Genomic DNA, 115343 nt, shown 5'->3' with positions numbered 1-115343 from the left:
TGGAGCGGCTGCGCGACGACCACGTACGCTCGCGCGCCCAGGACGAGCTGGGCCGGTTCCTGGCCGCCCGCACGCCGGACGGCGAGGGCCGGGCCGGCGCCGCGGAGGGGGTGCCCGCGCTGGTCGAGGCCGCCCGGGAGCACCGCATCGACGAGCTGCTGATCATCCCGGACGGCCCCGACACCCACCGCGAGGTGTGGATCGGCGAGGACGCCGACCAGCTGGCGGTGCGCCGTACGGAGCTGAAGACGCTCGGCGAGCAGAACTCCTGGTCGGCCCGCGCGGACGACGCCCTGCTGCGCTCGGCGGTGATGACCGGCGCCCCGGCGATCTCCGTGACGGCGGCCCTGCCGTCCGAGGCCGCGGACAAGGCACCGGTGGGCGGCCTGGGGGCGCTGCTGCGCTGGAAGTGATCTCCGTGACCGCCCGCGTCAGCGGGCCCGCTCCACCCGCCGTTCGTCCCAGACCGGCTCCGGCGTCTCGCGGACGCGCCCGTCGCTGCCGAAGACGAGGTACCGGTCGAAGGATCGGGCGAACCAGCGGTCGTGGGTGACCGCGAGGACCGTGCCCTCGAAGCCCTCCAGGCCTTCCTGGAGGGCTTCGGCCGATTCCAGGTCGAGGTTGTCGGTCGGCTCGTCGAGCAGCAGGGCGGTGACGCCCTGGAGTTCCAGCAGGAGGATCTGGAAGCGGGCCTGCTGGCCGCCGGAGAGCCGGTCGAAGGTCTGCTCGGCCTGCTGGGTCAGCTCGTAGCGGCGCAGCCTCGACATGGCGGCGCCCCGGTCCTGGGCGTGCTCGGTCCACAGGATGTCCAGGAGCTTTTGGCCCAGCAGTTCGGGGTGGGCGTGGGTCTGTGCGAAGTGCCCGGGGACCACGCGCGCGCCGAGCTTCCAGTTCCCGGTGTGGGCCACGTCGCCGCCGGCGAGCAGCCGCAGGAAGTGCGACTTGCCGGAGCCGTTGGAGCCGAGGACGGCGACGCGTTCGCCGTAGAAGACCTCCAGGTCGAAGGGTTTCATCAGGCCGGTGAGTTCCAGCTGTTCGCAGGTGACGGCGCGGACGCCGGTACGGCCGCCCTTCAGGCGCATCCGGATGTCCTGCTCGCGCGGCGGCTCGGGCGGCGGTCCGGCCTCCTCGAACTTGCGCAGCCGGGTCTGGGCGGCGGCGTAACGGGAGGCCATGTCGTGACTGATCGCGGCGGCCTGACGCAGTGTCAGTACCAGTTTCTTCAGCTGCGCGTGCTTCTCGTCCCAGCGGCGGCGCAGTTCCTCGAAGCGGGCGAAGCGCTCGCGCCGGGCGTCGTGGAAGGTGGCGAAGCCGCCGCCGTGCACCCAGGCGTCGGCGCCCGCGGGGCCGGGTTCCAGGGAGACGATCTTCTCGGCGGCGCGGGCCAGCAGTTCACGGTCGTGGGAGACGAAGAGCACCGTCTTGCGGGTCTCCTTCAGCCGCTCCTCCAGCCAGCGCTTGCCGGGCACGTCGAGGTAGTTGTCCGGCTCGTCGAGCAGCAGCACCTCGTCGGTGCCGCGCAGCAGCGCCTCCAGCACCAGCCGCTTCTGCTCACCGCCGGACAGCGTGCTCACCTGCCGCCACTGGGCCTTGTCGTACGGCACCCCGAGCGCGGCCGTGGTGCAGATGTCCCACAGGGTCTCGGCCTCGTACCCCTGCGCCTCGGCCCAGTCGGCGAGCGCCTGCGCGTAGCGCATCTGGGCGGCCTCGTCGTCGACGGTCAGGATCCCGTGCTCGGCGGCGTCGACGGCGCGCGCGGCCTCGCGGATGCGGGGCGACGCCACGGACACCAGCAGGTCGCGGACGGTCGTCTCGTCCCGGACGGAGCCCACGAACTGGCGCATCACTCCGAGGCCGCCGCCGACGGCGACGGTCCCGCCGTGCGGTTTGAGCTCCCCGGACAGCAGGCGCAGCAGGGTGGTCTTGCCCGCCCCGTTGGGTCCGACGAGGGCCACGACGGCCCCCTCCCCCACCCGGAAGGAGACGTCGCCGAGCAGCGCCCTCCCGTCGGGGAGGTAGTACTCCAGGTGCGCTGCTTCGAGATGTCCCATGGGGCCGGATTCTCCGGCTCCGGGCACGTCCCGGGCAAACCCATTTCCGCCGCCGCGGCCCGGGGCGGCGGTACGTGGGGCGCGCCACCCGCAGGAAACGCCGTCCGCAGGGTAGGCGGGAGCCATGAGCCCCGACGTAGACCTCACCGCCCCGACGCCCGGTCCGCATCCGGTCCGCAACCGCCTGCTGCGGCTGGACCAGCGCCTGTTCGAGGCCGTCGCCGCCCGTACCTGGCCCGGCGCCGACCCCCTGCTGCCCCGCCTGAGCCGCAGCGCCAACCACGGTGTGCTGTGGTTCGCGGCGGGCGCCGCGCTGGCCGCGACCCGCACCCCGAGGGCCCGTCGCGCCGCCGCCCGGGGCCTCGCCTCGCTGAGCCTGGCCTCGCTGGCGATCAACACGCTCGGCAAGCGCTCGGTCCGCCGCCCCCGTCCCGTGCTGGACCCGGTGCCCCTGGTGCGGCAACTGAAGCGGCAGCCGATCACGACGTCCTTCCCGTCCGGCCACGCCGCGTCGGCCGCCGCGTTCGCGACCGGTGTCGCGCTGGAGTCCCCGGCGTGGGGCGCGGCGGTCGCCCCGGTGGCCGCCGCGGTCGTCCTCTCCCGCGTCTACACCGGCGTCCACTTCCCGAGTGACGTGCTGGCGGGTGCGGCCCTCGGGGCGGGGGCCGCGTTCGCCGTACGGGGCATGGTCCCGACGCGCGCCCAGCTCACCCCGCCGGCCCGGCCGCGTGCCGACGTGCCGGCGCTGCCCGGCGGTGACGGTCTCGTGATGGTGGCCAACATCGGTTCGGGCACCTCGGACCGGGTGCGGGCGCTGTGCGACGCGCTGCCCGACGCGGAGGTGGTGGAGTGCGAACCGGGCGACATCCGCGCGGAGTTGGAGAAGGCGGCGGACCACGCCCGGGTGCTCGGCGTGTGCGGCGGCGACGGCACCGTGAACGCCGCCGCCGAGGTCGCCCTGCGCCACGGGCTGCCGCTGGCCGTGCTGCCCGGCGGCACGCTCAACCATTTCGCCTACGACCTCGGGGTGGAGGACGTACGGGATCTGTGCCAGGCGCTGGAGCGAGGGGAGGGGGTACGCGTGGACGTCGGCCGGTTCGCCTCCGGCGGGCGGCACGGCATCTTCCTGAACACCTTCAGCCTCGGGGTGTACCCGGAGCTGGTCAACGAGCGGGAGCACTGGTCGCCCCGGATCGGCGGCTGGCCGGCCGGGGTGCTCGCGGCCGTACGGGTGCTGCGCGCCGACCGGCACCCGTTGGAGGCGGAGGTACGGGGCCGCCGGCGCCCGCTGTGGATGCTGTTCGCCGGCAACGGCACGTACCACCGTCGGGGCCTCGCCTCCGGCCGCCGCCTCGACCTGGCGGACGGGCAGCTGGACGTGCGGGTGGTGCACGGCGGTCGCCGGCCGGCCCTGCGGCTGCTGTCCGCGGCGCTCGCGGGCCCGCTGACCCGCTCCCCCGCGCACGCGGCGGTGCAGGTGCACCGGCTGCGCCTGAACGGGGTCGCGCCGGGGACGCTGATGGCGTACGACGGCGAACTGACCGAGACGGAGGGCGATCTGGCGCTGGAGAAGCTGCCGGAGGCGCTCACGGTCTACCGTCCGCTGCCCGGTGCCGGACTGCTCTCCTGAGGACACGTCAGTCCGTATGCTGGCCCATGAGTCTCATCATTCGGCCGGTGCGCGTACGGTGACCGCATCGTCGGTAGAGGGGACCCACCATGCCGGAACCGCGGGAGACCGCCGTTTACACGCACGGGCACCACGAGTCCGTGCTCCGCTCGCACACCTGGCGCACCGCCGCCAACTCGGCCGCCTACCTGCTCGGCTCGCTCGGGCCCCGCATGCGGATCCTGGACATCGGCTGCGGTCCGGGCACCATCACCGCGGACCTGGCGGAACTGGTCCCGGAGGGACACGTCACCGGCGTGGACCTGGCGCCGGAGATCGTCGAGCGGGCCCGGGCCACGGCGGCCGGACGCGGGCTCGCCAACACCGCCTCGCGGTGGCGGACGTGCACGCGCTGGACTACCCGGACGACACGTTCTGCGTCGTCCACGCCCACCAGGTGCTCCAGCACGTGGGTGACCCGGTGCGGGCCCTGCGCGAGATGAGGCGGGTCGCGAGGCCCGACGGGATCATCGCCGTCCGTGACTCGGACTACGGCGCCATGACCTGGTACCCCGCGTCCCCGGGCATGGACGACTGGCTGGACCTGTACCGCCGGGTGGCCCGCGCCAACGGCGGCGAGCCGGACGCCGGACGCCGGCTGAAGGCCTGGGCGCTCGAGGCGGGGTTCACGGACATCACAGCGACCTCCGCCACCTGGACCTTCGCCACACCGCAGGAGCGCGAGTGGTGGAGCGGCCTGTGGGCGGAGCGCACCGTGGCGTCGGCGTACGCCGGGGCGGCCACCGAGGGCGGCCATGCGACCGCCGAGCAACTGCGGGCCGTCTCGGCGGCCTGGCGGGAGTGGGGTGAGCGGCCGGAGGGCTGGTTCAGCGTCCTGCACGGGGAGATTCTGTGCCGAAAGGAAGCCTGACCCACGTCTGATCGGTGGATTACGGGAAACCAGTACGACAGGAGGTTCGACATTATGGTTCCGCTTCTGCTCGTACTGCTTCTCGCGATTGTTCTTTTCGGCGCGGGATTCGCCGTGAAGATTCTCTGGTGGATTGCCTTGGCAGTCCTGGTCCTGTGGCTGCTGGGTTTCCTGGCCCGCGGGACGACGGCCGGCGGCGGCAGGGGCCGCTGGTACAGGTGGTGAGCCGCAGACGGTGAACCACGGAGGGTGAACCACAGCGATGAGGCTGCTGCCCCGGGAGGCTCACTCCCGGGGCAGCAGCGGTCCCAGCGGCCCGAGGTCCAGGTTCAGGTCCTCGGGCCGCAGACCGTATCGGTCGCGGAGCTCGGTCATGCGGTCGTCGAGAAGCATCAGGGTGAGCCCGATCCGCTCCTCCTGCTCCTCGCTCAGGTCGCCCTCGTCCACACGGCGCAGCGCCTGGCGTTCCATGAGCTGGCGCAGCAGCTCGACGACCGTCAGCACCAGCTTGATCAGGTCGCGCTCGACCGTGTCCGGCTCGAGGTCGAGGCGCTTGCGGGGCTCGGTGTGTTCACTCACGTCAATCCCCGAACGGCGACGGAACGTCGCGGTTGACCGAGCTGATCAGCGCGTTCAGGTCGATGCGGACCAGATCGACGTCCGCGATGCGCAGCGTGACGTCGCCGGTGATGACGACTCCGCCGGCGAGGAGCCGGTCGAGCAGGTCGACGAGGGCGATCTCACGGCGTTCGACGACGGTCATGATTCCCCTCCCGTCCCTGCCTCGCCGGAGGTCGCTTCCCCGGCGAATGAATACGCCGCCCACGGCCCGGTGAGTTCCACACGAATTCCGGGGGCCTCGTCCTTTGTCCGGTCCACCATTTCCACGAATTCCTCGGAGACGTCGCGCCGCACCAAATAGGCCGCGTTGAGTACGTTCCGTCCGGCGGCGCCGGAGAGCCCGGGGTTCTGCGGCGCGTGCAGCCGCGCGTCGTCGGCCCGGGCCGTCAGCGTTTCGTGCAGGCGCGTCGCGAACTCCTCGGCCCTGGCCCACAGGGCGTCGTCCGCCCGTGTCCGCATGCGCCGCTGCCGCAGGTAGTCCCGGCCCGAGGCGGGCCTGGAGGCGGGCTCCGCCGCGGTGGCGGTCTGTTCGGGCTCCGCCTCGACGTACACCTTGACGCCCCATTCCACGCGTCCGTCCAGCCGGTCGAGCGTGCGCCGGAAGGCGTCCTCCCGCTCCTCCATCATCACGCGTACGCCGCTGTCGTCCCGGAAGACGGTGGCCAGCCGGAGCGGCAGCGGGGTGGTGACGGCGGTGAGCGCGTCGATGACCTGCTGGTGGGCGCGGGCGGTCCCGGCCAGCCAGTCCAGGTCCTCCAGGTGGGCGCGCAGCGCCTCCTCGCAGAAGTCGGCCTCCGGCACATGGCTGACCACGGCGACCAGGTCGCGGTGGGCCAGCAGCCGGGGCGGGTCGCCCGCCACCCCTGTCAGCTGGGCCTGCAGGGCCGCGCCGAAGGGGCGGCAGACGGCGTAGACGTACCGCAGTCCGGTCACGGTGCCTCCCTCGGTACGCGGCCCGGGTCGAGCTCGCGCAGACGTTCACGCAACTCGGCGTTCTCCCGGGTCAGTTCGTCGCGCCGAGCGCGGGAGGAGAGAGCGGGGTCGCTCTCCCACCAGTCGATGCCCATTTCCTTGGCCTTGTCGACGGAGGCGACGACGAGCCGCAGCTTGATGGTGAGCAGCTCTATGTCGAGCAGGTTGATCCGGATGTCGCCCGCGATCACGACTCCCTTGTCGAGCACCCGCTCCAGGATGTCGGCGAGGTTGGCGCTCTGTCCCTGGCCATAGGGATCGGGCAGCCGGCTGGGTGTGGTCATCGACGGCTCCCGCGATCGGCTTCCTCTTGGTCGTCGTCCTCGTGATCGTCGTACGCGTCACGGGACGCGTACTCGTCCTCGTCCTCGTACTCGTCCTCGCCGGCTTCCTTGTCGTCCTCGTACTCGTCCTCGGGCCCGGGCTCCGCCTCTTCCTCGTACTCGCCTCCGTACTCGTCCTCGCCCTCGGGCTCGGGCTCGGGCTCCGCCTCTGCGTCGTACTCGCCCCCGGGTTCCTCCTCGTAGCCGGCCCCCTCCTCCGCCTCGGGCGGCTCCTCGCCCTCCTGCTCCCGCGCGAGGGCGTCCTCGTGGCTGCGGACGACCTCTCCGTCGCGGATCTCGCCGCGCCAGCCGTCGTCCGCCTCGCCCTTGAGGGTGATGTGGCGGACGTAGTTCTTCAGGTCGAGGCGGGCCCGGCGGCCCTGGGCGCGCCAGATGTTGCCGGTCTTCTCGAACAGCCCCTTGGGGTAGTACTCGATGACCAGGATCACGCGGGTGAGGTTGTCGGCCAGCCGGTGGAAGCTGACGACGCCCTTGGTCGTGCCCTTGGCGCCCTCCGACGTCCAGGAGATCCGGTCGTCCGGCACCTGCTCGGTGGTCTTCGCCTTCCAGCTGCGGTTGGACCAGAAAACCTTCAGCTGCCAGTCGGACGACGTGTCGTCGGCGCGGTTCGCGCTTTTGACGCCCTTGGCGAAGGTGCTGAAGTCCTGGTACTGGGTCCACTGGTCGTAGGCCGTGCGCAGCGGTACGCCGACGTCGACGTACTCGATGATGACGGTCGGCTTCTGGCCGCCGCCGCCCTTCTTCCTGCCCTTGCCGCCGCCGAGGTTCTTGACGGCACCGACCACGTTGTCCTTCACCTTGCCGGCGCCGACCTCGAACGCGGCCCGCACCGGGCTCTTGCCCTCGGCGAGCTTGCGTCCGCCGTCGAGGGCCAGCTTGGCGAAACCGGGGCTCTTGCCCTCGGCGATGTCGTTCAGCTTGCCGGTGGTCTCGCCCAGCTTGGTGCCGACACCGGTCAGCAGCCGTGTGACCTGGGCGGCGAGGTAGTCCTGGACCTCCGCCTTGAGGCGCTCGGCCGCCTCGCTCTGCGCCACGTCGGCGATCGGGTTCATCTTCGCGGCCCCGCCCGCCGTGGAGGCCGCGGAACCGAGGGTGTCGGTCATCGCTCACCACCGCCCTTCGACTGCCGGGCCCCGGCACCGCGGGCCGCGCTCCCGGCCCCGGCCGTCGCCTTCTTGCCGGCTGCCTTCTTGCCGGCTGCCTTCTCGCCGACTGCCTTCCTGGCCGGCTGCGCCCGTTTCGCCACGGCCTTCTTCGCGGGCGCGGGTGCCTTCCTGGCCGCCTTGCGCGCCTCGGGCGGTGCCTTCTTCGCGGTCCGCTCGCGCGACTCGCGTCGCTCCGGCCGCGGCTCGTCACGCTCTCCCGCGGCCTCCTCCCGCTCCCGCCCGGGCCGCCGCTCCGCCCGCTCGGTGCGCCCGTGGCGCTCGTCGCCGTACTCCGCGTACTCCCCGGCGTCCTCCGAGTCCTCGGGGTCGCGGGAGTCGTCGGATCCGGCGGCCGGCACCTGGGACGTCCCACCGGAGAGCCGGTCGCGCACCTGGGCGGTACGTCCGTGCAGGCGGTCGGCGAGCGCGTCGATCTGCCGCTCGACCATGGCGCCCGACGCCGCCTTGCCCACGCCCCGCAGGTCCGTGCGCAGCTGGTCCCCGATCTCCTTGAACTGGGGGTTGTCCTGCAACCGCGTGGAGACCAGTTCCGCGATGCCCTTCGGGGTCAGGTTCAGCTTCTTGCCGGCCACCATGGTGCCCACGGCGACCGCGAGTTTCAGCTTCTTCGTACGTCCCAGCAGATAGCCGGCCCCTACCGCGAGGCCCAGTCCCGCTCGATTCATGGTGCCGTCCCGTTGCCCAATCCCGCGCTCGTGCGCGTAGCGATCTCCAGCCGGTCCAGAAGCCCGTCCTCCTGTCGGTCGAACTCCTCCTCGGTGATCTCGCCGGCCTCCAACTGCTCCTCCAGACGGGCCAGCTCGGCCCGGACCGTGGCGGGGTCGTAGTAGATCCGCTCCGCCTCGTTCATCACCTGCCTGATGGCCCATGCGCTGCCGCGCACCGGGGCGAACGGCAGCAGCAGGACCTCCGAGATCAGTCCCATGTCCTCATCCCGTTCCGGCGTCCGTCCCGCCGGCCGCCGTGCCCGCGGGCTCCGCGGGGCCGGGCTCGACGAAGCTGTACGGCGGCAGCGGGCCGTTCACGCGCACCTCCAGGTGCGGCATCCGGCTGCGGGCCTGCTCGACGGCGGCCAGGAACTCCTCGGCCGACTCCCGGTTCACCAGGAACGACACGTTGGCCAGCCATCCGGTGGACTCGGGGCCCACGCTCACAGCGTCGGCGGCCGGCTCCAGGGCGCGCTCCAGCGTGGTGGCGTCCTCGGCCTCCTTGCCCTTGACCGCGGCCGCGACCATCTCGCCGAGCTGGATCTTGCTCTCGTAACTGCCACCACCCGAACGCCGGTTGGACTCCGCGAGGGCGCGGATCTCCGGGTTCCCGGCCATGACGTGGTGCAGGACGGCCTCTTCGACGTGATTGGCCTTGATGTTGTACTCGACCCTGCCGTCCAGCGCCTCCAGGCGCTCCCTGTAGTGCTCGGCCCGCTCGGCGAGCACCCCGGTGACCGCCTTGTCGTCCGGGGCGATGCTCCCGAAGCGCATGGGCAGCACGCACCCGGCCGCGCCGATCTCGCTCAGCACGTTCTGGTGGGCGAGCAGTTCCCTGCGCTTGGGACGCAGTCCCTCGGGCGCGTCACTGACGACGGCCGCCAGCCCGCCCTCCTTCAGGAGCCGCACCTCGCTCGGCGGGTCGCCGACGCCACGGAGACCCTCGGGGAGTCCGGCATGCGAACCGGCGGTGATGCCGTAGACGTACGTACTCACTCCTGCTCCTCCTTCCGGCGCGAGGGCGCGGCCTTGCGGGCGCGCGGACGCGATGCGGTCTCGCGCTCGGAGCCGCCCTCGTCACGGGCCTGCTTGAACGCGTCGGAGATGGTCTCGGCGGCGCCGGACAGCGCCCCCTTGGACTTGCCGCGGGCGCCGGACTCGGTCATCTCACCGACCAGGTCGGGCAGGCCCGGGTCCTTGCGCGGCCCGGCCTCCAGGTCGAGCCGGTTGCATGCCTCGGCGAAGCGCAGATAGGTGTCCACGCTGGCGACGACGACACGGACGTCGATCTTCAGAATCTCGATGCCGACCAGGGAGACGCGCACGAACGCGTCGATGACGAGCCCCCTGTCCAGAACAAGCTCAAGCACGTCGTAAAGGCCGCTGCTGCCGCCTCCACCGCCGGTCTGTTGTGCCGGTACGACAGTCATGCCTGCTGTTCCTCCATTGCGTCTGCGGGTGTGGTGTGGGGTGCGGTGTTTGTGGGGTGCGGTGTTTGTGGGGTGCGGTGTTGTAGGGGGATGCCTGTGGGGGGGGTGATGCCTGTGGGGGTGACGCCTGTGGATGTGGTGCGTTGCGTCAAGTCGGCCGGGTCGGCCGGCCTAGCGGCCGCCGGCACCTCGTGCGTCGGCCCGGCCGCGCTCGTAGCGCCTGACGCGCCGGTAGCCCGTGAGCTGCCCCTCGGCATCGAGCTCCACCTGGTAGCCCGCCATCAGGCTCATCGTGTCGGGCACCCGCTCGAGTTCGAGGACCTCGACCTCCAGTGACCAGCCCTCCTCCGTCTGCTCGAAGGACGACACGGACTCCGCGGTCATGCCGGTGAGCTCCGCGAGCTGGGCGCGCGCCTCGCGCAGAACCTCCATCGGCCGTGGCCGACGCGACTCCTGTGAGTCCTGGGTCTTCTGTGTTTGCTGTGATTTCCGTGAACTCTGTTGTGAGCCTTGCGATTCGGACGTGTTGTTCGTGTTCGACATGGCCACCTCCCCCTTCGTGTGGCCGCAAGCGTGTTCGCCAAACCTCCACGGGCGCACGCATGTGCCGGCCACCCCGCGCCCCGCACCTGCCGCAGCCGACTCAGCCACCGCGGCCGGCTCAGTCGGCTCAGTCGGCTCGGCCGCGCAGAGCGTTCAGACGGCGCCGGGCGGGGCCCAGGGTCCGGGCGTGGCTCATGATCCCGGCCCAGGGCCGGGTGCGCGCCTGGTCGACGGCGTCCGCGATCGTCCAGCGGCGGGCGTGCAGGGCGGGGTCGTCCAACTGGTCCCAGGAGAGGGGGACGGCCACGGGTGCGCCGGGCCGGGCGCGGACGGTGAAGGGGGCCACCGCGGTCTGCGCATAGGCGTTGCGCTGGATGTCGAGGTAGAGCCGGCCGCCGCGGTCCTTCTTGCGGGGAGCGGTGGTGAGCCGGTCGGGACGGGACGCCTCCAGGACCTCGGCGGCGTGCAGGGCGAACTCGTGCACGACGGCGTGATCCTGACGGGCATTCAGTGGAACGACCACGTGAAGCCCCCGGGACCCGGTGGTCATGAGCGCCGAGGGCAGTCCCAGCTCGTCGAGCAGCTCGCCCAGCAACCGGGCCGCCTCCCGTACCGCCTCGAAGTCGTCGCCGGCCGGGTCGAGGTCGAAGACCATCCGGTCCGGCCAGTCGGACTTCCCGGCCCGGGACAGCCAGCGGTGCAGGGTGAGGGCTGCCTGGTCGGCGAGGTAGAGGAGGGTCGCGGTGTCGTCGCAGACGGTGTGGCAGACGGTGCCGCCCTCCTTGGCCACCTCGACACGGCTGATCCACTCCGGGTAGTGCGCCGGAGTGTTCTTCTGCATGAACCGCGGTCCGTCGACGCCGTCCGGATGCCGTTCCAGCATCAGCGGGCGGCCCCGCAGGTGGGGCAGCATGAAAGGGGCGACGGCACGGTAGTAGTCGACGAGATCGCCTTTGGTGTACTCCTCCTCCGCGCCGCCGGCCCCCTTGGGGAACAGCACCTTGTCCGGCCGATGGACCTCCACGGTGCGCCGGCCGGCCCGGACGGTCCGTACGGCGTCACCGCTCACGGGATGATCGCCTGCTCCACCAGCATCCGTACGGCCGCCTCGATGGACTCGGCGTCGATCCCCGCGGCGTGCAGCTCCTCGGCCGGGGTCGCGGAGCCCGGCATCGTCCCGACGGCGAGCCGGACCAGACGGGGCACGGGCCGGCCGTCGCAGAACGCGTCGAGGACGGCGTCGCCGATACCGCCCTCCTGCCGGTGGTCCTCCACGGTCAGCAGGCATTCGGTGTCCTCGGCGGCCTCGCGCAGGGTGGCCCGGTCGACGGGCTTGACCGAGTACAGGTCGATCACCCGGACCGGGATGCCGTCCCGGCCGAGGGCGTCGGCCGCGGCGAGTGCCTCGTGCAGGGTGGCACCGGCCGCGACGACGGTCAGCCGGTCGCGGTCGGAGGAGCGCAGCACCTTGCTGCCGCCGACGGGGAACTCCTCGTCGGGGCTGTAGATCACCTTGCTCTCACCGCGCGAGGTACGCAGGTAGCGGATGCCCTCCAGGCCGGCCATCTCGGCGACGAGACGGGCGGTCTGGTTGGCGTCGCACGGATACAGCACGGTCGAGCCGTGGACGGCCCGCATCATCGCGAGGTCCTCCAGGCCCATCTGGCTGGGCCCGTCCTGGCCGATGGCGACGCCCGCGTGGGAGCCGACGAGGTTGATGCCGGAGCCGCTGACCGAGGCCATGCGCACGAAGTCGTGGGCGCGGGTCAGGAAGGCGGCGAACGTGGTGGCGAACGGCACCCAGCCGCGCGCCGCCATCCCCACCGCGGCGGCGACCATCTGCTGCTCGGCGATGTAGCACTCGAAGTAGCGCTCCGGGTGTTCCTTGGCGAAGAACTCGGCGCGCGTGGAGTCGCCGACCTCGCCGTCGAGGGCGACGACGTCGCCGCGGGCGGTGCCGAGTGCGGCGAGTGCCTCTCCGAAGGCGTTGCGGGTGGCGACCTCGTCGCCCTCGTCGTAGCGGGGCAGCTCGGTCTGTCCGGTGCCGGCCGAGTGCAGTGCCCGTGCGGACGGCGGCTCCTGTACCCGGACCCGGAGGTCGCGCGGGCCGCCGAGTTCGGCGATGGCCTCCTCGGCTTCCGGAAGCGGCTTGCCGTGCTGGCCCTCGCGGTCCTCCACCGCCTTCACCCCCTTGCCCTTGAGGGTGCGGGCGATGATCGCGGTGGGCTGTCCCTTGGTGGACAGGGCCTCGCCGTAGGCGCGGTCGATGGCGTCCACGTCGTGGCCGTCGATCTCGATCGTGTGCCAGTCGAAGGCCCGGAAACGGCGCGCGTACGCGTCGAGGTCGTGGCCGTGCCGGGTCTGACCGCGCTGGCCGAGCCGGTTGACGTCGATGATCACGGTCAGGTTGTCGAGGTTCTCGTACCCGGCGTGCTCGGCCGCCTCCCACACCGACCCCTCGGCCATCTCGCTGTCGCCGCACAGCACCCACACGCGGTAGTCGGCGTGGTCCAGCCGCTTGCCGGACAGCGCGATGCCGACGCCGACGGGCAGGCCCTGGCCGAGCGAACCGGTGGCCGTCTCGACCCACGGCAGCCGCTGCGGAGTGGGGTGCCCCTCCAGGCGGCTGCCCTGCTTGCGGAAGGTGAGCAGTTCCTCGTCGTCGATGGCGCCGGCCGCCTTGTAGGCGGAGTAGAGGAGGGGGGAGGCGTGTCCCTTGGAGAGGACGAAGCGGTCGTTGCCGGGGTGTGCGGGGCGCTCGAAGTCGTAGCGGAGGTGGTTGGCCAGGAGTACGGCCATCAGGTCCGCGGCGGACATCGAGGACGTCGGGTGCCCGGAGCCCGCGGCGGCGGACGTCCGTACGCTGTCGACGCGCAGCTGCTGTCCGAGGTCGACGAGTTCACCGGTGTTCATGAGTCTCCTTCCACGGCACGGCCGTCGGAACGCTTGACGGGGCCGGGGGCGATGTCGGGTCCGGGGGGCGGCTGGTTCGCCGGAGGTTCGGGTCCGGGGTCGTCGGACGCACCGGCGGAACGGGTGGGAGCGGGGGTGGGCGCCGCGCCGGTGGGCCGGGGGCCGCCCGGCGCCGCGCCCGCGCGCCGCGGTCCGGCGGGCGCCTTGGCGGACGGTGGCCCGGCGGGCGCCGCGGTGGACGGAGGCTTGGCGGGCGTCCCGGCGGGGCGCGACGTGCCGGAGGCCCTGGAACTGCCGGGTTCAGCGGTCCGGCCCTTCGCCCGGCCGCCGTCCCCTCGTCCCTTCGCGGACGCACCACTCGGCCCGCCCTTCGCCGGCTCACCACCCGGCCGACTCCTGGCCGGTTCACCACCCGGCTGACTCCTGGCCGGTTCACCGCCCGGCCCGCCCTTCGCCGGCTCACCACCCGGCTGACTCCTGGCCGGTTCACCACCCGGCTGACTCCTGGCCGGTTCACCGCCCGGCTGACTCCTGGCCGGTTCACCGCCCGGCCCGCCCTTCGCCGGCTCACCACCCGGCTGATTCTTGGCGGGTTCGTCGCCGGAGCTGCCGTGGACCTCCGCAGACCCGGGGCCGTCTCCGCGCCCCGGTCCATGCCCGTCCCCGTCCGCCGCCCCCTCCTTCTTCCGCGTCCCCGCCTTCCCCGGCACCCGCGCCACCTCCGGCGACGCCGACTCCAGGGGGACGGACCAGGACCGTACGAGGCCCAACTGGACCGCCTGACGGGGCAGTACCGCGTCGAGCAGCCAGTCCGCGGCCACCCGCACCCGGTTGCCCGGCATCGCCGCGAGGTGGTAGCCCCGCGTGACCGCGCCCGCCGCCGGACCGGACATCGGCACCCCCAGCGGGTTGGCGGCGGCCTTCGCGCCGCCCAGGTCCACGACGAACCCCATGTCACGGTGGCGGTACGCCCTCCGCTCCCCGCCGACACCGAGCGACGCGGCGACGTTCTGCGCGCAGACCTTGCCGTGCCGCCACGCGTGCTGTGCCGTCATCGGCGTGTACTGGCCCGGCTGGTCCAGGTCGGGCACCGCGGCGACGTCACCGCACGCGAACAGTTCGGGCCGCCCCGGCACCTGGAGGTGCGGGTCGACGAGCAGCCGGCCGCGTTCCATGGGCAGCCCGAGGGACTCCACCAGGGGATCGGGCCGCACGCCCACGCACCACACCAGCGTGCGCGTGTCAACGCTCGTGCCGTCGGTCAGCAGGACCCCGTCGTGCGTGGCCTCCTTCACGGAGGTCCCCATCCGCACGTCGACGCCCCGCTGCCGCAGCACCCGGTCGGCGGTGCGGGAGAGCCGTTCGTCCATCTCGGGCAGCACCCGGGGCGCCACGTCCAGCAGCATCCAGCGGGGCCGCATACCGGTGCGCATCGGGTGCCTGCGGACCTGCGCGTCGGTGTACATCTGGCCGTGCGCGGCGACCTCCGTACCGGTGTATCCCGCCCCGACCACGACGAAGGTGCACCGTGCGGCGCACTCCGCACGGTCGTCGGCCGCGGCGGCCAGCTCGACCTGCCGGGTCACGTGGTCGCGCAGGTAGAGCGCCTCCGGCAGCCCGCGGAAGCCGTGGGCGTGCTCGGCGACGCCGGGGATGGGCAGCAGCTTGTTGACGCTGCCCGCGGCGAGCACCAGCCGGTCGTAGGGCAGGGTGCCCCGGCCGCCCTCCGGGCCGGTGTAGTGCACGGTGTGTCCGTCGAGGTCGATGCCGTCGGCCTCGCCGAGCACCAGCCGGACGCGCGGCAGCGTGCCCGACAGGGACACGCTGACCCGGCGCGGTTCCAGGATTCCGGCGGCGACCTGGGGCAGCAGCGGCAGGTAGAGGAAGTAGTCGGTCGGGTTGAGCAGGGTGATGTCGGCCTGGTGCCGGGTGAGCCGGGACAGGGTGCGGGCCGTCCGGTACCCGGCGAAGCCGGCACCGACGATCACGATGCGGGGTCGGCTCACGGTTCGCCTCCGGGCTGTCGCGTACCTCGTGAGCCTTCCGCGTCCCCCTGGCCGGGGCACCCAAACGTCCGCCGGGCCCTTCACGGCGCCCCGCACGGTACCCCGTGCCGCCGGTTTCCGGCCGGACGCCCGGGTACCCGGGCCGGGACCCACCCTCTCCCTGCCCCGGAGGCGCCCCCATGCCCGAGTACGGCTATTTCCTCTCGTGCGAGCAGTACGGTCCCGCTGAGCTGATCGAACAGGCGCGGATGGCCGAGCAGGCCGGATTCCAGGCACTGTGGATCTCGGACCACTACCACCCCTGGAACGGCGAGCAGGGGCAGAGCCCGTTCGTGTGGTCGGTGATCGGCGCGCTGTCCGACGCGGTGTCCCTGCCCGTCGAGACGGCCGTGACCTGCCCGACCACACGCATCCACCCGGCGGTCGTGGCGCAGGCCGCGGCGACCAGCGCGGTAATGACGGACGGCCGCTTCCGGCTGGGCGTCGGCACCGGAGAGGCGCTCAACGAGCACATCCTCGGTGATGCCTGGCCGGCCGCGCACGTACGCCTGGAGATGCTGGAGGAGGCCATCCAGATCATGCGCCGGCTGTTCACCGGCGAGGAGGTCAACCACCACGGCACGCACTACACGGTGGAGAACGCCCGCCTGTACACCGTCCCGGACGAGCCCGTCCCGATCGACATCTCCGGCTTCGGCCCGGCGGCGACGAAGCTGGCGTCCCGCGTGGGCGACGGCTACATCACGATGATGCCGGACACCTCGATGGTGGAGCAGTACCGCAAGGGCGGGGGCGGCGGCAAACCGGTCAGCGGGGGCACCAAGGTCTGCTACGACACCGACCGGGACGAGGCGGTGCGGACGGTGCACCGGCTGTGGGCCAACGAGCAGCTGCCGGGCGAGCTGGGCCAGGTGCTGCCCTCACCGGCCCACTTCGAGCAGGCGCAGACCCTGGTCACCGAGGACATGGTCCGGGACAACCGGGTGTGCGGCGACGACGCGGACGAACACGTGGCGGAGCTGCGGAAGTTCGCCGAAGCGGGCTTCGACCGGGTGTACGTCAACCAGATCGGCCCCGACCTGCGCGGCTTCTTCGACTTCTACCGCACGACTGTGCTGCCGCAGCTCCAGCAGGGCACCTGACCGGCGCAGGGCGGCGCCCCCCGCACCGCTGTCGGGGGGCGCCGTGCTGAGGGGGGCGGCGACCGGTCAGCCGCGGCCGTGCGGGGCCTCGGGGTCGATGTCGTCCCGGCGCGGCGCCGCCGGGCCGGTGCCGCCCGGTGCGGGCGTGCCCGCCCCCGGGGCGCCGGTCGCGCCGCCGACACCGCCGGGCGCGACGGGCGGCATCGGCGGGTACGGCATGCCGAGTCCGCTCGGCGGCACACCCGGCGCGTCACCGCCGAGGGTGCGGCCCCGCCCCGTGCCGCGGGTGGCCCCCGGCCGGGCCGCACCGCGCAGCAGGTACGCCGCGACGCCCAGGAGGACGGCCGTGATCAGCGCGGCGGCCCAGTCCGGCAGGCCGGTGGCGAGGGCCAGGCCCACGGTGAGCGCGAGGGCGGCACCCGCGTACAGGGCGGCGGCACCGGACGCGGCGTACAGCGTGGCCTTGCGACGCTGCTTCCTCGTCTGCTCACGCAGCTCGTCGCGCACGGTCTCGCGTGCCACCTGCGCCAGTTCGTCGACCAGATGCTTGTCCAGGTGTTCCAAGTGATCCATGCGGTCCATACGTCGCGGGTACCCGCGAGCGGAACGTCCATGGGCCGACCCGCGGGTGAGGCCCGGCCCCTCCCAACTAGGCTCCTCCGTATGGACATTCTGGGAGCCACACTGCGCATCTACGTCGACGACCTGGACAAGGCGATCCCCTTCTACGAAGGTCTGGCGGGCGGTCGCGCCCACCGCTTCGAACGCGGCGGTGTCGAAGCCGCCGCGGTCGGCTGCTTCCTGCTGATGAGCGGGCCCGAGTCACAGCTCGAGGTGTTGCGCAAGATCACCGCGACGATCGCCGTGACCGACGTCGAGGAGACCCACCGTGTCCTGACCTCGCTGGGCGCGGACGTCATCGCGGGCCCGGTCCCGACGCCCGCCGGCCGCAACCTGATCGCCCGGCACCCGGACGGGACGATCTACGAGTACGTGGACCGGCAGGCGTAGGGGCGGGCCGGGCGGGCTCACCCCCCGTCCGGCCGCATCCGGAAGTCGTACCGGGCCGGGAGCGGTTCGTCGCCGATCCTGGCCCACAGCCGGCCGATGCTCTCCGCGCCCTCCCGCAGGTCGGCGACGTCGAAGCCCTCGTCGAAGACGGCCCGCGCCTCCGCGCGCCGCCCCTCGGCCGCCAGCAGTTCCGCCTCGGTCAGCCGGAACCGGCCGCGGGCCCGTGTCGCGGGGCGCAGCCGCTCCCACACGGCGCGGGCGTCCGCCGTCCGCCCGACGGCGAGCAGCGCCTCGATCGCCTCGCGGCCGAGGGCGGCCGTGACGGCCGTCCACTCCTCGTCGCCGGCACGGACGTCCTCCCCCTCCCGCCCGTCCCGCAGTTGGCCGCACAGGCCGTCGAAGGCCTCGGCGTACCGGTCGGCGGCCCGCTCGTGGTGGCCGTCCTCCTGGTCGGCGACGGCGAGGCAGCGCAGCAGCGGCCAGCCGGCTGCGGCGGTCTTCAGGCCCCGTTCCCAACTGCGCACCGCCTGGGCCCGGTCGTCGCCGTGCCACTGGGCGACACCGAGGTGGTACTCGGCGGCCGGAGTGGCGGCGGTGGTCTCCAGCATGTCCCGCCAGGGCCGGGCGACCAGGGTGACCCCGGGTGGTTCGTGGCCGCCCGGTTCGGGCAGGGACCCGGCGCGCAGCAGGTGCAGCCAGGGCCGCTGCTCGTCGCCGAGGGTGTGCTCCCCGAAGGGCGTGCCGGGCAGTTTCCAGCCCGCGCGCAGCACTTCGAGCGCGCCCCAGCCGGAACCGGTGGCGAGGCTCTCGCCGGGCTCGGCGTCGGCGTACTGCCGCCACGCCGCGTACGCCGCGTCGACGCCTGCGCGCGGCAGGACCGTCTCCAGTCGCTCCTCGGCCCCGCGCAGTACGGTGTGCCACTCGCCCTCGGGTGCCGCGTCGAGCGGCCCGTACGCCTCCAGCCAGGACACCTCGCTCTCCGCTTCCAGCTTGACGTGTTCCAGCTGCGTACGGGCGAGCCCGGCCTGGATCTCGCAGTAACCGCCGGTGCCGGGCTCGGTGAGCCACTGCTGCCAGCGCCGCCCGCCGGGCCCCGTGCCCCACACGAAGAGCTTGCGGCCGCGCAGCACGTCGGTCGAGGTCTGCACGAGCCCGTGCCCGTCCGCGTCGAGTGCGGCGATCCAGCGGCGCCGGCCGTCCGGCACCCCGTAGAAGTAGTCGGCGGCGTACGTGCTGTTCAGCGGGTACGTCCGGTCGGTCCCGTCGTGCGACGGGACGGGCACCCGGCGCAGTCGCCTCTCGTAGCCGAAGAGCCAGGCCTCGTCGGCCGGGGCGAGGACGCGCCGCTCCTCCGGCACGGCGGTGTTGGACCACCAGTACGTCGGCACCGGGCGCTCGTGCGGGTTGCGGATCCGGACGCCGACGTGGAGGAAGTCCGAGCCGTCCGGCAGCCACAGGTCCACCTGGAAGGGCAGGTCGCGCAGCCGCTCCCACTCCCACAGGCGCAGCATCTCCCCGCCGTCGGGGGCGGGCACGCGGGCGGCGTGCACGGGTGAGCAGGACAGGGTGGTGTGACCGGTGGCGCCGATGTTCCACTCGATGCCGCCGGAGAACCATGCGCCGTTGAGGGCGAAGTTCGCGGGCTGGAGCACGGGGTTGACGTAGAGGAGTTCGCGGTCGGTCGGCTTGTGGTGGAGGGAGGTGATACGGCCGCCGAGGCCGGGCAGGACGGTGGCCCGCAACCGGTCGTTCTCGATGACGAGTGCGTCGGTCTCCCGTACGTCGCGCACCCGGTCGTAGCCGTCCCTGACCCGGACGGGCAGCAGGCTGCGCAAGGGCTCGTAGTCGACCTGGCGGGCCATGTCGCGCGGCAGGCCGGCCCGGTCCCGTTCGTCGATGCGGTGGGCCTCGTCCAGGGGGCGCAGCGGCGGCAGGGGGTTGTCCGGCCCCAGCGGCGCGGCGGGCAGGCGCAGTACCTCACGTCGGATCGTCGTCACGGTTCCCCATGGAAGCCGTTCGCCGGTGCGCTGAACAGAGGGCCGCCGGTCACGTTCGCGCGACGTCGCGCGCGTGCGAATTCCCTGGGCCCCGTGCGGGCGGCGGGCGTAGGGTCGGGCGGTCGACACGGATACGGAGGAGCGGCACGTGAGTGAGCAGCAGGTGGGGGAGCGGCACGTGAGTGAGCAGCAGGTGAGTGAGCAGCACACCTACCGGGTGATCGTCCGGGGCACCTGGGAGGGCCTGACCGATCAGGCCCGTGCCCGGCTGCTCGCCGAGGCCGGCGACCACGGGATGGCGAGCATGCGGTTCACCGAGCAGGGCTCGCTGTCGTACGAGCCCGCGCCGCTCAAGCACTTCTCGATGCGGTACGTCGTGGTGTCGGACGCGGCGGACGGCGAGGAGATGGCGGGTGCGATCGCCGAGGACCGGGCGGAGACGACGTTGCGCGGGCTGGGTTACGGGTTCCGCGAGCTGCGGTCGACGGTGACGGACCTGGACACGATGAAGATCAACCGGAAGTCACGGTCTCGGCGGTGATCGCCCAGCGCTGGTGGTCGCGCCAGGCCCCGTCGATGTAGAGCATCCTCGGTGAGAAGCCCTCCAGGTGGAAGCCGCAGGCGCGGGCCAGCGCGATCGACGCGGCGTTGCCCGGCTGTACGTTGATCTCCAGCCGGTGCAGGCGCATCGGTCCGAACGCGTACCGCACGACGAGGTCCAGTCCCTCGCGCATCAGCCCGCGGCCTGCCGCGTGCGCGAAGGCGCCGTAGCCGAGCGCGCCGCTGCGGAAGCCGCCCTGGACGATGTTGTTGATGTTGACGAATCCGGCGATGGAGCCGCCGCCCGCCCCGCAGCCTTCCGTCCCGCCCGTTTCCTTCCCGCCCGTTTCCTTCCCGCCCGGTTCCTTCCCGCCCGGTTCCTTCTCGCACACCAGGAACCCGGCCTTGGTCGGGTCCTCGATCAGCCGAGCCGCGTAGGCGTCGTACGCCCGGGCGTTGTCCGGCGGGAAGAGCCACGGGTGGTGCAGGTCCTTGCTCTGACGGGCCCGGGCCGTGAACTCGGCGCCGTCCTCGTAGGTGAAGTGCCGTATGACCACGCGGGGGCCCTCGGCGAGGAGGCGGGACGGGGTGTGCGGCATTCCGCCAGCCTACGACGCCGTGCCGTCGCGCGCGGGGCGTGGTCAGCGCAGCGCCGGCCGGTCCAGCGTCAGGGTGCCCGCGTCCGCGTCGAGCTCCGCCATGACGCCGAACGGTACGGTCAGCGCACCCTCGCAGTGCCCGAAGCCGAAGTCCTCGACGATCGGCACACCGAGGCCGCCGAGCCGGTCGGCCAGCATGGGCCGCAGCCGCTCGTAGGGCTCGCACGCGTGCCACGAACCGAACAGCACACCGCTGACCCCGTCGAGCCGGCCGGCGCGCAGCAGCTGGGTGAGGTAGCGGTCCAGCCGGTACGTCTCCTCCCCCACGTCCTCCAGGCACAGCAGCCCCCCGCGGGCGGTGGGACGGGCGTGCGGAGTGCCCAGTTCGGCGGCGAGCAGGGCGAGGCAGCCGCCGAGGGTGACGCCGCGCGCCCGGCCGGGGGCCATGGGCGTGCCGCCGGAGGCGATCACACGGACCGTCTCCGGGGCGAACAGGGTGGCCCTCAGGTGTTCCTGCGCCCGCGCGTTCTTGAGGAAGTCGACGCCCGCGGCCATCGGCCCGTGCAGCGTGACCAGACCCAGCCGGGCGGCGAACGCCTCGTGCAGCGCGGTGATGTCGCTGAACCCGACGAGCACCTTCGGCCCGGCCGCGCGCATCGCCTCCCAGTCGAGCAGGTCGGTCACGCGCTGGACGCCGTACCCGCCGCGGGCGCACAGCACCGCGTCCACGGACGGGTCGCACCACGCGGCCTGGAGGTCGGCGGCCCGGTCGGTGTCCGTGCCCGCGAGGTAGTCGAAGGCGTGGTGCCGGTCCAGCACGTGCGGTGCCACGACCGGGTCGAGGTCCCAGCCCCGCAGCACGTCCAGGCCCGCCTGCAGTCGCTCCTCGGGCACGGGGCCGCTGGGCGCGACGACGGCCACCCGGGCGCCGGGGGCGAGCCGGGGCGGCCGGGTCAGCTCGCTCATCTTCCTCCCCTCCCTCATCCGGTCAGCTCCAGGGCCGGGACGCCGCGCGGGTCCAGGCCGAAGACCTGCGCGTAGAGGGAGAGTTCGGCCTCCAGGGCACGCACCATGGTCTCCGCCCGGCGGAATCCGTGCCCCTCGCCCTCGAAGGTGAGGTAGGCGTGCGGCACCCCCCGGCCCTCCATGCGGGCGAGGAACCGCTCGCACTGCACGGGCGGGCAGATCACGTCGTCCAGGCCCTGGAGCAGCAGGAACGGTGCGGTGATCCGGTCGGCGTGCTCGGCGGGCGACCGCTCGACGTACCGGGCGGGCACCTCGGCGTACGGGCCGATGAGGCTCTCCAGGTACCGGGACTCGAAGTCGTGGGTCTCGCCCGCGCCCCAGCCGGTCAGGTCGAGGACGGGGTAGATGACCGTACCGCAGGCGTAGACGTCGGTCGCGGTCAGCGAGGCGGCGGCCGTCCAGCCGCCGGCGCTGCCGCCCCGCACGGCGAGCCGTTCCCGGTCGGCGAGGCCCTCCTCGGCGAGGGCGAGGGCGACGGCCGCGCAGTCCTCCACGTCGACGACGCCCCACTGCTCGCGCAGCCGGTTGCGGTACTCCCGGCCGTGCCCGGTCGAGCCGCCGTAGTTGACCTCCGCGACGCCGATGCCGCGCGAGGTGAAGTAGGCGATCTCCAGGTCGAGGACGAGGGGCGACCGGCTGGTGGGCCCTCCGTGCGCCCAGATGACGTACGGCGGCAGCTCGCCGTCCGGTGCGAGGCAGGCGGGGTTGTGCGGCGGATAGAGGTGGGCGTGGATCTCCCGCCCGGCGGGTCCGGCGAAGGTGCGGATCCGCGGTTCGGGGTAGTACGCCGGGTCCACGGCGTCCTCGTGCGGAGCGCCGACGACCCGGGCCCGGCCGGTACGGGTGTCCAGCTCGACCACCTCGTAGGCACTGCGCGGGCTCGCACCGACGGCCACGACCCGCTCGCCGTCGGCGGCGAGCGTGGCCGCGAACTCGGTCCAGGGGCCCGCCGCGTCGACGACCTCGCCGGTCTCGGGGTCGAGTATGCCGAGGGCGGTGGCTCCCCGGCCGTGCACGACGGCGATCAGCCCGCGGTCCAGCGGCGCGAACCAGCGCTGCCCGAGCTTCCACAGCGGCCCGCCGAACTCCTCCTCGCGGGTGCACAGCGGCTGTCCGTCGCGGTAGAGGTTCCACCAGCCGGTGCGGTCGGAGGCGTACAGCAGGGCGCCGTCCGGAGCCCAGTCCGTCTGGGCGATCGACTCCTCGGGCCCGCCGGCGATCGTCCGCGCGTTTCGGAAGGTGCCCTCCGGGCCGACCTCCGCGACGATCAGCTCGGTGCCGTCCCAGGGCATGCGCGGGTGGTCCCAGGCGAGCCAGGCCGCGCGCCGCCCGTCGGGCGAGAGGCGGGCTCCGGTGACGAAGCGGTGCCGGTCGCCGGTGAGTTCGCGGACCGCGTCCCGGTCGTCGGCAGCCGAGCCGTCCAGCGGCACCGCCGCGAGGACCCGGCGCACGTCGCCGGGCCCGTCGCCGGTGAACTCCTCCAGGACGCACCAGACCTCGCCGCGCTCGGCACGCACGTCCGGCTCGGCCCACCGCAGGCCGCCGCCCACCGGTGAGACGGGCGTGAGCGGACGCGGCTCGGCGCCGCCCGGCCGGTAGGCGTACAGCCGCTGGTCGGCGAAGTGCACGAAGACCACCAGCGGTCCGGTCTCCGTCGTGAGTGCGGCCCAGGGCCGGCCGCCGTACTCGATGACGCGGCTGCGGACGTTCCACGGCGCGGGCAGCACCGGCTCCTCGGTGCCGTCGGGGAGTCGCCGCACCAGGGTGCGCCGCCCGCCCTCGGCGGGCCGGGGCGCGGTCCACCACACCTCGTCGCCGACGAGTCCCACGTCGTCGGGCCGTCCGTCGTGCGCGGCGGCGAGGGCCGCGTCGACCGGCGAGGGCCACGATCCGTACGCCAGGGTCCGCACTGACTCGCCCACTTCTCCTCCAGGTCCTCGTCGGGCAGGCGCTACGCCGTGCGCAGGAAACGGTCGAGGACACGGACGCCGAAGTGCAGGGCCTCGACCGGGACGCGTTCGTCGACACCGTGGAAGAGGGCCTGGTAGTCGAAGCCCTCGGGCAGCTTCAGCGGCGCGAAGCCGTAGCCGGTGATGCCGAGGCGTGAGAACTGCTTGGCGTCCGTGCCGCCGGACATGCAGTACGGCACCACGTGCCCCTCCGGGGCGAACTCCTCGACGGCGGCGCGCATCCGGGCGTACGTCGGCGAGTCCACCGGCGCCTGGAGGGCGACCTCGCGGTGGGCGAACTCCCAGTCCACGTCCGGCCCGGTGAGCCGGTCGAGGGTGCTGCGGAACTCGTCCTCCGAGCCGTGCAGGAAGCGCCCGTCGACGTAGGCGACGGCCTGCCCGGGGATGACGTTGACCTTGTAACCGGCGTCCAGCATCGTCGGGTTGCTGCTGTTGCGTACCGTGGCCTCGACCAGCCCGGCGGCGGGCCCGAGCTTGTCCAGCAGCGCGTCGACGTCACGCAGGTCGGTCTCGATGCCGTAGACGGCGGCGAGTTCGGTGAGGGCGGAGCGCACGGTCGGGGTCAGGCGCAGCGGCCACTCGTGGTCGCCGATGCGGGTGATCGCCGCGGCGAGCCGGGTGACCGCGTTCTCCCGGTTCACCTTGGACCCGTGCCCGGCCCGCCCCCGCGCGGTGAGTTTGAGCCAGCCCGTGCCGCGCTCACCGGCGGCGATCGGGTAGAACTGCCGGCCGGCACCGTCGTGGAAGGTGAACGCCCCGGACTCGCTGACGCCCTCGGTGCAGCCCTCGAACAGCGCGGCGTGCCGGTCGGCGAGGAAGCCGGAGCCGTCCTCGGCGCTGGCCTCCTCGTCCGCGGTGAACGCGATGACGACGTCGCGCCGGGGGCGTACCCCCTGCCGGGCCCAGTCGCGCACGACGGCCAGGATCATCGCGTCCATGTTCTTCATGTCGACGGCACCGCGCCCCCAGACGACCCCGTCGCGGATCTCCCCGGAGAACGGGTGCACGCTCCAGTCGGCGGCCTCGGCGGGCACCACGTCCAGATGGCCGTGCAGGAGCAGCGCATCCGCCGACGGGTCGGTGCCCTCGATACGGGCGACGACGTTGGTGCGGCCCTCGGTCCGCTCCAGCAGCGTGGGCTCGATCCCCGCCTCGGCGAGCCGCGCGGCGGCGTACTCGGCGGCGGGCCGCTCCCGGCAGTCGCCGCCGCCCCGGTTCGTCGTGTCGATCCGGATCAGCTCGGAGGTGAACCGCACGACCTCGTCCAGCGCCCCCGCGTCCACGCCGTCGGGACGCTCAGCCATACTGCTCCTCCACCGCGGCCGAGGCGATCGTGGTGACCGCCTTGAAGGTACGGATCGCCTCGAACATGGTGTCGTGGGTGTACGCCACCTTCCGCTCCCCGACGCGGGCCACGCCCGGCACGACGGTCGAGGCCGCCGCCAGGTGCTCGGCGTCGAACTCCACGGCGACCGTGAAGGGCCCGCCGCTCACCGGCTCGTGCCGCACCGCGAGCGCCGCCGCCTCCTTGGCCGCCGCCCGGATGTCCGCGGCGGTCCTGGCCGGTGTACGGCACACGGCCGCGTACCGCGACACATGGTCCTTGACCGCGACCTTCAGCGCCTCCGGCGCGTACCCCAGCGCGTCCTCGCACGCCACGTCGTCCCCGGTGACCAGCACCACCGGCACCCCGTACTCGGCGACGACGTGCGCGTTGAGCAGCCCCTCGCTGGCGCGTACGTCGTTCAGCCACACGCCGGTGATCTGGTTGGCGAGGTAGGTGTGCGCGAGGACGCCCTCCATGCCGGCGCCCGCGTGGTACCCGATGAACGCGATGCCGTCCACGTCCCCGTGCTGGACGCCCTCCACCATGGACAGCGCCTTGTGCCGGCCGGTGAGCATCTGCGTCCGCTCGTCGAGCTGCTCCAGGAGCAGGTTGCGCATGGTCCAGTGCGCCTCGTTGACGAGCACCTCGTCGGCACCGCCGTCGAGGAAACCGAGCACGGCGGCGTTCACGTCCGAGGTGAACATCGACCGGCACCGCTCCCACTGCGGCGTCCCCGGCAGCACGTCGGCCGGCCAGGTGACACCGGTGGCGCCTTCCATGTCGGCGCTGATGAGGATCTTCATGCCTCGAAACCGTACGCGCTGCCCGGCCGCCCCGGCCAGAGCTGTGGACAACTATCGGTGGTCCGGACCACTGAAGTCACCTCGTACGACGTACGACCGGTCCTTTCCACGGAATCGGCCGGTCGTGGGAGCGGCGGCCGCTCGGCGCCGGCCCCGCCCGGCCGGCGTGCCGGGCGAGTGCGCGCACCTCGGACGCGGAGCCTGCGGCAGGATCCCGGGCGCTCCTGCCGCAGGCTCGGGAAGGGCCCGACGGCTGCCCCGGGACAGCACGCGCCGAACTCGCCCACCGCCGGGCGCGCCCGTCACTCGCGCCGCCCCGCCACCACCCACGTCGACGGCAGTTCGATCCGTGTGCCGTCCGGTGCGCACTCCGTGGTGAACAGCGGGAGTTCACCGCTCGCCAGGACGGTGAGGCCTGCACCAGCAGCATCGAGCGGCCCGTGATGAGCGGCCGGATGTCCCGCTTCTCGAACTGCGAGGCGATGGCATGGCCCGTCTCCTCGCCGATGCGGGGCACCAGGACGGGTTCGCGGCCGGCGTGCCGGGTGACCGTGTGCGGAAACGGGGGAATGGGTGGCGCGCGAACACGCCGGCGCACTCTCGCGCGCCGGCGTCCGGTCTCAGTCCTCGTGCCCGAGCTGGAGGTCGCGTTCCGTGCGGCCGCCGCCGGCCATCCGGAGCACGGTCGCGACGGGCGGGTAGCCGGCGGCGATGACGGTGTACTCGCCGGACGACAGGTCGACGAACCGGAAGGTACCGTCCGGCCCGGTGGTCAGCGTGTCCACCACGTTGCCGGCCGCGTCGAGCAGCGTCACGCGCGCGTCCTCCACGGCCCGTCCCCCGCCGGCCCGCACGGTGCCGCGCAGCACGGCGCCGCCGGCCAGCTCGATGTCCTGACGGGTCTCCCGGGCGGCCTGGACACTGACGGGGAGCGCGGCCGGGCGGAAGGCGGGGGCGCTGCCGGCGAGGGTGTACTCGCCGGCCACCAGCTCGGTGATGACGTAACCGCCCTCCCGGCCGCTGCGGGTGGTGGCGACGACCTCGCCGTGGACGTTGGTGAGCGTGACGATCGCGTCGCGCACGGGGCTGCCGTCCGCGGTGAGCACGCTGCCGGCGAGCCGCCCGGCGCCGCCGAGGACCACGTCCAGTTCCACCGGACGTTCGCCGACGGTCACGGAGACCGCCTGCGGCTGGTGGCCGCCGGCCGCGGCGATCAGGACGTAGGACCCCGAGCCGGGCGTGGCCAGCGCGTAGCGGCCGTCGTCGCCGCTGGCGCCCCGGCCGAGCTGCTGTCCGCCGACGTTGATGAGGGTGAGCGCCGCGCGGGGCACGACGGTGCCGTCGGGGTGCTGCACCGTGCCGCAGACGGGGATGCCGGCGGCGTACGGCGATCGGGCCTGCGGGACGGGGGCGACGTGCTGTGCGGTCTCCGGCTCGGTGACGGGGGCGTTGTGGGACACCAGGGGTTTCTCCTTGAGGAAGCAGGCGATGAGCAGCCCGAGGACGAGTACCGGTACCAGGTAGAGGAAGATCCGCGGCATGGCGTCGGCGTACGCCCCGATGTAGGCCTCGCGCAGCGCCGGGGGCAGGGAGTGGACGAGTTCCGGGGTGACGGCCTCGGCGTCGGGCAGTCCGGCGCCCGCCTCGGCGGGGAGCCGGTCGGTCAGGGCGTCGGTGAGCCGGTCGGCGAAGAGGGTGCCGAAGACGGCCGCGCCGACGCTGCCGCCGATCTGCCGGAAGTAGTTGTTGGCGCTGGTGGCGGTGCCGAGGTCGGCGGGGCGCACGGAGTTCTGCACGGCGAGGACCAGGACCGGCATCACCATGCCGATTCCGGCGCCGAGGACGGCCATCCAGATGCTGTAGTCCAGGCGGGGTGTGTCGGCGTCGAGCCGGGACAGGAGCCACATGCCGACGATGGACAGGGCGCTGCCGACGATCGGGTGGGACCGGTAGTGCCCGGTACGGCTGATGAGTTGCCCGGAGACGATCGAGGCGCCGACGATGCCGCCCATCATCGGCAGCATCAGCAGACCGGACTCGGTGGCGGTGGCGCCGTCGACCATCTGCAGGAAGGTCGGCAGATAGCTGGCGGCGCCGAACAGGGCGACACCGATGACGAGGCCGACCAGGCCGGTGACGTTGAAGACGGAGTCCCGGAACAGCCGCAGCGGGATCAGCGGTTCGGGCGCGAAGTGCTCGGCGACCAGGAAGAGGAAGGCCGCCCCGGCCGCTCCGGCGGCGAGGCCGAGGATGACCTCGGAGCCCCACTCGTACTCCGTGCCGCCCCAGCTGGTCAGCAGCACCAGGCAGGTGGAGGCGGCGGCGAGCAGCAGCGCGCCGAGGATGTCGAGGCGGGCCTTGGCCCGCGGTTTGGGGAGTTTCAGGACGACGGCGACGACGGCCATGGTGACCAGGCCGAAGGGCACGTTGACGTAGAAGCACCAGCGCCAGGAGAGGTGGTCGGTGAAGTAGCCGCCCAGCAGGGGGCCGGCGACCGAGGCGAGCCCGAAGGCGGCGCCGATCAGGCCCATGAAGCGGCCGCGCTCGCGGGGCGGCACGATGTCCGCGATGATCGCCTGCACGCCGATCATCAGGCCGCCCGCACCGACGCCCTGCACGGCGCGGAAGGCGATCAGCTGGTCCATGGTCTGGGCCCGGCCGGCGAGCGCCGAGCCGACGACGAAGACCAGGATGGCGAACTGGAAGACGCCCTTGCGGCCGAAGAGGTCGCCGAGCTTGCCGTAGATCGGCAGGCCGACGGTGGAGGTGAGCAGGTAGGCGGTGATCGTCCAGGACATCTTGTCCAGGCCGTGCAGCTCGCCCACGATCTTCGGCAGCGCCGTGGCGACGATCATCTGCTCCAGGGCGGCGAGCAGCAGGGCCAGCATCAGCCCGACGAAGACCAGCCGGACCCGGCGCGGGCTCAGCCCGGCGTCCCGCTCCGGCCCGGGAGCGGGGGGCTCGGGGGGTGCCGCGGCCGGTTCCTCCTGCACCAGAGTGATCCCGCCCACGTGCCGCTCCCCTCGTCACACCTGCTCACAATTGCCGCCAGATGCGACAACTGCGAACAAGTGCGAAAAGTTACGGCACGCAACGGTGTCCCGCGGGGATCACTCGAACCGGTGAGGCCGCCAACGGCCGCTCAACGACCGTACACGGCTTGCCCTTTGGCTACTTCTCGACCTCGGCGGCGAGCTTGGCGAGCATCGCGTCGTAGATCCGGGCGAGCCCCTTGGGCGCGAAGGTCTTCTCGAAGAAGCCGCCGATGCCGCCGGCGCCCTGCCAGGTGGTGGCGACGACCACCCGGGACCTGCCCTCCCCGGCAGGGGTGACCCGCCAGGTGGTGACCATGGAGGAGTTGCGGTCCTTCTCGACGAGCTCGCCGTCGGTCGGCTCGGTGACCTCCAGCAGGCAGTCGCGGATGCGCTTGCTGGTGGCCTGGAGCTTCCAGTGCACGAGGGTGCCCTCGCCGTCGCCGCCCTCGCGGACCTCGTACTCGCTGAAGTGCTCGGGCAGCAGCTTCGCGCGGGTACCGCTGTAGTCGGCGAGGGTGTCGAACACCGTCTCCGCGTCCGCCGCGACGATCCGCTCCGTCTCCGCCTCGACCTGCGCCATCGGGTTCCTCCAGGGCCTGGTTCTCGGGGTCGGGGCAAGCCAACCACCCCACCGCCCGGCCACCAAATCGGGGGGCGCGAAGCGGCTCTGCGCGACGCGTCCGCACGATCAAGGGAACATGTGTTCTATTGTGTGGCGCAGCACTACCGAGGAGGCGCCATGCGCTGGGAGAACCTCACGGACTCCGACCACGCCCGGGCCGCCGGCCCCGCGCTTTTCGGCGCGGACGCGGTCACCACCCGCACGTTCGACACACCCGAGTTCCGCGGCATCACCTTCCACGAGGTGCGGGCCCGCTCGATCCTCAACCGCGTGCCGGGCGCCTCGCGCATGCCGTTCGAATGGACGGTGAACCCCTACCGGGGCTGCACGCACGCCTGCGTGTACTGCTTCGCGCGCAAGACGCACGGCTATCTGGACCTGGACACGGGACTCGGCTTCGACTCCCAGATCGTCGTCAAGGTGAACGCGCCCGAGCTGCTGCGACGCCAGCTGGCGTCGCGCCGCTGGCAGGGCGAGCACGTGGCGATGGGCACCAACGTCGACTGCTACCAGCGCGCCGAGGGCCGCTACCGGCTGATGCCGGGCATCATCACGGCCCTCACCGAGCGGGCGAACCCCTTCTCGATCCTGACCAAGGGCACGCTGGTCCTGCGCGACCTGGACCTGCTGACGCGGGCGGCACGGGTGACGGACGTGGGGATCTCGGTCTCGGTCGGCTTCACCGACCCCGAGCTGTGGCGCACCGTGGAGCCGGGGACGCCCGCGCCGGAACGCCGCCTGGAGGTCGTACGGACCCTCGGCGAGCACGGCATCGGCTGCGGGGTCCTGATGGCACCGGTCATCCCGTTCCTGAGCGACGAGCCGACCCACCTGCGCGCGACGGTAAGGGCGATCGCCGCCGCCGGCGCCACGTCGGTGACGCCCCTGGTGCTGCACCTGCGGCCGGGCGCCCGGGAGTGGTTCATGGCCTGGCTCGGACAGCACCACCCGCACCTGGTACGCCGGTACGAGCGGCTGTACGCGGAGGGCGCGTACGCCCCGAAGTGGTACCAGCGCCGAGTCACGCGCCAGGTGCACGACCTGGCCCGGGAGTACGGCATCGGACCCACGCGCGCGGGGACGCCGCGGCGGATCACGCGGGCGGAACCCGAGGCCGAGCCCACGCCGGCCGAGCCGGTCCAGCTCTCCTTCCTCTGAGGGCATGCGCGGGACTCGGCCACCAACCATCGGGCGGAGAGGCCGGCTCTCGCGCCGGGCACTGTGGACACGGTCACCGTCGTCGCGCCACGCGTCGAGGGACACCGACCGGCCGACGGGACGGCTCACCGCTGCCCCGGAATGCGCGCCAGCGCCCGCACCGCCGCCTCGGCCAGCGCCGGGTGGGCGAGCGCGTCGTTCAGGACGGGGCCTGCCCGGTCGTCGCCGAGGGTGCCGAGGCCCTCGACGCAGGCGAGCGCCACGCGACGGTACGGGTCCTGCGGGCGCAGCCGTCGCTCCAGCGTGGTGATGAGGGCGGGCACGGACTCGGGGGCCCGCAGTTGGACCAGCAGCCGCACCGGGTGCAGGGCGTAGGCGACCCGCAGTTCGTTGGTGGCGAGGGCGGCGGCGGCGCGGGCGGTGCGGGGGTCGCCGAGCCGGGCGAGGGCGTGGGCGGCGGAGGCACAGCGGGGTGGGTCGCGGTGGTTCAGCAGCAGCACGAGGGACTCGAAGGCCCGCCGGTCCCCCGCCACGCCCAGCCGGAACGCGGCCAGTTCCCGTGCCCAGAGCGGGTGTCCGGGCTCGGTGAGCACCGCGGCCAGCTCCTCCGGGTCCCCGGTCGCCACGAGACGGTCGTACGCCCCCGGCGCACCCGGCACGTTGCCGGACTCGGCCCGTAAGCGCTCCGTGAGCGCTCGCAACTCTTCGTCCATGACACCGAGGTTAGGGGCGTCACAGGGCGCGCGGGACGTACATCACGAACACCGGGGGCTGGCGCGCTCGTTACCCGCGAGTTAATCTCAGACGAGCGAGTTACCCACTCGCCGCACCTCCTCCCGGTGGCTTGGTGACGCAGCCACCGTGAGAGCAGTCGGTTCGGTATCCGGGTGTCCGGGTACCGCAGTACGACTCGGCCTCGGGACAGGGCCGGTCGGAAACCACCGCCGGACGGCGTGTGCACGCCCTCCGCGACGGCACCGGGCGTGTGCGCCCGTCAGCCCGGCACCACCCGCACTTCCTTCCGCACGCACCCGGTGCGCCCCTCGGCGTGTCCGGGCGTGTTCCCGTCGTCACCCTCATTCCTGGAGTCCCGCGATGGCCACTCCCCTGTCCGACACCCCTCTGTCCCCGCTCCGGACCATCGCCGTCGTCGGCCTCGGCACCATGGGCACCGGCATCGCCGAGGTCCTGGCCCGGGCCGGCCGTGACGTCGTCGGCATCGACATCAGCGAGGCGCAGGCCGCGACGGCCGTTACCGCGCTGGAGTCCTCCACCGCCCGCGCCGTCGAGCGCGGACGCCTCACCGAGCGGGAGCGGGCCGACGCCCTCGCCCGGGTCCGCACCTCCACCGACCTGCGGGCGGCCGCCGACGCCGACCTGGTGATCGAGGTGACCCCGGAGTCGTACGAGATCAAGCAGCAGGTGTTCCGGGACCTGGACGGGATCGTGCGTCCCGGGACGATCCTGGCGACCGGCACCAACGCGCTGTCCGTGACGCGGCTGGCCGCCGACTCGGCCCGCCCGGAGCGGGTGCTGGGCCTGCACTTCTTCAACCCGGCCCCGGCGATGAAGCTGGTCGAGGTCGTCTCCTCGGTACTGACCGCGCCGGGCGCCGTCACGGCGGTCACCAACCTCGCCCTGGACCTCGGCAAGGAGCCCGTCGCGGTCGGCGACCGGCCCGGATTCGTCGCCGACGGCCTGTTGTTCGGGTACCTCAACCAGGCCGCGGCGATGTACGAGGCGAACTACGCCTCCCGCGAGGACATCGACGCCGCGATGCGGCTCGGCTGCGGACTGCCGATGGGCCCGCTGGCCCTGCTGGACCTGATCGGCGTGGACACCGCGCGCACGGTCCTGGAGGCCATGTACGCCGCCTCCCACGACCGTCTGCACGCCCCGGCGCCGATCCTGGGGCAGCTCAGCGAGGCGGGCCTGACGGGCCGCAAGGCCGGGCGCGGCTTCTACACCTACGAGGCGCCGGGCAGCGCGGCCGTCGTGCCGGACGCGCTGACCCCGAGCACGGAGGACGGTCCAGTGTCCGGCCGGCCCGTCCGCGCGGTGGGCGTCGCGGGCTCGGGCACCATGGCGTCCGGCATCGCCGAGGTGTTCGCGAAGGCCGGCTACGAGGTCGTGCTCGCCGCCCGCAGCCCGGAGAAGGCGCGTTCGGCCAAGGCCCGGATCGGCAAGTCCCTGGCCCGCGGCGTCGACAAGGGCCGGCTGACCGCCGAGGCCGCCGCGCAGACGCTGGAACGGATCACACCGACGGGTACGTACGACGACTTCGCCGACGTCGACCTGGCGCTGGAGGCGGTCGCCGAGGACCTGGAGGTCAAGCGGCAGCTGTTCGCCACGCTGGACAAGGTCTGCAAGCCGGGCGCGGTGCTGGCCACCACCACCTCCTCGCTGCCCGTGGTCGCCTGCGCCCGCGCCACCTCGCGTCCGCAGGACGTGATCGGCATGCACTTCTTCAACCCCGCGCCGGCCATGAAGCTGGTCGAGGTGGTCCGCACCGTTCTGACGGCGGACGACGTGCACGCCACCGCCCGCCAGGTTTGCGCGACGATCCGCAAGCACGCCGTGGACTGCGGCGACCGGGCCGGGTTCATCGTGAACGCGCTGCTGTTCCCGTACCTCAACAACGCCGTGAAGATGGTCCAGGAGCACTACGCGACGCTCGACGACATCGACGCGGCGATGAAGCTGGGCGGTGGCTACCCGATGGGCCCGTTCGAGCTGCTGGACGTGGTCGGGCTGGACGTCTCGCTCGCCATCGAGAAGGTCCTGCACCGCGAGTTCCGCGACCCCGGGCTGGCCCCGGCGCCCCTGCTGGAGCACCTGGTGGCCGCGGGCTGCCTCGGCCGCAAGACGGGCCGCGGCTTCCGCGAATATGCCCGCCGCTGACTTCGGCCCCGGCGACCGGTTCCGGTCCGGGGAGGACTGGGGCGGACTGCTCGGCCCGGGCGGGTCTCCCCCGCCCTCCCCGGGCGGGTCCCCCCGGCCCTCCCCGGGCGGGGGAATCCCCGGTCACGCGCATGATTGCGGACTCATGCAGTACGTTCATGGCATGTCCCAGCCCGCCAAGTCCTCACGTACACCAGCCACGCCCGACGCGCCGGAGAGCGCGGCCGGCAGCCGAGCCGCCGCCCAGCGGCTCAAAATGCGCCGGGAGCTGGCGGCGGCGGCGATGGAGCTGTTCGCGACCAAGGGGTACGAGGCGACCACCGTCGACGAGATCGCGGCGCAGGCCGGGGTCGCCCGCCGCACCTTCTTCCGCCACTTCCGCTCCAAGGAAGAGGCGATCTTCCCGGACCACGACGACACCCTGGTCCGCGCCGAGGCGGTGCTCAACGCGGCGCCCGCGCACGAGCACCCGCTCGACACGGTGTGCCGGGGCATCAAGGAAGTCATGAAGATGTACGCGGCCCGGCCGGAGATCTCGGTCGCCCGCTACAAGCTGACGCGTGAGGTGCCCACCCTGCGCGAGGCCGAGATCGCGTCGGTGGCCCGCTACGAGCGCCTGTTCACCCGCTATCTGCTCGGCCACTTCGACGAGCACGCGCACGACGACGACGCCAACGACGACCCGCTGCTGGCCGAGGTCGCCGCGTCCGCCGTGGTCACCGCCCACAACCACGTGCTGCGGCGCTGGCTGCGGGCGGGCGGGCAGGGGGACGTGGAGACCCAGCTCGACCACGCCTTCGCGATCGTCCGCAAGACGTTCGGCACGGGCATCGGTGCCGGTCGCGGCACGGCCTCCGCCGCGCGGCCGGCCGCCTCGGCGGCCTCCGTGCAGGGCGAGGTACTGGTGACCGTCGCGCGGACCGACGCGCCGCTGCACGAGGTGATGCGCACCATCGAGCAGGCGCTCAAGGAGCGCTGAACCTGCTTCGTCCGCTGTGACAACGGCCACCCGTCGGGTGGCCGTTTTTGCATGCCCGTGTCCCTTTTCGGCGCCCCCTTGAGTCCTGTTCGATCGATCATCGCTCATCTGTCGGGTAAAGATTTCATTTGAGAGCAGTTTCTGGCACTCAGTGCCTTGCGGGGTGACACGGGGTGTCATACGTTGAAGGTGTCCGGGCTGTCCCCGCACCTCATCCCCTGCGCGCCCGAACGCCTGCGTCACAGGCACCCTCACCCACCCTCATCAGCACCGACGTAACCCCCAGCGCCCCTCCCCCGGGGCGCTCACCGCCGGAGGCAACACCGTGACCGTGAAGGACATCCTGGACGCGATCCAGTCGACCGACTCCACGCCGGCCGACATCGCCGCCCTGCCGCTGCCCGAGTCGTACCGCGCGATCACCGTGCACAAGGACGAGACCGAGATGTTCGCGGGCCTCGAAACCCGTGACAAGGACCCGCGCAAGTCGATCCACCTGGACGAGGTGCCGCTGCCCGAGCTGGGCCCCGGCGAGGCCCTGGTCGCCGTGATGGCCTCCTCGGTCAACTACAACTCGGTGTGGACCTCGATCTTCGAGCCGATGTCGACGTTCGGCTTCCTGGAGCGCTACGGCAAGGTCAGCGAACTCACCAGGCGCCACGACCTGCCGTACCACGTCATCGGCTCCGACCTGGCCGGCGTCGTCCTGCGCACCGGCCCGGGCGTCAACGCCTGGCAGCCCGGCGACGAGGTCGTCGCGCACTGCCTCTCCGTCGAGCTGGAGTCGTCCGACGGGCACAACGACACGATGCTCGACCCCGAGCAGCGGATCTGGGGCTTCGAGACCAACTTCGGGGGCCTGGCGGAGATCGCCCTCGTCAAGTCCAACCAGCTGATGCCCAAGCCGGACCACCTCAGCTGGGAGGAGGCCGCCGCCCCCGGCCTGGTCAACTCCACCGCGTACCGCCAGCTGGTCTCCCGCAACGGCGCCCAGATGAAGCAGGGCGACAACGTCCTGATCTGGGGCGCGAGCGGCGGACTCGGCTCGTACGCCACGCAGTTCGCGCTGGCCGGCGGCGCCACCCCGATCTGCGTCGTCTCCAGCGAGCAGAAGGCCGGCATCTGCCGGCGCATGGGCGCCGAGCACATCATCGACCGCACCGCCGAGGACTACCGGTTCTGGAAGGACGAGCACACCCAGGACCCCAAGGAGTGGAAGCGCTTCGGCAAGCGCATCCGCGAACTCACCGGCGGCGAGGACGTGGACATCGTCTTCGAGCACCCGGGCCGCGAGACCTTCGGCGCCTCCGTGTACGTCACGCGCAAGGGCGGCACGATCGTCACCTGCGCGTCGACCTCCGGCTACGACCACAGCTACGACAACCGCTACCTGTGGATGTCCCTCAAGCGCATCGTCGGCTCCCACTTCGCCAACTACCGCGAGGCCTGGGAGGCCAACCGGCTCGTCGCCAAGGGCAGGATCCACCCGACGCTCTCCAAGGTGTACTCCCTCAAGGACACCGGCCAAGCGGCGTACGACGTCCACCGCAACCTCCACCAGGGCAAGGTCGGCGTGCTGTGCCTGGCGCCCGAGGAAGGCCTGGGCGTGCGCGACGAGGAGATGCGCGCCCGGCACGTCGACGCCATCAACCGCTTCCGGAACGTCTGAGGAGCGCTCATGAGTGAACGTCAGCCGCAGGCGCAGAGGGAAAGGGACCGGCCGTGGTTGATGCGGACCTACGCCGGTCACTCCACGGCCGAGGCGTCCAACGAGCTGTACCGGCGCAACCTCGCCAAGGGGCAGACGGGTCTGTCGGTCGCGTTCGACCTGCCCACACAGACCGGCTACGACTCCGACCACGTCCTCGCCCGCGGCGAGGTCGGCCGGGTCGGAGTGCCGGTCGCGCACCTCGGTGACATGCGCCGGCTCTTCCAGGACATCCCCCTGGAGCAGACGAACACCTCGATGACCATCAACGCCACGGCCATGTGGCTGCTGGCGCTCTACCAGGTCGTCGCGGAGGAGCAGGGCGCGGACATCACCCGGCTCCAGGGCACGACCCAGAACGACATCGTCAAGGAGTACCTGTCCCGGGGGACGCACGTCTTTCCGCCCGGGCCGTCGCTCCGCCTGACCACGGACATGATCGCGTACACGGTCTCCCACCTCCCGAAGTGGAACCCGATCAACATCTGCAGCTACCACCTGCAGGAGGCCGGCGCCACGCCGGTCCAGGAGATCGCGTACGCGATGTCCACCGCGATCGCCGTGCTCGACGCCGTGCGCGACGGCGGCCAGGTGCCCGAGGAGCGCATGGGCGACGTGGTCGGCCGCATCTCCTTCTTCGTGAACGCGGGCGTCCGCTTCGTCGAGGAGATGTGCAAGATGCGCGCCTTCGGCCGGATCTGGGACCGCGTCACGCGCGAGCGGTACGGCATCGAGAACCCGAAGCACCGCCGCTTCCGTTACGGCGTCCAGGTCAACTCCCTCGGCCTGACCGAGGCGCAGCCCGAGAACAACGTCCAGCGGATCGTCCTGGAGATGCTGGCCGTCACCCTCTCCAAGGACGCGCGGGCGCGTGCCGTGCAGCTGCCCGCCTGGAACGAGGCGCTGGGCCTGCCCCGGCCCTGGGACCAGCAGTGGTCGCTGCGCATCCAGCAGGTGCTGGCCTACGAGAGCGACCTGCTGGAGTACGGCGACCTCTTCGAGGGCTCGAAGGTGGTCGAGGCGAAGGTGGCCGAGCTGGTCGAGGAGTCGTTCGCCGAGATCGAGCGCATCCAGGAGATGGGCGGCGCGATGGCCGCCGTCGAGTCCGGCTACCTCAAGTCCCGGCTGGTCGCCTCGCACGCCGAGCGCCGGGCCCGGATCGAGTCGGGCGAGGAGAAGATCGTCGGGGTCAACGCCTTCGAGGGCACGGAGCCGAACCCGCTGACCGCCGACCTGGACACCGCGATCCAGACGGTCGACCCGGCGGTGGAGGCCCGCGTCATCGCCTCGCTCCGGCACTGGCGCGACACCCGCTACCAGCCGCCCTTCAACCACCCGCGGCCCTGCAAGGCGCTGGAGAAGCTGAAGGAGGCCGCCAAGGGCACCGACAACCTCATGGAGGCCACCCTGGAGTGCGCCCGCGCCGGCGTCACCACCGGCGAGTGGGCCGGGGCGCTGCGCGAGGTGTTCGGCGAGTTCCGCGCGCCGACCGGGGTGTCCTCGGCGCCGGTGGCGGTCGCCGCCGAGGAGGGCTCGGCCCTGTCCGAGGTGCGCCGCAAGGTGGACCTGACGGCGAAGGACCTGGGCGTCGGCAAGCTGCGCTTCCTGGTCGGCAAGCCCGGCCTGGACGGTCACTCCAACGGCGCCGAGCAGATCGCCGTGCGGGCCCGCGACGCCGGCTTCGAGGTGGTCTACCAGGGCATCCGGCTCACCCCGGAGCAGATCGTGGACGCCGCCCTCGCCGAGGACGTGCACGCGGTGGGCCTGTCCGTCCTCTCCGGCTCGCACGCCCAGCTGGTGCCCGACGTGCTGGAACGCCTCCGTGTGGCCGGTGCCACAGATATACCGGTGATCGCCGGTGGCATCATCCCGAACGGTGACGCCGAAGAACTGCGGGCCGCGGGAGTGGCCGCGGTCTTCACCCCGAAGGACTTCGACATCACCGGAATCATCGGCCGGATCGTCGACGAGATCCGGACCGCGAACAAGCTCGACCCCCTGGAGGTCCCCGCATGACGACAGTCAACCGGCTTCGCCCCCGCCGCTCCTGCCTGGCGGTCCCGGGAAGCAACCCCCGCTTCCTGGAGAAGGCCCAGGGCCTCCCGGCCGACCAGGTCTTCCTCGACCTGGAGGACGCCTGCGCGCCGCTCGCCAAGCCGGAGGCACGGCACACCATCGTCAAGTTCCTCAACGAGGGCGACTGGACCGGCAAGACCCGCGTCGTGCGCGTCAACGACTGGACGACCGAGTGGACGTACCGCGACGTCGTCACGGTCGTCGAGGGCGCCGGCCCGAACCTGGACTGCATCATGCTGCCGAAGGTCCAGGACGCCCAGCAGATCGTCGCCCTCGACCTCCTCCTCACCCAGATCGAGAAGACGATGGGCTTCGAGGTCGGCCGGATCGGCATCGAGGCGCAGATCGAGAACGCGCGGGGCCTGAACAACGTCAACGAGATCGCGCAGGCCAGCCCGCGCGTCGAGACCATCATCTTCGGCCCGGCCGACTTCATGGCGTCCATCAACATGAAGTCCCTGGTCGTGGGCGAGCAGCCGCCCGGCTACCCGGCGGACGCCTACCACTACATCCTGATGAAGATCCTGATGGCCGCCCGCGCCAACGACCTCCAGGCGATCGACGGCCCCTACCTCCAGATCCGCAACGTCGACGGCTACCGGGAGGTCGCCCGGCGTGCCGCCGCCCTCGGTTTCGACGGCAAGTGGGTGCTGCACCCGGGCCAGGTCGAGGCGTCCAACGAGATCTTCTCGCCGTCCCAGGAGGACTACGACCACGCCGAGCTGATCCTGGACGCGTACGACTACTACACGTCCGAGGCGGGCGGCAAGAAGGGCTCCGCGATGCTCGGCGACGAGATGATCGACGAGGCCAGCCGCAAGATGGCCCTGGTCGTCTCCGGCAAGGGGCGTGCGGCCGGCATGACGCGCACCAGCACGTTCGAGATCCCGGAGGGCTGAGCGCGATGCAGTTCGGACGCACCTACGAGGAGTTCGAGGTCGGGGCGGTGTACAAGCACTGGCCGGGCAAGACGGTCACGGAGTACGACGACCACCTCTTCTGTCTCCTCACCATGAACCACCACCCGCTCCACATGGACACGAACTACGCCGAGAAGACGACGGACTTCGGCAGGAACGTGGTGGTCGGCAACTACGTCTACTCGCTCCTGCTCGGCATGTCGGTCCCGGACATCTCCGGCAAGGCGATCGCCAACCTGGAGATCGAGTCGCTCAAGCACGTGGCGCCGACCTTCCACGGCGACACGCTCTACGGCCAGACCACCGTGCTCGACAAGTGGCCGTCGAGGTCGAAGGACGACCGCGGCATCGTCCACGTCGAGACCAAGGGCTACAAGCAGGACGGCACGCTGGTGTGCGTGTTCCGCCGCAAGGTGATGGTGCCGACCGAGACGTACGTCAAGGAGCGCGGCGGCGAGCAGCCGGGCCGCCCCGAGCTGAAGGAACAGGGGAAGTAGATGAGCCGCCTCGCCCAGACCCACGGCCTCACGGACGTCCAGCGGGAGATCCTCTCCACCGTCCGGGACTTCGTGGACAAGGAGATCATCCCGGTCGCCACCGAGCTGGAGCACCGGGACGAGTACCCGCAGGACATCGTCGACGGGCTGAAGGAGCTCGGCCTGTTCGGTCTGATGATCCCGGAGGAGTACGGGGGCCTGGGCGAGTCGCTCCTGACCTACGCGCTGTGCGTGGAGGAGATCGCCCGCGGCTGGATGTCGGTGTCCGGCATCATCAACACGCACTTCATCGTGGCGTACATGCTCAAGCAGCACGGCACGCGGGAGCAGAAGGACCACTTCCTGCCCCGTATGGCCGCCGGCGACGTCCGGGGCGCCTTCTCGATGTCCGAGCCGGCGCTCGGCTCCGACGTCTCGGCGATCTCCTCGAAGGCGGTGAAGGACGGCGAGGAGTACGTCCTGAACGGCCAGAAGATGTGGCTGACGAACGGCGGCACGTCGTCGCTGGTGGCCGTCCTGGTGAAGAGTGACGAGGGTCACCCCGACGGAACGGCCCCGCACAGGTCGATGACGACCTTCCTGGTGGAGAAGGAGCCCGGCTTCGGCGAGGTCCGCCCCGGACTGACCGTCCCGGGCAAGATCGACAAGATGGGCTACAAGGGCGTCGACACGACCGAGCTCATCATGGACGACCTGCGCGTTCCGGCCGATCGCGTGCTCGGCGGAGTCACCGGCCGAGGTTTTTACCAAATGATGGACGGTGTCGAGGTCGGCCGCGTCAATGTGGCGGCACGTGGTTGCGGCGTCGCCCGGCGCGCCTTCGAGCTGGGTGTGCGGTACGCCCAGCAGCGTCACACTTTCGGCAAGCAGATCGCCCAGCACCAGGCCATTCAGTTCAAGCTCGCGGAGATGGCTACCAAGGTGGAGGCGGCGCATGCGATGATGGTGAATGCTGCACGCAAAAAGGACTCGGGCGAACGAAACGACCTGGAAGCGGGTATGGCCAAGTACCTCGCCTCCGAATACTGCAAGGAGGTCGTGGAGGACGCTTTCCGAATCCACGGCGGGTACGGCTTCTCCAAGGAGTACGAGATCGAGCGCCTCTACCGCGAGGCCCCGATGCTGCTCATCGGTGAAGGCACCGCCGAGATCCAGAAAATGATCATCGGCCGCCGACTGCTCGAAGAGTATCGATTCCAGGGTTAGATGTCCGGATACGGGGTGTTTTCTTGGAGAAGAAGGTCACACCCCGTAGGCACTGTTCGGCCGCCGACTCGGCTTCCTGGCTTACCCAGTTGCGGCAGGAAGCCGCTACGATCGCCGGAAAGCCGCCGTCCCCCGTCGAAGCGCGGCATCATCCGCTACGAAGGTCATCCATGCCCCACAGCCAAACCTCTGCATCTCGCGACAGCCTGGCCGGCGTACGCCTCGCGCGTGGAGCATCGCCGTGGCTTCTGCCGACCGTCGCCACCGCAGCCGTCAGCCTTCTCCGTGCCCGCCGTTCCGGCGCCGCCAAGGCCGTCGCCGTCCCCGCCACCGCGCTCGCGGCGGGGATGCTGTGGTTCTTCCGTGACCCCGAGCGCGAGATCACCCAGGGCCGGGTCATCTCGCCCGCCGACGGTGTGGTGCAGAGCATCATGCCGTGGAAGGACGGCCGGACCCGCGTCGCGATCTTCATGAGCCCGCTCAACGTCCACGTGAACCGGGCCCCGCTGGCCGGCGAGGTCACGTCGGTCGAGCACGTTCCCGGTGGTTTCGTTCCGGCCTTCAACAAGGAGAGCGAGAACAACGAGCGGGTGGTGTGGCACTTCGACACCGAGCTCGGCGACATCGAGATGGTCCAGATCGCCGGCGCGGTGGCCCGCCGCATCGTCCCGTACCTGCCGCAGGGCACGAAGGTCGAGCAGGGCGACCGGATCGGTCTGATCCGCTTCGGCTCGCGCGTCGACCTGTACCTGCCGGAGGGTGTGGAGGTCGCGGTCGAGGTGGGTCAGAAGACGGTGGCTGGGGTGACTCGAATTGACCGTGATTGATCCACAGACCCAGGCCGGGTGGGTGCCCGAGGCCGACGAGGTGGACGACGAGGAGGAGATGCCCCTCTCGCTCCGGCTGTCGATAGCGGACACGCTCACCCTCGGCAACGCCACGTGCGGTTTCATGGCGGTGTACTTCACCACCACCGGCATCCTCATCCCGCACCTCATGGGCAGCGAGGAGTCGGGCATGGCCCGGCACAGCGCGGCCACCGCGGTCATCCTGATGCTGTGCGCGGCGATCTTCGACCTGTTCGACGGCCTGGTGGCGCGCAAGCTGCGCAGCTCCCCGATGGGCGCCGAGCTGGACAACCTCTCCGACCTGATCAGCTTCGGACTGGCACCGGCGTACTTCGTCCTCGTCTACGGCATGGTCGCGGACGACGCGTACCAGCGGGTGGCGGCGGTGGGGGCGATCGTGGTGCTGCTGGCGGTGGTGCTGCGGCTCGCGCGGTTCTCCTGCGTCACCGTCAAGGACGGCACCTTCCAGGGCATGCCGTCGCCCTTCGGGGCGCTGACGGTGGTGTCGATCGTCCTGCTGGAGCTGCCCTTCGTGGCGACGCTGCTGGCGATCATCGGCACGGCCTGGCTGATGGTGAGCCGGGTCGAGTACCCGAAGCCGCGGGGGCGCCTGGCCGTGGCGATGCTCTCGTGGATCGTCCTGTCGATGGGGCTGCTGGCCGGCTGGGCCTTCGACGCGCCGAGCGGGCAGCTGCTGCTGCAGACCGGGTGCGCGCTGCAGCTGGTGATGGGCGCGGTGATTCCGCTGTTCGCCACGGCGCGGCGGGTGAACAACTTCCGTGACAACCGACGGGAGGCGCGGGCGGCGCAGCTGCCGTGACGGCGTCTTCGAACGGCCCCGGACCCGATGGGTCCGGGGCCGTTCTGTCTGCGCGTGCCCGGCGCCGGAGCCCGCCTCGCCGGGGGCTCCGCCCGTCCGTCGCCCTCACCGGTCAGGGCGGAGGTCAGGTTCCCAGCCCGTCGGGAGGGGTGCCCCTCCGGGGGCGTCCGAGGTCGAGACCCGTTCCGGGGCGGATCTGCCCTACGCCAGGAAGTCCCGCGCGATGCGCTCCGCGACCCGCTCCAGGATCGGCCCGGCGTCGGCGATGCACTTCGCCACGTCCGGCTCGACGTCCGTCAGCGGGTACGCCCGCCGGATCCCGGCACTCCCCAGCGCCTGGGCCGGCAGCGCGAGCCGCCCGCACACCGCGACGACCTCCTTGCCCTCGGCCCGTGCCGCCGCGGCGACGCCCGCCGGGGCCTTCCCGTGCAGGGTCTGCTCGTCCAGCGAGCCCTCACCCGTGATCACCAGGTCCGCCCGCGCCAGTGCCGGTGCGAAGCCGAGCACGTCCAGCATCACCTCGATGCCGGGCCTGAACCGCGCCCCGAGCAGCATCGCGCCGAACCCGATGCCGCCTGCCGCTCCGGCACCCGGCGAGGCGGCGTACTCGGCGGCGCGCGCGCCCACGGTCTCCGTCCCCTCCAGTACCTTCGCGAAGTGCGCGAGGGCCGCGTCCAGGGCGTCCACGTCCTGCGGGGAAGCGCCCTTCTGCGGACCGTAGACCGCCGGGGCGCCCTTCGGTCCGGTCAGCGGATTGTCGACGTCGCTCGCGAGTACCAGCCCGACGCCGGACAGCCGCGGGTCGAGGCCCGACAGGTCGGCCGAGGCCAGGTCGGCGAGGCCGCCTCCGCCCGGCGCGACCGGCTCCCCGTCACGGCCGAGGAACCGCGCGCCCAGCGCGGACAGCATCCCGGCGCCGCCGTCGGTGGTCGCGCTGCCGCCGACCCCGAACACGATCGTCCGCGCCCCCGCGTCCAGGGCGGCCCGCAGCAGCTCTCCGGAGCCGTACGTGGACGCGGTCAGCGGTGCGAGAACGCCGGCCGGCAGCCGCTGCAGGCCACTGGCCTCCGCCATCTCCACGACCGCGGTGTGCTCGCGCACCGCGAACGCGGCCGTCACCTCGTCGCCGAGGGGCCCGGCGACCCGTACCTCCCGGCGTTCGAACCCGGCCGCGACCGCGGCGGCGACGGTGCCGTCACCGCCGTCGGCCACGGGCAGGGCCTCGACAGCGAGGTCCGGCACGACGCGGCGCAGGCCGGCCGTCACCCGCTCGGCGACCTCGACGGCCGTCAGCGACCCCTTGAACTTGTCCGCGGCGACGAGTACCCGCCGGGCCCCGTCGACTGCAGCGTCAGCCACCTTGCTCTCCCCTTGCTCTCCGAGCCTTGCGCACGTCAAGGCAGTCGCGCCGCTGCGACCTTAACCGGAGGACGGCCGGGCCGTCATGCCCCTGCCCACAAGGTGGAACCGCCCGCTACTTGGCGAGGAAGGACAGCAGGGCGTCGGTCACCTCCTCGGCGTGGGTCCACAGCAGGCCGTGCGGGGCGCCCTCGACGACGACGTACTCGGCCTGCGGAAGCGCGGCGTGGAACCGCTCCCCCGTGGCTTCGAGGGGCAGGATGCGGTCGGCGGTGCCGTGCAGGATCAGCGTCGGCACGTCGATCTTGGGAATGTCGGCGCGGAAGTCGGTGGTCCAGGTCGCCACGGCCGCGAGGGACGCGTACCAGGAGGCGCCGGCGGCGACGTTCCAGCTGTTGCGGACGGCCTCCTCGCTGATCCGGGTGCCGAGGTTCTCGTCGAGGTTGTAGAAGTTCTCGTAGAACGAGGTGAAGTAGGCGTAGCGGTCGGCGGTGACGGCCTGCTCGATGTCCCGGAAGACGTCGCCGTCGACGCCGTCGGGGTTGTCGTCGGTCTTGAGCAGGAACGGCTCCAGGGAGGCCAGGAAGGCGGCCTTGGCGATACGGGCGGAGCCGTAGGTGCCCAGGTAGCGGCCGACCTCGCCGGTGCCCATCGAGAAGCCGACGAGGACGGCGTCGCGCAGGTCCAGGGTCTCCAGGACGGTGTGGAGGTCGGCGGCGAAGGTGTCGTAGTCGTAGCCCGTCGTGGGCTGACTCGATCGGCCGAATCCCCGCCGGTCGTAGGTGATGACGCGGTAGCCGGCCTTCAGCAGGGCCGCGGCCTGCTTCTCCCAGGAGTGGCCGTCCAGCGGGTAGCCGTGGATGAGCACGACCGGCCGGCCGGTGCCATGGTCTTCGTAGTACAGCTCGATGTCGGTGGAGTTCTCCTGGCCGACGGTGATGAACGCCATGGTGGTCGCTGCCTTCCGGTGGACGGGACGGATGAGCACTTCGGCCGGCGAGGCGGTGCTGTTTCGCCGACACGAAGAAACATAGCCAGCAACTCGATTGCGCGCAACTGGTTCGCGCTCAACTCGCTTGGATCCGGCCCCGGTTCTCCCCGCGCCCGGCCGCGGGCTCGTTACCCTTCCGGGATGACCACTCCTGACTACGCCACCTACATCGCCGGCCTCCCCCGCGTCCTCGCCGGCGCGGCCGCGGTCTTCCGGGACGCGGAGGGACGGGTGCTCCTCGTCGAGCCCAACTACCGCGAGGGGTGGGCGCTGCCCGGCGGGACGATCGAGTCCGACGACGGCGAGACCCCGCGGCAGGGCGCGTGGCGGGAGACCGTCGAGGAGATCGGACTGGACGTCCGGCTCGGCCGGCTGCTCGCGGTGGACTGGGTGCACGGGACGGGACGGCCCCCGATCGTGGCCTACCTGTACGACGGCGGGGTCCTGACCGAGGACGAGCTCAAGGCGATCCGGTTGCAGGAGGAGGAGCTGCTGTCCTGGCGGCTGGTACGACGCGAGGAACTGGGCGACCACCTGCGCGGCGCCCTGCACGGCCGGGTCCTCGCCGCGCTGGACGTGCTGGCGGACGGGTCCGGAACGGCCGAGCTGGAGAACGGCGTCCGGGTCGGCCGATAACCGTTCGCCGGTCGCGCACCGGCGCCCTACCCTCGACGGCATGACCCGCAAGCCCCTCGTCGCCATCCTGAGCGGCGCCGGCGTCTCGACCGACTCCGGCATCCCGGACTACCGCGGCCCGAACGGGCTGTGGCGGCGCGATCCGGAGGCCGAGAAGCTCGTCACGTACGAGTACTACATGGGCGATCCGGAGATCAGGCGCCGCTCCTGGCTGATGCGGCGCGACAGCGGAGCGCTGCGGGCCGAGCCGAACGCGGCGCACCGCGCGGTGGCCGATCTGGAGCGGTCGGGGGTGCCGGTCCGCGTGATCACGCAGAACGTGGACGGACTGCACCAGCGCGCCGGAGTGACCGCCCGCAAGGTCCTCGAACTGCACGGCACCGCGCTCGGTTACGTGTGCACGGGCTGCCGTGTCCGGGGCCCGATGGAGGACGCCCTCGCCCGGGTCGCGGCCGGTGAGGACGATCCGCCGTGTCTGGAGTGCGGCGGCATCCTGAAGTCGGCGACCGTGATGTTCGGCGAGCGCCTCGACCCGGTGGTGCTGGGCGAGGCGGTCGCCATCAGCAAGGCGTGCCAGGTGTTCGTCGCCGTCGGCACCAGTCTCCAGGTGCACCCCGCCGCCGGACTGGCCGACGTGGCCGTCGGCCACGGGGCCCGCCTGGTCGTCGTGAACGCCGAGCCGACACCGTACGACGACCTGGCCGACGAGGTGGTCCGGGAGCCGATCGGCACCGCCCTGCCCGAGCTGCTGCGCGGGCTGGGCCGAGGTCCCGGGGCCGCGGCCTGACCCGCGAGCGGCTCAGAACAGCGGCTGCGGGCCCGCCGTCCCCCGTTCGAAGTCCAGCAGGCGCCGCTTGCGTTCCAGGCCCCCGCCGTAGCCGGTGAGGCTGCCGCTCGCGCCGATGACGCGGTGGCAGGGGACGATGATGCCGATCGGGTTGCGGCCGTTGGCGAGGCCCACGGCGCGGGAGGCGGCCGGGGTGCCGAGGGCGGCGGCGAGCTCGCCGTAGGTGCGGGTCTCGCCGTACGGGATGCGGCGCAGCTGGTCCCAGACGGTGCGCTGGAACGGGGTGCCGTTCAGGCGCAGGTCGAGGGTGAAGTCCTTCAGCTCACCGGCGAAGTAGGCCGTCAGTTGTTCCTCCGCCTCCGCGAACGGCCCGTCGTCGGCCGCTCCGAAGGTCTCCTCCGGTGGGCGGTGGCGCTGGTCGGTCATGTAGAGGCCGCACAGGGCGCCGTCCTCGGCGACGAGGGTGAGCGCGCCGTACGGGCTGTCGATCACGGTGTGCTGTTTCAGGGATCCCACGGATGTTCCTCACACGGGCAGGAAGTTGATCGGGTGGCTGTCGGTCGCCCACAGGTACTGGACGGCGTACGCCCGCCAGGGCCGCCAGGCCGCCGCGCGAGCGGTGAGCGCCGCCGGGGTCGACGGCAGGCCCAGCTCCGCGGCGGCGCGGCGGACGCCGAGGTCGGTGGGGAGGAAGGCGTCGGGGTCGCCGAGGGCGCGCATCGCGATGACGTCGGCGGTCCAGGGGCCGAAGCCGGGGAGGGCGAGGAGCCGGGCGCGGGTCTCGGCCCAGTCGCCCTCGACGCCCAGGTTGAGCGAGCCGTCGGCCAGGTGGGACACGAGGGTGGTGAAGGTCGTGCGGCGGGTGCGGGGCATGGCCAAGGTGTCGGGGTCCACCTCCGCCAGCGCCGCCGCCGACGGGAAGAGGTGGGTCAGACCGCCCTCGGGGTCGTCGACCGCGTCGCCGTGTGCCGTGACCAGCCGGGCGGCGTGGGTACGGGCGGCGGCGGTGGAGACCTGCTGGCCGAGCACCGCCCGTACGGCGAACTCCGCCTCGTCCACCGTGCGCGGGACACGCCGGCCGGGCGCCTTGTCGACCAGCGGCGCGAGCAGCTCGTCGGTGCGCAGCTGGTCGTCGACGGCCGCCGGGTCGGCGTCCAGGTCGAGCAGGCGCCGGCAGCGGCTGATGGCGACGGTCAGGTCGCGCAGGTCGCTCAGGGTGAGGCGGCAGGCGACGTGGTCGGGGTTCGGGGTGAGGGCCACGATGCCGTGACCGTACGGGAGGCGCAGGGTGCGCCGGTACGCGCCCTCCCGCCACTCCTCCACGCCCGGTACGGCGGTGGCGGCGAGGTGGCCGAAGAGGTTGTCGGGGTTGAGGGGGGCGCGGAAGGGGAGGCGGAGGGAGAGGGCACCCGGGGTGGTGCCGGCGGCGCTGCTGTGCGGAGCGCGGGTGCGCAGCTCGCTCGGGGAGAGGGCGAAGACCTCGCGGACCGTGTCGTTGAAGGTCCGGACGGAGGAGAAGCCGGCCGCGAAGGCGACGTCCGCCATGGGCAGCGGGGTCGTCTCGACGAGCAGACGGGCGGTCTGGGCACGTTGCGCGCGGGCGAGCGCGAGCGGGCCCGCGCCCAGCTCTGCGAGCAGCTGGCGTTCGATCTGCCGGGTGCTGTAGCCGAGCCGGGCGGCGAGGCCGGGCACGCCCTCGCGGTCCACGACGCCGTCGGCGATCAGCCGCATGGCGCGGGCGGTGAGGTCGGCGCGCCGGTTCCACTCCGGGGAGCCGGGGCTGGTGTCCGGGCGGCAGCGTTTGCACGCCCGGAACCCGGCCTGCTGGCAGGACGCCGCGCTCGGGTGGAAGGTCATGTTCTCGGGCTTGGGCGGCACCACCGGGCAGCTGGGCCGGCAGTAGATCCCGGTCGTCAGGACCGCCGTGAAGAACCACCCGTCGAAGCGCGCGTCCTTCGACCGGACGGCGCGCACGCAGCGCTCGGTGTCGGTGTGCATTCCCGTCTGCATGCGTCCAGGATGGACCACCGGCCGGGCCGGGGCTGGCGGGAATCCGACATCGACGTCGCGCTTCCTGGGCTTCGCCGGATCGCCCTGGTCACCTGGTCGCCCTGGTATCCCCGGTCACTCGGATCGCCATGCCGACTCGCGCAGCAGCCGCAGCCCGTTGAGGCCGACCAGCACGGTCGAGCCCTCGTGGCCGGCGACGCCGAGCGGCAGCGGCAGGTGTCCGATCAGGTCCCACAGGACGAGGACGGTGATGAACGTACCCGCGATGACCAGGTTCTGCAGCACCAGCCTGCGCGCGCGCCGGGACAGCGCCACGACGGCGGGTACGGCCGCCAGCTCGTCGCGCACCACGACCGCGTCCGCCGTCTCCAGGGCCAGGTCGGAGCCGGCGCGGCCCATGGCGACCCCGGTGTGCGCGGCGGCGAGCGCGGGGGCGTCGTTGACGCCGTCGCCGACGAAGAGCACCTTGCGGCCGGCCCGTTCCCGTTCCCGTACGGCTTCGACCTTGTCCTCGGGCAGCAGGTCCGCGCGGATGTCGGTGATGCCGGTCGCGGCGGCGACGCGGGCGGCGGCGGCCGCGTTGTCGCCGGTGAGGAGGGTGGGGGCGGTGCCGGTGAGGGCGGTGAGCGCGGCGGTGGCCCCGGCGGCGTCGACGCGGAGGCGGTCGGTGAGGGCGAGGGTGCCGACGGGGGTGCCGTCGCGGGTGACCTGGACGGTCGTCTCGGCGCCCTCGGGGGTCTGTGCGCGGCCGACCCGCACCTCGTGGCCGTCGACCGTCGCCGTGACCCCGTGGCCCGGGGTCGCCGAGAAGTCCTGCGCGGACGCGATGTCCAGGCCGCGGGCGCGGGCGGCGGCCACGATCGCGCGGGCCAGCGGATGCTCGCTGGGGTGCTCGGCCGCGGCGGCGAGCGCGAGGAGGGCGTCCTCGTCGAGGCCGCTGCCCGGCAGCGGCCGTACGGCGGTCACCTCGGGGGTGCCCTCGGTGAGGGTGCCGGTCTTGTCGAGGGCGGCGGCGTCGATCTCACCGAGGCGTTCCATCGCGACCGCCGACTTCACGAGGACGCCGTGCCGGCCGGCGTTGGCGATGGCGGAGAGCAGGGGCGGCATGGTCGCGAGGACGACCGCGCAGGGCGAGGCAACGATCATGAAGGTCATGGCGCGCAGCAGGGCGTCCGTGAGGTCGGCGCCGAAGGCGAGCGGGATGCCGAAGACCGCGAGGGTGGCCACCACCACGCCGACGGCGTAGCGCTGCTCGATCTTCTCGATGAACAGCTGCGTCGGCGCCTTGGTGCGGGACGCTTCCTCGACGAGGGTGACGATGCGGGCGATGACCGAGTCGGCGGGGTCGCGTTCGACGCGGACGCGCAGGGCGCCCGTGCCGTTGAGGGTGCCGGCGAAGACGTCGTCGCCGGGACCCTTGAGGACGGGGAGGGACTCGCCGGTGATGGTGGCCTGGTCGACCTCGCCGGCGCCGTCGACGACCGAGCCGTCGGCGCCGATCCGCTCCCCCGGCCGGACCAGGAGCACGTCGCCGACGGCGAGGTCGGCGGTCGGGACGGTCTCCTCGCGGTCGCCGCTCACGCGGGTCGCGGTGGTGGGGGCGAGGTCGAGCAGGCCGCGTACGGAGTCGGCGGTGCGGGCGGTGGCCAGGGCCTCCAGGGCGCCGGAGGTGGCGAAGATGACGATCAGCAGGGCGCCGTCGAGGACCTGCCCGATGGATGCCGCGCCCAGCGCCGCGACGATCATCAGCAGGTCGACGTCCAGGGTCTTCTCGCGCAGCGCCCGCAGGCCCTCCAGGGCGGGTTCCCAGCCGCCGGCGGCATAGGCGACCGCGTACAGCGGGCCGTACGTCCAGGCGGGGGCGCCGCCGAGGTCGAGGGGGAGCGCGAGCAGGAAGGCGACGAGGGAGACGAGCGCCCAGCGGGCCTCGGGCAGGGCGAGGACGCGGGTGCGGCGGCGGGGTGCCGTCCGGGCGGGTGCGGGGACGGGGGCGGGGGCGAGTGTGGTGGACACGCGGCACACCATACAGGAACAGATGAAGACTCATTCATGCTTTCATGTGTGGTGAGTAGGATGAGCCCATGGGTCACGGAGCCGCCACCACCGCGCAGGACGCCGCCGCACGCGTGCGTCTGGACGCGGACAACGTCGCCAACGTCGCCACCACGCTCCAGGCCCTGTCCACGCCCTCCCGGCTGCTGATCCTGGCCCGTCTGCGCGAAGGACCACTGCCCGCCACCGAGTTGGCGGCGGAGGTCGGGATGGAGCAGTCGGCCTGCTCGCACCAGCTGCGGCTGCTGCGCAACCTGGGCCTCGTCGTGGGTGAGCGGCGCGGCCGTTCGGTGGTGTACGCGCTGCACGACCACCATGTCGCCGAGCTGCTCGACCAGGCCGTGTACCACGTGGAGCATCTGCGGCTGGGGATCAGCGACACGACGGAATGACCCGCCGCCGCACACGGGCGGCGACGGGTCGGGTACGGGACGCGGACGGTGCTACGCGGTCGCCGTGGGCCGCCGCGAGGCCGCCATCGCGTCCTTGACGTCCGGCAACGGGCGCAGCCGGTACGTGTACGCGTAGTCGCGGTCGGCGAAGAGCTTGAACTCGTCGTGCGTGTGCGCGCCCCAGCTGTTGTCACCGCCGACGCCCATCTGACGGTGGTTCAGGCGCAGGACGACCTCGTCCCTCGGCGTCAGCTGGTAGTCGTGGCGCACGCCGGCCGACAGGTCCTCCGGCGTGAAGAAGGAGGCGTTCGCCTCCAGCAGGGGTTCGCCCGACGCCAGCAGGCCCGCGCCGTGCCGGTCGGTGAGGGCGATCCAGCGGACGTCCGTCTTGTTGCCGTTCTCCTGCGGACGGATGTACGGCGTCCACTGCTCGGCGACGGTCCCGGAGTACAGGCCGACGTCGGTGCCGGTGTTGCGGTCCCAGTGGTTCTCCTCCGGGCCCCGGCCGTAGTAGTGCAGGCGGTCCAGTCGGCGCGGCAGGAAGAGCAGGGTGCCGACCTCGGGGATGTAGGGCAGGCTCGCGGCACCCGGGTGCAGGGTGTTGTCGACCTTGATCTCGCCGTTGCCGAACACCGTGTACGTGGTGGTGTACGCCGACTCCACCGTGGTGGGCAGCGTGCCGCTGACCTTGATCTCGACGGCCCGGTCGCCCAGGGTCCGCACGGCGACGTCCGTCACCTTCCGCCGGGCGCCGGCGTCGCGCCAGGTCTGGTTGCGGTTGTGCTGGCCGTTGCCCTTGTCGTTGTCGGTGGGCGCCCGCCAGAAGTTGGGCGCGGGCCCGGACGTGAGCAGCCGGGTGCCCTTCGCCTCGTAGGAGGTGATGGTGCCGGTGCGCTTGTCGACGGTGACCGAGAAGCCCCTGCCGCTGATCCTGACGTCCTCGTCGCGGTCGTCGTGGCGCAGGGCCGGGACGCTCTCCAGGCGTACCGGGGTCACGTCGGGGCCGCCGGTCTCGACGGGGAGCTGCTGCCGGGCCACCTCGAAGCCGGCCCTGGCCCACGGCGTGGACTCCCTGGTGATGAAGGAGAGCTCCAGGAAGTACTCCGTGCCCGGGCCGGGGTCGTCCGGCAGCCGGACGGGGACGGTGATGTCCTTGCTCGACTGCGGCGCCACGTCCAGCTGGTCGCGGGTCAGCCTGCCGCGCCGTACGGCCTTGCCGTCGGCGACGAGTTCCCAGCGGCCGTCGAACTCGCGCAGGCTGGTGAACAGGTACTCGTTGGTGAGGGTGACGGCACCGGGGCCGCCGCCCGGGGTGCGGGTGGCGTTGACGGCCTGGTAGACGCGCTTGACCTCGACGGCCTTCCCGGTGTGCCCGCGGTCGGCGGTGACGATGCCGTCCGCGACGAAGGCGCCGTCGTTGGGGTTGTCGCCCCAGTCGCCGCCGTACGCGAGGAACGTCTTGTCCTTCGGCCGCTTCTCACTGGCCTTGACGGTCGCGGCGTCGAACCAGAACCGCACGCCGTCGTCCCCGGGGCCGCGGCCGTCGGAGGCCAGTTCGGCGGAGCCGAGCGCCCGGGCGTAGACGCGGGCGCGGCGGATGGTGCCGCTGAACTCCCGGGTCTGGGCGTCGGCGTCGGTGGCGAGCGCGAGGGGCGCGGTGTTGCTGCTGGGCCGCCGGTCGGTGGTGCGGGTGGCCCGCGCCGCGCCGTCGACGTACAGGGTCAGGGTCCCGGCGTCCGCGTCGAAGACGCCCGCGATGTGGTGCTCCCGGCCCGTCCAGTCGTCCGGCACGGTCCAGCTCGCGGTGATCCACTGACCTGCGGAGTGGATGAAGAACTCCAGTCGCCGGTCGGTCTGCTTCAGCGCGTACTGGGTGTCGCCCTTGGCGAGGATGGGCTGGTGGTAGCCCGTGACGTGCGGGGTGACCCAGGCCTCCAGGGTCAGCGAGTCCGTCAGGTCGAGGCTGTCGTCGCGTTCGAAGACGGTGATGCCGGACAGGCCCTTGTCGCGGTCGAGCCTTCCGCGGGTGGCGAGGATCTCGCCGCGCAGCCCGGCCGGACCGGCCTCGGTCAGCAGGGTGCGGGCCGGGACGGGCGTGTGCAGCGACTGGTCGACGAAGTCCCAGATCCAGCCGCCCTGGAGCACGTCGTGGCTGCGCACGATGTCCCAGTACTTCTTGAAGTTGCCGTTGGAGTTCCCCATCGCGTGGGCGTACTCGATCATGACGTACGGCCGGGTGTCGGAGGTGTCCTTCGCCCGCTGCTCGACGCGCTGCGGGCTGTCGTACATCTCGGAGCGGATGTCGCTGATGCCCGGGCGGTCGTCGCCCTCGTACTGGATGACGCGGGTGGGGTCGTAGGAGCGGATCCAGTCGTGCATGGCGGTGAAGGTGCTGCCGCCGCCGGCCTCGTTGCCGAGCGACCAGATGACGACCGAGGCGTGGTTCTTGTCGCGGTGGACCATGTTCTGGGCGCGGGCGACGCAGGCCTCGGTCCAGTCGGGGTGGTCGCCGGGGTACTCGTCGCGGATGCCGTGGGTCTCGAGGTTGGTCTCGTCGACGAGGTAGAGGCCGTACTCGTCGGCGAGTTCGTACCACAGGGGGTTGTTCGGGTAGTGCGAGGTGCGGACGCTGTTCATGTTCATCCGCTTGATGATCTTGATGTCCTCGACCATGTCCTCGCGGGTGAGGGCGGTGCCGCGGGCCGGGTGCATCTCGTGGCGGTTGGTGCCGCGGAAGGAGACGGGCCTGCCGTTGATCCGCATCAGCCCGTCCTTGAGCGCGAACTCGCGGAAGCCGACGCGGTGGGACAGGGTCTCGATCACCTTGCCCGCCGGGTCCCGCAGGCGCAGGACGGCCGTGTAGAGGTCGGGGTGCTCGGCCGACCACAGCCTGGGTTTCGGTACGGCCTTCGCCGCCCGTACGGTCACGTCCTGACCGGCACCGGCCGTGTGGAGGTCGGCGGACTGCTCCAGCGGCCGGGACCAGACGGCGTGGCCGCGCGCGTCGTACAGCTGGGTCTCGACCGTGTACCGGCCGGACTCCCCGTCGCCGTACGCCCGCACGCTCGCGGTGACCGCCAGCTCCGCGTCCGTGTACGTGTCGTTCAGCGGGGTGTCCAGCTTGAAGTCGCGCAGGTGCACGGCCGGGGTGGAGTAGAGGTAGACCGAGCGGAAGATGCCGCTCAGCCGGATCATGTCCTGGTCCTCCAGCCAGTCGCCGTCGGCGTAGCGGTACACCTCCACGGCGATCTGGTTGGTGCCGGGCCTGAGGTGGTCGGTGATGTCGTACTCGGAGGGCGTGTAGGAGTCCTCGTCGTAGCCGACCAGTTCGCCGTTGATCCACACGTAGTGGGCGGACTTGACGCCCTCGAAGTGGAGGAAGGTGCGGCGGCCCTTCCAGTCGCGCGGGACGGTGAAGGTGCGCCGGTACTGGCCGACCGGGTTGTAGCGGGTCGGGGCGGCGGGCGGCTGCGGGTCCTCGCCGAGGCCGTTGGGGCCCCAGTACGGGTAGGTGATGTTCAGGTAGATCGGGAAGTCGTGGCCGTGCAGCTGCCACACGGACGGGACCGGGATCGTCTCCCAGTCGCCGTCGTCGGTGTCGGTGCGGTGGAAGTCGGCGTCCCGGTCCTCGGGACGGTCGGCATAGGCGAACTTCCAGGTGCCGTCGAGGCTCTGCCGGTACGGCGAGCGGGTGCGGTCGCCGGCGAGGGCCGCTCTCACGTCCGGGTAGGGCATGAGCGTGGTGTGCGGCGGTTCGGTGCCGACGCGGAAGACGCCGAAGTCGTTCCACTCCGGGGGCTCGTCGGCCGCCGTCCGCCGGCCGGCCGGGTGCGCCACGACGGGTGACGCGGACGACAGGGTGAGCGCGCCGAGGACGGCGGCACCGCTCTCCAGGAGACGGCGGCGGCTGACGACCGGGCGGGCAGGGCGGGCCGGGGATCCGGCGGGTGACACGGGCGAGTGCGGCATGACCGTGGCCTTCCGTGGGCATCGGGGGCGGCTCAACACACGGTGCTGTGAAGGCAGTTGATGCGGAGGTAAAGCGCAACTGCCGGTGACGCAGCGACTACTGAGTCAGCCCACACCCTAGGACCCGAACACAACCGAATCAATTACCCCGTCGGACTTTGTTGGTTCCTGATGGAGAGCGGCGGGCCCCGGATCCGGGGCCGGCGCCCGCCGCTCGGACGGCCTGCGCCCAGACGGCCTGGACTCAGACGGCCGGGACTCAGACGGCCTGGACTCCCGGCACGCCCGCCTCGATCACGAACGACTTGTCGGTACGGACCGGGGCGCCCGGCCGGGTCACGTAGTCGACCACCCGGTAGTCGGCGGTGTACCGCTCCTTGGACACGGTGCAGCTCACGTATCCCCGGCGGCTGCTGTAGTACTTGGTGTGCGGGTTCTCGTCCCAGTACACCTGGCCGGGATCGTGGGTGGCCGAGCCGTCGCCGCCCGAGGTGATCGACGTGGTGACGAACTCGCTGCCCAGCAGCCGGGTCTCGGGGCGCTCGAAGTCGCGGCGCAGGTCGTTGGTCCAGTTGTTGTGCACGTCGCCGGTGAGCACCACGAAGTTGTCGATGCCGCGCTCCTCGACGTAGCCGAGGACCCGGTCGCGGGAGGCGCGGTAGCCGTCCCATCCGTCGTTGTAGCCGCCGTCGTCCGGGCCGGCGACGGCGTCCCAGTTGGCGAAGTAGATCTGCTGCGGCAGCACGTTCCAGGTGGAGCGCGACCGCGACAGGCTCCGCTCCAGCCAGGCGTGCTGCTCGCCGCCGAGGATGGTGGCCTCCGGGTCCCACTGCTCGGGGCCGGAGACCTGCCACGTGTCGCCGTACGGCTGGTTGGTGCGGTACTGGCGGGTGTCCAGCACGCTGAAGGTCGCGGTGGCCCCGAACTCCAGGCGCCGGTACAGCGGCAGTTCCGTGTCGACCGGCTTGCGGAAGCGGCGCAGCGGCATGTGCTCCCAGTAGGCCTGGTAGGCGGCCCGGCGGCGGGCGGCGAAGCGGGCGGTGGTGTCGTTGCCCTGGCCGGCGTCGCTGTTCTCCGGGCTCAGGTCGGCGTAGTTGTTGTCGGTCTCGTGGTCGTCCCAGGTGACGACGAACGGCGCCGTCGCGTGCAGCAGCCTGAGGTCGGGGTCGGTCTTGTACTGGGCGTGCCGCGCGCGGTACTCGGCGAGGGTGTTCATCTCGTCGCCGTGGTGCGTGCGCACCTTGCCGTTGACGCCGGCGGCGTACTCGTAGAGGTAGTCGCCGAGGTGGAAGACCACGTCGGGCCGCTCCTCGGCCATGTGCCGGTACGCCGTGAAGTGGCCCTGCTCCCAGTTCGCGCAGGAGGCGAACGCGAAGTCGACGGTGGGCGCCGTGCCGGGGGCCGGGGCGGTGCGGGTGCGGCCGACCGGCGAGAGGGCGTCGCCGGCGCGGAAGCGGTAGTAGTACTCGTGGTGGGGCCGCAGGCCGCGCACGTCGGCGTGGACGGTGTGCGCCTCGGCGGGCACGGCGTGCTCCACACCCCGCCTGACGATCTTCCTGAACCGCTCGTCGAGGGCGATCTCCCACCGCACGGCGACGGGGCGCCGGGGCATGCCGCCGTCGTCGTCGAGCGGCTTGGGCGCGAGGCGGGTCCAGAGCACGACGCCGTCGGGGAGCGGGTCGCCGGACGCGACGCCCAGCTGGAACGGGTCGCCCGGGACACGGCCCGGCGCGGCGGCCGGGGCGGCCGCGACGGGTGCGGCGCCGGTGCCGAGCAGCACCGCACCGGCGCCGGCGGCGCCCGCGATGCCGAGGAAGCCCCTTCTCTTCAGGGAGTTCGCAGAGGTGGTGCGCGGCGGGGTCATCGAACCTCCAGAGGACGGATGGCCGGACGACAACCAGGCAATCGGCACCGGGTGAACCCCGACTGCTGCGCTCGTGGACCGCGCTTGACCGATACATGTCCATGAGGATGATCGGCCGGAAGGGCTCAGGAGCGCGTCAGAGTGCCCCATTCCGCGGTGCGGTCGCACCAGCGGTCGAGGAGGACGCGGTCGTGGCCGACGGCCAGCAACCCCGCGCCGGTGGCGGCACGGTAGTCCTCCACGACCCGGACCAGGGCGGCGGTGGTCGAGGCGTCCAGCATCGCCGTCATCTCGTCGCACACCAGCCAGCGCGGGCGCAGCACCAGGGCGCGGGCGAGGCAGGCGCGCTGCAGCTGGCCGTCGCTGACCTCGTGCGGGCGCCTGCTCAGCAGGTCGGTGGTCAAGCCCACGGCGGCGGTGAGTTCGGCGACCCGGTCGGTGACGTCCTCGCGCCGGCCGGTGGCGCGCAGGGGTTCGGCGATCAGGTCGCTGAGCGCCAGCCTGGGGTCCGCGGAGAGCCGGGCCTGCTGGAAGACGACGCCGAAGGCGGTGCGCTGCTCGCGCGGGGCGCGGTGGCGCCAGCGCCGTACGGGTGTGCCGTCGACGACGAGGGAACCGGCCCGGGGGCGGTGCAGCAGGGCCGCGACACGCGCGAGGGTGGACTTGCCGCAGCCGCTCGGGCCGAGCAGCCCGACGGCCTCGCCCGGCGCGACGGACAGGGAGACGTCCCGGATCACGGGCGCGTTCCTGTCGTACCCGGCGGTGATGGCACGTAGTTCAAGCACGGTCGGCGGCCTCCGTGAGCGCTGCGTGCGGGTGGTGGCAGGCGACGGTGGCGGTCAGCGGCGGCAGCGCGGCGCAGACGTCGGTCGCCCGGTCGCAGCGGGCGGCGAAGGCGCAGCCCTCGGGGAGGGCGCCGAGTTCGGGCGGCAGACCGGGGATGGGGGCGAAGGCGCGGTCGGGCAGGGCGTCGAGCAGGCCCCGGCTGTAGGGGTGGCGGGGGCCGGGGGTGCCGAAGAAGTCGCGGGCGTCGGCCAGTTCGACGATCCGGCCCGCGTACATCACGGCGATCCGGTCGGCGATGCGTTCGGCGGCGGCCAGGTCGTGGGTGATCATCAGCAGGGCACGGTCCGCGCCGTCCCCGTCCCCGGCCGCACCGTTGTCGACATGGCGCCTCAGCTCGTCGACGGTGCGGTCCACCAGGTCCCGGTCGAGGCCGGTGGTCGGCTCGTCGGCGAGCAGCAGCGGGGCGTCGCCGACGAGGGCGAGGGCGGTGGCGGCGCGCTGGGCCAGGCCGCCGGAGAGTTCGTGCGGGTGGTGGTCGAGGTGGTCCACCGGGAACGCGGCGCGCTCGGCGGCGGCCTCGGCGGCCGTGCGCAGGGCCGCGCGGCCACGGACGGCGGTGAGTTCCGCGACCGTCTCCTCCAGCTGCGAGCGGATGGTGCGGACCGGGGTGAGGTGGGCGGCCGGGCTCTGCGGGACCAGGCCGATCATCCGGCCCCGTACGGCGCGGGCGAAGGTCCGCTCGTCGGCGGCGAGCAGGTCCAGGTCGCCGAGGAGCGCGCCTCCGGCGGTCTGCGCGTTGCCGGGCAGCAGCCCGAGCAGGGCGGAGGCGAGGACGGACTTGCCGCAGCCGCTCTCCCCGATCAGGGCGAGGCACTCGCCGGCCGCCACGTCGAAGTGGGCGTCGGTGACGGCGGCGATCCGGCGCCCGCCCGGCATCAGGAAGCGCACCGACAGACCGCGTACCGACAGCACGGGGGCTCGCTCGGTCACAGCATCAGCTCCGATCGGCGACGGGGGTTGATCCGCTCCCGCCAGGCACCGGCGAGACCGGCGACGGCGAGGGTGGGGACGATGATGAACAGGCCGGGGAAGAGGGTCGGCCACCACTGCCCGGCGAGCAGCGAACCCCGCGCCTCCTGGATGAGGTTGCCGAGGCTTGCGGTGTGGGTGGGCAGGCCCAGCCCGAGGAAGGACAGCGCCGACTCGTGCCACATGGCGTGCGGCACCATCAGTACGGCGGCCAGCGCGGCCTGCGGCAGCACACCCGGCAGCAGATGCCGCACCGCCACCCGCCACCGGGACGCGCCGCCGGAGACGGCCGCGTCGACGTAGGGGCGCGAGCGCAGGGACAGCACCTCGGCGCGGACGATGCGCGCGGTCGACAGCCAGTGGGTGAGCGCGACGGAGATCACCACCGGCCAGACGCCCGGCCGGAACATCGCGACGATGAAGATGCCCATCAGCAGGTGGGGCACGGAGGACAGGGTGTCGACGACCCGCATGACGGCGCGGTCGACCCAGCCGCCCAGCGCCCCGGCGGTGGCTCCCACGGCGGTGCCGACCACGGTGGCCGTCAGCGCCGCCGCCACCCCGACGAGCAGGGAGACGCGCAGGCCGTACACGCAGCGCAGCAGCAGGTCCCGGCCCACGTCGTCGGTGCCGAACGGATGCTCCCAACTGGGGGCCCGCAGCTTCGCGGCCAGGTCGACGGCCTGCTGGTCGAGCTGCGCCAGCGGCGGCACGAGCAGGACGGCGAGGACGGTCACGGTCAGCAGCGCGGCGGAGACGCGCAGGCGCAGCGTGCGGGTGGAGCGGCGGTCGGCGCCGTGGGAGCGCCACGCGGCGCCGGCCTTCTCGGCGGCGGCGTCAGCCATGGGAGTCACATTTCACTGAGCTTCACCCTCGGGTCGAACAGTCCGTAGAGCAGGTCGGCGAGCAGGTTGCCGGCGAGTACGGCGGCGGTGGCGAGGGTGGTCAGGGCGGCCAGCAGCGGGAAGTCCACGGCGGTGGCCGCCTCGACGGTGGCCGCGGCGATGCCGGGCCAGCTGAACACGGTCTCCACCAGCAGGGCGCCGGTGATGAGTTCGGGAACGCGGGAGCCGATCAGGGTGAGCACCGGCAGCAGCCCCGACCGCAGGGCGTGCCCGAACAGGACGGTGCCCTCCCCGATGCCGCGGGCCCGCGCCCCGCGCACCGGGTCCTCCGCGAGGGCGTCACCGACGCCCTGCCGTACGTAGAGGATGAACCAGGGCAGCTGGGAGACGGCGAGCACCCCGGCGGGCAGCACGATGTGCCCGGCGACCTGCCCGAAGGTGACCTGTTCACTCGCGGTGTCCGTCAGGCCGCCGGCCGGCAGCACGTCCCACTGGAGGGCGAACAGCCACACGGCGAGCAGCGCGATCCAGAAGACCGGCGCCGCCTCCAGGGTGTACGCGAGCGAGGTGACGGCCCGGTCGAGCATCGAGCCGGGGCGGCGGGCGGCCAGCACACCGAGGAGCGTGCCGGCCAGGACGGCGACGGCGAAGGCGACGGCGCACAGCAGCGCGGACCAGACGAGGCGTTCGCCGATGACCTGCGCCACCGGCTGGCGCATCACCCCGGAGTGGCCGAGGTCGCCGGTGGCGGCGGAGGTCAGCCACTCCCACCAGCGGACGACGAACGACTGGTCCACGCCCAGGTTGTCCCGCAGCCGGTCCAGGGTCTCCTGGTCGGCGCCGAGCGCGGCGGTTCCGGCGTACGCCTTGACGGGGTCGAACGGTGAGGCGGCGGCGATGGCGAAGACGCCGAAGGTGACGACGAGGACGATGGGCAGGGCGAACAGGGCCCGCCGCCCGGCCAGCCGTCCCATCGCCCCCCAGGGCAGCCGCCGAGGAGACCGGGTCACTTCTTCGGCTGCCAGTCCTCGATGTTCCACCAGGGCCCGCTGGCGAAGCCGTGCTCGTGCGGCTCCAGCTGCGTGGTCAGTCCATCCCAGCGGTCGGCGAGGACGTACAGGTGGTCGATGTGGGTGAGGAAGGTGTAGCCGGGGTTCTCCACGAGCGCCTGCTGGATCTTCTCGTAGGCGGCGCCGCGCACCTTCGGGTCCTGGCTGCGGCGGCCGGCGTCGAGGGCATCGTCCACCACCGGGTTGTCGTAGTGGGCCATGTTGTTGAAGCCGTCGCCGGCGAGGGAGGAGTGCAGCAGGGTGTAGAGGCCGAAGTCCGGGTCGCCGACGCTGCCGAAGCCCGCCAGGACCGCGTCGCTCTTCATCCGCGGCTCGATGACCTCCCAGGTGGCGCCCTCCACCTTCACCTCGATGCCGGCCTTCTTGGCGTCGGAGGCGTAGGCGAGGGCGTGGTCCTGGCGGACCTTGTCGCCCGACGGGTAGTACAGGGTGAACGAGGCGCGCTGTCCGTCCTTGGCGCGGATACCGCCCGAGCCGGGCTTCCAGCCCGCCTCGTCCAGGACGCGCTCCGCCTCGGCGAGGTCGCGCGGGCGCTCGATGCCGCGCGCGTAGGCGGGGTCGTCGACGGGCAGCGGCCCGTACGCCGGCCGGCCCGCGCCGTCGAGGATCTTGTCGACCATGGCCTGGCGGTCCACGGCGGCGTCCAGGGCCCGCCGGATCGCGCGGTCGCCGGTGACCTTGCCGGCGGTGGGCAGGGTGACGGCCCGGAAGTCGTAGGACTTCGCCCGGTACGTGCGCCGGCCGTCGTCCTTCTCGAAGGTGGCGGCGAGGTTGGGCGGCAGGACGGCGCCGTCGAGGTCGCCGGAGCGCAGGCGGGTGGCGCGTACGTTGTCGTCGGCGATGACCGCCATGGTGAACGACTTCACCGCGGGCTTGCCGCCCCAGTAGTGGGGGTTGGCCTTGAAGGCGAGCTTCTCGCCCTTGCTCCAGTTCGTGAGGACGTACGGACCGGTGCCGACGGGCCTGGTGTTGAAGTCGCCGGTGTTGGGGTCCTGTCCGCCCGCCACGTGCTCGGGGACGATGGGCAGCACCGTGCGGGCGGCGAAGGCCGCGTACGGGTACTTGAGGGTGAAGACGACGGTGTCGTCGCCGTGCGCGCGGACGTCCTTGATCGCGTCCAGTTCGCTGCGGGCGGTGCTGTTGGTCTTCGCGTCCAGGACGGTGCGGTACGTGTAGACCACGTCCTGGGCCGTCAGCGGTTCGCCGTCGCTGAACTTCACGCCGTCCCGCAGGGTGTACGTGTACGTCCGGCCGTCGTCGGCGATCTTCGGCAGCGCGCTCGCCAGCGCGGGCTTCAGCTTCAGGTCGGTGTCGCGGGCGAGCAGCCCGTCGAAGATCTTGGAGTTTCCGTCCTTGCCGTAGCCGAGCAGTGGGCTGAGCGTGTCCGGCTCGGAGCCCACCCCGATCACGACGGACTCGGCCGCCTTGGCCCCGCCTTCGCCCGTTCCGCCTCCGGGTGCGGAGCAGGCGGTGACGCCGGCGGCAAACGCCGCCGCGGCGGCGGCACTTCGTATCCGACGGGTTGTCATGTCTCCCCCACACTTGTTGCCTGTACAGGGTTATTGCACATCAGTCGCAATTGAAGCGTCAAGCCAGGTGGGGAAGCATCTTGGGGGCTGGGCCGGGTGAGCCCGGTTCCGTCAGCCGATCCGGGCGGCGAACGCGTCGTACGCGCGGTCGTCGAACAGGACGAACCGGACCTCCGCCACCGACGTCCCGGCGCTCCGCACCGTCTCGACGGCGATACGGGCCGCGTCGTCCATCGGCCAGCGGTAGACGCCGGTGGAGATCGCCGGGAAGGCGACCGTGCGGGCGCCCAGTTCGCCGGCGACCCGGAGCGACTCGCGGTAGCAGGAGGCGAGGAGTGCCGAACGGTCCTCGGTCGCGCTGTACACCGGTCCCACCGTGTGGATCACCCAGCGCGCCTCCAGTGCGCCGGCGGTGGTGGCGACCGCCCGGCCGGTGGGCAGCCCCTTGCCGTAGTGGCCGCGCCGGAGCTCGCGGCAGGCCTCCAGGATCGCGGGGCCGCCGCGCCGGTGGATGGCGCCGTCGACGCCGCCCCCGCCGAGCAGGGAGGAGTTGGCCGCGTTGACGATCGCGTCGACGCTCTCGCGGGTGATGTCGCCCTGGACGAGCGTGAGGGTGGTCATCTCCCCTCCCCCGGGTGGCGCGGTCCCGTGGTCATGTCTGCCGCAGCCTCCGCCAGACGGCCTTCGCCGCGTTGTGCCCCGACATGCCGTGCACGCCGGGGCCGGGCGGGGTGGCCGACGAGCAGATGAAGACGGCCGGGTGCGGGGTCGTGTACGGGAACAGGGACAGCTTGGGCCGCAGCAGGAGCTGGAGGCCGGAGACGGCGCCGGAGGCGATGTCGCCGCCGACGTAGTTGGCGTTGCGGGCGGCGAGTTCGGGCGGTCCGGCGGTGGCGCGGGCGAGGACGCGGTCGCGGAAGCCGGGGGCGAAGCGCTCCAGTTGGCGTTCGATGGCGTCGGTGAGGTCGCCGGTCCAGCCGTTGGGGACGTGTCCGTACGCCCAGAAGACGTGCTTGCCCTCCGGGGCCCGGGTGGGGTCGGCGACGCTGGGCTGCGTGGTGATGAGGAACGGCGCGTCGGGGGCGCGGCCCTCGCGGGAGGCGGCGTTCAGTGCGGCGCCGATCTCCGCGCTGCCGGCGCCGATCTGCACGGTGCCGGCGGTGCGGGGCTCCTCGGCGGTCCACGGGACGGGGCCGTCCAGCGCGTAGTCGATCTTGAAGACGCCGGGCCCGTACCGGTAGCCGGCGTAGTGGCTGCCGAGGCCGGCGATGCGGGCCAGGGCCGTGGGTGAGGTGTCGAAGACGTAGGCCCGGGCGGGCGGCAGGTCGTCGAGGCGCTTGACCTCGTAGTCGGTGTGGACGGTGCCGCCGAGGTCTCGCAGGTAGGCGGCGAGGGCGTCCGAGATGGCCTGGGAGCCGCCGCGGGCCACGGGCCAGCCGCGGGCGTGCGCGGCGAGGGCGAAGACCATGCCTATGGCGCCGGTCGCGAAGCCGCCGAGCGGGGCCATGACGTGCGCGACGAGCCCGGCGAAGAGGGTCTTGACCCTGTCGTCGCGGAACCGGCGCATCAGCCACGTCGACGGGGGCAGGCCGACCAGGCCGAACCGGGCGAGGGTGACCGGGTCGCGGGGCAGCGCGGTGAGCGGCAGGGACATGAAGTCGCGGGCCAGTGTGTCCCAGTGGGGCAGGAAGCGCTCGACGAGTCTGCGGTAGGCGCCGGCGTCGCGCGCTCCGAAGGAGGCGGCGGTCTCGCCGACCGACCGCGAGAGCACGGCCGCCGAACCGTCCGGGAAGGGGTGTGCCATGGGCAGCGCGGCGTGCAGCCACTGAAGTCCGTACCGCTCCAGGGGCAGGTCGCGGAAGGCGGGTGAGTTGATGCCGAGCGGGTGCGCCGCGGAGCACGGGTCGTGCCGGAAGCCCGGCAGGGTCAGTTCCTCGGTGCGGGCTCCGCCGCCCACGGCGCCCCGGGCCTCGAACACGGCCACCGAGAAGCCGCGGCGCGCCAGCTCCACGGCAGCGGTCAGCCCGTTCGGCCCCGCTCCCACCACGACCGCATCGAGCATCGACGGCACCTTCGGACCCCTTCGTCAGCCGATGGCCACTGGGGATCAGGATATGCCCGGGATCCGACAGCCCGCGGCCGTTGGTGGACGGGACCGCGCGCCGGGCGCCGCACCGGGCCATCGGGGAGGGTGGCCTCGCCGCCCGCGGCGGGGCTCACGCCGCCGCGGCGGCCCGGAACCCGCTGGGGCTCAGCCCTCTGTGGCGTTTGAAGGCGGCGCTGAACCCGAAGGCGTCGGCGTAGCCGACGGACTTGGCGATCTCGGCGATGCCGAGGTCGGTGTCGGCCAGCAGCGCCTCGGCGTCGGCCATGCGGCATTCGGTGAGGTAGGCGAGGGGCGGCCGGTCCATCACCTGGGTGAAGCGCTTGGCGAACAGCGCCCGGGAGACACCGGCTCGCGTGGCCAGCGACGCCACCGTCCAGGGGGCGGCGGGCCGGTCGTGGAAGGCCTGGAGGGCGGGGGCGAGGACCGGGTCGGCGAGACCGCGGTACCAGCTGGGCGCGTCGGCGCCGGCCTGGTCGAACCAGTTGCGCAGGGTGCAGACCAGAGCCCAGTCGAGGAGCCGGTCCATCAGCGCCTGGGAACCGGCCGAGTGCTGGGCGGCGTCGGCGGCGGCCGTCTCCAGCCAGGCGCAGACCTCGACGTCCTCGTTGATCACCAGGACCGGCGGCAGGGCGCGCAGGAGCCGTTCGTGGCGGTGGCCGGAGGCGCGGTAGGCACCCACGATCAGCGCGGTCGCCCCGTCCGGGTCGGTGCCCCAGCGGATGCCGCCGAGTTCCTGGGCCGTGCATTCGGCTTCCGGGGCGAAGCAGGCGATCTCGTACTCGGCGTGCGGGCGGTGGACGGTGCCGGGACGGTCCGCGAGGCAGAACGGTGCGGGACCGCGCACGATGGCCGTGTCGCCCACGCCGACGGCCCGCTCGGTGCCGTCGGGCAGCAGCAGGGTGCCGCCGCCGCGCAGCACGCTGACCATGGTGAGCGGCGCGCCGTCGGCGAAGCGGATGGTCCAGGGCGCCGTCAGTACGGCGTGACTGACGACCGAGCCCTCGGCCCGGATGCCGCTCAGCAGCGAACTCAGGGGATCCACGGAAGACATCGTAGACGAACTCCTATGTTTCCGAGAGTTTCTCCCATGGATCATCTACCTGAGCGCGGCTGTACTGGACTCGTCGAACTGATCGAGAACAGCCGGGAGACACCGTGACGCATCACAGCAGCGACGCCAGGACGGCCCTCGTGGTCGTCGCCCACCACCGCACCGATTCCCTCACCGCGCACACCGCCCGTCGCACCGCCGACCGGCTCAAGGCCGCCGGGTACCGGGTCGACCTGCTCGACCTGCACGCCGAGGGGTTCGACCCGCGGATGAACGTGGCGGACCAGCCGGACTGGGGCGACCGGGAGAAGCCGTACTCGGACGAGACGCGCGCCCACATGCGGCGGATCCTCGCCGCCGAGGTCGTCGTCGCCGTCTTCCCGGTGTACTGGCAGAGCGTGCCCGCCGTTCTCAAGGGGTGGATCGACCGCGTGTGGAACTACGGGTTCGCCTACGGCCGCAGCAAGCCCCGCCTCGCGGGCAAGCGCATCCTGTGGCTGGGTCTGGCCGGCGCCACCGCCGACGACGCCGTCGTGGAGGGCATGCGGTCCGTCCTGGAGACCAACCTGAGCGAAGGCATCGCCTACTACTGCGGCTTCTCCCGCTCCACCGTCGGCCTGCTCACCGACGCGGAGGAGCGCCCGCAGCGCGTGGACGCCGAGGGCAACCTGCTGGTCGGCGACGCGGTCGCGGGCGCCGAGCGTGAGGCGCAGTACGCCGATTTCGACCGTCGCGCGCGGGAGTTCGTGGAGAAGTTCCTCGCCGAGGAGGTGGTGGCGGCCTGACGGGCCGGCACCCGGGCGGTGGTGACCGGATACCGGCTTCGGCCGTCACAGGTCGAGCTGGTACTCCAGAGCCTTGTGGGTGGGCACGTATCCCAGGGCGTCGTTGATGCGCCGCATGTGTGTGTTGCCGTCGGCCGTGTCGGTGACCAGGCCGGCGAGTTCGGGGTGCCGGGTGCGGGCGAGGCGGATCGACTCGGCCTTCATCCAGCGGCCGAGGCCGTGGCCGCGGTGCTCGGGCAGTACGCCGGTGCCGTAGTGGAGTCCGTCGCCCTTGCCGTCGCCCGGCACGACGAGCTCCGAGAAGCCGGCGATCGAGCCGTCCGCCTCGTCGACGGCGGCCACCGTGGTGAGCAGGTCACCGCGGTCGGCGACGGCCTTGGCGGCGGCCACGACCCGTTCGACGTCCCAGACCACGACGCCGTAGTCGGTCTCCCCCATCGGCATGTCGTCCAGCGCGCGGCGTGACGCGGCGAAGGTCTGCGCGAGCTCGTCGGGGACGGTGCCGCGCCATGACACGAGGCGGTAGCCGGGGTGCGGCCGGTCCGCGATCGCGTGTATCCCGTCGCTCCGGCCGCCATCGGGCTCGTCCAGGGCGAGCCGGGCGTAGGTCAGTCCCAGCACCACGCGGAAGCCGCTCGCGGCGAGGAAGCGGTCGCCGGGCGTGTCCGCGTCGGCCTGCGCGACCACCGACCGCCGGCCGTCCTCCCGCGCGGCGGCCACCGCCGTGTCCAGGAGCCGGGTCCCGACCCGCCCGCGCCGCTCCGCCGCGTGCACGTTCAGCCGCAGCTCGGCCAGGTGTTCCTGGCCTTCCTTGGTGAACAGGCGCAGGAACGCGTACCCGAGCGGGTCGCCGTCGTCCCCGCAGGCCAGCCATGCGAGGCGATGGCTGGACGGGGTGCGGTCGGGGTCGGTGAGGGCGGTGACATGTATGGGCAAGGTGACTCCGGTGTCCGATGATGACTGCCTGAACCGACAGTCGATCACGCAACGGGTCACCGCGGCACGGGAATTGCCGTGCCGGAGAGGACCCCGGCGGTCAGGCCTCGCCCGCCAGCAGTGCCACCACCCGGCGGGCCGTGGCCGCGTCGCGGGCCGCGGTGAACGGCAGCTCGTTGTCACCCGTGATGCGGAAGGGCTCGCCGGTGCGGGTGAGGTGGGTGCCGCCCGCCTCTTCCACCAGGAGCAGACCGGCCGCGTGGTCCCACGCCGCTTCCCAGCTGAATGCCGTGGCGTCCAGCTCGCCGCGGGCCACGGCCAGGTACTCCAGGCCCGCAGAGCCGCAGGGGCGAGGTGCCACGCCCGGGGTGCGCAGGCCGAGCAGGGCCTGCTTCTGCTCGTCGGTCGTGTAGTCCGGGTGGGACGTGGCGACCCGCAGGTCGCGGCCGGGCTCGGGCGGGCCGGCGTAGAGCCGCTCACCGTCCAGGAAGGCGCCCCGGCCGCGTACGGCCGTGGCGAGTCGGTCGTCGGCGGGGGCGTAGGTCCAGGAGGCGTGCACGACTCCGTGGTGGGCGAGCGCCACCAGCGTGCAGAAGCCCGGGTCACCGTGCACGAACTGCCGCGTCCCGTCGACGGGGTCGACGATCCACACCGGCGCCTCGCCGCGTATCGCCTCGTACGAGGCGGGATTGTCGTGCACCGCCTCCTCGCCGACCACGACCGAGCCGGGCAGCAGGGCGGCCAGGGCCTCGGTGAGGTACAGCTCGGCCTTGCGGTCGGCGTCCGTCACCAGGTCGTGCGGGCCGGCCTTCTCGTCGACCTCGTGTGCCGCGAGCCGGCGCCAGCGCGGCATGATCTCCAGGGCTGCCGCCTTGCGGACGGCGTCCTCCACCTCGTCGGCGTGCCGGGCGAGAAACTCGTCGATGGTTTCGTTGTTCTCGATCATGACTCCATGAGAGCACGCCCCACTGACAATCCCCACCCGGGTGGTGTACTACGGGTGGAATCGGTACGAACACGAGGTTCGGGGGTCCGCGATCACGTGGTCGTGAGTCCACGCACACGGGGTCCGGGTGTCAGCGGCCGACCGCGTACCCCTGCATTCCGCGCGGGTTCGCCGCCGCCGACAGCACGCCCGTCTCCGGGTTCCGCGCGACGGCGCACAGCCGCCCCTCCGACCAGGCGTCGCCGACCGTCACGTCGTGTCCGCGGCGGCGCAGCTCCTCGACGACCTCCGCCGGCATCCGGGACTCCACGGTCACGCTGCCCGCCCGCATGCCGCGCGGGAAGAAGGAGCCGGGGAAGCTGTCGTTGTGCCAGTTCGGGGCGTCGATCGCGCCCTGGAGGTCGAGGCCGCCGCGCACGTGCGCACGCAGCGCAACCGCGAGGAAGAAGTGCAGCTGCCACTGGTCCTGCTGGTCGCCGCCGGGCGTGCCGAACGCCATGACGGGAACCCCGTCGCGCAGGGCCATGGAGGGCGTGAGCGTGGTGCGGGGCCGGCGGCCGGGGGTGAGCGAGTTGGGCAGGCCCTCCTCCAGCCAGGTCATCTGGAGCCGGGTGCCGAGCGGGAAACCCAGTTCGGGCACGACGGGATTGGACTGGAGCCAGCCGCCGCTGGGCGTGGCCGAGACCATGTTGCCCCAGCGGTCCACGATGTCGAGGTGGCAGGTGTCGCCGCGGGTGCCCCCGTCGCCGGCGACGTCCGGTTCGCCCGGTACCGGGGACGTCGGGCTCTTGGCGACCGTCGGCTCGCCGACCCCCAGGGCGTCGAGGCCCTCTCCCTCGACGGCCGCCACGCGCGCGTGGGCGCTGAGCCGCGGGGTGCGCCCGCCCGGGCTGCCGGGCCGCAGCTCGAAGGAGGCCGTGTCACCGACGAGCTTGCGGCGTGACTCGTTGTACCGGGGCGACAGCAGGTCGCCGAGCGGCACCGCGTCCGCGCCGTCCGCGTCCCCGTACCAGGCCTCCCGGTCGGCCATGGCGAGCTTGCACCCCTCGACCAGCAGGTGGACGTAGTCGGCGGAGCCGTAGCGGGGCAGCTCGGGCGGGAGCAGCGCCAGCTGCTGGAGCAGGACGGGTCCCTGGCTCCACGGGCCGGCCTTGCACAGGGTCCAGCCGTTCCAGTCGTACGTCGCCGGGGCCTCGTAGGCCGCGGACCAGCCGGCGAGGTCGGCGGCGGTCAGCGTGCCGGTGTGGCGCTCGCCGCTGGTGTCCATGGTGGGCCGCCCGGCCTGCCGTACGAGGGCCTCGGCGACGAACCCGGTGCGCCAGACCTCCCGCGCCGCGTCGATCTCCGCCTCCCGGCCCCCCGCCCCGGCGGCCTCGGCGAGCAGCCGTTTCCAGGTGGCGGCGAGGGCGGGGTTGCGGAAGAGCTCGCCGGGGCGCGGCGGACGGCCGTCCGGGAGGTAGACCTCGGCCGAGGTCGTCCACTCCGTCGCGAACAACTCCCGCACGGTCTCGACGGTCTGCGTCATGCGCTCCACGGGCGGGTGCCCGTGCTCGGCGTAGCCGATGGCGTACTTCAGCACGTCGGCCAGCGGCTTGGTGCCGTGGTCGCGCAGCAGGAGCAGCCACGCGTCGAAGGCACCGGGGACGGCGGCGGCGAGCGGTCCGGTGCCGGGGACGAGGTCCAGGCCGAGGCCCTTGTAGTGCGCGACCGTCGCCCCGGCGGGTGCCACCCCCTGTCCGCACAGCACCCGCACCTCGCCGCCGGCCGGGGCGAGCAGGATGGGCACCTCACCGGCGGGCCCGTTGAGGTGCGGCTCGACGACGTGCAGCACGAAGGCACCGGCCACGGCGGCGTCGTAGGCGTTGCCCCCGTCCTCCAGCACCGCCATGGCCGACTGCGAGGCCAGCCAGTGGGTGGACGCCACCATGCCGAAGGTGCCCTGGAGGGTGGGACGGGTGGTGAACATGGGGGCCTCTCACCTCGCTGTCTACGGACGTGGGCCCGGCGGGCGGGCACTCAGGACCGCGTCCCGGAGGGAATCCGGGGAGTGCGGACCCTGCTCCGTTCGCTCCCGCAGGCTATCGACCGCCCTTCGCCGCCCCTCCCCCGCCTCCGGCACGACAGGGCGCTTCGCCAGAGGGCGAGGGCGTGTCCGAGCGTGGACCGACCGCTGTCCGTCCGCTGCCCGGCGGGGCCGGAACCCGACCGTGACGCAGGTGCGGCTGCCGAGCCCTGCCGTTGAGTCCGATACGGAGCCACAATCTTCGGTTTTCAACCATTTACCCTGTGGCCATCCTCCTGCCGTGCGCGCGCAGCCGGCGTGACGCCCGCTCTCCGCCTGCTTTCGTGACCATGTCATTTCGTCACACCGACGGAAGCGGCGGCGGCCCAGCCGGCGAATGCGCGCCGGACACGCCCTGCTCCTCGACAAGGAGGCTGTTCGTGCACGCGTTCAGAAGAAGTCGTTCCGGTGCTGTCGCAGTGGCCGCGACCCTGGCGATCGCCGCCGCGATGGCGGCTGTGCCCTCGGGAGCGGCAGCGTCCGACGAACCGCCCGCGGTCGTCCCCCGGGCCGAGACCGCCGCGATGTTCGACGACGACGAGGGGGGCAACGCCAACGCGGACGACCCGGCGATCTGGCGCAACCCGGCCGACCCTGACGCCAGCCTCGTCGTCGCCACCGCCAAGGAGGGCGGCCTGCGGGTCTACGACCTCGACGCCCGGGAGGTGCAGTCCGTCCCCGCGCCCGAGGCACCGGCTCCCGGCAACGCTCCGGGCCGCTTCAACAACGTCGACCTCGTCCACGGTATGAAACTGGGCTCCGGCTCCGCGGACCTGGCCGTCACCAGCGACCGCGGCAGCGACAAGCTGCGTGTCTACCGCATCGACGGGGACGGGCCCGGCGCCCCGCTCACCGACGTCACGGACCCCTCCGCACCGTGGATCTTCTCCGGCTCCCAGGAGGAGGTCGACGAGGAGAGCACCGCGTACGGCCTGGCCACCTACACCGACGCGGCGACGGGCAGGTCCTACGCGCTGGTCAGTCAGAACGCGACCACCCGGATCGCGTTGCTGGAGCTGACCGCGACCCCCGGCGGCAGGGTCTCCTACCGCCAGGTCCGCACCCTGGACCTGCCGGACACCTTCACGATGCCCGACCGCACCCGGTGGTCCCCCTGCGGCGAGCCCGGTGAAGGACCGCAGGTCGAGGGGATGGCCGTCGACCCCGAGACGGGCACGCTCTTCGCCGGGCAGGAGGACGTCGGCATCTGGCGCCTGCGGGCCGACCTGACCGGCAGGCCCGTGCTGCAGGACAAGGTCCGCGAGTACGGTGTCCCCGCCACGTACGACGAAGCGTCCGACGAGTGCCTGCCGGGCGAGGACCCCGGCTTCGGAGGCGAGCACGTCTCCGCGGACGTCGAGGGCCTGACCCTGCTCAAGCAGGACGAGGGTGACGGTTACCTGCTCGCCTCCAGCCAGGGCGACGACACCTTCGTCGCCTACGACCGGGAGCGGTCCGACGACTACGAGCACGAGGGCGGCTTCCGGGTGACCGCCGCGTCCGAGGCGCTGGACGGCTCCGAGGAGTGCGACGGCGCGGACGTGCTCGCCGAGCCGCTGGGCGCCACGTACCCGAACGGCCTGCTCGTCGTCCAGGACGGCCACATGGCTCCCGAGGACGGCGACAGGGAAGCCACGGGCTTCAAGTTCGTCGACCTCGCCGACGTCCTGGACGCCCTCGACGACTGACGAGCGCACCCCGCGGGCGAAAAGCGCCGTACACGCCGGCCGCGGCACCGGGCCCCCCGCCCGGTGCCGTTCCGTCCCACCCGGTGCTGTTCCGTCCCGCCCGGTGCTGTTCCGTCCCGCACGGTGCTGTTCCGTCCTGATCGGCGGCCGGCCACGGCTCCGGGTCGGCGACGGAGACGTCGCCGACGCGCCGGCACGACGGGGCGGGGTGTCGGGGCGACGGGACGGCCGGGGACGGGGCGTCGGGGGGACCATGTCCGTGCCCGACGTGGTCAGGGGCTCCGGGGCTCTTCGCGCAGAGGCTCTTCGTGAACGGCGGTGGGAACGGTCGGCCCCGCGTCCTGGGGGCCGGGGCCGGCCGGGTCCGGCGTGCGGCCTGGGACGCCCTCGTCGGCACGGCGGCGGGCGGCGTCCTCGTCGGTTCGGGCGTCGTAGCTGATCAGCTTGGGCAGTGCGGCGGTGAGCAGGCCCACCGCGGCGACACAGGCGAGCCCGCCGGTCCAGATCGCCGGGCGGGCGCCGGTCCAGCCGGCCATCGCCCCGGCGCGGACCTGGCCGAGCTGCGGGCCGACGCTGTAGGACAGGACCTCGATGCCGGCCAGCCGGCCGCGCAGCCGGTCGGGAATGGTCTGGTTCCAGATGGTGGAGCGGCCCAGCCCGCTGACCATGTCACCGGCTCCTGCCAGGGCCAGGCACACCAGGACCAGCCAGACCTGCGACGTCCAGCCTGCCGCTGCCATGGCCAGTCCCCAGCCGGCGGCGCCGAACACCACCAGCAGGCCGTGCCGTTGTGTGCGGGACGCCCAGCCGCTGGTCAGGCTGACCACCAGCGACCCGACGGCTCCCGCCGAGTACATCAGGCCCAGCGACCAGTCGGCGTCGAGCTCGTCGGCGAGGAAGGGGAAGATGGTGTTCGGGAAGGCGAAGAACATCGCCGCCAGGTCGATCGCGTACGTGCCCAGCAGCACCGGCCTGGACCAGGCGTACCGGGCCCCTTCCACGATGCCGCGCCACGACGGCTTGGCCGCCTGCTCGGCGGGCGGCACCGGCGAGAGCCTGCGGCACATCAGGATGGAGACGCAGAAGCAGACCACGGTGGTGGCGTACGCGGGGACGTTGCCCGCGTACGCCACGACGAGGCCCGCCGCCGCGGGCCCGGCGATCGCGCCGGCCTGCCAGCGCAGGGCGTTCAGCGCGGCCGCCGCGGCGAGCTGGTCGTGCGGGACGATCCGGGCCAGGAGCGAGTCCAGGGCCGGCCGTTGGAGTCCGGCCAGTGCCGCCACTCCGGCGGCCACCACGTACAGCGGCCACAGCGCGGGCTGCGGCAGCATCGCGTTCAGCAGCAGGACGACCGCCAGGAGTCCCAGTCCCGCCTCGGTCAGCACGATGACCTTGCGCCGGTCCACCGCGTCCGCGAGTGCGCCGCCGTACAGGCCGAAGACGACCAGCGGTACCAGTTCGACGGCGCCCATCACGCCCACCGCCAGCGGGGAGCCGGTCAGGTCCTTGATCTGCAGTGGCAGCGCGATCAGCGCCATCACGCTGCCGAGGTAGGTGACCAGGCCCTGCGACCACAGGAGGCGGAAGTCGCGGGAGGAGCGCCAGGGCGCGAGGTCGGGCAGCAGCGCGGCAAGCTTCGGGGTCATGGCTCAGCGGCTCCCGGCCGGTCCGGCAGCCGGGCGCACGCCGCTCGCGTGCCGCGGCGACGCGGACACCTCGGGCGGTGGTTGCGGGTGGGACGAGCGCATGGACGTACTCCGTGTTCCTGGGGCCGGACGTGCCGGTCGGGTTTTCCGGGCGTGATCGGTGGTGGGACGCGCCGGGCGGCGGACGGGCGCCGGGGGCGCCCTCGTCCCGTCCATGATCCGCGTGCGCGTGGTGACGCCCCGGGCCGGGGTGCCACCACGCGTGGTCAGCTCGTGCTGTCCGCGGTCGAGGGAGTTCCGGCCGCGGCCCCGGCACCCGCCGCCGTCGAGTGGTGGCGGCCGATGGGCAGCACGAGGGGTCTGCCGGAGACCGGGTCCTCGATGACGCGGCTCTCCATGCCGTACACGGCCCGGACCGTGTCCTCGGTCATCACGTCCCCGGTCGTGCCGGCGGCGTGCAGTCGTCCGGACGCCAGGGCGATGAGCCGGTCCGCGTAGCGCGCGGCCAGGTTGAGGTCGTGCAGGACCATGACGATCGTGGTGCCGCGGGTCCGGTTCAGGTCGGTCAGCAGGTCGAGGACCTCGATCTGGTGGCTGATGTCGAGGAACGTGGTGGGCTCGTCGAGGAGCAGCAGGTCGGTCTGCTGGGCCAGCGCCATCGCGATCCACACGCGCTGGCGCTGGCCGCCGGAGAGTTCGTCGACGGCCCGGTCCATCAGATCGGTCGTGTGGGTGGCCTCCAGCGCGGCGGCGACCGCCGCGTCGTCCTTCGCCGTCCAGCGGGAGAAGGCGCGCTGGTGGGGGTGGCGGCCCCGGCCGACCAGGTCCAGCACCGTGATGCCCTCGGGGGTGACCGGCGACTGGGGCAACAGGCCCAGGGTGCGGGCGAGTTCCTTGGCGGGGGTGCGGTGGACCTCCTTGCCGTCCAGGACGACCCGGCCGACGCGCGGGACGAGCAGCCGGGACATCGCGCGCAGCAGCGTCGACTTGCCGCAGGCGTTGGCGCCGACGATCACCGTGATCCGCCCGGCCGCGAGGGTCAGGTCCAGGCCCTCGATGACGGCACGGTCGCCGTAGCCGAGCGTGAGGTCCTCGGTGGCGAGGGTGTGGGACGCGGTCACAGTGAGCCTCCGGCCCGGTTGGTGCGGACGATCAGGTAGACGAGGTAGGGCGCGCCGAGGACACCGGTGACGATGCCCACGGGGTAGCGGGTGTCGAAGGCGTACTGGCCGGTGAAGTCGGCGACCAGGACGAGGAGGGAGCCGACCAGTCCCGCGGGCACCAGCAGGGACCCGCCGGTCCCCGTCAGCCGGGCGGCGATCGGCCCGGACAGGAACGCGACGAAGGCGATCGGTCCGGCGGCCGCCGTCGCGAACGCGATCAGCCCGACGGCCGCGACGATCACCGTCACACGGGTGCGTTCGACGCGGACACCGAGGGCGGAGGCCGTGTCGTCGCCCAGGCTCAGCGCGCTCAGATCACGGGCGCGGGACAGCAGCACGGGGCCGAGCACGAGCACGGCGAGGACGGCGGGCACGGTCTCCTCCCACGTGGTGCCGTTGAGACTTCCCGTGAGCCAGCGCATCGCCTCCTGGAGGTCCCACTCACCGGCCTGCGACAGGACGTAGGAGGTCACGCTGTCGAGCATCGCGGCGACACCGATGCCGATCAGGATGAGCCGGGTGCCGGCGACCCCGTCGCGGAACGCGAGGGTGTACATGAGCAGCGCCACCCCGAGCGCGGCGGCTATCGCCACGACCGACACCCCGGTCCCGCTCATCGAGAAGGTCACGATGGCGAGGGCCGCCGACGCGCTCGCTCCCGCGCTGATGCCGATGACGTCGGGGCTGGCGAGGGGGTTGCGGAGCATCGTCTGGAAGGTGACACCGGCCATGCCGAAGCTGAATCCGGCGGTCAGCGCCAGTACCGCCCGCGGCAGCCGCAGCCTGCCCACGGTGAAGGACGCGCCCGGCACCTGCTCGCCCATGACCACGCGCAGCACGTCGCCGGCCGGGTAGAAGGTGTGGCCGGCCATGAGGGTCGTGACGAACGCGGCGACGACGAGGAGCAGCAGCGTCAGGACGAGCAGCCGTCGCCGGTACGCGCCGCGGACCCGGGCACGGGTGACGGCCGCCGACGTGGACGGGGCGCGGACGGCTGGTGCGCTCACAGGGACCTGACCTTTTGGCGTCGGACGATGTGGATGAAGAACGGGGCGCCGATGATCCCGGTCAGGATCCCCACGTCGATCTCGGCCGGCCGGGCCACGACCCGGCCCACCACGTCGGCGGCGGTCAGCAGGATCGCGCCGCCCAGCGCGGAGAACGGCAGCAGCCAGCGGTGGTCCACGCCCACCAGGAGCCGGCAGGCGTGCGGTACGACGAGACCGACGAAGAGGATCGGCCCGGCGACGGCGGTGGACGCGCCGCACAGCACGACCGCGCCGAGCGCCGCGCCGGCCCGGACGAGGGCCACCCGTTCACCGAGTCCGGCGGCCAGGTCGTCGCCCAGTGCCAGTGAGTTGAGGGCCCGGGCGGAGGCCAGGCAGAGCGCGAACCCGGCGCCGAGGAAGGGCAGGACGCTGCCGAGCTGGTCGTAGGAGGCGCCTCCGACACCGCCGATCTGCCACAGCCGGAAGGTGTCGGAGATGTCGTTGCGGGGCAGTACGACGGCGCTGACCAGCGAGGTGAGCGCGGCCGTGATGGCGGCGCCGGCGAGGGCCAGCTTCAACGGGGTGGCGCCGCCGCGGCCCAGCGAACCGATGGCGTACACGAAGCCGGCGGTCAGTGCCGCACCGAGCATCGCCACCCAGATGTAACCGGACGCCGACGCGAGGCCGAGGTAGGCGATGGCGGTGACCACGGCCAGGGAGGCTCCCATGTTGACGCCGAGGATGCCGGGGTCGGCCAGCGGGTTGCGGGTCACTCCCTGCATGACCGCGCCGGAGAGTCCGAGGGCGGCGCCCACGACGACGGCGAGGAGGGTGCGCGGTACGCGTTTGGCGACGGCCGCCTCCTCGAGGGTGGACTCCGCTCCGCCGAGCGCCGCCCACACGTCGGACCAGGCCACGGCACGGGAGCCGAGGGCGAAGGAGGCCACGATGACGGCGATCAGGACGGCGGCCACCACGAGGAGCCAGAGGACGCGGACGCGCGCCGGACGCCGTACCAGGACGGCGTCCGGCGCGGTCGGGGTGGCGGTGACGGTCACTTGACCTTGTCCGCGGCCGCGGCGAGCGCCTTCAGGTAGTCGTCCAGGACGTACGGGATCGACAGCGGGGTGGGGTTGGCGGCGGTGGCCAGCGGGGTGCTGCCGGGCAGCAGGTAGAGGGAGCCCCGCTTCACGGCGGCCAGCTTCGAGGTGAGCGGGTCGTCCTCGAGGGCCTTGAGGAGCTCGCCCGTGTCGTCGCCGTAGCCGGTGATGATGTCGACGTCGTTGAAGTCGTCGATGCGCTCGGCGCTCTTGGTGAGGACGAACTTCTTCGTCGACTTCGACGGCCCGGAGACGCTGGCGGGGATCTCCATGCCGAGGTCGGTGAAGAACTGGGTGCGGGTGTCGTGGGTCGTGTAGAAGCCGACCTGGCTGACGTCCTTGGAGGACACGTGCGTCATGAACATCGCCGTCTTGCCCTTGAGCTGGGGGTACTTGGCGGCGGTCTCGCTGATCTTCCCCTCGAGGTCGCCGATGAGCTTGTCGCCCTCGTCGGCGAGTCCGATGGCCTTGCTGTTCTGGCGGATGATGTCGCGCCACGGGGTCGCCCAGGCCGCTTCCGGGTAGGCCACCACGGGGGCGATCTGGCTGAGGGTCTCGTAGTCCTGCTCGGTCAGTCCGGAGTACGCGGCGAGGATGACGTCGGGCCGGGTGTCGGCGACGGCCTCGAAGTCGATGCCGTCGGTCTCGTCGAACAGGACCGGGGTCTTCGCGCCGAGCTCCCCCAGCCGCTTCTCGGTCCAGGGCAGCACGCCGTCCCCGTCGTCGTCACCGAAGGTGGCCTTGGCCATGCCGACGGGGACGACGCCGAGGGCGAGCGGCACTTCCTCGTTGGCCCAGTTGACGGTGGCGACGCGCGTGGGCTTCGAGGGGATCTCGGTGGTCCCGAGCGCGTGCTTGATCGTCACGGGGAACTGGCCGGAGCCCTCGGCGCCGGCACCGGCGCCGGTGGCGCTGCTGTCGTCCTGGTCACCGTCCTGGCCGCCGCAGGCGGTGAGGACGGACAGGAGGGCCGCCGCGAGGGCGAGCGCAGGAAGGCGTGGAGTTCTCATCGACGCGTCTCGTCACTTTCGATCCAGAGTGGCACGGCAAGTTAGGTAAGCCTTGCCTGCACAGGGTATGGAGTCGATGTGCGCACATCAATCGAGCCTTTTCGACAGCCCTTGTAGCGATCGGGACATCCGGCGGGGACGGGATCGCCACGGGACGGCCGCCGCCCGGGACAGCCTCCACCCCGCTCCCCGGACGGCCTTCGCCCCCGCTGCGACTCCCGGGACGGCCTGCGCCCCGTTGTGTCAGCGCGCCCGGAACCTGCCCGGAGTCGCACCCGTCGTCCGCCGGAAGGCCGCCCCGAAGGCGCTCGCCGAGCGGTAGCCGACCGCGTCGGCCACCACGTCGACCTCGAATCCGCGGGAGAGGAGGTGCACGGCGTGCTGGGCCCGTACCGCGGCGACCCACCGGGCGAAACTCGTGCCCGTCTCGGTCTGGAACGCCCGGGTCAGTGTGCGGGCGCTGCACCCGAGGGAGGAGGCCCAGCCGGTCAGCGTCCGCTGGTGGGCCGGATCGGCCCGTACCGCGTCCACGATCGGCCGGAGCAACGCGGACGTGGGCAACTGCACCAGCAGCGCGCGGGCCGACGGCCGCAGCACGTCGAGAACCATGGTCTCGGTCACCGCCCGGGAGCGCGACGGCAGGTCCTTCTCCTCGAGCCGCTCCAGCAGGAGCCGGAGCAGCGGGGTGATGTCCACGGCGACCGGCACGTCGGGCAGCGCCGAGACCGTGCCGTACCGGAAGAAGTGTGCCCGGTACGAGGTGCCCGCGACCGCGGAGGCGGAGTGCGTCTGCCCCGCCGGCATCCACAGTCCCAGGGTCGGTGTGACGCACCACACCTGGGAACCCACCACGACCGTGGACGCGCCCTGCTCGTTCCAGAGGAGTTCGTGCCACGGGTGCGAGTGTTCGTTCCAGGCCGTGTCGTCGGCGACGACCTCCTCGTACCCCTTGATCACGAAGGGCACGTCGACCTCGCCGGCGGCGAGCGACGGCAGCTCCCTGGTGACACGCATGCGGTCAGGCTAACCGGCACCCGGCTGCCCGGACCGTACGCGGGTCGCACACGGGCGGGAGGCCCCGGGAGCACCGTGATCTGTCTGCGCGTGGCTCCGGTGTGCTACTGGATCAGCGGGCGGCCCAGAAGCCGGCGCCGCGGCCGAGGGCGGGATCTGCGGACGGCGTCCACCACCGAAACGCGACACAGCTGTTGTCATACCCCTCCCTGCCCGGTGAGCCAGTCGGCGATGTGGGCGGCAGTGGTAGCGGCGTGCTGGTTGATGAGGGTGAAGTGGTTGCCCGAGACGGTCAGGGTGGTGGTGATGTGGGGAAGGGCTGTCTGCCAGTCGTCCCGCCCCGTGTCGGTCCCGTGCGGGACGGGGAGGGGTTCCGAGGCGCGGAGGAGCAGGGTCGGGAAGGGCGCGGGGGCTGGGGTCCAGGTGCGGAGGAGCCGTTCCGTCCAGGCGTAGGCGGACAGGTCCGTAGCGGTGTAGCTGCCGACGACGTGCTCGCGCTCGTACAGGCCGTGCCACAGGTGGGGACGGAGCGCGCGGGCGGTGGGGGTTTCCAGGATGTAGGTGTCCAGCAGGACGACGGCCTGCACGGGCGTGCCGTGGTCGGCGAGGTGGCGGGCGGTCTCGTAAGCAAGGATGCCGCCGGATGAAGTGCCCAGGAGGATCACCGGCTCGCCGTTGTTGTCGCCGCTCCGGGCGTCCACGGCCTGGGCCAGTCCCTCGACGAGCGCCTCCCGGGTGGCGGGCAGTATCTCGTCGCTGCCGAAGCCGGGAGGCGTCAGGCAGGACACGGTCCAGTCCTCGGGCAGCGCCTGGGAGAGTGCGAAGTAGGTGTCGGGCCCGGTCAGGGGTACGACGGGGGCCACGCAGATCAGGCGGGTGCCTGAGGTGGCCGCGGTGAGCCGGTCCACGGTGGGCGGGACGGGCCCCGTGCTCTTGGGCCGGAGGGCGGCGAGGTCGAAGAGCAGGGTCTCGGCGTCGTCCATGCGGCCGGTCTGCACGGCGTCGCGGTGGAGGCGTGCGACCAGGTCGGCCGGTGAGGCGCCGCCGGTGCCGCCGTCCTCCGTCGGCGGTGAGGCGAGGTGGTCGATGAGATGGCCGGCCAGTTCGGCCGGGGTGGGGTGAGTGAGCACGACGGTGCTGGGCAGCGCCGTGCCCATCGCTGAGGCAAGGCGGTTGCGCAGATCGACCGCGGCGAGCGAGTCCATGCCGTTGTCGCGGAACGCCGCGTGCTCGTCGACCGCCTCGCCACAGGAGTGGCCGAGCGCCGCCGCGGCCTCGCGCCGCACCAGGTCCACGAGCAGTCGTCGCTGCTCCGCGGGGGGAAGCTTCCGCAACCGCACCGTGAACCCGCCGTCGTCGCTCGTGGGTGCGGGCTCGTCGAGGCGCCGTGCCTCCGGTAGCTCGCTGAAGAGCGGACTGGGACCGGCCGCGGTGACGACAGGGAGGTAACGCTCCCAGTCGATGTCGACGACCGTCAGCGCGGTCTCCTCCTCGTGCAGTGCTTGGGCGAGCCCGGCCAGGGCCAGGTCGCCGTCGAGGAAGGACACCCCGCCGCGGACGAGTTGCTCACCGTCCTGTTCGCTCATCTGACTGCGTGCCTCCTCCCAGGGGCCCCAGGAGATCGCCGTCGCGCAGGCGCCGCGGGCACGACGCTGTGACGCCAGCGCCTCCAGATACGCATTGGCCGCCGCCTGTGCCGCGTGGTCGCCTACACCCCAGACACCGGCCACCGACGAGACCAGCACGAAGGCGTCCAGGCCGGTGGCGTCGAGCAGCTCGTCGAGGTGGGCGGCGCCCGCCACCTTCGCATGCACCGCATCGGCGAAATGGTCGAGGCGCTCCGTGCCCAGCGGCCCGAGGGCGCGCGTCCCCGCCAGGTGCACCACCGCGCGCACCGGACTGCCGTTCGCCGAGAGCCGGTCGAGTACCGCGGCCACGGCATCCCTGTCGGTCAGATCGCACCGCACCACGTCGACGGTCGCCCCGTTGGCACTGAGCTCCGCCGTCAGCTCGGCCGCGCCCGGTGCCGCCGGGCCACGCCGGCTCAACAGCACCAGGTGCTCGGCTCCCTGCCGGGCCAGCCACCGGGCGACCCTGCTGCCCAGCGCCCCGGTGCCGCCCGTCACCAGCGTCGTGCCGCTGGGCGTCCAGGTGCCGGGCGAGTCGGCTCGTGCCGGTGCGCTCACCAGTCGCCGGACGAGCACGCCCGAGGATCGCACGGCCGCCTGGTCCTCCCTCAAGCCCCCCGAGAGGAGCGAAGCGAATCGCCCGGCGGCCTCGGGGTCGAGCCGCTCGGGGAGGTCGGCCAGCCCGCCCCGCAGCGATGGTGCCTCAAGCGCCGCGGTCCGTCCGAGCCCGAGGACCATCGCCTGCCGCGGGTGGCGCACCGGGTCGGCCGGGCCCGTCGGGACCGCGCCTCGGGTCACCGTCCACAGCGGGACTTCGGCACCGGACCTCAGCAGCGCCTGGACCAGTGACACGGTCAGCGCCAGACCGGCGGGCAGTGCGGGCTCGCCCCCGTCCGGCTCCTCGGCCGCCGCGAGCAGCGACAGCACTCCGGCCGCGCGGTCGACGTCGCCGAGCCGTGCCGCCAGCAACTCAGGATCGGTGCAGGTCCCGTCGAGGACCACACGGCGCACCTGGGCGCCGTGTGCGGTCAGTGCGGCCAGCACATCCGCATCGTCGACACCGTCCGTGGTCACCACCAGCCATGTACCGGTCAGTGACGGGTCGGCGGGGACACGCAGGGGTGTCCACACGGTCCGGTAGCGCCACGTGCTGATCAGTGAGTGCTCGTCCTGCCGCCTGCGCCACGCCGACAGCGCCGGGAGCACCGAGTCGAGCGCTTCCTTGGATTGGGCTTCGAGGCCGATCAGCGTGGCGACCTCGGCGGCGTCCCCCCGGCCCACGGCGTCCCACAGCGGGTCGTCGGTGGAGTCCGTCGTGCGGGGCGTCGAGGCGGGCGGGGCTGTCCAGTAGGACTCGTGCTGGAAGGCGTAGGTGGGCAAGTCCACCGTACGGCCGCCGGAGAGCACCGTGCTCCAGTCGACGGGAACGCCGTGGGCGTACGCCTCCCCGAGCGAGCGCAGGACACGGTCCCATCCGTCGTCGTCCCGCCGCAGGGTGCCCAGGGTGACCGCGGGGCTGCCCGCGCGCTCGATGATCTCGCTGGTGCCGACCGCGAGCACCGGATGCGGGCTGACCTCGATCATGAAACCGTATCCCTCGCGCACGAGGCCCGTCATCGTCTCGGCGAAGGACACGGTCTGCCGCAGGTTCCGGCACCAGTACCGGGCGTCAAGCTCCTCCGTGTCCAGGCGGCCCCCGGTCACCGTGGAGTAGAACGGCACCTCCGACGGGCGGGGCCGCACCGGAGCCAGCATCTCGAGCAACTCGGGCTCGATCTCGTCGGTGTGCGCCGAGTGGGCGGCGAAGTCCACGCCGGCCAGCCTCCAGCGCATGATCCCGGCTGCGGACAGGCCGCGCTCGACCTCGTCGAGGGCAGCCGGATCACCGGAGACCGTCACCGTCTCGGGTCCGTTGACCGCCGCGATCGACACCGCGCCGGACACCCCGTCCAGCAGCGCCCGTATGTGCTCCGGCGACGCCATCACCGACATCATCGCGCCACTCCCGGACAAGCGTTCGCGGATGAGCCGGCTGCGCAGCGCCACCACGCGAGCACCGTCGTCCAGCGACAATCCGCCACTCACGCAGGCGGCGGCGACCTCGCCCTGGGAGTGACCGATCACGGCGGCCGGCTCGACACCGAACGAGCGCCAGAGGGCGGCGAGCGAGACCATGATCGCCCACAGCACGGGCTGCAGCACATCGGGCCGCCCCTCGATCGGGGGAGCGCCGGGCTCGCCGCGCATCACGCCGGTGAGCGACCAGTCGAGGTACGGGGCCAGAGCCGCCTCGCACTCGCCGACGCGGGCGGCGAAGACAGGCGAGACGTCGAGCAGCCCGGCGGCCATCCCGCTCCACGACGCGTCCTGCCCCGGGAAGACGAAGACCACTGGGCCCCGCCCGGGCGCTGTTGCCCGCAGTACGGCGGGATGCGAGGTGCCCTCGGCCAGGGCCGCCAGGCTCTCGCGCAGCGCCGCGCGGTCGTCGCCGACCAGCACCGCCCGGTGCTCGAGCGCGGCGCGGGTCGTCGCCAGCGAGTACCCGACGTCCATGGGCCGGAGCCCAGGGTGGTCGTCCAGGTGGGCGAGCAGCTTCTCGGCCTGGGCGCGCAGCGCTCCGGCCGTTTTGGCCGTCACCGGCCATGCTGCCGGCCCGTCCGGGACCGGACCCGCGAGCGAGGGCCGGTCGGCGGCGGGTGTCGGGGCCTGCTCCAGGACGACGTGCGCGTTGGTCCCGCTCATCCCGAACGCCGACACCCCGCACCGCCTCGGACGGCCGAGGTCGGGCCACGGTGCCGACTCGGTCAGCAGGCTGACCGCGCCCGAGTCCCAGTCGATACGGGAGGACGGCTCGGTGACGTGCAGCGTCTTCGGCAACTGGCCGTGGCGCAGCGCCATCACCATCTTGATGACACCCGCGACACCCGCGGCGACCTGGGTGTGTCCGATGTTGGACTTGACCGAGCCGACCAGCAGCGGCGGGTTGCCGCCCCGGTCCTGGCCGTAGGTGGCCAGCAGCGCATGCGCTTCGATCGGATCGCCCAGTGCCGTGCCGGTTCCGTGTGCCTCGACGGCGTCGACGTCGGACGCCGACAGCCCGCCGTTGGCGAGGGCCTGCCGGATGACCCGCTGCTGCGCCGGACCGCTCGGTGCGGTCAGCCCGTTGGAGGCACCGTCGGAGTTCACCGCGGACCCGCGGACGACCGCCAGCACCCGGTGGCCGTGCCGGACGGCGTCCGACAGCCTCTCCAGCACCAGGAGACCGGCGCCTTCGGCGATGCCCATGCCGTCCGCGGACTCGGCGAACGCCTTGCAGCGCCCGTCCGGTGCCATGACGCGGTGTCTGCTCAGTGAGACAAGAACGTCCGGGCTGGTCAGCACCGTGGCGCCGCCGGCGAGGGCCAGGGTGCTCTCTCCCGAGCACAGCGACTGGCACGCCATGTGGAGCGCGACCAGGGACGACGAACAGGCCGTGTCCACCGTCACGGACGGCCCACCGAAGTCGAACATGTAGGCGAGGCGACCCGACAGCACGCTGGGGATCGTTCCGGTGAGCTGGTACCCGTCGGAGTCCGCCGACGCCCCCGCGCCGTACTGCTGGGCCGTTGCCGAGACGAACGTACCGGTCATGCTGCCCCGCAGGGACCCGGGATCGAGGCCGGCGCGTTCGAACGCCTCCCAGGCGAGCTCCAGCAGCATCCGCTGCTGCGGTTCCATCGAGGCCGCCTCACGCGGGGAGATGCCGAAGAACGTCGCGTCGAACCCGGCCGCGCCGTCGAGAAAGCCCCCCGCCGACGAGTAGGTCCTGCCTGCGCGGTCCGGATCGGGGTGGTACACGCCCGGGTCCCAGCCGCGGTCGGCGGACAGCGGGGTGATGGCGTCCGTGCCCGCGGCCAGCAGCTCCCACAGCTGCTCGGGCGAGCGCACCCCGCCGGGGAACCGGCAGCTCATTCCGATGATCGCGATCGGCTCCGCACCGGGTGCCGCGGCCGCCGGGCCGCCCTCCGTGAGCGGGGTCGGCTCGGGGCCCTCCCGCCGCTCGTCGATCCCGCCGCCCAGCTCGGTCCACAGACGGGCGGCCAGCGCTTCCGGCGTCGGATGGTCATAGAGCAGGGTCGAGGGCAGGCTCAGGCCCGTCCGTTTCCTCAGGCTGTTCCGCAACTGGCCGGCGGTCAGGGAGTCGAAGCCCATGTCCTTGAACGTCCGACCGACCCCGATCGTCGCCGGACCCGCGTGCCCGAGCACCGCCACCACCTGCTCGCGCAGCAGCTGCAGCAGGGTGGCACGGGCCCGGTCGGGCGTCAGCCCGGCGAGCAGGCCGGAGCCGCTACCGGTGGCGGCGACCCGACGGGCGGGCCCGGCGGGCACCAGTCCGCGGAAAACGGCAGGCACGGTGTCACGCGCGCGCACGGCAGCCCGGTCGACCCGTGAGGCGACGACGGATGCCTCTCCCGCCGCACCTGCGGCGTCGAACCAGGCCAGTCCCTGCTCGACGGAGAGCGTCGGCAACCCGGCCCTCGTGATCCGCCCCATTTCCGCCGCGGTCAGCCCAGCGGACATACCGGCGTCCTGCGGCCAAGGCCCCCAGCCGATCGACAGACCCGCGAGCCTCTCTGCGCACCGCCGCTGCGTGAGCGCGTCCAGGAACGCGTTCGCCGCGGTGTAACTTGCCTGTCCCGCGTTGCCAAGGACGCCGAACACCGACGAGAACACCACGAAAGCCGTCAGGCCGCGGTCGCGCGTCAGTTCGTGCAGATGCCACGCGCCGTCAAGCTTCGGACGGAACACCCTGTCCAGCCGATCCGGGGTCAGCGCCCCGACCAACCCGTCGTCGAGCACACCGGCGGCGTGCACGACACCGGTCAGCGGGTGCTGGTCCGGGATCTCCTCCAGCAGGGCGGCCAGGGCCGCGCGGTCGGAGACGTCGCAGGCGGCGACGGCCACCCGGGCGCCCTGTCCGGTCAGCTCGGCCACCAGCTCGTCGGCGCCCTCCGCGGCGGCACCCCGACGGCCGACCAGCAGCAGGTGACGGACCCCGTGCGTGGTGACCAGGTGCTTGGCGACCAGCGCGCCGAGGCCGCCGAGGCCGCCGGTGACCAGCACGGTGCCGTCGCCGTCCCACACCGTGCCCGGCGCCGACAGGTCCGGGGCGTCGGCGGCGGCCAGGCGAGGCACCAGCAGCTCACCGGCGCGCAGCGCCAACTCGGGCTCATCGCAGTCCAGCGCCGCACGGAGCGTTCCCGCGGCAGCCGACACCGGATCCCCGTCGTCCGTGGGGTCCAGGTCGAGCAGCACGAAACTGCCGGGGCTTTCCTGCCGGGCCGAACGCACCAGCCCCCACACCGATGCCGCCACCACGTCAGGCGCCGCCTCGGGGGTGGTGGCCACCGCTCCGCGGGTCACGAACACCAGCCGTCGGCCGTCGCCGTCCTCGTTCCCGTTCCCGTCCTCAAGGTGCTGCCGCAGCGCGTCGAGCACGGACGCAGTGACGGCACGGACCGCCTCCGGCACCGGCACGCCGACGGGCGCGGTGACCGGGAGCAGCACCGCCTCCCCGGCCGCGACACGGTCATGCCCGGAGGTGTCCGGCACCGGGGCGGGCAGCCAGTCCAGACGCAGAAGCGGTTGCGCGGCCCTGGCCCCCGCGGCGTCGGCCGCCGGCGGGCGCAGCACCAGCGTGCGCACCGACACCACCGGATCGCCCGCGGCGTCCGCCGCGGTCAGCATGACCGTGTCCTCGCCCGTCCTGCTCATCCGCACCCGCAGCACCGACGCACCCACGGCGTGCAGCAACACCCCGGACCACGCCGACGGCAGCCGCGCGCCGTCCGAGTCGTCGAGCCCGGTCAGCGCCGCGATGTGCAGCGCCGAATCCAGTAGCGCGGGATGGAGCCGGAAGGCGTCGGCATCGTCGGCGACGTGCTCAGGAAGCACGACCTCGGCCAGCACCTCGTCGCCCGCCCTCCAGACCGCCCGGACACCCCGGAACGCCGGCCCGTGAGCGAGTCCGGTATCACGCCGCCCCTCGTAGAAGCCGTCCAGGTCGACCGGTACGGCGTCCTTCGGTGGCCATACCGGCCCGTGATCGGCGTCGGCCACCGGCCCGTGATCGGCGTCGGCCGCGGACGTACCCGGCGCGATTACGCCTGTGGCGTGCAGTGCCCATGGCCCGTCCGGCGTGTCGGCGGGCCGCGAGTAGATGCCCAGGGCGCGTCGGCCGTCGTCACCGGGGGCGTCCAGGGCTACCTGAATCCGCACACCGCCGTCGCCCTGCCCGGACAGCACCAGCGGTGTGACCAGGGTGAGCTCCTCGACCAGACCACAGCCGACCTCGTCACCGGCCCGTACCGCCAGCTCCACGAACCCGGTCCCGGGAAAGGTCACTTGTCCGGCCACCACATGGTCGGCCAGCCACGGCTGTGCCGTCACCGACAGCAGGCCGGTGCACTGCAGACCACCGGTGCCGGGCAGCTCCACGACCGCGCCGAGCAGCGGGTGCGCCACACCGCTGAGCCCTGCCGAGACCACGCCGTCCGCCGCGGCCTTGCCCGCGGGCGTGATCCAGTACCGGTCCCGCTGGAACGCGTAGGTCGGCAGCGCGACACGGCGCGCGCCGGTGCCGGCGAACATCTCGGTCCAGCGGACCGGCACGCCCCGCACGTACAGCCGGGCGGCCGCGGTCACCGTCGTGGACTCCTCGTCACGGTCCCTGCCCAGCAGCGGCACCGTCTCGACGCCCGCCACGTCGGTGAGAACATCCTGCGCCAGTACGGACAGCGTGGCGTCCGGGCCCAGTTCGAGGAAGGTACGGGCGCCGGCGGCGGCCGCGGCACCGACCGCGTCGGCGAACCGCACGGTCAGCCTGACATGCTGGACCCAGTAGTCAGGTGTACGGATCAGCTCCGCATCGATCGGCTCCCCGGTGACGGTCGAGGCGATCGGGATGCGCGGCTCGCCGAAGGCCAGACCCTCGGCGACCGCGCGGAACTCGTCCAGCATCGGCATCATCAGCGGGGAGTGGAACGCGTGGCCGACCCGCAACCGAGTGGTCCTGCGGCCGCCGGCCGCGAACCGGTCCGCGATCGCCTCCACCGCGGCGGTGTCCCCGGACACCACCACCGCCTGCGGGCCGTTGACCGCGGCGAGCCCCACCCGGTCCTCGGAGCCGGCGAGCAGCGGCATCACCTCGTCCTCAGTGGCCTGCAGCGCAATCATGGTGCCGCCGTCCGGCAGTGCCTGCATCAGCCGTCCGCGTGCGGCGACGAGTTTGCACGCGTCGGGAAGGGACAGCACCCCGGCCACATGTGCCGCCGCGATCTCTCCGACTGAATGCCCGACCAGCAGATCAGGCACCACGCCCCACGACTCCACCAGCCGGAACAGGGCTGTCTCCAGGGCGAACAGCGCGGGCTGGGCGTACTCGGTACGGTTCAGGAGCCCCGCGTCGTCTCCGAACACCGCCTCGCGCAGCGGCCGTTCCAGTTCTCCGTCCAGCAGCGTGCAGACCTCGTTCCACGCCGCCGCGAACACCGGGAAGCGGGCGTGCAGCTCGCGACCCATGCCCAGCCGTTGCGCGCCCTGGCCGGCGAACAGCAGCGCCACGGGGTCGGGGTCGCCCGCCACCGTGCCCTCTGCCACCCGCACGGTCCGCCCGGCGCGGCCCTCCGTACTGTCCGCCGCGGCCAGCAGTACCGCTCGGCACTCGAGCTCGGAGCGTGTCGTCGTCAGCGAGTAGCCGATGTCCAGCGCCGCCGTGCCGGTGTCGGCCATGAAGGCGGCCAGCCGGTCCAGTTGGGACTCCAGCGCCGCCTCGGTGCGCGCCGACACCGGCCACGGCACCACTTCGGGCCCGGCCTCCGCCCGGAGCGCGGCCGGTGGATGAGCGGCGGGCCGACCGGGCCGGTCCTGCGACGGCTGCTCGATGATCACGTGCGCGTTCGTGCCGCTGATGCCGAACGACGACACGCCTGCGCGGCGGGGCCGCTCGACCTGTGGCCACGGGGCGGAGCCGGTGAGCAGCTCCACCGCGCCGGCCGACCAGTCCACCTGCGACGACGGCGTGTCCACGTGCAGCGTCCGGGGCAGTACACCGTGCTGCATCGCCAGGATCATCTTGATGACGCCCGCGACGCCGGAGGCGGCCTGCGTGTGCCCGATGTTCGACTTGAGTGACCCCAGCAGCAGCGGACGATCCCGGTCCCGGCCCTGCCCGTAGGTGGCGAGCAGCGCCTGAGCCTCGATCGGGTCACCCAGCCGGGTGCCGGTGCCGTGCCCCTCCACCGCGTCCACGTCCGACGGCACCAGGCCCGCACCGGCCAGGGCCTGGCCGATCACCTGCTGCTGCGAGATTCCGCTGGGCGCGGTCAGGCCGTTCGACGCCCCGTCCGAGTTGACCGCGGAGCCGCGCAGTACCGCCAGCACCCGGTGGCCGCCCCGGATCGCGTCCGACAGCCTCTCCAGTACCAGTATTCCCACGCCTTCGGACCAGCCGGTGCCGTCCGCGGCCTCCGCGTACGCCTTGCAGCGGCCGTCGGGCGAAAGACCGCCCTGCCGGGCGAACTCCACGAAGATCCCGGGCTCCGACATGACGGTGACACCGCCGGCCAGTGCCAGGGAGCACTCACCGGCTCGCAGCGCCTGCGCTGCCAGATGCAACGCCACCAGAGACGAGGAGCATGCCGTATCCACGGTCAGGGCGGGCCCCCGCAGCCCCAGAGCGTAGGCGATCCGGCCGGAAAGGACGCTCGGCGACGTGCCGGTCAGCAGATACCCTTCCGCGTCACCGGAGCTGTCCTGCAGCCGCGGACCGTAGTCCTGGGCCATCGCCCCCACGAACACCCCGGTCCGGCTGCCGTGCAGGGACGAAGGAGCGATCTCGGCCCGTTCCACCGCCTCCCAGCTCACCTCCAGCGCCAGCCGCTGCTGTGGGTCCATGGCCTCCGCCTCGCGCGGCGAGATCCCGAACAGCGCCGCGTCGAAACGGTCCGCGTCGTACAGGAACCCGCCCGGCCTCCCGGTCGCCGGCGTCTCCGGCGCCCACCCTCGGTTGGTGGGCATGCCGGAGATGGCGTCCTCTTCGCCCGACACCAGGTCCCACAGCCCCTCCGGCGAGGTCACCCCGCCCGGGAAGCGGCAGGCCATCCCCACGACGACAACCGGTTCGTCCGCGGGGACGTCGCGGGGCGCCGACGACGCACCACCGGATTCCGGGCCGGTGAACTCAGCGTCCAGATGATCCGCGAACCGGTCCGGCGTGGGATGGTCGAACAGCGCGGTGTTGGGCACCCGCAGTCCGGTCGCGGCCTTCAGCCGGGTCACCAGCTCCACCGCCATCGCCGAATCGAAGCCCAGTTCCCTGAAGGATCGAGCCGGATTCACCTGATCTGCGGAGGTGAAACCCAGCACCATCGCCGTCTCCGTGCGAACCAGCCGCCCCAGGCGTGCGCGCGTCCACGGAGCGTCGGACGCCACACGGCCGGGCTCCTGACCGTCAGCGTGTCCGTTCGGAACGGCGGAGTGCCCATCCGGACCGTGAGCGTGCCCGTGCACGACCACCGGAGCGGCCGGGGCGGTGTCCTGCGCCGCGGCACCTCCGGCCGGCTCCTCGAGCCAGTACCGCTCCCGCTGGAACGCGTACGTGGGCAGCGCCACCCGCTTGGCGCCGGTCCCGGTGAACGAGCGCGACCAGTCGACCGGCGCACCGCGGACGAACAACTCGGCCAGACAGCTCAGGAACCGGTCCGCCCCGCCCACTTCCCGGCGCAGCGTGCCGACGGCGACGGCCGGACCGTCCGCGGCATCGTCGATGATCTCCTGCACCGCTGCGGTCAGCACGGGATGGGTGCTGACCTCGACGAAGAACCGGTGGTCCTGCCCGAGCAGCGCACGGACGGCCGGTTCGAAGCAAACGGTCTGTCGCAGGTTGCGATACCAGTACCCGGCGTCCATACCGGTGGTGTCCAGCCACTCGCCGGTCACCGTGGAGAAGAACGGCACCTCGGCCCGGCGCGGACTGATGCTCTCCAGCGAGGCCAGCAGCTCCTCGCGTACTGGCTCCACCTGCGCCGAGTGCGAAGCGTAGTCAGCGGCGATCCGCCGCACCCGCATGTCCTCGCCCGCGAGTTCATCGAAAAGCCCGTCCAGCGCCTCCAGGTCACCGGAGACCACCACCGAGGTCGGTCCGTTCACCGCCGCGACCGACACCAGGCCGTCCCGGTGGTGGAGCCGTGCCTCGACCTCGCCGTGGGGCAGCGACACCGACAGCAGGCCGCCCGTCCCCGCCAGGCGGCGTGCGATGATCCGGCCGCGCAGCGCCACGACCCTGGCCGCATCCTCCAGTGACAGCGCACCGGACACGCACGCCGCCGCGATCTCCCCCTGGGAATGCCCCACCACCGCGTCCGGGACCACTCCGTGCGCCTGCCACACGGCCGCGAGGGAGACCATCACCGCCCAGGAGGCGGGCTGGATCACGTCCGCGCGTTCCAGCGACGGCGCCCCCTCTGTCTGCTCCAAGACCTCCGGCAGCGACCAGTCCACATAGGGCGCGAGCGCGGCGGCGCACTCGGCCAGCCGCTCGGCGAACACCGGGGACTCCGCCATCAGACGGATGCCCATGCCCGCCCACTGCGCACCCTGTCCGGGGAATACGAACACCGTCCTGCCCTCGACGTCGGCGACTCCCCGCACCACGCCTGTCGCGGACTCGCCATCGGCCAGCGCCGCCAGCGCGTCCAGGGCACCCGGCCGGTCCGGCGCGAGGACGACGGCGCGGTGGTCGAGCGCAGTCCGGGTGGTCGCCAGGGAGAAGCCCACGTCCACCGGGTCGAGTCGCTGGTTCTCCTCCAGACGGGATGCAAGGCTGACGGCCTGCGCACGCAGGGCGTCCCGGGTCCGGCCCGAAAGCGGCAACGGCACGGCGCCGCCCGCCATGAGGGCACTGTCCGCCATACCGACGTTCTCGCCCGCAGGCGCACTGACGGGCACCGGTTCGGCGGCTGACACGATCAGGTGGCAGTTGGTGCCGCCCACGCCGAACGATGAGACTCCGGCCAGGGCACGGCCGTCGCGGTAGGGCCAGGGACGGTTCGATGTCACCACGTCCAGGTGCCACTCGCTGAAGCGGATGAGCGGGTTGGGCAGTTGGAAGTTCAGGCTCGCCGGGAGCTCGCCGTTCCGCAGCGACAGCACGACCTTCAGGAGGCCGGTGATTCCCGCGGCGCCCTGCAGATGCCCCACGTTCGTCTTCACCGAGCCGACCAGCAGCGGGTCGCCGTCGGAACGGCCCGCCCCGTACACGGTGCCGAGCGCCGATGCCTCCACCGGATCACCCACCCGGGTGCCGGTCCCGTGCAGCTCCACGTACTGGACCGCGCCCGGGTCGACCCCCGCACGCCGGCACGCCGCCTGCAACACCGCCTGCTGTCCCCGGGGGTCGGGGACGGTCAGGCCCTCGCTGGGGCCGTCGTTGCCGACCGCGCTCCCCTCGATGACGCAGTAGATCTCGTCCCCGTCGGCCAGCGCCCTCGCCAGCGGCTTGAGCAGCACCATGCCCGCACCCTCGCCGCGGACGTACCCGTTGGCGCGCTCGTCGAAGGTGAAGCAGCGGCCTACCGGGGACAGGGCACCGAGCTGGGCCTCCGCCACCGCGCTGTCCAGCACCAGGTTGAGGTGCACACCGCCGGCCAGCGCCATCGCCGATTCCCCGCGCCGCAGGCTCTCGCACGCCAGGTGCACCGCCACCAGCGACGACGACTGCCCGGTGTCCACCACCAGGCTCGGTCCCCGAAGCCCCAGGAAGTAGGACACCCGGTTCGCGATCAGGCTGCGGTTCTGGCCGGTCAGGGTGTGATGCCCGATCGCCGTTGGTCCCCCGCGCCGGGCCAGTGCGCTGTAGTCGTCCGCGGTCACGCCGACGAACACCCCGGTGTCGCTGCCTCGAACCGCAGCCGACGCCAAGCCCGCGTCCTCCAGGACCTCCCAGCCCAGCTCCAGTGCGAGGCGCTGCTGTGGGTCCATCGACCGCGCCTCACGCGGCGAGATCCCGAAGAACTCGGCGTCAAAACGGTCGACTTCGGCTAAGAAGGCACCCCAGCCGGTCTCGCCGGAGGCAGGGGCCCTAGTGCTCCACCGCCCCGGCGGCACCTGCGACACCGCGCTCACTCCCCCGGTCAGCAGCCGCCAGAACCGCGCAGGATCCTCTGCGGACGGCAGCCGGCAGGACACCCCCACCACCGCGATGGCGTCGTCCCTCGCATGGATTCGCTCAGCAGACGTGGACTCGGATCGGTTCACGGCACCGCTTCCCAACTCTTCGTCTTCGCCGGCTCGGCGGGGAGAGGGCGCGTGATGGCACACGTCCGGCCTTCAGGAATCCGGCGATACCGGCCTGCCGTTCGAGCCGTGATCAGCAACGCATTGATACTACACATCAATCGCACAACGCCAATACTCCAGTTCGGTTTCGGGGCGGTTCGCCACACCTTCTGAATTTGCAGATGCATATCACTCGGAGAGTGTTGTTCGGTGCAGCGACGAGGAGTGTCAAAAAATTTCCCCAAACCCGAACCTTCGAGGTTTGAAATTCCCTCGGGTTCCATTACCGTTGGAACCCGGCCGACGGAAAGCGGCTTCCAAAGCCGAGCCGTCCGTCCACGAAAACCGACGCGGTGACACTGAGCAGAAGGTGGGGGAATGCGGCCCAGGATCGACCCGCAGGACGTAGAGGACTTCGCCGCCACGCCTGCCGGCCAGAGCTATGCGCAGACGGTGGGTCGGATGCTGAACGGGCTCCTCGCGGACCGGCCTCCGCCGAACGTTCTGCGGACCATCGCCAACCACCCGGAGCTGCTGCCCGCGATGCAGCCACTGATGGCACACGTGGCCGGCGGCGTCCTCCCGGCACACGAACGCGAGATCGTCATCCTGCGAACGGCATGGCGTTCCCAGGCCCCGTACATCTGGGCCCACCACCACGCCGCGGGACTCCTCGTCGGACTGAGCGAGACGGTCATCGCCGCAGTCGGCTCCGAGGACACCTCCGGCTGGATGCCCTTCGAAGCCGCCCTCCTCGATGCGGTCGACGAGCTCCACACCAGGTCAACGCTGTCCCACGGCACGTGGGGGCAGCTTGCCCAGCGCTACAGCGAGGAGCAGCTCCTCGAACTGCTGGCCCTCATCGGAACGTACAAGACCCTGGCATTCATCCTGAATTCCTGTCTTGTCCCGATCGACACCTGGCTGGAGCGTCCGGCGCCGCTGCCCGCGGACCCGGGGCGGACGAGGTCGGGCAGGCATGCGCGCCCGCAGGTGTCGTTTGCACCGGGGCCTCGTACCGAGGCGTGAAACCGGCGCCTCTTGCCGCGGGACGGCACGGGGTGCTTCTCCGCTCACACCGTAGGGGCTGTCCCGCAATACTCGCCGGGTATTGCGGGACAGCCTCTACGGTGTGAGCGGAACGAGTCGCTGCACATACCGCATCGGCCACCCAGCGACACCGTTCAATTGCCGAGCAACACGAGAAGTGGTTTGCCAGTAGAAATACAGAATCCTACTCAGCGATTGCTCATTCATCCGCTGGCTCGAGGCGAATCTCGCCCTTTCCAAGGGCCGCTCACTCCCGCATCCGCTGTTTCTTCCGGATCAACGTGATGCCGTCCGCCATGGGGACCAGCGACATCTCCACCCGCGGATCGTCGCGGACCAGAATGTTGAACGTGCGGATCGCGGCGGTGTCGGCGTCCTGCGCGTCGGGGTCTGCGACCCTTCCGAAGAACAGGGTGTTGTCGACCACGATCAGCCCATGGTCGCCGAGGAGAGTCAGCGCCATCTCGTAGTAGTCCGGATAGCGCTGCTTGTCGGCGTCGATGAAGACGAAGTCGAACCCACCGGGGCCCTCGTCCGCGATCATGGCCTTGAGGGTGTCGGTCGCGTCACCGATCCGGAGATCGATCTGCCCGTCGACGCCCGCCCTGGTCCAGTAGTCGGCGCCGATCTGCGGCCAGCGGTCGGTGATGTCGCAGGTGACGAGCCGTCCGCCGGGCGCGAGCGCACGGGCAAGGCACAGGGTGCTGTACCCGGTGAACGTGCCGATCTCGAGGATCCTCCGGGCCGGGGTGAGGCCGGCCAGCAGCGTCAGCAGCTGACCCTCCTCGGGCGTGACCTGCATCGCGCTGCCCGTGGCAAGTTCCGACGTCGTCCCGCGCAGCTTCCGCAAGACCTCGTCCTCGCGCAGGGAGGACTCCCGGATGTAGTCCGAGAGCCCGGCCGGGAGACCTATCTGGTTCGCCATGCGTGATCTACCTTCTTTCGTCGACACCCGGTCGGAAACTTCCCGCGCCCGGGGAGCGCTCAGGCGCCCTGCAGGCTGACGGCGTGCAGATTCATCGTGGGCGGCGGGGCACAAGGCGCCGGGAGCAGATGCAGCCGCTGGATGTCCTCGTGCGGGGGCGCGGGCAGCCCGGCTCGGCAGTCGCACGGCTCGTCGGTGAAACCTGCGAGCCGGTAGGCGATCTCCATGATCCGGTTGCGCTCGGTCCGCCGGAAGTCGGCGACCAGGTGGACGCCTTGGTGTGCGGCCTGGTCGACGAGCCAGCCGAGGATCACCGAACCGGCGCCGAACGACACCACGCGGCACGACGTGGCCAGAAGCTTGAGATGCCAGACGTGTGCGTGCTTCTCCAGCAACTCGAGGCCGACCGCGCCGTGCGGCCCGAACCGGTCGGTGAGCGTGGTCACCAGTACCTCGTGGCGTGGATCGGCCAGCAGCGTGCGCAGCTCGGAGAGGGAGTAATGCACTCCCGTGGCGTTCATCTGGCTGGTGCGCAGCGTCAGTTCCTCCACCCGGGACAGTTCGTCCTCGGTGGCGCGTTCGATGTGCATCACCAGGTCCAGGGAACGCAGGAAGTCATCACTCGGCCCCTGGAACTCCGCCTCGGCCGCCTTCCGCCGGAATCCGGCCTGGTACATCTGCCGACGGCGGCGCGCGTCCACGGTCACCGTGGCCGGACTGAACTCCGGCAGGGCTGCGAGCCCGGGTAACTGCTCGGCGGCGTAGCAGCGGACCGCCGGCAGATGGAACTGGACTTCCGCTCGTTCCGCCGGCTGGTCGTCGACGAAGGCGATGGTGTCGAGCGCGAAGTTGAGCTCGGCTGCGATTTCCCGCACCGAATCCGACTTCGGTCCCCAACCGATGCGCGGCAGAACGAAGTACTCGGCGACGCCGAGCGCTTCCAGCTGCTTCCATGCCTGGTCGTGGTCGTTCTTGCTGGCCACCGACTGCAGGATGCCGCGGCGGTCCAGTTCGGCGATGAGCTCGACGACCGCGGCCGGGGGCGTCACCATGCCGTCTTCCAGCAGCGTGCCCTGCCACAGGGTGTTGTCGAGGTCCCACACCAGGCACTTCACGATCGGGGTCTGTTCAGCCACGGCTCCTCCTTCGTCTCATGTCACCGTCATCGACACCGCGTGGTTGGCGAGGATCAACTGGCAGATCTCCGTACTGCCCTCGATGAGCTCCATGAGCTTCGCGTCCCGGTACGCGCGCTCGACCACATGGCCCTCGTGCGCGGCTGCCGAACCCAGGACCTGCACTGCCGCGGCAGCGCCCTGCGCGGCCTGGACAGCGCTCACCTGCTTGGCGAGGACAGAGGCGACGACCATGTCAGGAGAGCCGCCGTCCCAGCACCAACTGGCGTGTTCACATACCCGGGTGGCGATCTGCTCAGCGGTCAACAGGTTCGCCAGGTGGCGACCGACAAGTTGATGGCCGGCCAGCGGCTTTCCGAACTGCCGCCGGGTTCGGGCGTGATCACGGGCAGCGTCGAGACAGGCCCGGAGGATACCCACGCAGCCCCAGGCGACCGAGATCCGCCCGTACGCCAGCGCGGTTGTCACCAGGAGGGCCAAAGGCTGCCCGCCGCCGAGTACCGCACTGGCGGGCAGCCGCACGTCGTCGAGTCGTACGTCCGCGTGGCCCGCCGCCCGGCAGCCGGACGGCTGCGGGACCCTGCGTACGGTGACGCCCGGAGCCGACGCAGGCACCACGACAGCGGCCGCCCCGGAGCCATGGCGTCCGACGACGACGATCATGTCGGCGTAGTGAGCCGCGGTGGTCCAGACCTTCTGCCCGCGGACGACGACGTCGTCACCATCGGGTTCAATGGCCGTGGTCATCGCCGAAAGATCGCTGCCCGCCTCCGGCTCGCTGAACGCGACGGCGGCGAGCCGGCCACCGGCCAGTTCCGGCAGGTACGCCGCGTGCTGTTGCGGGTTGCCCAAGCGCTGTATGGTCCACGCGGCCATGCCCTGCGAGGTCATCACGCTCCGCAGTGAGCTGCATCGGCTGCCGACGTACGCGGTGAACTCGCCGTTCGCCGCGCTGCTTGCCCCGAGTCCGCCGAAGGCTTCCGGCACCTGCGCGCACAGCAAGCCGCGGGCAGCCGGCTTTCGCAGTACCTCGTCGGGAATCAGGCCGGCCCGGTCCCACCCCGCGGCCCGGTCGCCGACAAGGTCGTCGACGATCTCCCGGGCGCCTGCGAGCGGCTCAGGCATCGGCGGGCTGTTCGGAGCCGCGCAACCGCAGCACCAGGGCGGTCATGGCCTGGACGGTGCGGAAGTTGTCCCGCTTGAGGTCGTCCCCCAGGATCTGCACGGAGAACGCCCGTTCCAGATGGACGACGAGCTCCATCGCGAGCAGCGAGGAAACCAGCCCCGACGCAAAGAGGTCCTGGTCGGCGGGGACCTCCGCCCCGACCCGCCGCGAGACGAACGCCGTGATTTCCTGCTCGGTCTCCTCAGCCGGGATTGCCTGCTCCATATTCACGAAAGCACCTCTCCATAGTCATAGAAACCGCGCCCCGTCTTGCGCCCCAGATCGCCGAGGCGCACCTTCTCCATGAGTAGTTCGCAGGGCTCGAAGGTGGAATTTCCGGTCCGCTCGGCAAGCAGTCGCAGAGCGTCCGCGAGATTGTCCAGTCCGATCAGATCGGCGGTGCGCAGCGGACCGGTGGGATGGCCGAGGCATCCGTGCATCAGACGGTCCACGGACTCGACGCTCGCGACGCCGTCGGCCACGATTCTCGCCGCTTCATTGATCATGGGATGCAGCAGCCTGCTGGTGACAAACCCCGGCGCGTCGCGCACGACGACCGTCTTCTTCCCCAGCCGCCCGAGAAAGGACAGGACCGCGGCCATGGCGTCGTCGCCGGTCTGCGGGCCACGGACGACCTCCACCATCTCGATGAGATAGGCCGGATTCATGAAATGCACCCCGGCCAGTTCCGCGGGCCGCTGCACCGACTTCGCCAGTTCGGCGATGGGAATCCCCGATGTATTGGTGATCAGCGGGATCCCGGCGGGGACCGTGCTGGAGATCTCTGCCAATACTCGCGCCTTGAGCGAGGCATCCTCGGTGATCGCCTCGATCACTGCGGTGGCATCTGCCACGCCCTCGCTGGAAAACGTCGTTGTCAGTGTTCCGGCGGCCCGGGAGCCGGGGAAGGCGCCCATCAGTTGCCCGTGCCGCAATTGCTCGGTGATTTCTTCTCGGGCATTCTGCAGTATATTTTCCGAGACGTCGACCAGCATGACATGCATCCCGCAGCCCAGTGCCAGTGCGGTGATGCTGCGTCCCATTACGCCTGCACCGAGAACAGCAATCGTATCCGATTCTGAATTCGACAAGATCTGCCCCCAAACCCCATCCAATTGAGCACACCTCCACGAGGGATGGCGCCGACGCCGCGGCCTCCGATCTCGCAGTACGTCCCTGGCTGCCCTGCTCCAATCCCGGCATCGGAAAATGCTTCACGGATCCTAGACGGGGAGTAGGTAATCGGCAACAACGGGAAAGCATGCAACGGGCAACCTGATCGGTTGAATTCTCGATGAGAGGTTACGTACGGTCCAAACATCGGGTCAACCCCTAGCCATCCCCTATACCCCCCTTGAAGGGTCAAGGAATGATGGGTCAGCATTTCTTCGCTCAGCTCAACGGTAAAGGAAACCCTGCCCGTCATCGACAAAGACGTGAACAACAGAGGGATACTCCCATGGAACTGCCGAACAATAACTCCTCGGTTTCTGCGGGCTGTCCGGTCGCAGGATGCGAGGGTGTCGGAGGGGACGAAGGCAGAGCTGGATGAGGTGTCGGGGCTGTTGGTGCCGCATCTCGATGAGGGGCAGCAGCGCCTGACGCTGGGTGCCGTGGCCCGTGTCCCGGGCCACGGCGGGATCAGCATGGTGGCCGGAGCGGCCGGGGTGGCGGAGTCCACGGTGTTGCGGGGTAAGCGGGAGCTGGAGCACGCGGAGGAGCCCGCCGGCCGGGTCCGCGCACCGGGCGCGGGCCGGAAGCCCTTGCGGGAGGTTGATCCGGGGCTGGTGCCCGCGTTTCCCTGTCTGCCACGGTCCCACCGCCCACCGGCCTCGGACATTCGCTCCGCCCACCGCTGACGGCCGCCGTCCCGCGCGGCTTCGCCCCGCTGCCTCCGGGTGGCGGGCACAGGGCACCCGAGGATCCACGACCTGGCGCCGGTCATCGATCGCGCGGTGCACCTGGGGCAGTTCCCGCAGGGCCGCGGGAACCGACCGAAGGGGACGACTGCGCCCGGGCATTGGCCGGTCCTCGCCCCTGCCGCGAGCCGGGTGACCGGCTCCACGCCGCGTCCCCGGACTGCGCACAACCGAGCGCGGGCGCGTGGCACTTGTCGGCGCAAACGTGATCTTCCTCACCGCCGACCCGGTATTACTCCGCGAGGAGCGGTGCGTAAGATCATTGAGGCTCGAGCGACGCGGATATAGCAGCTCGACGCGCTTGTGAGCCCCATTTCAAGGCACCTCTCGGGTTCACGACAGCAAGCGGTCGATTCGGGCTCTCCGAGCCGGGTGCGACACTCACCCCTATTCTCCGCGACTTCCATCCCGGGCCCCGTCCGGAACGCCTTCGCGGACCCGGCCCCAAAGGGCGGCGTTCCGCATGTGAGGTTCTTTGAGGTTGCCGTTCTTATTCCCGCCGCCATGCACCCATGACCTGCGACAACACACATCCTTCCGGCAACCGGACGTCCACCGGATGTTCGCTGTGCGGCAATACCCGGGCGACAGGTTGAGATACCGACGTGCTGGGGACGTTGATACAGTCCGGAACGGGGTCGGAATGGAATGGCCGGGGGGTGTCAGAATGTGCCTTGTGAGCAGCTTCGATTTTCCCTTTGTTACCGCAAGCGCCATTTCAGAGATCCCGCACGCGGAACCACGCGCAGTGGCCGGGCGCCGGAAAAACGCCCACCGTGGCGCCAGCTCACAACGCATTGCGGAGGTCTGACGTCATGCTGGTGGAACGAAATGGACAGATCGCGGACCTCGTCGCCTTCACCTCCGGTCAGAGCGCGGGCACGGTCTTCGGGTCCAGCCGCACAGCGGTGATCAGCGGGCCGGTGGCGTCGGGGAAGACGGCACTCCTCCACCGCGTCCTGGAGGACCGCGCGCTCGCGGAGCACGGACTGCTCACCGCCGTCGGCTCCCCCGCGGAACGCTCCATACCGTTCGGCGTGATGGAGCAGTTGCTCCACGATCCCCGGCAGCCCGCCACCGGTTCCCCGCCGCCCTTACTGACCGGGGCGGCAGGGCTGGGCGGCCTGCGTACGGCCGAGGAACCGGTGGCGACCGAGGTCCTCCAGTACTTCGAGGCCGAACTGGGCAGGATGTCCGCACGGGGACCGGTCCTGATCGCCGTGGACGATGTCCAGTACGCCGATGCCCAGTCCCTGCAGGTCCTGTCGTACGCGCTGCGCCGGTTCCCGTCGTCGGGCCCGGAAGCGGTGTCCGTGATCGTGACCATCGGTGCCGAGGTCCGCCGCAGACCGCCCGGCGCCCTGGAGGAACTCCTGCATCCCATGCAGGGGTTGCACGTGCGGGTCGGTCCGCTGAGCGTCGCCGGGGTGGAGCGGCTGCTCGTCGCCCGGGCGCGCGGGGGCGAGCCGGGCGAGGGCCCGGCCGGCACCGCGGCCACCGCCCGGCTGGCCGGTGCGCTGCACGCGGCCACCGGCGGGAATCCGCTGCTCGTCCACGGCCTGGTCGAGGACCACTTCTCCCACGAACGCCCGTCGGCCCAGCCCGGCGACGGCGCCGCGGACGGGTCGCCCGGCGCCGGCGAGCGGTTCCTGCGCAGCGCGCTGCTGATCGTGCACCGCGTCGGGGCCGACGGCCTGCGTGTCGCCCAGGGGATCGCCCTGCTGGGTGGCGTCAGCCCGCTGTCGCTGCTGGCCCGGCTGGTGGAGGTCGAGGAGCGGGCCGTCCTGCAGGTGGTGTCGGCCCTGGCCGACGCGGGTGTCCTGGACGGCGGCCGGTTCCGCCACGCGGGCGTGCGGACGGCGGTCGTGGAGAGCCTGGACGACGAGGCGGTGACGCGGCTCCGGCCGCGCGCCGCCCGTCTGCTGTACAAGGACGGCGCTCCCCCGCTGCTCGTCGCGGAACAGCTGCTGGGGCACGCCATGACGCCACCCGACGAGGAGTGGGCGCCCCAGGTGCTGGCAGATGCGGCCCGTGAGGCGATGGCCGCACAACGGGTGGACTTCGCGGTGAGTTGTCTGCGTATGGCCGAGGGCTGCTGCAGGAGCGAACGCGAGCGCGCGCAAGTGCGGATCGCGCTGGCGAGGTTCATCTGGCGGGTCACCCCGTCCGCGTGGCCGCGGCAGGTCCGCTCGCTCACCGGGACGGTCAGGGCCGGTCAGCTGCCGGCGGCCGACGCGCTGCGGCTCGTGGGCGACCTGCTGTGGAACGGCTGGACGGACGACGCGGTCACGGCCGTGCGACACGTGGCAGGGACCGCGTCCCCGCCCGACGCCGAACTCGCGGCGGAGGTGCTGTGGTTGCGGTCCGTCCTGGCGAGCACGTTCCCCGGGGTCCTGGAGCGGGTCGGGACGACACTCGCCCCGCTGCACGGCAGCGCGGCAGAGGTCCCGGTGTCCCGGCCGAACGAGAGCCGGCTGGCGGCGGCAGCGGCGCTGCACGGGGCGCTCGCCGGCGGCGCGGGCGGGGACGGCGGGGGCGGGACATCGCCCGCGCGGGAGGACGTCCGCCTCTCCGACACCGCCGACCGGATCCTCGCCGCCCTCCGTCTGACGGAGGAGACCGAGCCGACGGTGCAGGCCTGCCTGCTCGCTCTCGTCTACGCCGACCGGCTGGGGACGGCGACGCAGTGGGCCGACCGGCTGCTGGCGGAGGTCACGGCCCGCTGGCCCGCGAGCTCGACGGCGATCCTGCGGACCGTCCGGGCCCACATGGCGCTGCGCCACGGCCACCTGACGCAGGCGCGGCGGCTGGTCGAGGAGGCGCTGGAGGACCTGCCCCCGCACTGCTGGGGCGTGGGCATCGGGGCCCCGCTGTCGGTCCTGATCGAGGCGTGCACCGCCATGGGCGACCACGAGGCCGCCGCCGAGGTCGTGGGCCGGCCGGTGCCCGAGGAGATGTTCGCGACGCGCTACGGGCTGCAGTACCTGTACGCGCGGGGGCGGCACGAGCTGGAGACGGGCCGTCCGCACGCGGCCCTGCGGGACTTCACGACATGCGGCCGGCTGATGAGGCGCTGGGGCATGGACCGCTCAACGCTGGCGCCCTGGCGCGTCGGGGTCGCGGAGGCATCGCTCGCACTGGGCAGCCACGACCAGGTGGAGCACTTCGCGCGGGAGCAGCTCACCGGTGACGCCGGACCGCGGGTCCGCGGGATCGCGCTGCACGTGCTGGCGGCGGCGCGGCCCCTCGGCGAGCGCGCACCGCTGCTGTCGGAGGCGGTCTCGCTCCTCCAGTCCAGCGGCGACCGTTACGAGCTGTCGCGTGCCCTGACCGATCTGGGGCAGGCCCACAAGCAGCTCGGCGACCCGGTCCAGAGCAAGCTGCACACCCGCAGGGCGTGGCGGATCGCCGAAGGCTGCGGCGCCCACAAGCTGCGTCAGTCCCTGCAGTCCGAGCAGCCGGGCCAGGCTGCGCCGAAGGCCCCCGAGCAACCGCAGCCGGCGGCGACGGCGGGCCTGACGGACGCGGAGCGCAGGGTGGCCTCACTGGCCGCACAGGGTTACACCAACCGGGAGATCGGCGCGAAGCTCTTCATCACGGTGAGTACCGTCGAACAGCACCTCACCCGCGTCTACCGGAAGATCAACATCTCTCACCGCAGGGACCTGCCGGTCAGTCTGGACCTCGATGTCGCCCATATCGCCTGACCCCGCCACACCCCACGCCCCCCTCCCGAGGGGAGGGGCACCGTCTCCCGGCCCGCGGCTGCTCGCCGTCAGCGACCTGCACGTCGGCATGGCCGACAACCGGCCGGTCACGGAGTCGCTGCGGCCCTCCCACGACGACGCCTGGCTGATCGTGGCCGGTGACGTCGGCGAGCTCACCGAGGACATCGCATGGGCCCTCGGTCTGCTGGCCGGACGGTTCGCGAAGGTCGTACGGGCACCCGGCAACCACGAGTTGTGGACTCCGCGCGAGGACGCGGTGCAGCTGCGGGGCGAGGAGCGCTACCGCTGCCTGGTGGAGATGTGCCGGGGGCTCGGCGTCCTGACCCCGGAGGACGACTGGCCGCTGTGGGAGGGCTCGGGCGGGCCGGTGCGGGTGGCGCCCCTTTTCATGCTCTACGACTACACGTTCCGGGTGGCGGGCACCTCGACCAAGGAGAGGTCGCTGGCCCGCGCGCACGAGGCGGGTGTGGTGTGCACGGACGAGTACCTGCTCCACCCCGACCCGTTCCGCGGCCGCGACGACTGGTGCCGGGCCCGGGTGGCCGAGACCCGCCGGCGGCTGGCCGCGCAGGACCCGCGCGGGCGGCGCCATGCCGCGGTTCAGCCGCGACCGGCTGCTGTTCAGCGCGAAGGAGGCCGTCTACAAGACCTGGTACCCGCTGGTGGGCACCGAACTGGACTTCGACGACGCCGACATCGCGTTCCAGGAGGACGGCACGGCCGCCCGGCCGCAGGGCACGTTCTCGGCGCGCATCCTGCGGCCGCGGCGGGCTCCCGACGGCCGCCTGGCCGAGCGTTTCACGGGCCGGTGGCTCGCGGACCGCGGGCTCGTCGTCACGGCCATCGGCTTCCCCGCCGCAGCCCGCGCTGCGGTGCCGGAAACCCGTCCGGGCACGGCCCGTTACCAGGGTTCCTAGGGGTTGTTGCCCCGACTCCCGCCGAAATAGCGTCATTGCCGGTGCGACTGCGCAGCCGCGGGCCGCGGGCCGCGGTGTCCCGTACCCCGGGCGTGCGGCCCGGCGCGCCGCGCTGCCCGGCTCCCGCCCGAACGGTCTCCGGTTTCCTGGAAGCGCCGCGGAATCGGCCCGAGAGGTATTCCCGATGACGTCAGTCAGCCCGGCCCCCGTCACCATGCTCGTGCCGGACTTCCCGTTCTCGTACGACGGCTGGCTCCGCCATCCGGCCGGGCTCGGCGCCCTCCCCCCGGAACGCCTGGGGTCCCCGGTGGCCGTGGTCGGTGGCGGTATGGCGGGCATGACCGCGGCGTACGAGCTGATGCGCCTGGGCCTGCGCCCCGTCGTGTACGAGGCGGAGCAGATCGGCGGCCGCATGCGCTCGGTGCCCTTCCCCGGGCAGCCGGACCGCGTGGCGGAGATGGGGGCGATGCGCTTCCCGCTCTCCGCCCGGGCCCTGTTCCACTACGTCGACCTGCTGGGGCTGCGCACCACCCCGTTCCCCAATCCGCTGGCGCCGAGCACGCCGAGCACCCTGATCCACCTCATGGGCGAGCGGCACCGGGCGCGGGCGGCCGACGACCTCCCGGACGTCTACGTGCAGGTGGCCTCCGCGTGGGAGAAGGCCCTGCAGGAGCGGGCCGAACTCGCCACGATGCGCGACGCCGTCCAGCGGCGGGACACCGAGACGCTGAAGCGGGTGTGGAACCGGCTGGTCCGGGAGTTCGACGACCAGTCCTTCTACGGCTTCCTCGCGACCAGTTCGGCGTTCCAGTCGTTCCGGCACCGGGAGATCTTCGGCCAGGTGGGCTTCGGCACCGGCGGCTGGGACACCGATTTCCCCAATTCGCTGCTCGAGATCCTGCGCGTGGTCTACACCGAGGCCGACGACAACCAGGTCGCCATCACCGGTGGCTCCCAGCGGCTACCGTACGGCTTGTGGGAGCACCGGCCGGAACACTGCGCGCACTGGCCGGCGGGGACGTCCCTGGCGTCCCTGCACGGCGGTTCGGCGCGGCCCCGGGTGCGTTCGGTCGTCCGGGACGGCGGCGGCTTCCGGGTCACCGACGCCTCCGGGCGCGACGACCGGTTCGACGCGGTGGTGTACACCCCGCACCTGTGGACGCTGCTGAACCGGGTGGAGTGCGACCCGGCGCTGCTGTCCGCGCCGCTGTGGACCGCGGTGGAACGCACGCACTACATGGGCGCCTCCAAGCTGTTCGTCCTGACGGACCGGCCGTTCTGGCACGACCTGGACCCGCTCACCGGCGAGCCGGTGATGAGCATGACCCTCACCGACCGCATGCCGCGCGGGGTGTACCTCTTCGACGACGGCCCGGACCGCCCCGGCGTGATGTGCCTGTCGTACACCTGGAACGACGACTCGCTGAAGATGGCCACGCTGGCCCCCGGCGAGCGGCTGGACGTCCTGCTGGACAATCTCGCTCTCGTCTACCCCGGGCTCGACATCCGCTCCCACGTCGTCGGCGACCCGCTCACGATCACCTGGGAGACCGAGCCGCACTTCATGGGCGCGTTCAAGGCGAATCTGCCGGGTCAGTACCGCTACCAGCGGCGGCTGTTCACCCAGTTCATGCAGCGCGGCCTGCCCGCCGCCGAGCGCGGCTTCTTCCTGTGCGGCGACGACGTCTCCTGGACGGCCGGTTTCGCCGAGGGCGCGGTCACGACGGCGCTGAACGCCGTGTGGGGCGTCCTGGAGCACCTGGGCGGCATCACGCACCCGGAGAATCCCGGCCCCGGCGACCTCTTCGAGGTGCTCGCGCCCCTCGACCTGCCCTACGACTGCTGAGGCCCGGGATTCTCCGGCTCGGACGCCGTGCCTACGGCCGGCCGGTCGCGCCCGCCAAGGCCGCCGTGCCCTCGGCGCAGGACTGGCGCAGCGCCTCCGGTTCGGCCGGGTCCAGCAGGCCCGCGGAGCCGCGGCGGCCGTCGCCGTCGAGAAGGCCGGCGGCGGCCTCCAGCCAGTCGGGCCGGGCCTCGACACCGATGAACCCGGCCGGCCGGGTCAGCTCCTCGCGCGGCTCGGCCAGCAGGTCCTGGTCCTCGTAGGACAGCGAGGTGCGGATGCCGGCGGGGAGTTCCTCCAGGTTCCGTACGCCGTCGACGATCCAGCGCAACCACATGTCGCCGAAGACGGGGAGCGGGATGGGCCGGTCCATGATGAGGGCGGGGTCGTACGTGCCCGTCAGCAGCGGGGCCAGGGCGGGCGGACCGGGCGCGGATCTCGGGCACCAGCCGACTCCCCCGTCGTTTCCTGCCGTGCCCCGCCGCCACCGCCGGGCGGCGGGCTGTGTCACTCGGCGGCCATCCGCGCGAGCTGCTTCTTGTCGGGCTTGCCGTTGCGGTTGAGCGGGAACTGCTCCAGCACGACGACCCTGTTGGGCTGTTCGAAGGCGGGCAGCAGCGAGCACAGCCGCTCCCGCCAGTAGCCGGCGTCCCGCTGCTCCTCGTCCTCGACGAAGAAGACCAGTCGGGAGCCGCGCAGTTCGTCCGGGAGCGGCACGATGCGGGTGGGGCAGCCTTCTGCCGCCACCTTCCGCTCGATCAGTTCCGGGTAGAGCGTGTAGCCCATGCGGTGCACGGCGAACTTGCGTCCCAGGACGTGCAGGTTGCCGGCGTCGTCGAGGTGGCCGAGGTCCCCGGTGCGCTGCCATCCGGTGGGGACGGGGAGGACGGAGCCGTCGTCGGCGATCTGCCCCTCCAGCGCGTCGGGGGTGTCGACCTCGATCTCGCCGGGCTGCCCGGCGGCGACCTCCTGGCCGTCCTCGTCGACGATCCGCAGCCGGATGCCGTCCATGGCACGGCCGCACGCGACGGGGTTGCCGAGGGTGGCGAAGGAGATGTTGCCCAGTTCGGTGGAGCCGTAGCTGTCCAGCAGCGGAAGGCCGAACTCCTCGACGTAGGCCGCCACGAGGGGGGCGTCCAGCGGCGCCGCGCCCACGCAGAACATCCGGGCGCCGGCGACGTGTTCGCGCAGCGCCGGCTTGCGGGTCACCAGGCTCAGGATGCTGCGGTAGCTGGAGGGGGTGGCGTCGATGACGGTGACGCCGGCGTCGCGCCCCATGCGCAGGGCCCGGTCCAGGCGCCGGTAGGGGGCGATGACCAGGGAGCAGCGGGTGAGATAGGCGATGAGCACCATCGACAGCCCGTACTGGTGGGCGAAGGGCAGCAGCGGCATCAGCACGTCGTCGGGGCGGTGGCCGACCTGCTCGGCGTTGCGCCGCAGGTTGCGCAGGAACTTCCCGCCGGACTTGACCACGCCCTTGGGCGAGCCGGTCGAGCCGGAGGTCCACATGATCAGGCCGTCGGGCAGTTCGCCCCACGCGTCGCAGGACAGGTTGCGCGGCACCGAGGGCAGGCCCGCCGTGGCGACCATCAGCTCGTACAGGTAGAGGGGGTCGGCGCCCTGGTCGATGGGGGTCTCGTCGTCGACGATGGTGACCTTGACGCCGGTGCGCAGGGCGATCCGCCGGGTCTCCTCGACGTGCTCCTGCTGGTCGACGAGGACGATGGAGGCTCCCACCTCCATCAGCGCGTAGAGGACGCAGACGTAGCTCGCCGAGTTCCCGGCCTTCAGCATGACGCGGTCGCCGAGGCCGATCCCGTGTTCCCGGAGCACATCGGCCACGCGGAGGGCGTCCTGCTCGAACTCCTCGACGAGCCGTACCGAGTCTGCTGCAAAGATCTTCGCGGTCATCGGTGGCACTGAGTCCTTCCTCTGGGCCGAACGTGGCCGGTGCTGACGTGGTCTGCGCGGTGCCGCGGGCGTGCCCGGACCCGTTCACTGGGGGTGGATCGCGGGGGATGCGCGCGCTGCGCGGCGGTGCTGTCGGTCCCGTCCCGTGGACGCGGTTCTCCACCCGTCACGCTAGGGACCAGGGCACATCGCGGGGTACCCCTGTTCCGCCCCCTACGGCCCCTGCTTCGGCGCGGCACGGTCGGGCTCCGGTCCGTGGAGCGAGATGAGCTGGTCGTGCACGAGATTGACGACCTCGCGGCGGTGCGAGTCGAGATAGCCGGGCGCGCCGGGGAAGACCTCCAGGTCGAACGGCCCGGCCGTGCAGCGCCGCCAGGCCCGTACACCGGGCAGCGGCGCCTGCGGGTCGTGGTCCCCCGTCAGGGCGACGACGCAGCACTGGAGAGCGGGCGGCCCCAGGAATCCGCGGTGGCCGGGACCGGGACGCCCGGACACGAAGAGCGTCAGCGGCCCGGTGTCGGTCTCCCGCTCCAGCCGCTGCGCGACACCGTAGGCGAGTTCGGCCCCCAGACGGTGGCCGAAAAGGGCCAGCGGGCGGTCCGTCCAGTCGCGCACCGCATCGTAGATCTTGTCGGTGAGGCCGGGACGGTTCACCGGCGGCTCCGCCTCCCCCGTGTCCAGCAGCGGGTACTGGACGATGAGCAACTCAACGGTGGGGAGAAGGAGTTCGGACATGGCGAGATAGCAGGCCGAGGAGTTTCCCGCGTCCGGGAAGCAGACCAGCCGGTATCGGCTGGGGACGGCCGGCTGCTCGATCCTGATGAGCACCACGCCGTCGCACGCGACGTCCGTGACGGCTCGGGCGTGGCCGCTGGACTCGGACGTCATCCCCCGGCCGGCCCTGCCCCGGCCGCCCCGTGCGCGGAGCCGGCCCCGTCCGGTTCGGCGCTGCACACGGTGACAGCGAGGCCCTTGTCGTACAGCCACTGGAGGGCGTCGGACAGTCCGTCGCCGCCCGCGGCCGGGCGCTGCACCGCCTCCACGGCCGTGTGGAGTGCCGAGGTGAAGAAGTACACGTCCCAGGAGGAGGGACCGGGGGCCCGGGCCGCCATGATCTGCGCGGCGGGCCGCCGGACCCGGAACTCCTCCAGCGGTTCCACGATCCCGCCGGGCGGGAACCCGTCGCCCGCGCACAGCACGAAGTCGTCGTCCGCCAGCCAATCCCGGGCGCTGCGCACCGCACCGATCGTGCCCGCCTGCCCGGGCTGCTCCGGCAGGTAGGTGATGCTGATACCGAAGCGGGAACCGTCCCCCGCCTCTGCCTTGACGCCGTCGTCCGGGCCGGCGACGACGACACCCACGTCCACGACGCCCGCGTCGGCGATGCCGCGCAGGACCTGCCGGAGGACCGGTCCTTCGGCCGGCACGACGAGTGCCTTCACGGGGTCTCCTTGCCCGGGGGAAGTGTGCGGAGGGCAGTGGCGCCTGTCGCGCCGTACACCGCCCGCCCCGGTGAGCCGGGGCCCGCGGGAAGAAACGCACATGCGCGACCCACCGGAAATTCATTTCCGGGGATGCAATCCGGCGCGATCACGCGGCGATGCTAGAGGGATTCCCGACCGGGCTGCAACACCGCTTTCCCCAATGTTTGCCGACGCGACCGGAAAAGCGATGCGAGAAACGGCCGGGCAGCCCCTATTCCCCCCTTACAATTCCCTGCCGCCCCCTAGATCGACAAGGGACCGGAGTGCGCCGAAACCCCTTGTGCTACACAGGATCCGCACCATCCATGTCCTCTTCAGTCGGCGCTCGACGCGTGGCCGGTCACACGACATTACCGTGCGAATCACCGGACTGCCGTTGCCGCGTCCCGCACGATTCGTAGGCGTCAATGACATCACATCAGACCACGGATTCCGCCGTAGTGGTGGACGGGCTGGTCAAGAAATACCCGGGCCGCGACCGGCCCGCGGTGGACGGCTTGAGTTTCTCGGTGGGCAGGGGCGAGGTCTTCGGATTCCTCGGGCCGAACGGAGCGGGCAAGACGACGACCATCGGCGTCCTGACGACGCGGGTCGCCCCCACGGCGGGCCGCGCGTTCGTCCAGGGAGTCGACGTCGCCGCCCACCCGGCGCGGGCGCGCCGCGCCTTCGCCGTCGTGCCGCAGCGCAACAACCTCGACCGGTCGCTGAACCTGCGCCAGAACCTGGTCTTCCACGCCGGCTACCACGGCATGAGCCGCTCGGAGCGCAACCGGCTCGCCGACGAGTGCCTGGAGTGGGTCGGGCTGGCCGACCGCCGCAAGGCCCGCGGCGACGAGCTGTCCGGTGGCCAGGCCCAGCGGGTGATGATCGCGCGGGCCCTGATGCACCGTCCGGACGTGCTGTTCCTCGACGAGCCGTCCACCGGGCTCGACCCCCACGCGCGTCTGTTCATCCACGAGCGCATCGCCGAACTGAGCGCGCGGGGCGTGACGACCGTGCTCACCACCCACGACATGGACGAGGCCGCCAAACTCTGCGACCGCGTCGGCATCGTCGACCACGGCCGGCTGCTCGCCCTCGACACCCCGCAGGCGCTGCTCAAGAGCCTGAGCAGCACCGCGCTCACGCTCACCGTCCAGCCCGCGCAGCCGGGGGCGGAGAGCGTCACGCGCCTGCTGGAGGGCATCGAGACCGTCGAGCGGGTCGAAGCGGTGCAGCACGAGGAGGACACGGAGCAGGCCGGCGAGCAGGCCCCGGTCCGCCTGCGCATCTACAGCGACGCCCCGTCCGGCTCGGTCCTGCCGACGGTCATCACCGTCCTGGCGGACGCCAGTTGCGACATCAGGGACCTGTACGTGGGCACCGCCACCCTCGAGGACGTCTTCATCGATCTGACCGGCCGGGAGCTACGATGACCGCGACCACCGCCCCCGACCCCGTCGCCGGCTTCCCCGAGGAGCTGCGCCCCGAGCGCACCGGCGTGCGCACGGCGACCCGCACGTTCTTCTTCATCCTCTGGCGGGACACCTTCGTCACCGGCCGCGAACTGGGCATCTTCCTCGCGCAGGTGCTCGTGGAGCCGCTGTTCATCCTCTTCGTGTTCGGCAAGGTGCTGGGCGATCTCGGCTTCACCGCGGGCGGGTTCCAGCAGGTCCTGCTGCCGGGCGTCGTGGCGCTGAACAGCTTCCTGGTCAGCCTGCAGAACACGGCGCTGCCGCTGGTCATCGACTTCTCCTGGACCAAGGAGATCGAGGACCGCCTGCTCGCCCCGATCCCGACCACCCTGGTCGCCGTGGAGAAGATGGTCTTCGGCACGCTGCGCGGCGTCATCGCCTCCCTGGTGATGATCCCGATCGGCTTGCTGGTCCTGGACAACGTCTCCTGGCCCCTGGACACCTTCCTGCCGACCCTGGGCGTGCTGCTGATGGGCGCGCTCGCGGGAAGCACGGTGGGGCTGACCATCGGCACCCTCGCCCCGGCCCGCCACATCAGCGTGGTCTTCGCCGTGACGCTGACCCCGCTGATGTTCACCGGCTGCACCCAGTTCCCGTGGCGGGCCCTGACGGACCTGCGCTGGTTCCAGGTGCTGTGCACCCTCAACCCGCTGACGTACGTCAGCGAGGGCATCCGCGACCTGATGCTGCCGGCGGGCCCCGCATCGATCCCTCTATGGGTGGACCTGACCGCGCTCAGCGCGGCGATCGTGATCTTCGGGACGATCGGCATCTTGGGCTTCCTGCGCCGGGCCCAGGACTGATCCGGCGGCACAGGTCCGCGTCCCGCCCGCTCCGTGTCCCGTACTCCGTGTTCCGCACCACCCAGCGCCTCGTGGACCCGGCCATGCGCACCGCGCGCGGCCGGGTGCGCGGGGCCGCTTTCGTCCGGCCCGTCCGGCGGAAGCACCCCCCTTGTCCGAGCGCTCTTTCCCGACCGCTCCAGACGTACACCGACCATGACCGGGCGACCGGCCGGCGGCAAAGGCATCCACCTCATGAGCAATTCACAGCCGACTTTCGAGAACGACATCACCGCCCTTTCCCGGCAACCGCATTCCGGCGACGCCGAGGAGCGGAACCGCACGGCCATCGTGTTTCCCGGCATGGGGCCCTCGTCCTTCTCGGAGATCGGAAAGTTCCTGCTGCTCGACCCGTACGCCCGCCAGCGCCTCGCCGAGGCCGACGAAGCGCTCGGCTTCTCGCTCTTCGACCGTTTTCGCGCCGCGGAGGGCGATTACTCCGCCTATTCGCAGATCGCTTTCCTGATCGCTTCGATGGCCATGGCGGACCGGGCTGTGGACGCCCTCGGCCATTCCCCCGACGTCTGCGCCGGACCGAGCTTCGGCCAGAAGGCCGCCGCCGCCTTCGTCGGCTCGCTGTCCTTCGCGGACGTCGTGCGGCTCACCGCGGAGTGCGCCCGCTGCGAGGAGGAGTACTTCGCCGGCGCCTACCAGGACGTCGTCACCCACTGCTTCGTCCGCGTGCCGCAGGAGCCGTTCGACGCGATCCTCGCTGAACTCGACGACCGCGGCGCCTGGTACGACGTCTCCGGACGGCTCGACACCGGCTTCCACATGCTGTCGGTGCAGGAGAAGGAGCTCGACGGGCTCAAGGCGCGCATCAGCGCCGCGGGCGGCTACTCCATGTACTCGATGCGGCCGCCGGTCCATGCCGCGTCGTTCTCGGAGCTGCGCCGCAAGGCCGAGGCGGAGGTGTTCGGAGCGTACGAACTCGCCGACCCTGCCCTTCCCGTGGTGAACGACGTGGACGGCACGGTCGTCCGCGACGCCGCCGGGCTGCGCGCGATGATGCTGGACACCTTCGACCGGCCGATCCACTGGCCGAACGTGGTCGCGGGCCTGAAGGGGCTCGGTGTCGGCGCGGTGTGCGTCACGGGGCCGGACACCCTCTTCCACCGGCTCGACCTCACCAAGGACTCCTTCGAGGTCGTGACGGTGGGGCTGCCGAAGAAGCGTGCCCGGGAGCGGGAGCGGCGCGGAGCCTGATACGGCGCCGACGGCGGAGGGCCGGTCCCCACCCGAGTGGTGGGGACCGGCCCTCCGCCGTTCCACCCGCGGCCCGCGGGCTGCGTGCCGCGGGCCCGCTCAGAGGGTTCGGGTCAGCCAGTCCTCCACGGCCCGCGTGGTCGTCGCCGCGTGCTGCTCCATCATCGTGAAGTGGTCGCCCTCCACGTCCACGGCGGTGTGCTCCAGGTCCCAGTAGGAACGCCAGTCGCCGTCGGTGGGCCGGAACCAGTCGAAGAACCGCTCGCCGGCCCGGACCAGCAGTGTCGGGGACGTCACCGGCGTCGGCTTCCAGCCCGCGAAGAGCCGGAAGTAGGCGCCCATGGCCAGCAGACGGGTGTCGTCGACCGGCACATAGCTGTCCTGGCGCTCGGCGATGCCCTGGCCGAGACCGGGCTGCAGGCCCGCGAGCGCGTCGTCGTCGTGCGAGTAGATGTCGATCAGCACCACGGCCTCGGGACGGGTTCCCGCGCCCTCCAGCCGCGCGGCGACCGCGTGCGCGAGCATGCCGCCCGACGAGTGGCCGAGCAGCACGAACGGCTCGCCGCCGGTGTTCCGCAGCACGGCCTCCGCCTGCGCGGCGATCACGGCCTCCACGGACGTCGGCAGCTGCTCACCGCGCAGGAAGCCCGGCACGCCCAGTGCCCACACGTCCCGGTGCCCCCGGAACCCGGAGGCGAACCGGGCGTACTGGTGGGGGCCCGAGATCGACAGGATCGAGGGGAAGCAGACCACTCCGGGCCGCTTCTCACCCCGGGCGAGCCGCACGAAGGCGGGCGCCTTGCGCAGTTCCGCCGGCGAGGCGAACGAGGGCCGGAACCGCGAGGCCTGCATAAGCATCTCCATGAACTGCCCCGAGGTGCCCTGTGCTCCGGCCTCCTGGAGCATCGCGCCGAACACTCCGGCGCCCTCGTCCCCGGTACCCCCCGCGTCGCCCGCGGCCGACTGGGCGTCCCCGGAAGCCCCGGCGAGTTCGGCACGCAGCAGTCCGGCGACCAGGATGGGTGTCGGGTAGTCGAAGACAAGGGTGGGAGGCAGCCGCAGGCCCGTCGCCGCGTTCAGCTGGTTGCGCAGCTCCACGGCGGTCAGCGAGTCCAGACCCAGCTCCAGGAACTCCTGGGTCTCCCCCACCGCGTCGGGCGAGGGGTAGGCGAGCACGGCCGCGACCTGTGCGCGCACGACGTCGAGCAGCACCCGCTCCTGCTCCTCCTCGGACAGCCCCGGCAGCTCCGCGAGCCGTCGGGCGGCCGCCGATGCCGCCGCCTCGCCGGCGCTCTGCCCGGCGGCCCTGCGGGACCCACCGCGCACCAGCCCCCGGAAGACGGCTGGAAGGGCACCGGCCTCCGCCCGGGCACGCAGCGGCGCGGTGTCCAGGTGCATCGCGACCAGGACGCCGTCGTCGGCCGTGTCCGCTCCCGTCCCGCCGCCGGCGGCCGCAAGGGCACAGGCCGTGTCGAACAGCGCCAGGCCCTCCCCGGAGGTCAGCGGCGACAGTCCGGCGCGCGCCAGACGCTGCATGTCGGCGGCCGTGAGCTCGCCGGTCATCCCGCTGGGCGTCTCCCACAGTCCCCACGCCAGCGACACCGCGGGCAGCCCCGCCGCGCGCCGGTGCTGGGCGAGGGCGTCCAGACAGGCGTTCGCCGCCGCGTAGTTCGCCTGTCCGGGGTTGCCGAGCGTGCCGGCCACCGACGAGAACAGCACGAACGCGGCGAGGTCCGCGTCCCGGGTCAGCTCGTGCAGGTGCAGGGCCGCGTCCACCTTCGGACGCAGGACGATGTCGATCCGCTCGGGGGTCAGCGACGGAACCAGTCCGTCGTCGAGACGGCCGGCCGCGTGGACGACCGCGGTGAGCGGGTGCTCGGCGGGGATGCCCGCCAGCAGCGCCGCCAGCGCCTCCCGGTCGGACGCGTCGCAGGCGACGACGGTCGCCTCGGCACCGAGCGCGGTGAGGTCGGCCACGAGCTCGGCGGCACCGTCGGCGTCGGGGCCGCGCCTGCTGGTCAGCACGAGGTGCCCCACACCCCGTTCCGTGGCCAGGTGCCGGGCCAGAAGGCCGCCCAGCACGCCGGTGCCGCCCGTGATGAGGACGGTGCCCTCCGGGTCGAGGGCGGGGACCTGCGCCTCCTCGGCGGGCTCGGCGGACTCGGCGGGTTCGGTGGCCTCGGGCCGTGCCGCGGGGACCCTGGCCAGCCGTGCGGCGTGCAGTGTTCCCCCTCGGAGGGCGAGTTGGTGCTCGCCGGACGACTGCGCGGCAGCGGCGGCCGCCAGGAGCGGGCCGAGCTTCGCCGGGTCGTCGCCGCCGTCGTCCTCGGCGTCGAGGTCGAGCAGCAGGAAGCGGCCGGGGTTCTCGGACTGCGCCGATCGCACCAGGCCCCACACCGCCGCCTGGGCGACGTCCCGCACCCCCTCGCCGGGCCGGGCCTCGACCGCGCCGCGCGTCACGAACGCGAGCCGTGAAGCGGCGAGCGGTTCCTCGGCCGACCACGCCTGGACGAGCCCGAGCGCGGAGTGCGCCGCGTGCCGGGCCTCCTCCGCGACCCGTGCCGCGCTCGCGGCGCCCGCCGGCACGCACGGGACCAGCACGGTGTCCGGTGCCGGTTTGCCCGCCGCCACCACGCCGGCCAGCGCGTCCAGGTCCGCGTACGCCTCGACCGGGACGCCCGCTCCCCGCAGCGCGGCCTCGATGCCGAACGGGTCCGTGCCGACCACGGCCCAGCTTCCGCCCGCCGGGGCGGTGCCACCGGCCACGGCGGGCCACTCCAGCCGGAACAGCGACTCGTGGAACGCGGGGCCGGCCGCCCGCAACCCGGCGGGGTTCATCTCCCGCAGCAGCAGCGACTCGACCGACACCACCGGTTCGCCGCGCTCGTCGAACGCCGCGAGCGAGACCGCGCCGGAACCCGCGGGGGCCAGGCGCACCCGCAGCGCACCGGCACCGACGGCGTGCAGGCCGACACCGCCGAAGGAGAAGGGCAGCCGCATGCGGGGGCCGTCCTCGCCCCGCTGCTCGTCGTCGGCGACGAGGGAGGAGCCCAGCACGATGCCGTGGAGGCCCGCGTCCATTAGCGCGGGGTGCACCCCGAACTGCGCGGCCTGGGCCAAGGCCTCGTCGGGCAGCAGGAGCTCGGCGAACAGCTCGTCACCGCGGCGCCAGGCCGCCCGCAGGTTGCGGAACGACGGGCCGTACGCGAACCCGACGGCGGCGAAGCCGTCGTACAGACCCGTCACGTCCAGCGGTTCGGCCCCGGCCGGAGGCCAGACCGCCGCGTCCTGCGCCGGCGGCGGGGTCGCCGCGGACACCGGGCAGAGCAGACCGCTCGCGTGCCGGGCCCACGGCACGTCCAGGCCGCTCTCGCCGCTCGCGGCCTCGGGGCGCGAATGCACGTGCAGCGCCCGCCGCCCGTTCGCGTCCGGCTCGGCCAGCGACAACCGCAGTTGGAGTGCGCCGCGTTCGGGCAGGACGAGCGGCGCCTCCAGCGTCAGCTCCTCCAGCAGCTCGGTACCGGCC

General features: G+C 72.4%; 87 protein-coding genes and 4 pseudogenes (1 of these 91 running past the window's edge). 31 read left to right on the top strand and 60 right to left on the bottom strand.

Features of this window, described 5'->3' with window-relative positions:
* Nucleotides 1-413, top strand: partial view of a Vms1/Ankzf1 family peptidyl-tRNA hydrolase gene (locus ACP4IX_RS08270; protein WP_426517697.1) — the final stretch only. It extends 709 nt beyond the left edge of the window; only the last 413 of its 1122 coding nucleotides appear in the window; its start codon lies beyond the left edge, outside the window; it ends in the stop codon at nt 411-413.
* An 18-nt stretch (nt 414-431) separates the two neighbouring features.
* Here ACP4IX_RS08270 and ACP4IX_RS08265 read toward each other — a convergent pair whose 3' ends face one another.
* Nucleotides 432-2051: an ABC-F family ATP-binding cassette domain-containing protein gene (locus tag ACP4IX_RS08265; protein WP_426517699.1), complete on the bottom strand. Its 1620-nt coding sequence runs from the start codon at nt 2049-2051 to the stop codon at nt 432-434.
* Nucleotides 2052-2175: 124 nt separating this feature from the next.
* On the opposite strand from ACP4IX_RS08265, the gene ACP4IX_RS08260 reads away from it, so the two are divergent.
* The 3 genes and pseudogenes from ACP4IX_RS08260 to ACP4IX_RS08250 all read left to right on the top strand — a co-directional run bounded on the left by ACP4IX_RS08260 (nt 2176) and on the right by ACP4IX_RS08250 (nt 4816).
* Complete coding sequence (locus ACP4IX_RS08260) at nt 2176-3681, top strand: bifunctional phosphatase PAP2/diacylglycerol kinase family protein (protein ID WP_426517701.1); 1506 nt, start codon at nt 2176-2178, stop codon at nt 3679-3681.
* 89 nt (nt 3682-3770) lie between these two features.
* A pseudogene (locus ACP4IX_RS08255) lies at nt 3771-4591 on the top strand (class I SAM-dependent methyltransferase).
* A 54-nt stretch (nt 4592-4645) separates the two neighbouring features.
* Entirely contained in the window at nt 4646-4816 is a 171-nt protein-coding gene (locus tag ACP4IX_RS08250; protein ID WP_426517705.1) for a hydrophobic protein, read from the top strand.
* Nucleotides 4817-4876: 60 nt separating this feature from the next.
* Here the strand turns inward: ACP4IX_RS08250 and ACP4IX_RS08245 are convergent, their stop codons facing one another.
* The 13 genes from ACP4IX_RS08245 to ACP4IX_RS08185 form a co-directional block, all read right to left on the bottom strand.
* On the bottom strand, nt 4877-5170 hold the full coding sequence (locus ACP4IX_RS08245) for a gas vesicle protein K (protein ID WP_426517707.1): 294 nt from the start codon (nt 5168-5170) through the stop codon (nt 4877-4879).
* Nucleotide 5171: 1 nt separating this feature from the next.
* Complete coding sequence (locus ACP4IX_RS08240) at nt 5172-5354, bottom strand: gas vesicle protein (protein ID WP_055419334.1); 183 nt, start codon at nt 5352-5354, stop codon at nt 5172-5174.
* Nucleotides 5351-6145 carry a GvpL/GvpF family gas vesicle protein gene (locus ACP4IX_RS08235; RefSeq protein ID WP_426517709.1) on the bottom strand — a complete coding sequence of 265 codons (795 nt, stop codon included), beginning with the start codon at nt 6143-6145 and terminating at the stop codon, nt 5351-5353. Before ACP4IX_RS08235 ends, ACP4IX_RS08240 begins: the two co-directional genes overlap by 4 nt.
* Nucleotides 6142-6468: a gas vesicle protein gene (locus ACP4IX_RS08230; RefSeq protein WP_055419336.1), complete on the bottom strand. Its 327-nt coding sequence runs from the start codon at nt 6466-6468 to the stop codon at nt 6142-6144. The genes ACP4IX_RS08235 and ACP4IX_RS08230 overlap by 4 nt, the downstream gene beginning before the upstream one ends.
* Entirely contained in the window at nt 6465-7631 is a 1167-nt protein-coding gene (locus ACP4IX_RS08225) for an SRPBCC family protein (protein ID WP_426517712.1), read from the bottom strand. Before ACP4IX_RS08225 ends, ACP4IX_RS08230 begins: the two co-directional genes overlap by 4 nt.
* Nucleotides 7628-8359, bottom strand: coding sequence for a DNA primase (locus tag ACP4IX_RS08220; RefSeq protein WP_426517714.1), 732 nt, complete (start codon nt 8357-8359; stop codon nt 7628-7630). Before ACP4IX_RS08220 ends, ACP4IX_RS08225 begins: the two co-directional genes overlap by 4 nt.
* On the bottom strand, nt 8356-8619 hold the full coding sequence (locus ACP4IX_RS08215; protein WP_426517716.1) for a gas vesicle protein GvpG: 264 nt from the start codon (nt 8617-8619) through the stop codon (nt 8356-8358). Before ACP4IX_RS08215 ends, ACP4IX_RS08220 begins: the two co-directional genes overlap by 4 nt.
* Nucleotides 8620-8623: 4 nt before the next feature.
* Nucleotides 8624-9397, bottom strand: coding sequence for a GvpL/GvpF family gas vesicle protein (locus tag ACP4IX_RS08210; protein WP_426517718.1), 774 nt, complete (start codon nt 9395-9397; stop codon nt 8624-8626).
* A complete protein-coding gene (locus ACP4IX_RS08205; protein ID WP_073730585.1) occupies nt 9394-9831 on the bottom strand; it encodes a gas vesicle structural protein GvpA in 438 nt (145 codons plus the stop codon). The genes ACP4IX_RS08210 and ACP4IX_RS08205 overlap by 4 nt, the downstream gene beginning before the upstream one ends.
* Nucleotides 9832-10002: 171 nt before the next feature.
* Complete coding sequence (locus ACP4IX_RS08200) at nt 10003-10374, bottom strand: gas vesicle protein (protein ID WP_426517720.1); 372 nt, start codon at nt 10372-10374, stop codon at nt 10003-10005.
* 127 nt (nt 10375-10501) lie between these two features.
* Nucleotides 10502-11443, bottom strand: a complete 942-nt coding sequence (gene ligD / locus ACP4IX_RS08195; protein WP_426555129.1) for a non-homologous end-joining DNA ligase — start codon at nt 11441-11443, stop codon at nt 10502-10504.
* A complete protein-coding gene (locus ACP4IX_RS08190) occupies nt 11440-13287 on the bottom strand; it encodes a transketolase (protein ID WP_426517724.1) in 1848 nt (615 codons plus the stop codon). Before ACP4IX_RS08190 ends, ligD begins: the two co-directional genes overlap by 4 nt.
* A complete protein-coding gene (locus ACP4IX_RS08185) occupies nt 13284-15293 on the bottom strand; it encodes an FAD-dependent oxidoreductase (protein WP_426555128.1) in 2010 nt (669 codons plus the stop codon). The genes ACP4IX_RS08190 and ACP4IX_RS08185 overlap by 4 nt, the downstream gene beginning before the upstream one ends.
* 179 nt (nt 15294-15472) lie before the next feature.
* Here ACP4IX_RS08185 and ACP4IX_RS08180 point away from each other — a divergent pair, with 179 nt between their 5' ends.
* Nucleotides 15473-16435 carry an LLM class F420-dependent oxidoreductase gene (locus ACP4IX_RS08180; protein WP_426517728.1) on the top strand — a complete coding sequence of 321 codons (963 nt, stop codon included), beginning with the start codon at nt 15473-15475 and terminating at the stop codon, nt 16433-16435.
* A 66-nt stretch (nt 16436-16501) separates the two neighbouring features.
* Here ACP4IX_RS08180 and ACP4IX_RS08175 read toward each other — a convergent pair whose 3' ends face one another.
* Nucleotides 16502-17017: a phage holin family protein gene (locus ACP4IX_RS08175; protein WP_426517730.1), complete on the bottom strand. Its 516-nt coding sequence runs from the start codon at nt 17015-17017 to the stop codon at nt 16502-16504.
* Nucleotides 17018-17098: 81 nt separating this feature from the next.
* Between ACP4IX_RS08175 and ACP4IX_RS08170 the strand changes: the two genes are divergently transcribed.
* Nucleotides 17099-17446, top strand: a complete 348-nt coding sequence (locus ACP4IX_RS08170) for a VOC family protein (protein ID WP_426517732.1) — start codon at nt 17099-17101, stop codon at nt 17444-17446.
* Between the two features lie 17 nt (nt 17447-17463).
* Here ACP4IX_RS08170 and ACP4IX_RS08165 read toward each other — a convergent pair whose 3' ends face one another.
* Complete coding sequence (locus ACP4IX_RS08165) at nt 17464-19443, bottom strand: DUF5107 domain-containing protein (protein WP_426555127.1); 1980 nt, start codon at nt 19441-19443, stop codon at nt 17464-17466.
* A 193-nt stretch (nt 19444-19636) separates the two neighbouring features.
* On the opposite strand from ACP4IX_RS08165, the gene ACP4IX_RS08160 reads away from it, so the two are divergent.
* Entirely contained in the window at nt 19637-19984 is a 348-nt protein-coding gene (locus ACP4IX_RS08160; RefSeq protein WP_426555188.1) for a DUF6204 family protein, read from the top strand.
* On the opposite strand, the gene ACP4IX_RS08155 is transcribed toward ACP4IX_RS08160, so the two are convergent.
* From ACP4IX_RS08155 to ACP4IX_RS08120, 8 genes and pseudogenes are all read right to left on the bottom strand, one after another.
* A complete protein-coding gene (locus tag ACP4IX_RS08155) occupies nt 19956-20582 on the bottom strand; it encodes a GNAT family N-acetyltransferase (protein WP_426555126.1) in 627 nt (208 codons plus the stop codon). The genes ACP4IX_RS08160 and ACP4IX_RS08155 overlap by 29 nt on opposite strands.
* A gap of 42 nt (nt 20583-20624) precedes the next feature.
* Nucleotides 20625-21548: a S66 peptidase family protein gene (locus tag ACP4IX_RS08150; protein WP_426555125.1), complete on the bottom strand. Its 924-nt coding sequence runs from the start codon at nt 21546-21548 to the stop codon at nt 20625-20627.
* A 14-nt stretch (nt 21549-21562) separates the two neighbouring features.
* Nucleotides 21563-23530 (bottom strand): prolyl oligopeptidase family serine peptidase, encoded by a 1968-nt coding sequence (locus tag ACP4IX_RS08145; protein WP_426555123.1) that lies wholly within the window; start codon nt 23528-23530, stop codon nt 21563-21565.
* A 29-nt stretch (nt 23531-23559) separates the two neighbouring features.
* Nucleotides 23560-24882 (bottom strand): M20/M25/M40 family metallo-hydrolase, encoded by a 1323-nt coding sequence (locus tag ACP4IX_RS08140; protein ID WP_426555122.1) that lies wholly within the window; start codon nt 24880-24882, stop codon nt 23560-23562.
* The gene (locus ACP4IX_RS08135) at nt 24875-25708 is read right to left on the bottom strand and encodes a M55 family metallopeptidase (protein WP_398131337.1); all 834 of its coding nucleotides are present in this window, start codon (nt 25706-25708) and stop codon (nt 24875-24877) included. The genes ACP4IX_RS08140 and ACP4IX_RS08135 overlap by 8 nt, the downstream gene beginning before the upstream one ends.
* A gap of 302 nt (nt 25709-26010) precedes the next feature.
* Nucleotides 26011-26127, bottom strand: a pseudogene (locus tag ACP4IX_RS08130) (SAM-dependent methyltransferase); the annotation flags it as partial.
* Nucleotides 26128-26328: 201 nt separating this feature from the next.
* Nucleotides 26329-28719, bottom strand: a complete 2391-nt coding sequence (locus tag ACP4IX_RS08125) for an MFS transporter (RefSeq protein ID WP_426555121.1) — start codon at nt 28717-28719, stop codon at nt 26329-26331.
* Nucleotides 28720-28879: 160 nt separating this feature from the next.
* Complete coding sequence (locus ACP4IX_RS08120; protein ID WP_426517748.1) at nt 28880-29323, bottom strand: SRPBCC family protein; 444 nt, start codon at nt 29321-29323, stop codon at nt 28880-28882.
* A gap of 159 nt (nt 29324-29482) precedes the next feature.
* Between ACP4IX_RS08120 and ACP4IX_RS08115 the strand changes: the two genes are divergently transcribed.
* Entirely contained in the window at nt 29483-30523 is a 1041-nt protein-coding gene (locus ACP4IX_RS08115; RefSeq protein WP_426555120.1) for an Rv2578c family radical SAM protein, read from the top strand.
* A 125-nt stretch (nt 30524-30648) separates the two neighbouring features.
* Here the strand turns inward: ACP4IX_RS08115 and ACP4IX_RS08110 are convergent, their stop codons facing one another.
* Nucleotides 30649-31236 carry an adenylosuccinate lyase gene (locus ACP4IX_RS08110; protein ID WP_426555119.1) on the bottom strand — a complete coding sequence of 196 codons (588 nt, stop codon included), beginning with the start codon at nt 31234-31236 and terminating at the stop codon, nt 30649-30651.
* 382 nt (nt 31237-31618) lie between these two features.
* On the opposite strand from ACP4IX_RS08110, the gene ACP4IX_RS08105 reads away from it, so the two are divergent.
* From ACP4IX_RS08105 to pssA, 9 genes are all read left to right on the top strand, one after another.
* Entirely contained in the window at nt 31619-33424 is a 1806-nt protein-coding gene (locus ACP4IX_RS08105; RefSeq protein WP_426555118.1) for a 3-hydroxyacyl-CoA dehydrogenase family protein, read from the top strand.
* Between the two features lie 163 nt (nt 33425-33587).
* Nucleotides 33588-34403, top strand: a complete 816-nt coding sequence (locus ACP4IX_RS08100; protein ID WP_426555117.1) for a TetR family transcriptional regulator — start codon at nt 33588-33590, stop codon at nt 34401-34403.
* Between the two features lie 331 nt (nt 34404-34734).
* On the top strand, nt 34735-36072 hold the full coding sequence (ccrA, locus tag ACP4IX_RS08095) for a crotonyl-CoA carboxylase/reductase (RefSeq protein ID WP_426517820.1): 1338 nt from the start codon (nt 34735-34737) through the stop codon (nt 36070-36072).
* A 9-nt stretch (nt 36073-36081) separates the two neighbouring features.
* Complete coding sequence (locus tag ACP4IX_RS08090; RefSeq protein ID WP_426555115.1) at nt 36082-38127, top strand: protein meaA; 2046 nt, start codon at nt 36082-36084, stop codon at nt 38125-38127.
* The gene (locus ACP4IX_RS08085) at nt 38124-39086 is read left to right on the top strand and encodes an HpcH/HpaI aldolase/citrate lyase family protein (RefSeq protein ID WP_426555114.1); all 963 of its coding nucleotides are present in this window, start codon (nt 38124-38126) and stop codon (nt 39084-39086) included. Before ACP4IX_RS08090 ends, ACP4IX_RS08085 begins: the two co-directional genes overlap by 4 nt.
* A gap of 5 nt (nt 39087-39091) precedes the next feature.
* Nucleotides 39092-39604, top strand: coding sequence for a MaoC family dehydratase (locus ACP4IX_RS08080; protein ID WP_426555113.1), 513 nt, complete (start codon nt 39092-39094; stop codon nt 39602-39604).
* Entirely contained in the window at nt 39605-40810 is a 1206-nt protein-coding gene (locus tag ACP4IX_RS08075) for an acyl-CoA dehydrogenase family protein (RefSeq protein WP_426517760.1), read from the top strand.
* 170 nt (nt 40811-40980) lie between these two features.
* A complete protein-coding gene (locus ACP4IX_RS08070) occupies nt 40981-41637 on the top strand; it encodes a phosphatidylserine decarboxylase (RefSeq protein WP_426517822.1) in 657 nt (218 codons plus the stop codon).
* A 22-nt stretch (nt 41638-41659) separates the two neighbouring features.
* Nucleotides 41660-42478 carry a CDP-diacylglycerol--serine O-phosphatidyltransferase gene (gene pssA, locus ACP4IX_RS08065; RefSeq protein WP_426517824.1) on the top strand — a complete coding sequence of 273 codons (819 nt, stop codon included), beginning with the start codon at nt 41660-41662 and terminating at the stop codon, nt 42476-42478.
* Nucleotides 42479-42679: 201 nt separating this feature from the next.
* Here pssA and ACP4IX_RS08060 read toward each other — a convergent pair whose 3' ends face one another.
* Both ACP4IX_RS08060 and ACP4IX_RS08055 read right to left on the bottom strand, forming a co-directional pair.
* A complete protein-coding gene (locus ACP4IX_RS08060) occupies nt 42680-43837 on the bottom strand; it encodes a glycerate kinase (RefSeq protein ID WP_426517762.1) in 1158 nt (385 codons plus the stop codon).
* A gap of 115 nt (nt 43838-43952) precedes the next feature.
* A complete protein-coding gene (locus ACP4IX_RS08055; RefSeq protein WP_426517764.1) occupies nt 43953-44786 on the bottom strand; it encodes an alpha/beta fold hydrolase in 834 nt (277 codons plus the stop codon).
* 183 nt (nt 44787-44969) lie between these two features.
* Here ACP4IX_RS08055 and ACP4IX_RS08050 point away from each other — a divergent pair, with 183 nt between their 5' ends.
* Together ACP4IX_RS08050 and ACP4IX_RS08045 are read left to right on the top strand one after the other, a co-directional pair.
* Complete coding sequence (locus ACP4IX_RS08050; protein WP_426517766.1) at nt 44970-45464, top strand: NUDIX domain-containing protein; 495 nt, start codon at nt 44970-44972, stop codon at nt 45462-45464.
* A gap of 40 nt (nt 45465-45504) precedes the next feature.
* Nucleotides 45505-46251: an SIR2 family NAD-dependent protein deacylase gene (locus tag ACP4IX_RS08045; protein WP_426555112.1), complete on the top strand. Its 747-nt coding sequence runs from the start codon at nt 45505-45507 to the stop codon at nt 46249-46251.
* 12 nt (nt 46252-46263) lie between these two features.
* Here ACP4IX_RS08045 and ACP4IX_RS08040 read toward each other — a convergent pair whose 3' ends face one another.
* The 3 genes from ACP4IX_RS08040 to ACP4IX_RS08030 form a co-directional block, all read right to left on the bottom strand.
* Complete coding sequence (locus ACP4IX_RS08040) at nt 46264-46758, bottom strand: methylated-DNA--[protein]-cysteine S-methyltransferase (protein ID WP_426517826.1); 495 nt, start codon at nt 46756-46758, stop codon at nt 46264-46266.
* An 18-nt stretch (nt 46759-46776) separates the two neighbouring features.
* Nucleotides 46777-48249 (bottom strand): AlkA N-terminal domain-containing protein, encoded by a 1473-nt coding sequence (locus tag ACP4IX_RS08035; RefSeq protein WP_426555187.1) that lies wholly within the window; start codon nt 48247-48249, stop codon nt 46777-46779.
* A 126-nt stretch (nt 48250-48375) separates the two neighbouring features.
* On the bottom strand, nt 48376-50286 hold the full coding sequence (locus tag ACP4IX_RS08030) for a heavy metal translocating P-type ATPase (protein WP_426555111.1): 1911 nt from the start codon (nt 50284-50286) through the stop codon (nt 48376-48378).
* 56 nt (nt 50287-50342) lie between these two features.
* Between ACP4IX_RS08030 and ACP4IX_RS08025 the strand changes: the two genes are divergently transcribed.
* Nucleotides 50343-50705: an ArsR/SmtB family transcription factor gene (locus tag ACP4IX_RS08025; protein ID WP_426517772.1), complete on the top strand. Its 363-nt coding sequence runs from the start codon at nt 50343-50345 to the stop codon at nt 50703-50705.
* 51 nt (nt 50706-50756) lie between these two features.
* On the opposite strand, the gene ACP4IX_RS08020 is transcribed toward ACP4IX_RS08025, so the two are convergent.
* From ACP4IX_RS08020 to ACP4IX_RS07975, 10 genes are all read right to left on the bottom strand, one after another.
* Nucleotides 50757-54674: a glycoside hydrolase family 2 TIM barrel-domain containing protein gene (locus tag ACP4IX_RS08020; RefSeq protein WP_426555110.1), complete on the bottom strand. Its 3918-nt coding sequence runs from the start codon at nt 54672-54674 to the stop codon at nt 50757-50759.
* Between the two features lie 259 nt (nt 54675-54933).
* A complete protein-coding gene (locus ACP4IX_RS08015; protein ID WP_426555109.1) occupies nt 54934-56538 on the bottom strand; it encodes an alkaline phosphatase D family protein in 1605 nt (534 codons plus the stop codon).
* A gap of 125 nt (nt 56539-56663) precedes the next feature.
* The gene (locus ACP4IX_RS08010) at nt 56664-57323 is read right to left on the bottom strand and encodes an ABC transporter ATP-binding protein (RefSeq protein ID WP_426555108.1); all 660 of its coding nucleotides are present in this window, start codon (nt 57321-57323) and stop codon (nt 56664-56666) included.
* On the bottom strand, nt 57316-58314 hold the full coding sequence (locus tag ACP4IX_RS08005) for an ABC transporter ATP-binding protein (RefSeq protein WP_426517780.1): 999 nt from the start codon (nt 58312-58314) through the stop codon (nt 57316-57318). Before ACP4IX_RS08005 ends, ACP4IX_RS08010 begins: the two co-directional genes overlap by 8 nt.
* Nucleotides 58311-59198, bottom strand: a complete 888-nt coding sequence (locus ACP4IX_RS08000; RefSeq protein ID WP_426555107.1) for an ABC transporter permease — start codon at nt 59196-59198, stop codon at nt 58311-58313. The genes ACP4IX_RS08005 and ACP4IX_RS08000 overlap by 4 nt, the downstream gene beginning before the upstream one ends.
* Before the next feature lie 5 nt (nt 59199-59203).
* Nucleotides 59204-60172, bottom strand: a complete 969-nt coding sequence (locus ACP4IX_RS07995) for an ABC transporter permease (RefSeq protein WP_426555186.1) — start codon at nt 60170-60172, stop codon at nt 59204-59206.
* Between the two features lie 32 nt (nt 60173-60204).
* Complete coding sequence (locus tag ACP4IX_RS07990) at nt 60205-61797, bottom strand: ABC transporter substrate-binding protein (RefSeq protein ID WP_426555106.1); 1593 nt, start codon at nt 61795-61797, stop codon at nt 60205-60207.
* A gap of 111 nt (nt 61798-61908) precedes the next feature.
* A complete protein-coding gene (locus tag ACP4IX_RS07985; RefSeq protein WP_426517786.1) occupies nt 61909-62418 on the bottom strand; it encodes an O-acetyl-ADP-ribose deacetylase in 510 nt (169 codons plus the stop codon).
* A 31-nt stretch (nt 62419-62449) separates the two neighbouring features.
* The gene (locus tag ACP4IX_RS07980) at nt 62450-63859 is read right to left on the bottom strand and encodes a phytoene desaturase family protein (protein ID WP_426555105.1); all 1410 of its coding nucleotides are present in this window, start codon (nt 63857-63859) and stop codon (nt 62450-62452) included.
* A 154-nt stretch (nt 63860-64013) separates the two neighbouring features.
* Nucleotides 64014-64946, bottom strand: coding sequence for an AraC family transcriptional regulator (locus ACP4IX_RS07975; RefSeq protein WP_426517790.1), 933 nt, complete (start codon nt 64944-64946; stop codon nt 64014-64016).
* A 113-nt stretch (nt 64947-65059) separates the two neighbouring features.
* Here ACP4IX_RS07975 and ACP4IX_RS07970 point away from each other — a divergent pair, with 113 nt between their 5' ends.
* The gene (locus tag ACP4IX_RS07970) at nt 65060-65740 is read left to right on the top strand and encodes an NAD(P)H oxidoreductase (protein ID WP_426555104.1); all 681 of its coding nucleotides are present in this window, start codon (nt 65060-65062) and stop codon (nt 65738-65740) included.
* 45 nt (nt 65741-65785) lie between these two features.
* Here ACP4IX_RS07970 and ACP4IX_RS07965 read toward each other — a convergent pair whose 3' ends face one another.
* From ACP4IX_RS07965 to ACP4IX_RS07955, 3 genes are all read right to left on the bottom strand, one after another.
* Nucleotides 65786-66676 carry an N-acetyltransferase family protein gene (locus ACP4IX_RS07965; RefSeq protein WP_426517794.1) on the bottom strand — a complete coding sequence of 297 codons (891 nt, stop codon included), beginning with the start codon at nt 66674-66676 and terminating at the stop codon, nt 65786-65788.
* Between the two features lie 100 nt (nt 66677-66776).
* A complete protein-coding gene (locus tag ACP4IX_RS07960; RefSeq protein WP_426555103.1) occupies nt 66777-67622 on the bottom strand; it encodes an inositol monophosphatase family protein in 846 nt (281 codons plus the stop codon).
* Between the two features lie 130 nt (nt 67623-67752).
* Nucleotides 67753-69588, bottom strand: coding sequence for a gamma-glutamyltransferase family protein (locus tag ACP4IX_RS07955; RefSeq protein WP_426555102.1), 1836 nt, complete (start codon nt 69586-69588; stop codon nt 67753-67755).
* Between the two features lie 476 nt (nt 69589-70064).
* Between ACP4IX_RS07955 and ACP4IX_RS07950 the strand changes: the two genes are divergently transcribed.
* Nucleotides 70065-71372 (top strand): phytase, encoded by a 1308-nt coding sequence (locus ACP4IX_RS07950; protein WP_426555101.1) that lies wholly within the window; start codon nt 70065-70067, stop codon nt 71370-71372.
* A gap of 272 nt (nt 71373-71644) precedes the next feature.
* Here ACP4IX_RS07950 and ACP4IX_RS07945 read toward each other — a convergent pair whose 3' ends face one another.
* From ACP4IX_RS07945 to ACP4IX_RS07915, 7 genes are all read right to left on the bottom strand, one after another.
* Entirely contained in the window at nt 71645-73018 is a 1374-nt protein-coding gene (locus ACP4IX_RS07945; RefSeq protein WP_426555100.1) for an MFS transporter, read from the bottom strand.
* Nucleotides 73019-73284: 266 nt separating this feature from the next.
* A complete protein-coding gene (locus ACP4IX_RS07940; RefSeq protein ID WP_426525707.1) occupies nt 73285-74139 on the bottom strand; it encodes an ABC transporter ATP-binding protein in 855 nt (284 codons plus the stop codon).
* Nucleotides 74136-75188, bottom strand: a complete 1053-nt coding sequence (locus ACP4IX_RS07935; protein WP_426555099.1) for a FecCD family ABC transporter permease — start codon at nt 75186-75188, stop codon at nt 74136-74138. The genes ACP4IX_RS07940 and ACP4IX_RS07935 overlap by 4 nt, the downstream gene beginning before the upstream one ends.
* Complete coding sequence (locus ACP4IX_RS07930; RefSeq protein WP_426555098.1) at nt 75185-76228, bottom strand: FecCD family ABC transporter permease; 1044 nt, start codon at nt 76226-76228, stop codon at nt 75185-75187. Before ACP4IX_RS07930 ends, ACP4IX_RS07935 begins: the two co-directional genes overlap by 4 nt.
* Nucleotides 76225-77280: an iron-siderophore ABC transporter substrate-binding protein gene (locus tag ACP4IX_RS07925; protein ID WP_426525713.1), complete on the bottom strand. Its 1056-nt coding sequence runs from the start codon at nt 77278-77280 to the stop codon at nt 76225-76227. Before ACP4IX_RS07925 ends, ACP4IX_RS07930 begins: the two co-directional genes overlap by 4 nt.
* Nucleotides 77281-77523: 243 nt before the next feature.
* Nucleotides 77524-78294: an AraC family transcriptional regulator gene (locus ACP4IX_RS07920; protein WP_426555097.1), complete on the bottom strand. Its 771-nt coding sequence runs from the start codon at nt 78292-78294 to the stop codon at nt 77524-77526.
* 197 nt (nt 78295-78491) lie between these two features.
* Nucleotides 78492-92216, bottom strand: coding sequence for a type I polyketide synthase (locus tag ACP4IX_RS07915; protein WP_426555096.1), 13725 nt, complete (start codon nt 92214-92216; stop codon nt 78492-78494).
* A gap of 399 nt (nt 92217-92615) precedes the next feature.
* Between ACP4IX_RS07915 and ACP4IX_RS07910 the strand changes: the two genes are divergently transcribed.
* Entirely contained in the window at nt 92616-93266 is a 651-nt protein-coding gene (locus ACP4IX_RS07910; protein WP_426525717.1) for a carboxymuconolactone decarboxylase family protein, read from the top strand.
* Nucleotides 93267-93534: 268 nt separating this feature from the next.
* Here ACP4IX_RS07910 and ACP4IX_RS07905 read toward each other — a convergent pair whose 3' ends face one another.
* From ACP4IX_RS07905 to ACP4IX_RS07885, 5 genes are read right to left on the bottom strand one after another with little or no spacing between them, the layout of a single operon-like run.
* The gene (locus ACP4IX_RS07905; RefSeq protein WP_426525719.1) at nt 93535-94212 is read right to left on the bottom strand and encodes an O-methyltransferase; all 678 of its coding nucleotides are present in this window, start codon (nt 94210-94212) and stop codon (nt 93535-93537) included.
* Nucleotides 94213-94271: 59 nt separating this feature from the next.
* On the bottom strand, nt 94272-95348 hold the full coding sequence (locus ACP4IX_RS07900; protein ID WP_426555095.1) for an HAD-IIIC family phosphatase: 1077 nt from the start codon (nt 95346-95348) through the stop codon (nt 94272-94274).
* 15 nt (nt 95349-95363) lie between these two features.
* Entirely contained in the window at nt 95364-96473 is a 1110-nt protein-coding gene (locus tag ACP4IX_RS07895; RefSeq protein WP_426555094.1) for an acyl-CoA dehydrogenase family protein, read from the bottom strand.
* On the bottom strand, nt 96466-96738 hold the full coding sequence (locus ACP4IX_RS07890; RefSeq protein ID WP_426555093.1) for an acyl carrier protein: 273 nt from the start codon (nt 96736-96738) through the stop codon (nt 96466-96468). Before ACP4IX_RS07890 ends, ACP4IX_RS07895 begins: the two co-directional genes overlap by 8 nt.
* Before the next feature lie 2 nt (nt 96739-96740).
* The gene (locus ACP4IX_RS07885) at nt 96741-97604 is read right to left on the bottom strand and encodes a 3-hydroxyacyl-CoA dehydrogenase family protein (protein ID WP_426525728.1); all 864 of its coding nucleotides are present in this window, start codon (nt 97602-97604) and stop codon (nt 96741-96743) included.
* Between the two features lie 453 nt (nt 97605-98057).
* Here ACP4IX_RS07885 and ACP4IX_RS07880 point away from each other — a divergent pair.
* From ACP4IX_RS07880 to ACP4IX_RS07860, 5 genes and pseudogenes are all read left to right on the top strand, one after another.
* Nucleotides 98058-98321 (top strand): annotated as a pseudogene (locus ACP4IX_RS07880) (ISAzo13 family transposase); the annotation flags it as partial.
* A gap of 926 nt (nt 98322-99247) precedes the next feature.
* On the top strand, nt 99248-102139 hold the full coding sequence (locus ACP4IX_RS07875; protein WP_426555092.1) for an AAA family ATPase: 2892 nt from the start codon (nt 99248-99250) through the stop codon (nt 102137-102139).
* Nucleotides 102120-102737, top strand: a pseudogene (locus tag ACP4IX_RS07870) (metallophosphoesterase); the annotation flags it as partial. The gene ACP4IX_RS07875 and the pseudogene ACP4IX_RS07870, both read left to right, overlap by 20 nt.
* A 13-nt stretch (nt 102738-102750) precedes the next feature.
* The gene (locus ACP4IX_RS07865; protein WP_426555091.1) at nt 102751-103077 is read left to right on the top strand and encodes a 4'-phosphopantetheinyl transferase superfamily protein; all 327 of its coding nucleotides are present in this window, start codon (nt 102751-102753) and stop codon (nt 103075-103077) included.
* Nucleotides 103078-103261: 184 nt separating this feature from the next.
* Nucleotides 103262-104923 (top strand): flavin monoamine oxidase family protein, encoded by a 1662-nt coding sequence (locus tag ACP4IX_RS07860; RefSeq protein ID WP_426555090.1) that lies wholly within the window; start codon nt 103262-103264, stop codon nt 104921-104923.
* A gap of 31 nt (nt 104924-104954) precedes the next feature.
* Here ACP4IX_RS07860 and ACP4IX_RS07855 read toward each other — a convergent pair whose 3' ends face one another.
* The 4 genes from ACP4IX_RS07855 to ACP4IX_RS07840 all read right to left on the bottom strand — a co-directional run bounded on the left by ACP4IX_RS07855 (nt 104955) and on the right by ACP4IX_RS07840 (nt 108273).
* Nucleotides 104955-105431: a hypothetical protein gene (locus ACP4IX_RS07855; RefSeq protein ID WP_426555089.1), complete on the bottom strand. Its 477-nt coding sequence runs from the start codon at nt 105429-105431 to the stop codon at nt 104955-104957.
* Nucleotides 105428-106831: a class I adenylate-forming enzyme family protein gene (locus ACP4IX_RS07850; protein ID WP_426555088.1), complete on the bottom strand. Its 1404-nt coding sequence runs from the start codon at nt 106829-106831 to the stop codon at nt 105428-105430. The genes ACP4IX_RS07855 and ACP4IX_RS07850 overlap by 4 nt, the downstream gene beginning before the upstream one ends.
* 213 nt (nt 106832-107044) lie before the next feature.
* Nucleotides 107045-107719, bottom strand: coding sequence for a thioesterase II family protein (locus ACP4IX_RS07845; RefSeq protein ID WP_426555087.1), 675 nt, complete (start codon nt 107717-107719; stop codon nt 107045-107047).
* A complete protein-coding gene (locus tag ACP4IX_RS07840) occupies nt 107716-108273 on the bottom strand; it encodes a sugar phosphate nucleotidyltransferase (protein ID WP_426555086.1) in 558 nt (185 codons plus the stop codon). Before ACP4IX_RS07840 ends, ACP4IX_RS07845 begins: the two co-directional genes overlap by 4 nt.
* A 449-nt stretch (nt 108274-108722) precedes the next feature.
* Here ACP4IX_RS07840 and ACP4IX_RS07835 point away from each other — a divergent pair, with 449 nt between their 5' ends.
* The 3 genes from ACP4IX_RS07835 (at nt 108723) to ACP4IX_RS07825 (ending at nt 111817) form a co-directional block, all read left to right on the top strand.
* Complete coding sequence (locus ACP4IX_RS07835; RefSeq protein WP_426555085.1) at nt 108723-109730, top strand: ABC transporter ATP-binding protein; 1008 nt, start codon at nt 108723-108725, stop codon at nt 109728-109730.
* Nucleotides 109727-110572, top strand: a complete 846-nt coding sequence (locus ACP4IX_RS07830) for an ABC transporter permease (RefSeq protein ID WP_426525746.1) — start codon at nt 109727-109729, stop codon at nt 110570-110572. Before ACP4IX_RS07835 ends, ACP4IX_RS07830 begins: the two co-directional genes overlap by 4 nt.
* A gap of 234 nt (nt 110573-110806) precedes the next feature.
* Nucleotides 110807-111817 carry an ACP S-malonyltransferase gene (locus tag ACP4IX_RS07825; RefSeq protein WP_426555084.1) on the top strand — a complete coding sequence of 337 codons (1011 nt, stop codon included), beginning with the start codon at nt 110807-110809 and terminating at the stop codon, nt 111815-111817.
* 99 nt (nt 111818-111916) lie between these two features.
* On the opposite strand, the gene ACP4IX_RS07820 is transcribed toward ACP4IX_RS07825, so the two are convergent.
* The coding region (locus tag ACP4IX_RS07820; RefSeq protein ID WP_426555083.1) for a type I polyketide synthase at nt 111917-115343 on the bottom strand (3427 nt) is incomplete at its 5' end.

Origin of the sequence: Streptomyces sp. WG5, from assembly GCF_049974565.1 — a bacterium.
In the GTDB taxonomy this organism is placed as follows: Bacteria; Actinomycetota; Actinomycetes; order Streptomycetales; family Streptomycetaceae; genus Streptomyces.
The sequence above is the reverse complement of the archived record's forward strand: the minus strand, read 5'-3'. Positions and strand labels throughout refer to the sequence as shown.

What these genes read in the sequence shown, in the direction of transcription:
- ACP4IX_RS08265 (WP_426517699.1), bottom strand. Translation starts at nt 2,051, where the DNA reads ATGGGACATCTCGAAGCAGCGCACCTGGAGTACTACCTCCCCGACGGG.
- ACP4IX_RS08260 (WP_426517701.1), top strand. Translation starts at nt 2,176, where the DNA reads ATGAGCCCCGACGTAGACCTCACCGCCCCGACGCCCGGTCCGCATCCG.
- ACP4IX_RS08250 (WP_426517705.1), top strand. Translation starts at nt 4,646, where the DNA reads ATGGTTCCGCTTCTGCTCGTACTGCTTCTCGCGATTGTTCTTTTCGGC.
- ACP4IX_RS08240 (WP_055419334.1), bottom strand. Translation starts at nt 5,354, where the DNA reads ATGACCGTCGTCGAACGCCGTGAGATCGCCCTCGTCGACCTGCTCGAC.
- ACP4IX_RS08230 (WP_055419336.1), bottom strand. Translation starts at nt 6,468, where the DNA reads ATGACCACACCCAGCCGGCTGCCCGATCCCTATGGCCAGGGACAGAGC.
- ACP4IX_RS08225 (WP_426517712.1), bottom strand. Translation starts at nt 7,631, where the DNA reads ATGACCGACACCCTCGGTTCCGCGGCCTCCACGGCGGGCGGGGCCGCG.
- ACP4IX_RS08220 (WP_426517714.1), bottom strand. Translation starts at nt 8,359, where the DNA reads ATGAATCGAGCGGGACTGGGCCTCGCGGTAGGGGCCGGCTATCTGCTG.
- ACP4IX_RS08215 (WP_426517716.1), bottom strand. Translation starts at nt 8,619, where the DNA reads ATGGGACTGATCTCGGAGGTCCTGCTGCTGCCGTTCGCCCCGGTGCGC.
- ACP4IX_RS08205 (WP_073730585.1), bottom strand. Translation starts at nt 9,831, where the DNA reads ATGACTGTCGTACCGGCACAACAGACCGGCGGTGGAGGCGGCAGCAGC.
- ACP4IX_RS08200 (WP_426517720.1), bottom strand. Translation starts at nt 10,374, where the DNA reads ATGTCGAACACGAACAACACGTCCGAATCGCAAGGCTCACAACAGAGT.
- ACP4IX_RS08190 (WP_426517724.1), bottom strand. Translation starts at nt 13,287, where the DNA reads ATGAACACCGGTGAACTCGTCGACCTCGGACAGCAGCTGCGCGTCGAC.
- ACP4IX_RS08180 (WP_426517728.1), top strand. Translation starts at nt 15,473, where the DNA reads ATGCCCGAGTACGGCTATTTCCTCTCGTGCGAGCAGTACGGTCCCGCT.
- ACP4IX_RS08175 (WP_426517730.1), bottom strand. Translation starts at nt 17,017, where the DNA reads ATGGACCGCATGGATCACTTGGAACACCTGGACAAGCATCTGGTCGAC.
- ACP4IX_RS08170 (WP_426517732.1), top strand. Translation starts at nt 17,099, where the DNA reads ATGGACATTCTGGGAGCCACACTGCGCATCTACGTCGACGACCTGGAC.
- ACP4IX_RS08155 (WP_426555126.1), bottom strand. Translation starts at nt 20,582, where the DNA reads ATGCCGCACACCCCGTCCCGCCTCCTCGCCGAGGGCCCCCGCGTGGTC.
- ACP4IX_RS08150 (WP_426555125.1), bottom strand. Translation starts at nt 21,548, where the DNA reads ATGAGCGAGCTGACCCGGCCGCCCCGGCTCGCCCCCGGCGCCCGGGTG.
- ACP4IX_RS08140 (WP_426555122.1), bottom strand. Translation starts at nt 24,882, where the DNA reads ATGGCTGAGCGTCCCGACGGCGTGGACGCGGGGGCGCTGGACGAGGTC.
- ACP4IX_RS08135 (WP_398131337.1), bottom strand. Translation starts at nt 25,708, where the DNA reads ATGAAGATCCTCATCAGCGCCGACATGGAAGGCGCCACCGGTGTCACC.
- ACP4IX_RS08120 (WP_426517748.1), bottom strand. Translation starts at nt 29,323, where the DNA reads ATGGCGCAGGTCGAGGCGGAGACGGAGCGGATCGTCGCGGCGGACGCG.
- ACP4IX_RS08115 (WP_426555120.1), top strand. Translation starts at nt 29,483, where the DNA reads ATGCGCTGGGAGAACCTCACGGACTCCGACCACGCCCGGGCCGCCGGC.
- ACP4IX_RS08110 (WP_426555119.1), bottom strand. Translation starts at nt 31,236, where the DNA reads ATGGACGAAGAGTTGCGAGCGCTCACGGAGCGCTTACGGGCCGAGTCC.
- ACP4IX_RS08105 (WP_426555118.1), top strand. Translation starts at nt 31,619, where the DNA reads ATGGCCACTCCCCTGTCCGACACCCCTCTGTCCCCGCTCCGGACCATC.
- ACP4IX_RS08100 (WP_426555117.1), top strand. Translation starts at nt 33,588, where the DNA reads ATGTCCCAGCCCGCCAAGTCCTCACGTACACCAGCCACGCCCGACGCG.
- ACP4IX_RS08090 (WP_426555115.1), top strand. Translation starts at nt 36,082, where the DNA reads ATGAGTGAACGTCAGCCGCAGGCGCAGAGGGAAAGGGACCGGCCGTGG.
- ACP4IX_RS08085 (WP_426555114.1), top strand. Translation starts at nt 38,124, where the DNA reads ATGACGACAGTCAACCGGCTTCGCCCCCGCCGCTCCTGCCTGGCGGTC.
- ACP4IX_RS08080 (WP_426555113.1), top strand. Translation starts at nt 39,092, where the DNA reads ATGCAGTTCGGACGCACCTACGAGGAGTTCGAGGTCGGGGCGGTGTAC.
- ACP4IX_RS08075 (WP_426517760.1), top strand. Translation starts at nt 39,605, where the DNA reads ATGAGCCGCCTCGCCCAGACCCACGGCCTCACGGACGTCCAGCGGGAG.
- ACP4IX_RS08070 (WP_426517822.1), top strand. Translation starts at nt 40,981, where the DNA reads ATGCCCCACAGCCAAACCTCTGCATCTCGCGACAGCCTGGCCGGCGTA.
- ACP4IX_RS08055 (WP_426517764.1), bottom strand. Translation starts at nt 44,786, where the DNA reads ATGGCGTTCATCACCGTCGGCCAGGAGAACTCCACCGACATCGAGCTG.
- ACP4IX_RS08050 (WP_426517766.1), top strand. Translation starts at nt 44,970, where the DNA reads ATGACCACTCCTGACTACGCCACCTACATCGCCGGCCTCCCCCGCGTC.
- ACP4IX_RS08045 (WP_426555112.1), top strand. Translation starts at nt 45,505, where the DNA reads ATGACCCGCAAGCCCCTCGTCGCCATCCTGAGCGGCGCCGGCGTCTCG.
- ACP4IX_RS08035 (WP_426555187.1), bottom strand. Translation starts at nt 48,249, where the DNA reads ATGCACACCGACACCGAGCGCTGCGTGCGCGCCGTCCGGTCGAAGGAC.
- ACP4IX_RS08030 (WP_426555111.1), bottom strand. Translation starts at nt 50,286, where the DNA reads ATGGTGTGCCGCGTGTCCACCACACTCGCCCCCGCCCCCGTCCCCGCA.
- ACP4IX_RS08025 (WP_426517772.1), top strand. Translation starts at nt 50,343, where the DNA reads ATGGGTCACGGAGCCGCCACCACCGCGCAGGACGCCGCCGCACGCGTG.
- ACP4IX_RS08020 (WP_426555110.1), bottom strand. Translation starts at nt 54,674, where the DNA reads ATGCCGCACTCGCCCGTGTCACCCGCCGGATCCCCGGCCCGCCCTGCC.
- ACP4IX_RS08015 (WP_426555109.1), bottom strand. Translation starts at nt 56,538, where the DNA reads ATGACCCCGCCGCGCACCACCTCTGCGAACTCCCTGAAGAGAAGGGGC.
- ACP4IX_RS08000 (WP_426555107.1), bottom strand. Translation starts at nt 59,198, where the DNA reads ATGGCTGACGCCGCCGCCGAGAAGGCCGGCGCCGCGTGGCGCTCCCAC.
- ACP4IX_RS07995 (WP_426555186.1), bottom strand. Translation starts at nt 60,172, where the DNA reads ATGGGACGGCTGGCCGGGCGGCGGGCCCTGTTCGCCCTGCCCATCGTC.
- ACP4IX_RS07990 (WP_426555106.1), bottom strand. Translation starts at nt 61,797, where the DNA reads ATGACAACCCGTCGGATACGAAGTGCCGCCGCCGCGGCGGCGTTTGCC.
- ACP4IX_RS07985 (WP_426517786.1), bottom strand. Translation starts at nt 62,418, where the DNA reads ATGACCACCCTCACGCTCGTCCAGGGCGACATCACCCGCGAGAGCGTC.
- ACP4IX_RS07980 (WP_426555105.1), bottom strand. Translation starts at nt 63,859, where the DNA reads ATGCTCGATGCGGTCGTGGTGGGAGCGGGGCCGAACGGGCTGACCGCT.
- ACP4IX_RS07960 (WP_426555103.1), bottom strand. Translation starts at nt 67,622, where the DNA reads ATGATCGAGAACAACGAAACCATCGACGAGTTTCTCGCCCGGCACGCC.
- ACP4IX_RS07955 (WP_426555102.1), bottom strand. Translation starts at nt 69,588, where the DNA reads ATGTTCACCACCCGTCCCACCCTCCAGGGCACCTTCGGCATGGTGGCG.
- ACP4IX_RS07945 (WP_426555100.1), bottom strand. Translation starts at nt 73,018, where the DNA reads ATGACCCCGAAGCTTGCCGCGCTGCTGCCCGACCTCGCGCCCTGGCGC.
- ACP4IX_RS07925 (WP_426525713.1), bottom strand. Translation starts at nt 77,280, where the DNA reads ATGAGAACTCCACGCCTTCCTGCGCTCGCCCTCGCGGCGGCCCTCCTG.
- ACP4IX_RS07920 (WP_426555097.1), bottom strand. Translation starts at nt 78,294, where the DNA reads ATGCGTGTCACCAGGGAGCTGCCGTCGCTCGCCGCCGGCGAGGTCGAC.
- ACP4IX_RS07910 (WP_426525717.1), top strand. Translation starts at nt 92,616, where the DNA reads ATGCGGCCCAGGATCGACCCGCAGGACGTAGAGGACTTCGCCGCCACG.
- ACP4IX_RS07905 (WP_426525719.1), bottom strand. Translation starts at nt 94,212, where the DNA reads ATGGCGAACCAGATAGGTCTCCCGGCCGGGCTCTCGGACTACATCCGG.
- ACP4IX_RS07895 (WP_426555094.1), bottom strand. Translation starts at nt 96,473, where the DNA reads ATGCCTGAGCCGCTCGCAGGCGCCCGGGAGATCGTCGACGACCTTGTC.
- ACP4IX_RS07890 (WP_426555093.1), bottom strand. Translation starts at nt 96,738, where the DNA reads ATGGAGCAGGCAATCCCGGCTGAGGAGACCGAGCAGGAAATCACGGCG.
- ACP4IX_RS07875 (WP_426555092.1), top strand. Translation starts at nt 99,248, where the DNA reads ATGCTGGTGGAACGAAATGGACAGATCGCGGACCTCGTCGCCTTCACC.
- ACP4IX_RS07865 (WP_426555091.1), top strand. Translation starts at nt 102,751, where the DNA reads ATGCCGCGGTTCAGCCGCGACCGGCTGCTGTTCAGCGCGAAGGAGGCC.
- ACP4IX_RS07860 (WP_426555090.1), top strand. Translation starts at nt 103,262, where the DNA reads ATGACGTCAGTCAGCCCGGCCCCCGTCACCATGCTCGTGCCGGACTTC.
- ACP4IX_RS07850 (WP_426555088.1), bottom strand. Translation starts at nt 106,831, where the DNA reads ATGACCGCGAAGATCTTTGCAGCAGACTCGGTACGGCTCGTCGAGGAG.
- ACP4IX_RS07845 (WP_426555087.1), bottom strand. Translation starts at nt 107,719, where the DNA reads ATGACGTCCGAGTCCAGCGGCCACGCCCGAGCCGTCACGGACGTCGCG.
- ACP4IX_RS07835 (WP_426555085.1), top strand. Translation starts at nt 108,723, where the DNA reads ATGACATCACATCAGACCACGGATTCCGCCGTAGTGGTGGACGGGCTG.
- ACP4IX_RS07830 (WP_426525746.1), top strand. Translation starts at nt 109,727, where the DNA reads ATGACCGCGACCACCGCCCCCGACCCCGTCGCCGGCTTCCCCGAGGAG.
- ACP4IX_RS07825 (WP_426555084.1), top strand. Translation starts at nt 110,807, where the DNA reads ATGAGCAATTCACAGCCGACTTTCGAGAACGACATCACCGCCCTTTCC.